At 30.2% G+C, this 115,343-nt stretch carries 112 protein-coding genes, 1 other RNA gene, 4 pseudogenes, 1 riboswitch and 1 other annotated feature (2 of these 119 running past the window's edge); of the genes and pseudogenes, 103 read left to right on the forward strand and 14 right to left on the reverse strand.

Annotated features, from left to right (window positions below):
* The 4 genes from groES to guaA all read left to right on the forward strand — a co-directional run.
* Nucleotides 1-261 carry the 3' portion of a co-chaperone GroES gene (groES, locus tag A7L45_RS01660; protein WP_071611160.1) on the forward strand. 27 nt of this gene lie to the left of the window's left edge, so 261 of the gene's 288 nt are visible here — the last part of the coding sequence; its start codon lies beyond the left edge, outside the window; its stop codon occupies nucleotides 259-261.
* Nucleotides 262-338: 77 nt separating this feature from the next.
* On the forward strand, nucleotides 339-1,964 hold the full coding sequence (groL, locus tag A7L45_RS01665) for a chaperonin GroEL (RefSeq protein ID WP_071611161.1): 1,626 nt from the start codon (nucleotides 339-341) through the stop codon (nucleotides 1,962-1,964).
* Nucleotides 1,965-2,141: 177 nt separating this feature from the next.
* Nucleotides 2,142-2,239: riboswitch (purine riboswitch) on the forward strand.
* A 212-nt stretch (nucleotides 2,240-2,451) separates the two neighbouring features.
* Nucleotides 2,452-3,906, forward strand: coding sequence for an IMP dehydrogenase (gene guaB / locus A7L45_RS01670; RefSeq protein WP_071611162.1), 1,455 nt, complete (start codon nucleotides 2,452-2,454; stop codon nucleotides 3,904-3,906).
* Nucleotides 3,907-3,959: 53 nt separating this feature from the next.
* Complete coding sequence (gene guaA, locus A7L45_RS01675; RefSeq protein WP_071614821.1) at nucleotides 3,960-5,489, forward strand: glutamine-hydrolyzing GMP synthase; 1,530 nt, start codon at nucleotides 3,960-3,962, stop codon at nucleotides 5,487-5,489.
* Nucleotides 5,490-5,611: 122 nt separating this feature from the next.
* Here the strand turns inward: guaA and A7L45_RS01680 are convergent, their stop codons facing one another.
* Nucleotides 5,612-6,544 carry a DUF475 domain-containing protein gene (locus tag A7L45_RS01680; RefSeq protein ID WP_071611163.1) on the reverse strand — a complete coding sequence of 311 codons (933 nt, stop codon included), beginning with the start codon at nucleotides 6,542-6,544 and terminating at the stop codon, nucleotides 5,612-5,614.
* Nucleotides 6,545-6,748: 204 nt separating this feature from the next.
* Nucleotides 6,749-6,804 (forward strand) — a sequence feature (sodium ion sensor (DUF1646 type); this cis-regulatory element may regulate processes involved in with the transportation of sodium ions).
* Between the two features lie 153 nt (nucleotides 6,805-6,957).
* Between A7L45_RS01680 and A7L45_RS01685 the strand changes: the two genes are divergently transcribed.
* The 3 genes from A7L45_RS01685 to A7L45_RS01695 all read left to right on the forward strand — a co-directional run bounded on the left by A7L45_RS01685 (nucleotide 6,958) and on the right by A7L45_RS01695 (nucleotide 9,650).
* On the forward strand, nucleotides 6,958-7,980 hold the full coding sequence (locus tag A7L45_RS01685) for a DUF1646 family protein (protein WP_071611164.1): 1,023 nt from the start codon (nucleotides 6,958-6,960) through the stop codon (nucleotides 7,978-7,980).
* A gap of 224 nt (nucleotides 7,981-8,204) precedes the next feature.
* A complete protein-coding gene (locus A7L45_RS01690) occupies nucleotides 8,205-9,227 on the forward strand; it encodes a DUF1646 family protein (RefSeq protein WP_071611165.1) in 1,023 nt (340 codons plus the stop codon).
* Between the two features lie 240 nt (nucleotides 9,228-9,467).
* Nucleotides 9,468-9,650: a hypothetical protein gene (locus A7L45_RS01695; protein ID WP_071611166.1), complete on the forward strand. Its 183-nt coding sequence runs from the start codon at nucleotides 9,468-9,470 to the stop codon at nucleotides 9,648-9,650.
* A 70-nt stretch (nucleotides 9,651-9,720) separates the two neighbouring features.
* Here the strand turns inward: A7L45_RS01695 and A7L45_RS22475 are convergent.
* A protein-coding gene (locus A7L45_RS22475; protein ID WP_152025076.1) for an IS3 family transposase occupies nucleotides 9,721-11,045 on the reverse strand; the annotation gives its coding sequence in 2 pieces (ribosomal slippage) (nucleotides 9,721-10,661 and nucleotides 10,661-11,045; 1,326 coding nt in all).
* Between the two features lie 151 nt (nucleotides 11,046-11,196).
* Nucleotides 11,197-12,477 (reverse strand): glycosyl hydrolase family 18 protein, encoded by a 1,281-nt coding sequence (locus A7L45_RS01710; RefSeq protein ID WP_071611169.1) that lies wholly within the window; start codon nucleotides 12,475-12,477, stop codon nucleotides 11,197-11,199.
* Nucleotides 12,478-12,766: 289 nt separating this feature from the next.
* Here A7L45_RS01710 and A7L45_RS01715 point away from each other — a divergent pair, with 289 nt between their 5' ends.
* From A7L45_RS01715 to A7L45_RS01750, 8 genes are all read left to right on the forward strand, one after another.
* On the forward strand, nucleotides 12,767-13,207 hold the full coding sequence (locus A7L45_RS01715) for a YaiI/YqxD family protein (protein WP_071611170.1): 441 nt from the start codon (nucleotides 12,767-12,769) through the stop codon (nucleotides 13,205-13,207).
* A gap of 282 nt (nucleotides 13,208-13,489) precedes the next feature.
* Complete coding sequence (locus A7L45_RS01720) at nucleotides 13,490-15,223, forward strand: triple tyrosine motif-containing protein (protein WP_071611171.1); 1,734 nt, start codon at nucleotides 13,490-13,492, stop codon at nucleotides 15,221-15,223.
* Nucleotides 15,224-15,358: 135 nt separating this feature from the next.
* Entirely contained in the window at nucleotides 15,359-16,075 is a 717-nt protein-coding gene (locus tag A7L45_RS01725) for a 16S rRNA pseudouridine(516) synthase (protein ID WP_071611172.1), read from the forward strand.
* 543 nt (nucleotides 16,076-16,618) lie between these two features.
* The gene (gene rnr, locus A7L45_RS01730) at nucleotides 16,619-18,820 is read left to right on the forward strand and encodes a ribonuclease R (protein WP_071611173.1); all 2,202 of its coding nucleotides are present in this window, start codon (nucleotides 16,619-16,621) and stop codon (nucleotides 18,818-18,820) included.
* 198 nt (nucleotides 18,821-19,018) lie between these two features.
* The gene (smpB, locus tag A7L45_RS01735) at nucleotides 19,019-19,486 is read left to right on the forward strand and encodes an SsrA-binding protein SmpB (protein WP_071611174.1); all 468 of its coding nucleotides are present in this window, start codon (nucleotides 19,019-19,021) and stop codon (nucleotides 19,484-19,486) included.
* Nucleotides 19,487-19,711: 225 nt separating this feature from the next.
* Nucleotides 19,712-20,064, forward strand: a transfer-messenger RNA (tmRNA) gene (ssrA, locus tag A7L45_RS01740).
* A gap of 275 nt (nucleotides 20,065-20,339) precedes the next feature.
* Nucleotides 20,340-21,218: a DNA-methyltransferase gene (locus A7L45_RS01745; protein ID WP_071611175.1), complete on the forward strand. Its 879-nt coding sequence runs from the start codon at nucleotides 20,340-20,342 to the stop codon at nucleotides 21,216-21,218.
* Nucleotides 21,219-21,273: 55 nt separating this feature from the next.
* Complete coding sequence (locus A7L45_RS01750; protein WP_071611176.1) at nucleotides 21,274-22,686, forward strand: hypothetical protein; 1,413 nt, start codon at nucleotides 21,274-21,276, stop codon at nucleotides 22,684-22,686.
* Between the two features lie 87 nt (nucleotides 22,687-22,773).
* Here A7L45_RS01750 and A7L45_RS01755 read toward each other — a convergent pair whose 3' ends face one another.
* Nucleotides 22,774-24,408, reverse strand: coding sequence for an ORC-CDC6 family AAA ATPase (locus tag A7L45_RS01755; RefSeq protein WP_170288110.1), 1,635 nt, complete (start codon nucleotides 24,406-24,408; stop codon nucleotides 22,774-22,776).
* Between the two features lie 248 nt (nucleotides 24,409-24,656).
* Between A7L45_RS01755 and A7L45_RS01760 the strand changes: the two genes are divergently transcribed.
* From A7L45_RS01760 to yiaK, 34 genes are all read left to right on the forward strand, one after another.
* Complete coding sequence (locus A7L45_RS01760) at nucleotides 24,657-27,965, forward strand: type I restriction endonuclease subunit R (protein WP_071611178.1); 3,309 nt, start codon at nucleotides 24,657-24,659, stop codon at nucleotides 27,963-27,965.
* A gap of 20 nt (nucleotides 27,966-27,985) precedes the next feature.
* Nucleotides 27,986-29,485: a class I SAM-dependent DNA methyltransferase gene (locus A7L45_RS01765; protein ID WP_071611179.1), complete on the forward strand. Its 1,500-nt coding sequence runs from the start codon at nucleotides 27,986-27,988 to the stop codon at nucleotides 29,483-29,485.
* Nucleotide 29,486: 1 nt separating this feature from the next.
* Nucleotides 29,487-30,686: a restriction endonuclease subunit S gene (locus A7L45_RS01770; protein WP_071611180.1), complete on the forward strand. Its 1,200-nt coding sequence runs from the start codon at nucleotides 29,487-29,489 to the stop codon at nucleotides 30,684-30,686.
* A 363-nt stretch (nucleotides 30,687-31,049) separates the two neighbouring features.
* Entirely contained in the window at nucleotides 31,050-31,412 is a 363-nt protein-coding gene (locus tag A7L45_RS01775) for a hypothetical protein (RefSeq protein ID WP_071611181.1), read from the forward strand.
* A complete protein-coding gene (locus A7L45_RS01780) occupies nucleotides 31,405-32,310 on the forward strand; it encodes a tyrosine-type recombinase/integrase (protein ID WP_224616807.1) in 906 nt (301 codons plus the stop codon). The genes A7L45_RS01775 and A7L45_RS01780 overlap by 8 nt, the downstream gene beginning before the upstream one ends.
* A gap of 147 nt (nucleotides 32,311-32,457) precedes the next feature.
* Nucleotides 32,458-32,886 carry a hypothetical protein gene (locus tag A7L45_RS01785; protein WP_071611182.1) on the forward strand — a complete coding sequence of 143 codons (429 nt, stop codon included), beginning with the start codon at nucleotides 32,458-32,460 and terminating at the stop codon, nucleotides 32,884-32,886.
* Nucleotides 32,887-33,010: 124 nt separating this feature from the next.
* The gene (locus tag A7L45_RS01790; RefSeq protein WP_151554138.1) at nucleotides 33,011-33,532 is read left to right on the forward strand and encodes a JAB domain-containing protein; all 522 of its coding nucleotides are present in this window, start codon (nucleotides 33,011-33,013) and stop codon (nucleotides 33,530-33,532) included.
* Nucleotides 33,533-33,551: 19 nt separating this feature from the next.
* On the forward strand, nucleotides 33,552-33,860 hold the full coding sequence (locus tag A7L45_RS01795; RefSeq protein WP_071611183.1) for a DUF960 domain-containing protein: 309 nt from the start codon (nucleotides 33,552-33,554) through the stop codon (nucleotides 33,858-33,860).
* Nucleotides 33,861-33,877: 17 nt separating this feature from the next.
* Nucleotides 33,878-34,159, forward strand: coding sequence for a hypothetical protein (locus tag A7L45_RS01800; RefSeq protein ID WP_071611184.1), 282 nt, complete (start codon nucleotides 33,878-33,880; stop codon nucleotides 34,157-34,159).
* Nucleotides 34,116-34,805 carry a phage/plasmid primase, P4 family gene (locus A7L45_RS01805; RefSeq protein ID WP_170288111.1) on the forward strand — a complete coding sequence of 230 codons (690 nt, stop codon included), beginning with the start codon at nucleotides 34,116-34,118 and terminating at the stop codon, nucleotides 34,803-34,805. The genes A7L45_RS01800 and A7L45_RS01805 overlap by 44 nt, the downstream gene beginning before the upstream one ends.
* Before the next feature lie 289 nt (nucleotides 34,806-35,094).
* Complete coding sequence (locus tag A7L45_RS01810; protein ID WP_071611186.1) at nucleotides 35,095-35,625, forward strand: hypothetical protein; 531 nt, start codon at nucleotides 35,095-35,097, stop codon at nucleotides 35,623-35,625.
* Between the two features lie 165 nt (nucleotides 35,626-35,790).
* Entirely contained in the window at nucleotides 35,791-36,228 is a 438-nt protein-coding gene (locus tag A7L45_RS01815; protein ID WP_071611187.1) for a hypothetical protein, read from the forward strand.
* 48 nt (nucleotides 36,229-36,276) lie between these two features.
* Complete coding sequence (locus tag A7L45_RS23035) at nucleotides 36,277-36,447, forward strand: hypothetical protein (RefSeq protein ID WP_169829551.1); 171 nt, start codon at nucleotides 36,277-36,279, stop codon at nucleotides 36,445-36,447.
* 1 nt (nucleotide 36,448) lies between these two features.
* Nucleotides 36,449-38,020, forward strand: a complete 1,572-nt coding sequence (locus A7L45_RS01820) for a recombinase family protein (RefSeq protein ID WP_071611188.1) — start codon at nucleotides 36,449-36,451, stop codon at nucleotides 38,018-38,020.
* A gap of 252 nt (nucleotides 38,021-38,272) precedes the next feature.
* Entirely contained in the window at nucleotides 38,273-40,522 is a 2,250-nt protein-coding gene (locus tag A7L45_RS01825; protein WP_071611189.1) for a hypothetical protein, read from the forward strand.
* 134 nt (nucleotides 40,523-40,656) lie between these two features.
* On the forward strand, nucleotides 40,657-40,821 hold the full coding sequence (locus tag A7L45_RS23415; protein WP_207647751.1) for a hypothetical protein: 165 nt from the start codon (nucleotides 40,657-40,659) through the stop codon (nucleotides 40,819-40,821).
* A gap of 259 nt (nucleotides 40,822-41,080) precedes the next feature.
* Nucleotides 41,081-41,530, forward strand: coding sequence for a hypothetical protein (locus A7L45_RS01830; protein WP_071611190.1), 450 nt, complete (start codon nucleotides 41,081-41,083; stop codon nucleotides 41,528-41,530).
* Between the two features lie 247 nt (nucleotides 41,531-41,777).
* Nucleotides 41,778-42,146, forward strand: a complete 369-nt coding sequence (locus A7L45_RS01835; protein WP_071611191.1) for an HNH endonuclease — start codon at nucleotides 41,778-41,780, stop codon at nucleotides 42,144-42,146.
* 399 nt (nucleotides 42,147-42,545) lie between these two features.
* Entirely contained in the window at nucleotides 42,546-44,243 is a 1,698-nt protein-coding gene (locus A7L45_RS01840) for a hypothetical protein (protein ID WP_071611192.1), read from the forward strand.
* Nucleotides 44,244-44,924: 681 nt separating this feature from the next.
* A protein-coding gene (locus A7L45_RS22480) for an IS3 family transposase (protein WP_152025077.1) occupies nucleotides 44,925-46,261 on the forward strand; the annotation gives its coding sequence in 2 pieces (ribosomal slippage) (nucleotides 44,925-45,309 and nucleotides 45,309-46,261; 1,338 coding nt in all).
* A 236-nt stretch (nucleotides 46,262-46,497) separates the two neighbouring features.
* Complete coding sequence (locus tag A7L45_RS01855; protein ID WP_071611194.1) at nucleotides 46,498-46,929, forward strand: hypothetical protein; 432 nt, start codon at nucleotides 46,498-46,500, stop codon at nucleotides 46,927-46,929.
* On the forward strand, nucleotides 46,929-47,660 hold the full coding sequence (locus A7L45_RS01860; RefSeq protein WP_071611195.1) for a hypothetical protein: 732 nt from the start codon (nucleotides 46,929-46,931) through the stop codon (nucleotides 47,658-47,660). Before A7L45_RS01855 ends, A7L45_RS01860 begins: the two co-directional genes overlap by 1 nt.
* A 555-nt stretch (nucleotides 47,661-48,215) precedes the next feature.
* Nucleotides 48,216-48,905 carry a response regulator transcription factor gene (locus A7L45_RS01870; protein ID WP_338132993.1) on the forward strand — a complete coding sequence of 230 codons (690 nt, stop codon included), beginning with the start codon at nucleotides 48,216-48,218 and terminating at the stop codon, nucleotides 48,903-48,905.
* A gap of 121 nt (nucleotides 48,906-49,026) precedes the next feature.
* Nucleotides 49,027-49,953 (forward strand): ABC transporter ATP-binding protein, encoded by a 927-nt coding sequence (locus A7L45_RS01875; protein ID WP_071611198.1) that lies wholly within the window; start codon nucleotides 49,027-49,029, stop codon nucleotides 49,951-49,953.
* Nucleotides 49,950-50,726 carry an ABC transporter permease gene (locus A7L45_RS01880; RefSeq protein WP_084647318.1) on the forward strand — a complete coding sequence of 259 codons (777 nt, stop codon included), beginning with the start codon at nucleotides 49,950-49,952 and terminating at the stop codon, nucleotides 50,724-50,726. Before A7L45_RS01875 ends, A7L45_RS01880 begins: the two co-directional genes overlap by 4 nt.
* A 33-nt stretch (nucleotides 50,727-50,759) precedes the next feature.
* Entirely contained in the window at nucleotides 50,760-51,701 is a 942-nt protein-coding gene (locus A7L45_RS01885) for a sensor histidine kinase (RefSeq protein WP_071611200.1), read from the forward strand.
* A gap of 317 nt (nucleotides 51,702-52,018) precedes the next feature.
* Nucleotides 52,019-52,342: a PadR family transcriptional regulator gene (locus A7L45_RS01890; RefSeq protein WP_071614824.1), complete on the forward strand. Its 324-nt coding sequence runs from the start codon at nucleotides 52,019-52,021 to the stop codon at nucleotides 52,340-52,342.
* Between the two features lie 4 nt (nucleotides 52,343-52,346).
* Nucleotides 52,347-53,030: a hypothetical protein gene (locus tag A7L45_RS01895; RefSeq protein ID WP_071611201.1), complete on the forward strand. Its 684-nt coding sequence runs from the start codon at nucleotides 52,347-52,349 to the stop codon at nucleotides 53,028-53,030.
* Between the two features lie 274 nt (nucleotides 53,031-53,304).
* Complete coding sequence (locus tag A7L45_RS01900; protein WP_071611202.1) at nucleotides 53,305-53,667, forward strand: DUF2089 domain-containing protein; 363 nt, start codon at nucleotides 53,305-53,307, stop codon at nucleotides 53,665-53,667.
* Between the two features lie 22 nt (nucleotides 53,668-53,689).
* A complete protein-coding gene (locus tag A7L45_RS01905) occupies nucleotides 53,690-54,061 on the forward strand; it encodes an SHOCT-like domain-containing protein (RefSeq protein ID WP_071611203.1) in 372 nt (123 codons plus the stop codon).
* A gap of 24 nt (nucleotides 54,062-54,085) precedes the next feature.
* A complete protein-coding gene (locus tag A7L45_RS01910) occupies nucleotides 54,086-54,346 on the forward strand; it encodes a hypothetical protein (RefSeq protein ID WP_071611204.1) in 261 nt (86 codons plus the stop codon).
* Between the two features lie 676 nt (nucleotides 54,347-55,022).
* Complete coding sequence (locus A7L45_RS01915) at nucleotides 55,023-56,636, forward strand: mannitol dehydrogenase family protein (RefSeq protein WP_071611205.1); 1,614 nt, start codon at nucleotides 55,023-55,025, stop codon at nucleotides 56,634-56,636.
* 45 nt (nucleotides 56,637-56,681) lie between these two features.
* Entirely contained in the window at nucleotides 56,682-58,196 is a 1,515-nt protein-coding gene (locus tag A7L45_RS01920) for an MFS transporter (RefSeq protein WP_071611206.1), read from the forward strand.
* A gap of 47 nt (nucleotides 58,197-58,243) precedes the next feature.
* Nucleotides 58,244-59,248 carry a 3-dehydro-L-gulonate 2-dehydrogenase gene (gene yiaK, locus A7L45_RS01925; RefSeq protein WP_152749875.1) on the forward strand — a complete coding sequence of 335 codons (1,005 nt, stop codon included), beginning with the start codon at nucleotides 58,244-58,246 and terminating at the stop codon, nucleotides 59,246-59,248.
* A 93-nt stretch (nucleotides 59,249-59,341) separates the two neighbouring features.
* Here the strand turns inward: yiaK and A7L45_RS01930 are convergent, their stop codons facing one another.
* Nucleotides 59,342-60,013: a GntR family transcriptional regulator gene (locus A7L45_RS01930; protein WP_071611207.1), complete on the reverse strand. Its 672-nt coding sequence runs from the start codon at nucleotides 60,011-60,013 to the stop codon at nucleotides 59,342-59,344.
* A 391-nt stretch (nucleotides 60,014-60,404) separates the two neighbouring features.
* On the opposite strand from A7L45_RS01930, the gene A7L45_RS01935 reads away from it, so the two are divergent.
* Nucleotides 60,405-61,427, forward strand: a complete 1,023-nt coding sequence (locus A7L45_RS01935; protein ID WP_071611208.1) for a zinc-binding alcohol dehydrogenase family protein — start codon at nucleotides 60,405-60,407, stop codon at nucleotides 61,425-61,427.
* 49 nt (nucleotides 61,428-61,476) lie between these two features.
* A complete protein-coding gene (uxuA, locus tag A7L45_RS01940; protein ID WP_071611209.1) occupies nucleotides 61,477-62,544 on the forward strand; it encodes a mannonate dehydratase in 1,068 nt (355 codons plus the stop codon).
* A 108-nt stretch (nucleotides 62,545-62,652) separates the two neighbouring features.
* Here uxuA and trhA read toward each other — a convergent pair whose 3' ends face one another.
* Nucleotides 62,653-63,300 (reverse strand): PAQR family membrane homeostasis protein TrhA, encoded by a 648-nt coding sequence (gene trhA, locus A7L45_RS01945; RefSeq protein ID WP_071611210.1) that lies wholly within the window; start codon nucleotides 63,298-63,300, stop codon nucleotides 62,653-62,655.
* 77 nt (nucleotides 63,301-63,377) lie between these two features.
* On the opposite strand from trhA, the gene A7L45_RS23420 reads away from it, so the two are divergent.
* From A7L45_RS23420 to A7L45_RS01970, 6 genes and pseudogenes are all read left to right on the forward strand, one after another.
* Nucleotides 63,378-63,542, forward strand: a complete 165-nt coding sequence (locus A7L45_RS23420; RefSeq protein ID WP_170288093.1) for a hypothetical protein — start codon at nucleotides 63,378-63,380, stop codon at nucleotides 63,540-63,542.
* Nucleotides 63,529-64,113 (forward strand): TetR/AcrR family transcriptional regulator, encoded by a 585-nt coding sequence (locus A7L45_RS01950; protein ID WP_206671185.1) that lies wholly within the window; start codon nucleotides 63,529-63,531, stop codon nucleotides 64,111-64,113. Before A7L45_RS23420 ends, A7L45_RS01950 begins: the two co-directional genes overlap by 14 nt.
* Before the next feature lie 158 nt (nucleotides 64,114-64,271).
* Nucleotides 64,272-64,808, forward strand: coding sequence for a methyl-accepting chemotaxis protein (locus tag A7L45_RS01955; protein WP_257786572.1), 537 nt, complete (start codon nucleotides 64,272-64,274; stop codon nucleotides 64,806-64,808).
* A gap of 141 nt (nucleotides 64,809-64,949) precedes the next feature.
* Nucleotides 64,950-65,417 (forward strand): DMT family transporter, encoded by a 468-nt coding sequence (locus A7L45_RS01960; protein WP_071611212.1) that lies wholly within the window; start codon nucleotides 64,950-64,952, stop codon nucleotides 65,415-65,417.
* A gap of 4 nt (nucleotides 65,418-65,421) precedes the next feature.
* Nucleotides 65,422-65,739: a DMT family transporter gene (locus A7L45_RS01965; RefSeq protein WP_071611213.1), complete on the forward strand. Its 318-nt coding sequence runs from the start codon at nucleotides 65,422-65,424 to the stop codon at nucleotides 65,737-65,739.
* A gap of 46 nt (nucleotides 65,740-65,785) precedes the next feature.
* Nucleotides 65,786-65,983 (forward strand): annotated as a pseudogene (locus A7L45_RS01970) (AI-2E family transporter); the annotation flags it as partial.
* A gap of 78 nt (nucleotides 65,984-66,061) precedes the next feature.
* On the opposite strand, the gene A7L45_RS01975 reads toward A7L45_RS01970, so the two are convergent.
* Nucleotides 66,062-66,613, reverse strand: coding sequence for a biotin transporter BioY (locus A7L45_RS01975; RefSeq protein ID WP_071611215.1), 552 nt, complete (start codon nucleotides 66,611-66,613; stop codon nucleotides 66,062-66,064).
* Nucleotides 66,614-66,628: 15 nt separating this feature from the next.
* Nucleotides 66,629-67,585 carry a biotin synthase BioB gene (bioB, locus tag A7L45_RS01980; protein WP_071611216.1) on the reverse strand — a complete coding sequence of 319 codons (957 nt, stop codon included), beginning with the start codon at nucleotides 67,583-67,585 and terminating at the stop codon, nucleotides 66,629-66,631.
* A 321-nt stretch (nucleotides 67,586-67,906) separates the two neighbouring features.
* On the opposite strand from bioB, the gene thiS reads away from it, so the two are divergent.
* From thiS to A7L45_RS02030, 10 genes are all read left to right on the forward strand, one after another.
* A complete protein-coding gene (gene thiS, locus A7L45_RS01985) occupies nucleotides 67,907-68,104 on the forward strand; it encodes a sulfur carrier protein ThiS (protein WP_071611217.1) in 198 nt (65 codons plus the stop codon).
* A gap of 1 nt (nucleotide 68,105) precedes the next feature.
* A complete protein-coding gene (gene thiF / locus A7L45_RS01990) occupies nucleotides 68,106-68,915 on the forward strand; it encodes a sulfur carrier protein ThiS adenylyltransferase ThiF (RefSeq protein ID WP_071611218.1) in 810 nt (269 codons plus the stop codon).
* A gap of 33 nt (nucleotides 68,916-68,948) precedes the next feature.
* The gene (locus tag A7L45_RS01995; protein WP_071611219.1) at nucleotides 68,949-69,725 is read left to right on the forward strand and encodes a thiazole synthase; all 777 of its coding nucleotides are present in this window, start codon (nucleotides 68,949-68,951) and stop codon (nucleotides 69,723-69,725) included.
* 13 nt (nucleotides 69,726-69,738) lie between these two features.
* Nucleotides 69,739-70,896, forward strand: coding sequence for a 2-iminoacetate synthase ThiH (thiH, locus tag A7L45_RS02000; RefSeq protein WP_071611220.1), 1,158 nt, complete (start codon nucleotides 69,739-69,741; stop codon nucleotides 70,894-70,896).
* Nucleotides 70,889-71,485 carry a thiamine phosphate synthase gene (locus A7L45_RS02005; RefSeq protein ID WP_071611221.1) on the forward strand — a complete coding sequence of 199 codons (597 nt, stop codon included), beginning with the start codon at nucleotides 70,889-70,891 and terminating at the stop codon, nucleotides 71,483-71,485. Before thiH ends, A7L45_RS02005 begins: the two co-directional genes overlap by 8 nt.
* Nucleotides 71,486-71,589: 104 nt before the next feature.
* A complete protein-coding gene (locus tag A7L45_RS02010) occupies nucleotides 71,590-72,462 on the forward strand; it encodes a DUF1002 domain-containing protein (protein ID WP_071611222.1) in 873 nt (290 codons plus the stop codon).
* 158 nt (nucleotides 72,463-72,620) lie between these two features.
* On the forward strand, nucleotides 72,621-73,325 hold the full coding sequence (locus A7L45_RS02015; protein ID WP_071611223.1) for a response regulator transcription factor: 705 nt from the start codon (nucleotides 72,621-72,623) through the stop codon (nucleotides 73,323-73,325).
* A 102-nt stretch (nucleotides 73,326-73,427) separates the two neighbouring features.
* A complete protein-coding gene (locus A7L45_RS02020; RefSeq protein ID WP_071611224.1) occupies nucleotides 73,428-74,348 on the forward strand; it encodes an ATP-binding cassette domain-containing protein in 921 nt (306 codons plus the stop codon).
* A complete protein-coding gene (locus A7L45_RS02025) occupies nucleotides 74,341-75,081 on the forward strand; it encodes an ABC transporter permease (RefSeq protein ID WP_071611225.1) in 741 nt (246 codons plus the stop codon). Before A7L45_RS02020 ends, A7L45_RS02025 begins: the two co-directional genes overlap by 8 nt.
* 40 nt (nucleotides 75,082-75,121) lie before the next feature.
* Nucleotides 75,122-76,030, forward strand: a complete 909-nt coding sequence (locus A7L45_RS02030) for a sensor histidine kinase (RefSeq protein ID WP_071611226.1) — start codon at nucleotides 75,122-75,124, stop codon at nucleotides 76,028-76,030.
* 67 nt (nucleotides 76,031-76,097) lie between these two features.
* Here the strand turns inward: A7L45_RS02030 and A7L45_RS02035 are convergent, their stop codons facing one another.
* Complete coding sequence (locus A7L45_RS02035; protein ID WP_071611227.1) at nucleotides 76,098-77,465, reverse strand: APC family permease; 1,368 nt, start codon at nucleotides 77,463-77,465, stop codon at nucleotides 76,098-76,100.
* A 291-nt stretch (nucleotides 77,466-77,756) separates the two neighbouring features.
* Here A7L45_RS02035 and A7L45_RS02040 point away from each other — a divergent pair.
* The 15 genes and pseudogenes from A7L45_RS02040 to A7L45_RS02110 all read left to right on the forward strand — a co-directional run bounded on the left by A7L45_RS02040 (nucleotide 77,757) and on the right by A7L45_RS02110 (nucleotide 90,423).
* A pseudogene (locus A7L45_RS02040) lies at nucleotides 77,757-78,201 on the forward strand (GNAT family N-acetyltransferase).
* A 272-nt stretch (nucleotides 78,202-78,473) separates the two neighbouring features.
* Entirely contained in the window at nucleotides 78,474-78,764 is a 291-nt protein-coding gene (locus tag A7L45_RS02045; protein ID WP_236900467.1) for a MarR family winged helix-turn-helix transcriptional regulator, read from the forward strand.
* Nucleotides 78,765-78,799: 35 nt separating this feature from the next.
* On the forward strand, nucleotides 78,800-79,444 hold the full coding sequence (locus A7L45_RS02050) for a DsbA family oxidoreductase (protein ID WP_071611228.1): 645 nt from the start codon (nucleotides 78,800-78,802) through the stop codon (nucleotides 79,442-79,444).
* A 24-nt stretch (nucleotides 79,445-79,468) separates the two neighbouring features.
* Nucleotides 79,469-79,834 (forward strand): DUF1304 domain-containing protein, encoded by a 366-nt coding sequence (locus A7L45_RS02055; RefSeq protein ID WP_071611229.1) that lies wholly within the window; start codon nucleotides 79,469-79,471, stop codon nucleotides 79,832-79,834.
* Between the two features lie 45 nt (nucleotides 79,835-79,879).
* On the forward strand, nucleotides 79,880-80,845 hold the full coding sequence (locus A7L45_RS02060; RefSeq protein ID WP_071611230.1) for a tRNA dihydrouridine synthase: 966 nt from the start codon (nucleotides 79,880-79,882) through the stop codon (nucleotides 80,843-80,845).
* A gap of 127 nt (nucleotides 80,846-80,972) precedes the next feature.
* Complete coding sequence (locus A7L45_RS02065) at nucleotides 80,973-81,656, forward strand: response regulator transcription factor (protein WP_071611231.1); 684 nt, start codon at nucleotides 80,973-80,975, stop codon at nucleotides 81,654-81,656.
* Nucleotides 81,657-81,759: 103 nt separating this feature from the next.
* Nucleotides 81,760-82,767, forward strand: a complete 1,008-nt coding sequence (locus tag A7L45_RS02070; RefSeq protein WP_071611232.1) for an ATP-binding protein — start codon at nucleotides 81,760-81,762, stop codon at nucleotides 82,765-82,767.
* 72 nt (nucleotides 82,768-82,839) lie between these two features.
* Nucleotides 82,840-83,604, forward strand: a complete 765-nt coding sequence (locus A7L45_RS02075; protein ID WP_071611233.1) for an ABC transporter ATP-binding protein — start codon at nucleotides 82,840-82,842, stop codon at nucleotides 83,602-83,604.
* The gene (locus A7L45_RS02080) at nucleotides 83,591-85,513 is read left to right on the forward strand and encodes an FtsX-like permease family protein (protein ID WP_071611234.1); all 1,923 of its coding nucleotides are present in this window, start codon (nucleotides 83,591-83,593) and stop codon (nucleotides 85,511-85,513) included. Before A7L45_RS02075 ends, A7L45_RS02080 begins: the two co-directional genes overlap by 14 nt.
* Nucleotides 85,506-86,477 carry an alpha/beta fold hydrolase gene (locus tag A7L45_RS02085; protein WP_071611235.1) on the forward strand — a complete coding sequence of 324 codons (972 nt, stop codon included), beginning with the start codon at nucleotides 85,506-85,508 and terminating at the stop codon, nucleotides 86,475-86,477. The genes A7L45_RS02080 and A7L45_RS02085 overlap by 8 nt, the downstream gene beginning before the upstream one ends.
* A gap of 92 nt (nucleotides 86,478-86,569) precedes the next feature.
* Nucleotides 86,570-86,977 (forward strand): annotated as a pseudogene (locus A7L45_RS02090) (response regulator); the annotation flags it as partial.
* A gap of 73 nt (nucleotides 86,978-87,050) precedes the next feature.
* Nucleotides 87,051-87,263 carry a hypothetical protein gene (locus A7L45_RS02095; RefSeq protein WP_071611236.1) on the forward strand — a complete coding sequence of 71 codons (213 nt, stop codon included), beginning with the start codon at nucleotides 87,051-87,053 and terminating at the stop codon, nucleotides 87,261-87,263.
* Nucleotides 87,264-87,602: 339 nt separating this feature from the next.
* The gene (locus tag A7L45_RS02100; RefSeq protein WP_071611237.1) at nucleotides 87,603-88,259 is read left to right on the forward strand and encodes a response regulator transcription factor; all 657 of its coding nucleotides are present in this window, start codon (nucleotides 87,603-87,605) and stop codon (nucleotides 88,257-88,259) included.
* Between the two features lie 3 nt (nucleotides 88,260-88,262).
* Nucleotides 88,263-89,711, forward strand: a complete 1,449-nt coding sequence (locus A7L45_RS02105; RefSeq protein ID WP_071611238.1) for a sensor histidine kinase — start codon at nucleotides 88,263-88,265, stop codon at nucleotides 89,709-89,711.
* On the forward strand, nucleotides 89,701-90,423 hold the full coding sequence (locus tag A7L45_RS02110) for a hypothetical protein (protein WP_071611239.1): 723 nt from the start codon (nucleotides 89,701-89,703) through the stop codon (nucleotides 90,421-90,423). The genes A7L45_RS02105 and A7L45_RS02110 overlap by 11 nt, the downstream gene beginning before the upstream one ends.
* An 86-nt stretch (nucleotides 90,424-90,509) precedes the next feature.
* Here A7L45_RS02110 and A7L45_RS02115 read toward each other — a convergent pair.
* Nucleotides 90,510-90,794 (reverse strand): annotated as a pseudogene (locus A7L45_RS02115) (IS3 family transposase); the annotation flags it as partial.
* Between the two features lie 113 nt (nucleotides 90,795-90,907).
* Nucleotides 90,908-91,204 (reverse strand): tyrosine-type recombinase/integrase, encoded by a 297-nt coding sequence (locus A7L45_RS23425; RefSeq protein ID WP_207647753.1) that lies wholly within the window; start codon nucleotides 91,202-91,204, stop codon nucleotides 90,908-90,910.
* Nucleotides 91,205-91,777: 573 nt separating this feature from the next.
* On the opposite strand from A7L45_RS23425, the gene A7L45_RS02125 reads away from it, so the two are divergent.
* From A7L45_RS02125 to A7L45_RS02165, 9 genes are all read left to right on the forward strand, one after another.
* On the forward strand, nucleotides 91,778-92,692 hold the full coding sequence (locus A7L45_RS02125; RefSeq protein ID WP_071611241.1) for a polysaccharide deacetylase family protein: 915 nt from the start codon (nucleotides 91,778-91,780) through the stop codon (nucleotides 92,690-92,692).
* A 137-nt stretch (nucleotides 92,693-92,829) separates the two neighbouring features.
* On the forward strand, nucleotides 92,830-93,183 hold the full coding sequence (locus A7L45_RS02130; protein ID WP_071611242.1) for a hypothetical protein: 354 nt from the start codon (nucleotides 92,830-92,832) through the stop codon (nucleotides 93,181-93,183).
* Between the two features lie 126 nt (nucleotides 93,184-93,309).
* On the forward strand, nucleotides 93,310-93,984 hold the full coding sequence (locus A7L45_RS02135; protein ID WP_071611243.1) for a response regulator transcription factor: 675 nt from the start codon (nucleotides 93,310-93,312) through the stop codon (nucleotides 93,982-93,984).
* A 1-nt stretch (nucleotide 93,985) separates the two neighbouring features.
* Nucleotides 93,986-95,002, forward strand: coding sequence for a sensor histidine kinase (locus A7L45_RS02140; protein WP_071611244.1), 1,017 nt, complete (start codon nucleotides 93,986-93,988; stop codon nucleotides 95,000-95,002).
* Between the two features lie 160 nt (nucleotides 95,003-95,162).
* A complete protein-coding gene (locus tag A7L45_RS02145; RefSeq protein WP_071611245.1) occupies nucleotides 95,163-95,930 on the forward strand; it encodes an ABC transporter ATP-binding protein in 768 nt (255 codons plus the stop codon).
* Entirely contained in the window at nucleotides 95,923-97,911 is a 1,989-nt protein-coding gene (locus A7L45_RS02150) for an ABC transporter permease (protein ID WP_071611246.1), read from the forward strand. Before A7L45_RS02145 ends, A7L45_RS02150 begins: the two co-directional genes overlap by 8 nt.
* A gap of 215 nt (nucleotides 97,912-98,126) precedes the next feature.
* Complete coding sequence (locus A7L45_RS02155) at nucleotides 98,127-98,564, forward strand: MarR family winged helix-turn-helix transcriptional regulator (protein ID WP_071611247.1); 438 nt, start codon at nucleotides 98,127-98,129, stop codon at nucleotides 98,562-98,564.
* A 107-nt stretch (nucleotides 98,565-98,671) separates the two neighbouring features.
* Complete coding sequence (locus A7L45_RS02160; protein ID WP_071611248.1) at nucleotides 98,672-100,405, forward strand: ABC transporter ATP-binding protein; 1,734 nt, start codon at nucleotides 98,672-98,674, stop codon at nucleotides 100,403-100,405.
* Nucleotides 100,398-102,275 (forward strand): ABC transporter ATP-binding protein, encoded by a 1,878-nt coding sequence (locus A7L45_RS02165; protein WP_071611249.1) that lies wholly within the window; start codon nucleotides 100,398-100,400, stop codon nucleotides 102,273-102,275. The genes A7L45_RS02160 and A7L45_RS02165 overlap by 8 nt, the downstream gene beginning before the upstream one ends.
* A gap of 91 nt (nucleotides 102,276-102,366) precedes the next feature.
* Here A7L45_RS02165 and A7L45_RS02170 read toward each other — a convergent pair whose 3' ends face one another.
* Nucleotides 102,367-103,896 (reverse strand): PucR family transcriptional regulator, encoded by a 1,530-nt coding sequence (locus A7L45_RS02170; protein WP_224616805.1) that lies wholly within the window; start codon nucleotides 103,894-103,896, stop codon nucleotides 102,367-102,369.
* Between the two features lie 196 nt (nucleotides 103,897-104,092).
* Here A7L45_RS02170 and A7L45_RS02175 point away from each other — a divergent pair, with 196 nt between their 5' ends.
* Together A7L45_RS02175 and A7L45_RS23040 are read left to right on the forward strand one after the other, a co-directional pair.
* A complete protein-coding gene (locus A7L45_RS02175) occupies nucleotides 104,093-105,049 on the forward strand; it encodes a flavodoxin family protein (protein ID WP_071611250.1) in 957 nt (318 codons plus the stop codon).
* 46 nt (nucleotides 105,050-105,095) lie between these two features.
* On the forward strand, nucleotides 105,096-105,236 hold the full coding sequence (locus A7L45_RS23040) for a hypothetical protein (protein WP_169829544.1): 141 nt from the start codon (nucleotides 105,096-105,098) through the stop codon (nucleotides 105,234-105,236).
* A gap of 114 nt (nucleotides 105,237-105,350) precedes the next feature.
* On the opposite strand, the gene A7L45_RS02180 is transcribed toward A7L45_RS23040, so the two are convergent.
* On the reverse strand, nucleotides 105,351-105,731 hold the full coding sequence (locus A7L45_RS02180; RefSeq protein ID WP_071611251.1) for a TetR/AcrR family transcriptional regulator: 381 nt from the start codon (nucleotides 105,729-105,731) through the stop codon (nucleotides 105,351-105,353).
* 119 nt (nucleotides 105,732-105,850) lie between these two features.
* On the opposite strand from A7L45_RS02180, the gene A7L45_RS02185 reads away from it, so the two are divergent.
* Nucleotides 105,851-106,504, forward strand: coding sequence for an ABC transporter transmembrane domain-containing protein (locus A7L45_RS02185; RefSeq protein ID WP_071611252.1), 654 nt, complete (start codon nucleotides 105,851-105,853; stop codon nucleotides 106,502-106,504).
* Nucleotides 106,505-106,570: 66 nt separating this feature from the next.
* Here the strand turns inward: A7L45_RS02185 and A7L45_RS02190 are convergent, their stop codons facing one another.
* Nucleotides 106,571-107,230, reverse strand: coding sequence for a Crp/Fnr family transcriptional regulator (locus tag A7L45_RS02190; RefSeq protein ID WP_224617021.1), 660 nt, complete (start codon nucleotides 107,228-107,230; stop codon nucleotides 106,571-106,573).
* A 246-nt stretch (nucleotides 107,231-107,476) separates the two neighbouring features.
* Between A7L45_RS02190 and A7L45_RS02195 the strand changes: the two genes are divergently transcribed.
* The 9 genes from A7L45_RS02195 to A7L45_RS02235 all read left to right on the forward strand — a co-directional run.
* Nucleotides 107,477-107,788 carry a DUF2325 domain-containing protein gene (locus tag A7L45_RS02195; RefSeq protein ID WP_071611254.1) on the forward strand — a complete coding sequence of 104 codons (312 nt, stop codon included), beginning with the start codon at nucleotides 107,477-107,479 and terminating at the stop codon, nucleotides 107,786-107,788.
* A gap of 175 nt (nucleotides 107,789-107,963) precedes the next feature.
* Nucleotides 107,964-108,188: a FeoA family protein gene (locus A7L45_RS02200; protein ID WP_084647320.1), complete on the forward strand. Its 225-nt coding sequence runs from the start codon at nucleotides 107,964-107,966 to the stop codon at nucleotides 108,186-108,188.
* 222 nt (nucleotides 108,189-108,410) lie between these two features.
* Complete coding sequence (locus A7L45_RS02205; RefSeq protein WP_071611256.1) at nucleotides 108,411-108,620, forward strand: FeoA family protein; 210 nt, start codon at nucleotides 108,411-108,413, stop codon at nucleotides 108,618-108,620.
* Between the two features lie 11 nt (nucleotides 108,621-108,631).
* Complete coding sequence (locus A7L45_RS02210) at nucleotides 108,632-108,853, forward strand: FeoA family protein (protein WP_071611257.1); 222 nt, start codon at nucleotides 108,632-108,634, stop codon at nucleotides 108,851-108,853.
* Nucleotides 108,854-108,875: 22 nt separating this feature from the next.
* The gene (gene feoB, locus A7L45_RS02215; protein WP_071611258.1) at nucleotides 108,876-111,035 is read left to right on the forward strand and encodes a ferrous iron transport protein B; all 2,160 of its coding nucleotides are present in this window, start codon (nucleotides 108,876-108,878) and stop codon (nucleotides 111,033-111,035) included.
* A gap of 38 nt (nucleotides 111,036-111,073) precedes the next feature.
* Nucleotides 111,074-111,238 (forward strand): FeoB-associated Cys-rich membrane protein, encoded by a 165-nt coding sequence (locus tag A7L45_RS02220; protein ID WP_071611259.1) that lies wholly within the window; start codon nucleotides 111,074-111,076, stop codon nucleotides 111,236-111,238.
* Between the two features lie 371 nt (nucleotides 111,239-111,609).
* On the forward strand, nucleotides 111,610-112,455 hold the full coding sequence (gene licT / locus A7L45_RS02225) for a BglG family transcription antiterminator LicT (RefSeq protein ID WP_207715020.1): 846 nt from the start codon (nucleotides 111,610-111,612) through the stop codon (nucleotides 112,453-112,455).
* A gap of 190 nt (nucleotides 112,456-112,645) precedes the next feature.
* The gene (locus A7L45_RS02230; protein ID WP_071611260.1) at nucleotides 112,646-114,544 is read left to right on the forward strand and encodes a sucrose-specific PTS transporter subunit IIBC; all 1,899 of its coding nucleotides are present in this window, start codon (nucleotides 112,646-112,648) and stop codon (nucleotides 114,542-114,544) included.
* 72 nt (nucleotides 114,545-114,616) lie between these two features.
* On the forward strand, nucleotides 114,617-115,343 hold the 5' portion of the coding sequence (locus A7L45_RS02235; RefSeq protein WP_084647321.1) for a glycoside hydrolase family 32 protein. The gene runs 686 nt beyond the window's last position; the window shows 727 of its 1,413 coding nt (coding positions 1-727); it begins with the start codon at nucleotides 114,617-114,619; the stop codon falls past the right edge of the window.

Genomic DNA, 115,343 nt, shown 5'->3' on the forward strand with positions numbered 1-115,343 from the left:
GTATTAATTAAAAGATTAGAAGCAGAGGAAACTACGAAAAGTGGAATAGTTCTTTCAGGAGCTTCAAAGGAAAAACCGCAAGAAGCTGAGGTTATTGCAGTAGGACCAGGAAAAACAGAAGATGGAAAATTAATTAAAATGGAAGTTAAAACAGGGGATAAAGTATTATTCTCTAAATATTCAGGAAATGAAATAAAATATGATGGTATTGATTATATCATATTAAAACAAGAAGAACTATTAGCTATAATTGAGAAATAATATTTAATTAATTGCAAAAATGATTAAATACTATTATTAATTATATTTAATCATTAACGCACAAGGAGGGTTTTTAAATGGCTAAAAATGTATTGTTTGGAGAAGAAGCAAGAAGAGCTATGCAAAGAGGTGTAGATAAACTTGCAAACACAGTAAAAATAACACTAGGACCCAAAGGTAGAAATGTTATTTTAGATAAGAAATTTGGATCACCATTAATAACAAATGATGGTGTTACTATAGCAAGGGAAATAGAACTTGAAGATCCGTTTGAAAATATGGGAGCACAACTTGTTAAAGAAGTTGCTACGAAAACTAATGATGTTGCAGGAGATGGAACAACTACAGCTACATTACTTGCTCAGGCTATAATAAGAGAAGGTTTAAAAAATGTTACAGCTGGAGCTAATCCAATGATGATTAGAACTGGTATAAAAATGGCTGTAGATAAAGCAGTTGAAGAAATTAAAAAAGCTTCTAAACCAGTAAGTGGTAAAGAAGATATAGCTAGAGTTGCATCTATATCAGCTAGTGATGAAGTAACAGGGGCTTTAATAGCTGATGCTATGGAAAAAGTAGGTAATGAAGGTGTTATAACTGTAGAAGAATCAAAATCTATGGGAACAGAACTTGACGTAGTTGAAGGAATGCAGTTTGACCGTGGATATTTAAGTGCATATATGGTTACGGATACAGAAAAGATGGAAGCAAATCTTGAAGAACCATATATTTTAATAACAGATAAAAAAATAACTAATATACAAGACATACTTCCAATACTTGAGCAAATTGTTCAACAAGGTAAAAAATTGTTAATAGTTGCAGAGGACATTGAAGGGGAAGCTTTAAGCACATTAGTTGTTAACAAGTTAAGAGGAACCTTTACTTGTGTGGGAGTTAAAGCTCCAGGTTTTGGTGATAGAAGAAAAGAAATGCTTCAAGATATAGCAACTCTAACTGGTGGAGAAGTTATAAGTGAAGAATTAGGAAAAGAATTAAAGGATGTTACTGTTGAGATGCTTGGAAAAGCTGAAAGTGTTAAAATATCTAAAGAAAACACTACAATAGTAAATGGAAAAGGCGATAAGACCGCAATACATGATAGAGTATCTCAAATTAAAAAACAAATTGAAGATACTACATCAGATTTTGATAAAGAAAAATTGCAAGAAAGACTTGCTAAACTTGCAGGAGGAGTAGCTGTAATAAAAGTTGGAGCTGCTACTGAAACTGAATTAAAAGAGAAAAAATTAAGAATAGAAGATGCACTTGCAGCTACAAAAGCAGCAGTTGAAGAAGGAATAGTTCCAGGTGGTGGAACAGTTTATATTAATGCAATTACTGAGATTGCTAAATTAACTTCAGATGTATCAGATATTCAAGTGGGTATTAACATAATAAAAAGAGCTTTAGAAGAACCATTAAGACAAATAGTTACCAATGCTGGTGCAGAAGCTTCAGTTGTAATAGAAAAAGTTAGAGAAAGCGCTGGAGAAATTGGATATGATGCATTACATGATAAATTAGTGAATATGAATAAAGCAGGAATTGTTGACCCAACAAAAGTTGTAAGATCAGCACTTCAAAATGCGGCATCTGTTTCAGCAACATTCTTAACAACAGAAGTTGCAGTTGCAGATATTCCAGAGAAAAATCCAGCACCAATGGGTGCACCAGGAATGGGAATGGATGGAATGTACTAAGAAAAAATAATATTCTAATTAATTAGAATAAAATATATTAGAATAGGAAGATTAACTAGATTATATTTAGTTAATCTTTCTATTTTATTAGCATAAAAATAAGTTTTTAATATGTAAACGAGCAAGCGCAAGATAGTTATTGACAAATCTTTAAAAATTAACTATCATAGTTATAATAGCTACAAAAACAACTCTACTCATATATCCCTTGAATACGGCAAGGAGCATCTACGGTCAGCCTTAAATTGACCACTATGGGTAATTTTAGTATGAACTTATTTTAGGTATGCTAATTTTACTTTGATTAAAGTAGGATTAGTATGCTTTTCTATACTTTATACCTTATTTATTAATATTGTATATATATATGGGTTTATACCAATTATAAAAATTAATATAAGGAACATTTAATTAAATATAATATCATTTTTGATATGATGTTTAATTTTATGTACCTAAAATAGAAGTACGAAGGGGTGTTGATTAAATGGCAAAGATATTAAAACAAGCGTATACATTTGACGATGTATTGTTAGTCCCAAACAAATCTGAGGTTTTACCTAGAGATGTTACTTTAGGTACCTACCTTACAAAAAAAATAAAACTTAATATACCACTAATGAGTGCAGCGATGGATACTGTTACTGAATCTAGAATGGCTATTGCTATGGCTAGAGAGGGTGGAATAGGTATTATACATAAAAATATGAGTATTGAAAATCAAGCTATTGAAGTTGATAGAGTTAAAAGACAAGAAAATGGTGTAATTACAGATCCATTTTTCTTATCACCAGAAAACCTTCTAGAAGATGCTTTAGAATTAATGAAAAAATATAGAATATCAGGAGTTCCAATTACAACAGATGGAAAGCTCGTTGGAATAATTACTAATAGAGATATAGTCTTTGAAACTGATTATAGTAAAAAGATTAAAGATATAATGACAAGTGAAAATTTAATTACTGCACCAGAAGGAACAAGCATGCAAGAAGCTAAGGAACTTCTTAAAAAACATAAAATAGAGAAGTTACCTTTAGTAGATAGCAAAAATAATTTAAGAGGTCTTATAACTATAAAAGATATAGAGAAAACTTTAAGATTCCCAGATGCAGCAAAGGATTCTCGCGGAAGATTGTTATGTGGCGCAACAGTTGGCGTAACTGCTGATAAGATGGATAGGGTAGCAGCCCTTGTAAAGGCTGGCGTGGATGTAATAACTATAGACACAGCTCATGGTCATTCTTTAGGAGTACTAGACGCTGTACGTGAAATAAAGGCTAAATACCCAGAGCTCCAAATAATTGCAGGAAATATTGCAACTGCTGCAGCAACTCGTGATTTAATTGAAGCAGGAGCAGATTGTGTAAAGGTTGGTATAGGTCCTGGTTCTATATGTACTACAAGAATTGTTGCAGGCGTAGGTGTTCCACAACTTACAGCAGTTATGGATTGTGTTGAAGAAGGAAATAAATATGGAATTCCTGTAATTGCAGATGGCGGTATAAAATATTCAGGAGACATAGTTAAGGCGTTAGCAGCAGGTGCTAAGGTAGTAATGATTGGATCTATGTTCGCAGGTTGCGAGGAAGCACCAGGAGAAATGGAAATCTATCAAGGAAGAAGTTATAAGGTATACAGAGGCATGGGTTCTCTAAGTGCTATGGCTTGTGGAAGTAAGGATAGATATTTCCAAGAAGGAAATAAGAAGTTAGTTCCAGAAGGTGTAGAAGGAAGATTACCTTTTAAAGGAAGCGTTATAGATACAATATTCCAGATGATCGGTGGGATAAGGTCTGGTATGGGATATTTAGGTTCAGCGACACTTGTACAATTGTTTGAAACTTCAACATTTGTTGTTCAATCTTCAGCTGGATTACGTGAAAGTCATCCACATGATGTATCAATTACAAAGGAATCACCAAACTATAGCGTTAACAGCTAGAATAGGTAACAATAGATAAATTAAGGCTTAAATGTACAGGAGGAAAAACATTGATTAATAGAGAATTAGTTTTAGTAGTTGATTTTGGTGGTCAATATAATCAACTTATTGCAAGAAGGGTTAGAGAAAACAGTGTTTACTGTGAAATAATACCATACACATATTCTGTTGAAAAAATAAAAAACATGAATCCAATAGGTATAATATTCACAGGTGGACCTAATAGTGTATATGCTGATGGTGCTCCACAAATTGACAAAGAAATATTTGAGATTGGTATTCCTATATTAGGAATATGTTATGGTGCTCAATTAATGGCACAAGCATTTGGTGGAGAAGTTAAAACATCAGAAGTTCGTGAATATGGTAAAGTAGAAGTTGACCTAAATAAAGATGCTACTATTTTCAAAGGAATAGATGAAAATCAATGTTGGATGAGTCATACAGATCATATATCTAAAGTTCCAAAAGGATTTGAGGTTATTGCGACTTCTAAGCATTGTCCAGTAGCTGCTATGGCAAATGTTTCTAAAAAACTTTATGGAGTTCAATTTCATCCAGAAGTAAAACATACTCTCTTTGGTGAAGAAATGATTAGAAAGTTCCTATATGATGTATGTCAGGTTAATGGTGATTGGTCAATGTCTTCTTTTGCACAGGAGAAAATTAAGGCTATTAGAGAACAAGTTGGAGATAAAAAAGTACTTTGTGCTCTCTCAGGTGGAGTTGATTCTTCAGTTGCTGCAGTACTTGTTTACAAAGCAATTGGTGATCAGTTAACTTGTGTGTTTGTAGATCATGGTTTACTTAGAAAAGATGAAGGCGACCAAGTTGAAACTATATTTAACGGTGAATTCGACATGAAGATAATAAGAGTTAATGCTAAAGATAGGTTCCTAGGTAAGCTTAAGGGCGTAAGTGACCCAGAGAAAAAGAGAAAGATAATTGGAGAAGAATTTATAAGAGTTTTTGAAGAAGAGTCAAATAAACTCGGACAATTAGATTTCCTTGTTCAAGGAACAATATACCCAGATGTAGTAGAGAGTGGTACTGCTACTTCAGCTACTATAAAAAGTCATCACAATGTTGGAGGACTTCCAAAAGATATGCACTTTGAACTAATTGAGCCTTTAAGAGAGTTATTTAAAGATGAAGTTAGAGCTGTTGGCGAAGAAATTGGAATACCACATCACTTAGTGTGGAGACAACCGTTCCCAGGACCAGGACTCGCTATAAGAGTACTTGGAGAAATAACTGAGGAAAAATTATTTATAACTAGCGAGGCAGATGCGATCTTTAGAGATGAAATAGCCAAAGCAGGACTTGAAGGTGACATATGGCAGTATTTTGCATGTCTTCCTAACATTAAGTCCGTTGGAGTTATGGGCGATGAGCGAACATATTGTCACACAGTAGCTTTAAGAGCTGTTACAAGTTCCGATGCAATGACTTCAGACTGGGCTAGAATACCTTATGAGGTATTAGATGTAGTATCCCGTAGAATCGTTAATGAAGTTAAAGGAGTAAACAGAATTGTTTATGACATAACCTCTAAGCCACCTTCTACTATTGAGTGGGAATAGGTCATTTAGGTAATAAATTATTGAAAAACTTAGATATATTAATAAAATAAGATAATTAAAAGTGGTTATGATGTGCTATTAAAAAGGCACATCATAACCACTTTTTTATAAATAATATTCTTCTATTCAGATGCCAGATTGTTTTTAGCATAAACTTTTGATTTAAAGAAAAAAAATAATATTATTAATATTGTGACCAAAGGTGTAATATATTCTGGTATTTCTATTTTAAATCCTTCAAGTATCATCACTACACCAAGACATAAGATTGAATACATTGCTCCATTTTTAAGAAAAATATATTTTTTAATGTTTTCTATATTCCCCATGGTTAGTTGCCTTACAACAATAGCTCCTAGGCCATTTCCCAAAATTATTAGTGGTACTGAGGTTGTAAATGCAAAAGCGCCTAATACCCCATCAATGGAAAAAGTCATATCAATTATTTCTAAATATAATATCTTACTAATGTCAGACATTCCACTTGTATTACTCAATAATTGTTGTTCGTTTGATTCTGCATTCTTCTTAAATCCATCAGTAATAAAAAATGCAGAAGACCCGATTACAGCAGAGAGTGCCAATACTGAATCATGTTTCAAAGCTAATGCAACAATTACAACTAAAATCACGGAAACTATTGCATAAAACCATGCACCGTGTTTAACGAAGAACTCTTCACCTGGAAGTCCAAAGTGCTTATCTTCAATAAACAACCAATGAAGAAATAGGAATAATAAAAATACTCCTCCTCCAAGCATCAAGATAGGTGTGGAAAGTTCAAATGATTCTTTTATGTGTGGATCATTTGAAAATGTTGCAGTAAGAGCTCCTATGGGACCGAGTCCTGGATTAGTTACCCAGACTATAATCCATGGCAACATGCCTCTTACAATAAATACTGCAAACAATATACCGTAGAACAGAAACCATTTCTTTGCTTTTTCAGACATGGTTCCAAGAACCTCTGCGTTTATTACAGCATTATCGATGCTGGACACTATTTCGAATACACATAGACCTATTATGATAAATAGTATGGACATAAATCCCATTTAGACAAAACTCCTTCCAAAATTAAATACTTGTTTGTACTATGTATTATAAACTATTAATACGTATACTTTCAAGAATATTATTTCATTCAAAGAAACATATTATACGATACTAAAATTTAATTATTCATATTTTTATTTTGTATTAAATACAGTTGAGTTAATATAAACTATATGATATAGTTTAATTATAATATGGTTAGCGGTTGGACAAACTAACGTTTGATTCCGAGAAAAATTTGTTTCTAGGGTGGGAAACTCTTATTTGAGTATCCCACTCTATTATTTTTTGTCTTCATAATGTTTAAAACATAGCCCATTGCATATTACTAATTTTGGAAGGAGATAATATAAAAATAGTAATTCGGATCTAATTCAATATAATTTACAATAACAATGAGGACGTGATAATTATGATTTATATACTAATTTTTCTTTTAGCAATAACTTTTATATTACCAATTGTATCGAAAAAAGTAGAAGCAAATCTTGAAATTTTTCTTTTTACTATTGGGGTATTAGCAGCTGTTACATCGGGTGCAATAAACAAAACACTTTTACTCACTATTGCTCAAAATAAATTCATGTATTTTATAGCCTTTGCTGTATTGATAGGTGGATTTTTGTTCAAAGCACTAACTACACATATAAACAAAGCATTAGAAGATATTTTAAAACGTATTCCATTAAGAATTTTTATATTTTTATTAATAGTAATTATAGGGCTTTTGTCAAGTGTAATAACTGCAATTATAGCTGCCCTTCTATTGGTAGAGATAGTTAGTATACTTCCGGTTAGTAGAAAAAATAAAATAAATATTAATATAATTTCTTGCTTTTCAATTGGACTAGGTGCAATATTAACCCCAATAGGGGAGCCATTATCTACAATTGTAGTTTCCAGGCTTGGTTTGAGTTTCTGGTCCCTTTTAGATCAACTTGGTATTTATATTATTCCTGGTATAATAATACTTGGAATTATGGGAGCGGGGTATGGATCAAAGGAAAAGAGTAAAGCAGATAACGATGAAGAAATTGTTATAGGCGAAACAAATGGATTGATAATTATAAGGGCAATTAAAATTTTCCTATTTATTATTGCATTGGAACTACTTGGAGAAGGTTTTAAACCAATAATTGAGGCTTATATATTACCACTTGATACTCGCTATTTGTATTGGGTTAATATGTCCTCAGCGGTATTAGATAATGCAACACTTGCTGCAGCAGAAATAAGTGTTAAAATGTCACCAGAACAAATTAAAGCTGTTTTAATCGGATTACTTGTCAGTGGAGGAATAATGATTCCAGGTAATATACCAAATATTATTTCTGCCGGTAAATTAAAAATTACAAGTAAAGAGTGGATTAAGGTAGGGGCTCCAATCGGAATCGCTATTATGCTCATATATTATGTTGTTTTATTTGTATTTTAGTGATTTTTGTATTTAAAAAGATCATCCATTTTTGCTAATATGTATTAGTGTAAATGGATGGTTAAACTTATATTAAGGCCCTAAGTATAGGCTATTGCTCAACTAATTATATAGTGAAAATTGAATTAATATAGATTTTATGGTATAATTTTGTATAATATTTTAACGGTTGGACAAGGTAATGCTTGATTCATTATAACTATTAACAAAAGGACGTGATAATAATGCTTTTTATATTAATTATTCTTTTAATAGTAACCTTCGTGTTACCACTTATATCAAAAAAAGTAGAAAGTAATCTTGAAGTTTTTTTATTTACTATTGGATTATTAGCTTCTATTACTTCGGGTGTGTTAAACAAAACATTTTTACTTAGTATTGCACAAAATAAATTTATGTATTTTATAGCCTTTGCTGTATTAATAGGTGGATTTTTATTCAAAGCATTTAATAACCCTATAAAAATAGGATTAGAGCATATTTTAAACCATATTCCATTAAGGATTTTTGTGTTTTTGTTAGTGGTAATTATAGGTCTTTTATCAAGTATAATAACAGCAATTATAGCTGCCCTTCTATTAGTAGAGATAGTTAGTATACTTCCAGTTAGTAGAAAAAATAAAATAAATATTAATATAATTTCATGTTTTTCAATTGGGATTGGGTCAATATTAACACCAATAGGGGAGCCATTATCCACAATTGTAGTCGCTAAACTTAGTTTGGGGTTTTGGGATCTTTTACATAGATTAGGTATTTATATTATCCCAGGAATATTAATACTTGGTGTTATTGGAGCATTGTATGCTTCTCTAGACAAAACTAAAACAGTGAATGATGATGAAGAACTTGAAGATGAAACAAATAAATTGATTCTTATAAGAGCAATTAAAATCTTCCTATTCATAATAGCATTAGAGTTACTTGGAGAAGGATTTAGACCGATAATTGATAAATATATAATAACTCTAGATTATCACTATTTATATTGGGTTAATATGTCTTCGGCAGTGTTAGATAATGCGACACTTGCAGCTGCAGAAATAAGTGTTAAAATGTCACAAGTACAAGTTGAAGCTGTGCTTCTTGGATTGCTTATTAGTGGAGGAATGATGATCCCAGGTAATATACCTAATATTATTTCTGCTGGTAAATTAAAAATTACAAGTAGCGAATGGATTAAATTAGGAGTTCCATTAGGGCTTATTATGATGGCTATATACTACGTTGTTTTATTTGTAATATAAAATATTTAACAATTTCTAAAAAAGCAGATGAGAATAAATTATTCTCATCTGCTTTTTTATTAAATTTAACTTAACAATATTAATACAAATAGATATAGGTTATTTTTTTCGAATAATGTCGAATATGCAAATGAAATTTAAAAAACGTGTCAAATAATTTGTCGTTTGATGTAATTTGATGTATAATAAGTGTATAAGATAGATTTTATGTAAGAATTATTTTTTCGGAGGATGGTATATATGAATAATATAAAAAGTGTTAAGTTAAGTATGGCAATATATAAATATATAAATCAGAGTAAAGTTTTAGACAAAATTAAAGTTAATAAAAAAGAAGATAAAATTGATATAGATGATAATTTTAAAATGAATTTAAAACAACGTTTTAGAGATTTGGATTTGTTAGATGAAAGAGTTATTTAAAATGGTTTTTATATAAAAGGTATGGTAAATGTAATGTGTACCCCTTGTCAAGGACAATTTTAAAAAAAGTCTATGCTGATTTGAGAAGATGATTTCTGTATTGAACAGGAGTCATCTTTTTTAGACCCCATTGATATCTAAATTTATTATAGTAGATCATATATTGCTTAATCTCTTGCTTTAGTTGTTCTAATGTTTCACATGATTTTATGTATGCCTCATCAAAGAATGATTCTTGTGGAGCATTATCCCAGCAGTTTCCACGTCTTGACATTGATTGTCCTAAACCAGATTTTTTTACTAGCTTTTGAAATGTCGGATTCGTATAATGAAATCCTTGATCTGAGTGTATAAATGCATCTTTAGGCAATTTAATTTTTCTATTCTTTTTCAGATTATGTATAGTGTCTGTTACGATGTCTAATCTCAAATTATCAGTCACATTGTATGCCAAAATCTCATTTGTAGATCCATCCTTAATCGTAGATAAATATGCCTTCTTACTTTTTCCGTAAAATAGATAAGTTATATCTGTAAGCAATACTTTTCCAGGTATATTATGTTTGAAATTTCTATTTAATAGATTTTTTAAAACAGTATGCTCCTTTGTAGCTTTCATCATACGTTTATATGGATTCGCTTTTCTAATGGGGCAAATGATACCATACTTTTTCATTATTCTTCTAATACGTTTTAAATTGTATACGATTCCAAATTCGCCTTCTAATGTCATTTTTATTTGTCTAGCTCCCTTTTTACGATTTTTAAAGTTATATGCATTTAGTACAATTTCTCCTACTGCTTCATCCAACCTATCACGTTGGCGCCTACGGCTGAGAGCTTTAGTAGAGAAATAATTGTAATATCCAGAACGAGATACACCCGTAATTTTGCATAAATGGGTAAGCATATTTTTGAGCTTATATTTTTCGATTTGTGAATTTATAAGGATGAATTTTTCCTGTGCTACTAAGATTATTTCTTGCTTATCAGCCTTCTTTCTAGGATGTCGATTTTTTTTAATAATTCATTCTCAGCTTTCAGCAAGTTAATTTGGGCTTTAAGGCGCTCACATCTTTCGTCTGCGGAAAGTTCTCTCACTCTTGGTCTTCCAGTATTGGCATTTCTTGCATCATTTAGTCCACATATACCTTCATTTCTATATGCAGCTCTCCAGCGAGATCCTGATGATTTAGCACGTTTAATCCCAACTATATCTATATCAAACCCATTTTCTTCAAATATCTCCCTTGGAAATTTTCCTTTTTCGTTCTCTATTATAAAAATGCGTTTAAATTCATCGGTATATGTAATTCCCTTCATACTTACTGCTTTAACATTTTTGTTTTTAGCTAGTATTGCTACTTCTTTTTCTGTAAATGTTTTGTTGCTCATTTAAATTTCCACCATCCTTGTATATATCTAATTTAAATTATTATACTTTTCTTTATTATACATAAAAATACCCTACCGGGTAGACTTTTTTAAATCCGTCTACTCTATAGGGTACATTATAATTATTAATTTATCATACCTTTTTATGTCGTTAGAGTAATTTCTTAACGTTGAACAGTGAGTTTTGAACTAGCCATGCTTGAGGAAAATATTTTCCGATTGTCCAATAACTTACCCCACCTAGATTGTATTTCGCAGCAGTCCTAAGCTTAGCATTCATGCTTCTGGCATCTTCAAACCAAACTACATGTTCTTTTTTGTTAGCATCATAGTAATTAAAAAATGGAGCCTGGGAAGTATAGTCATATTTAATAGATGCAAATACTTTTCTTGCAAGATCTACCGCTTCAACATTGCCAAGTGCAGTTGCTTTAGTGCCTTTTACATAAGGTAGTGTCCAATCATAACCGTAATTAGGTATTCCCATAAAAATCTTTTTACTTGGGATTACGGTTACAGCATAATCAAGAATTTTTTTTACTTCGTTAATTGGAGAAACTGCAAGTGGTGGACCGGCGGTATATCCCCATTCGTAAGTCATTAGTATAACGTGGTTTACAAGAGCTCCATGAACAGGGTAATCATGAGCTTCATACAGTAAGCCTTTTATATCACCAGAGGGTTTAGGTGCTAGGGCTGTAGTAACAGGATACCCTAAGGGCCTTAGGGTAGTTACAACTCTTCGTAGAAAGGTGTTATAGTTTTCTCTATCTTCTGGGAAGATGTATTCTAAATCTATATCTAATCCATAATAATTTTTATCCTTTAATGTAGTAATTATGTTATTAAACAATTCATTTTGTACTGTCTGATTTGTGAGTATGGTATGAGCAAGGTTACTATCAAATCCACCACCTTCTTTTAGATTTGTAACAACCATCATAGGAGCTACATTAGCTTTTCTAGCAGCCTCAATTAAAGGAACGTCATTTATGCCTTTTAGTGTTCCGTTAGGTTGTATTTGGTAACTAAATATACTTAGGTATGTTAGGTTTGGAAGAGTTTTTTCAAGAACATCCATATCTGTACCGGGAAGTGCATAAGCATTAACCTCAATAGAACCTAATTTTTGTGTTGATGGTGGTATATTAATAATCTGACCAGGGTAAATTATAATAGAACTATTAAGGATAGGATTTGCAGCATATAAATCTGCAATAGTTGTGCCATAGGCTTTAGCTATGATATAAAGGGATTGCCCAGGAAGAATTCTGTGTTTACGAGTACCTTGTAATATTACAAGTGTTTGGCCTACCACAAGTTCATTTGGGTTTGTAAGTTCATTATCATCAGCAATTTTATTGTATGGAACTCCATATAATTTTGAAATTTCATATAAGCTTTCTCCATTTTTAACAACATGAATAATCAAAAAATCACACCTCATATATTAATATAATTCAATATATGCGGACAAACACAAGTAGGTACTTAATATATTTATTTTTATGATACATATTTTGTTAAAAATACTAAATTTCATTTAAAAACTTGATTTATATCCTTGAATAAACTAAAATCATTCTATGTTGTTTTACAAGATGATTTTTTAAAAGAAAGCTTGCATTTATATCTAAAATAGGTAAATGCAAGGATCGAATCAACTAATAATTATTTTGCATCAGATATAAATAAGGAGGAATATTAATGGTGAAAATTATATGAGAATTATTGTAGATGCAGATGGATGCCCTGGTAAACAGTTAATAGAAAAGGCAGCTAAGGATAACTCTATAGAGCTTATTATGTTTTGTGATATTAATCATGTACTTAGTAGTGATTACGCTTCAATAAGATATGTAGATAGTGGGTTTCAAACTGTTGATATGAAAGTAGCTAATGAGGCAAAGTCAAAGGATATAGTAATTACTCAAGATTTTGGAGTAGCCGCTATGGTTTTAGCTAAAGGCTCCTATGCTATTGGACCTAAGGGGCATATATATGATGATAACAATATTGATAAATTATTATTTGAGCGGCATTTGTCTGGTAAATTAAGACGGAGTGGTGGTAAAACCTTTGGTCCTAAAAAACGAACAAGTGAAGATGATGATAAGCTTTATAATAATTTAATTAAACTTATTTTAAAAGCTAATCAATAACATTAGGTAATTTGTTTGTGAGATTTTAAATATAAGATATAACTAGTAGCGAAAGTTACTGGCTATTTTTTTATCGATTTTTAAATGACATATATTACCAAAATAAACTATAAAACTTATAAAACATCAATTATTAATTGATGTTTATGTCTATAAATAAGAGAAAAAAAATGGAATAGACTGTGTTACAAATAATGGAAATATAGTATAATATTATTAAGAGATGGATTTTGGAAGAATAACTTGTAGTAAATGCATATTTATAAAGGTGGGTAAATTTAAATGAATGAAATGAATATATTGTTTAGTTTAGATGATGCCAAGCAAGAATATAAAGAGATCGAAATCAGGGTTGAAAATGAATTAGAGAATAATTTAGACTATAAATTTCTTGTAGGCCTCAATGGAACATGGGATACTTTAAAGAAATCAAGAGAGGAAAGTGTTGCTATTTGGAAGCCAGAGGTGGATGGGAAGTACTCCATAATGGTACAAGCTAAAAGAAAAGAAAGTAATAGACCCTTTGATTTTATGTCAAGGACAGACTACCTAGTTGGAGAGGTATATGAGAAGCTAATTAAGGATATTTACATAGACAAAATGGAAATAATGGTAGGAGAAAAAATCACCTTAACGGTAGATGCAATTAATGTACCTATTATGTATAGATACTGGGTACATGAAAGGGATGATTGGCAACTTCTAGCGGATTATTCACCAGAAAACATAATGACATGGACCTCCACATACTCTGGAGAAAAAGAGTTCTTGGTAGAATGCAAGAATGTAAATTCTAAAAATATGTTTGATGATTCAATGAAGATACAATTTAATGTACAAGCTATACAAACTTTAGAAATTATGAACTTTAAATGTTTAACTGAGAATATATTAGAAGGAACAGAAATAGTTTTTGATGTGGAGACAAAGTATGAGGATAATAGGATGGTTTTATATAAATTTGTAAAAATCGATAGTGAGGGAAATAGAAGTTGTATTCAAGACTATTCAACTAAGAAATTAGTTAGTTATGTTGAAACCAATAGGGGCAATTATAAGTTATTATGTATGGCTAAGGATATGTTTTCTCTTAAGGAATTTGATGATAGAGCATTAATTTATTATAATGTAGATCCCTATGAGGAAATAGGGAAAGAAACCGTGAAGATCGAGGATATAATAATAGACAAGAAAGATACTGTACTAGTAGGTGATCGAATTCATTTAACAGTTAAAGCAACAGGAGGGAATCCTTTAAGATACAGTTTTGTTGTTTTTAAGGATGAGGAAGAGATAGAGAAGATAGAATTCGGGATACATGATTTTGTAGATTTTACTCCAGAGGAAAGTGGAAATTTTAAACTCGAGGTAAGAGTAAAAGATAAATATTCAACGAGTGAATTTGATATAAGCAAAAGTGTATACATTAAAGCATTAGAATGTATCCCAGCTAAAATAGATTATGTCCTAATGGATAAAAACAAATATTATATGGTTTGCGATACTATTCCTGTGCAAGTAATATATGAAAATACAAGTGATACACTTATAAATTATGTTTTAAAAATAGATGATAAAGTAGTTGAACAAACAAGTTTTATAGAATATAAAAATTATGAGCTTAAACCAAAATGTAGCGGAAGTTATGCAATAGAAATACTTGTAAAAAATAAATTGAGTGCAAGTGCATATGATAGTAGAAAAGAGGTAAAAATAGAAGTGCATAAGGCTTTGCCTGTAACAGATACAAAGATTTTATGTGATAATGAAAATTTTATAGTTAATGAGACCGTAACATTTAAATCACAAAGTATGGGTGGGAAGGATGTTGTATATGAGTTTTATCTTATGAAAAAAGGAAACTGGAGCTTAGTACAAAAGTTTAGCAAAAAAGATGACTATAGCTTTATACCTTTCCATAAGGGTATATACAAAATGTTAGTATTGTCAAAAAGCTCTTATAAGAGTATTTCGTATGAAGATTATGATATAATAGAGATTGAAGTTAAAAAATAAATTTAAAACAGCTTTTAAAGCTGTTTTTTTATAATTAAAATACTTTATACTAATTATACAGCTCCACAGGAGATGCAGCTCTATAGGAGATGATTTAACTAAAATATAAAGAACTAGTTGAGGAGATGAGTGCTAATGGACAGAATAGACAAGATATTGTCAAACTTAGGTCATGGAACAAGAAAAGAAGTAAAGGCATTACTTAAGAAAAAAAAGGTAGAGGTTGATGGAGTAATAGCAACTGACAGTGCTATGAAAGTAGATCCAGAGAAGGCTGTAATAAAGGTATCAGGTGATGAAATTAACTATAGAAAATATATATATTTAGTTATGAATAAGCCATCAGGGGTGGTTTCAGCTACTGTAGATAGAAATGACGAGACTGTAATTGATTTAATAGATGAGCAGTACCGTGCGTTTAAACCATTTCCTATAGGAAGACTTGATAAAGATACAGTAGGACTACTTCTAATTACTAATGATGGTGAATTAAATCATAAATTAATTGCACCTAAAAACCATGTAGATAAAGTATATTATGCAGAAATAAATAAATTTATAGATGCAAGTGACATAAATACTTTTAAGAAAGGTGTAGTAATAGACGACGGATATAAATGTATGCCAGCAGAATTAGAAGTGTTAACTGCAAATGAAAATGGATCAGAGGTAATGGTTACTATTCAAGAAGGTAAATTTCATCAAGTGAAAAGAATGTTTGAGAGCGTAAATAAGAATGTTATGTTCTTAAGAAGAGTTAGTTTTGGACCATTAAAATTAGATGAAGATTTAGTTGAAGGTCAATGTAGAGAATTGTCGGAAGATGAGATAAATTTATTAAAACAGGTGTAATTTAATTGGAAATATTATAACATATGACAAAAACAAACAAAATATGGATGGAATTTACCCGCTTTATAAATTGTTTGAATGAAATTTGTGGAAAGTGCTTGCAAACATTGGTGAAATTTAATATAATTAAGAAGCAAAGATAAATAGAAAGAGAAATAGCCCCCCTTTTATTTGTTATAAAAGCAGCCCAACCCCAAGGGCTGTTTTATTTTGTAAAAAAAGTCGATTTTAAGAAGGAATTTTAATATAATATGTTTAAGCAAAACACCCGCATTAAATATAACTATTTAATGGGGGCATTTTTTATTAAGATTAGGGAAGTATATAACCACATAGTATATACTAGATGTGGTTTTTAGATTATAATAAAGTGAGTAATTATAGAAGTATATGAATAAATTAGCATAATAACATTAAAAACTGGAGTGATAATAATAATTTTTAGGATAATTTATAAATACATTAGTATAAAAATTATGTTGATATAAAAACTAAGTAAGTATAAAAATCAAAACATGTAGAAATTAAACAGGAGGAAACCTAATGGATATAAAAGAAACTTTAATAAGTCTTATGACAGAGCAAGCATACAAACCTATGAACATAGCGGAACTATCTAGAATATTTGATATAAAAAAGAAAGATATTAAAGGTTTTGCAGCTTTATTATCTGAAATGGAGAAGGCTGGTGATGTAGCTAGATCAAAAGCTGAATATTATGGTATACCAGAGAAGATGGGTCTTGTAGTTGGTAAATTTCAAGGTCATCAAAGAGGGTTTGGATTTGTAATACCAGAAACAGAAAGACCAGATGTATTTATTCCAGCAGATAATGTAAACGGAGCAATGAATGGTGATAAGGTTCTTGCGAAAGTTTTAAAAGAGGAAAATGGTGGGAAAAAATGCGAAGGTGAAATTGCAAAAGTAATAGAAAGATCTAATAAAACTATAATAGGAACTTATCAAGATAGTAGCAATTTTGGTTTTGTAGTAGCTGACGATAAGAGAATCGCTCAAGATATATTTATTCCTAAATCTGAAAGACTTGGTGCAAAAACAGGCCAAATAGTAATAGCTGAAATAACTCAGTGGCCAGAACAAAAAAGAAACCCTGAGGGAAAGATTATCGAAATCCTTGGTAACAAAGGTGACGCAGGTATTGATATATTGTCTATAATTAAAAAACATAAACTACCAGAGGAATTTCCAGAAGCTGTTGAAACTTATACAGAAAACATATCTGATGAAATTCCAAAAGAAGAGTATGCAAGAAGAAAAGATTTAAGGGACCTACGTATGGTAACTATAGATGGTGAGGATGCTAAAGACTTAGATGACGCTGTATCTATTGAGCTTTTGGATAATGGTAACTATCGTTTAGGAGTCCACATAGCGGATGTTTCTAATTATGTTAAAGACAAAAATCCTTTAGACAAAGAAGCTTTGAAAAGAGCAACTTCAGTATACTTAATTGATAGAGTTATACCAATGCTTCCTAAAAAATTATCAAATGGAGTCTGTAGTTTAAATCCTAAAGTGGATAGGTTAGCACTCACTTGTTTTATGGAGATAGATAAAAACGGAAAACATGTAGATCATGAAATAGTGGAAAGTATTATAAAAACTAATGAGAGAATGACTTATACTGACGTTACGAAAATACTTACTGATAAGGATGAAGAAGTAATTAAAAGATATGACTATTTATATGAAGACTTTAAACATATGGAAGAGTTATGTGCCATTCTTAATAAAAACAGAATGAATAGGGGCGCTATAGATTTTGATTTTACTGAGTGTAAAATAATATTAAATGAAAACGGAAAACCTATAGATATCGTACCTTATGAAAGAGGTATTGCAAATAGAGTAATAGAGGAATTTATGTTAGCAGCTAATGAAACTATAGCGGAACATTTTTTCTGGCTAAATGTACCATTTGTATATAGAATTCATGAGGATCCAGATGAAGAAAAGCTAATGCGTTTTAGTGAATTTGCACATAATTTAGGATACGCTGTAAAATGGGGTAAGGAAGTTCATCCTAGAATGCTTCAAGATATATTAGGAAAAGTTAAAGGTCAGAAAGAAGAAATGGTAGTAAGCACACTTCTTCTCCGTTCTATGATGAAAGCAAAATATTCATCAGAATGTAGTGGTCATTTTGGTTTGGCTGCTAAGTATTACAGTCACTTTACATCACCAATTAGAAGATATCCAGATTTAATGATCCATAGGATAATTAAAGAGGTTCTAAATGGAGGATTAAGTGATGCAAGAATAGAGAGGTTAAAAAAAGAAGTCGAAATTGCTGCTAAACAATCATCAGATATGGAAAGAGTAGCCATGGAAGCCGAAAGAGACGTTGATGACTTAAAGAAAGCAGAATACATGAATGAGAGAGTTGGTCAAGAATTTGATGGTATTATTTCATCAGTAACCAATTTTGGATTATTTGTTGAACTCCCTAATACTGTAGAAGGTTTAGTTCATATGACTACCTTAGATGATGATTATTATGTCTTTGATGAAAGACATTTAACCCTTATTGGAGAGAGAACTAAGAAGATGTACAAATTAGGAGAAGAGGTAAGAATCATAGTTAGTAAAGTTGATCTAACTTCTCATGAGGTTTATTTTGATATAATTAAAGATGAGGATGAGCATGAAGAAGGCTCAGATGATTATTCAGTTAATCAATTAAATGAACTCATAAAGGATGATTCAACAAAGGAAGAAGAGTAGAGCATTAGAATAATACCAATATAAGAATAATCTATAAGAGAGAAAACTTTCTCTCTTATAGATTAAACATGGAATATTTTGTTAAAACGCTCTGCATATTCTTGAAATAAGGCATTATATATAGTATAATGATACTTAATAAAAAGAATAATACAAAAAATCTTACACTATACTAATAAGAATAAAGTAGGTGAAGTTATGATAAAGAAGACAGAAAACAAAACACTGGCACAAAATAAAAAAGCAAGACATGATTATTTTGTAGAGGAAGCAATGGAAGCTGGTATAGAGCTTGTTGGTACAGAAGTGAAATCCATCAGGGCTGGTAAAGCAAACTTAAAAGATAGTTTTGCAGATGTTATAAATGGAGAAATATTCGTTAAAAACATGCATATAGGCCATTATGAGAATGGAAATCAGTTTAATGTTGATCCATTAAGACCCAGAAGGTTATTGCTTCATAAAGAACAAATAATTAAACTAGGGTTATTCACCGCTCAAAAAGGTTATACACTAGTTCCGTTAGCTCTTTATCTTAAAGATACTAAGGTAAAAGTTAATCTTGGGGTTGTTCGTGGTAAGAAGGATTATGATAAGAGAGATGCAATGCTAGAAAAAGATGCTAAGAGAGATATGGATAGACAGATAAAAGAGAGAATGAGATAAATTCTAATAATGAACTTAGATTCCATAATATTAGCACTTGATAAAGAGTATAATATGGTGTATTATTAGGACTATAGTCAGTAACATAGTAAAGAACTTAAAGTTACTATCTAATCGATATATGAGTTACAAAAAATTAGAAAATATAGATTTGCGTTATATATGTAATAATGATTTTATATTATTACAGTGTAAAAGATTTAAATTTAATCTTTTCACATCTTTGGGGGCGTACTTGGTTTCGACGGGGGTACGTTGTGTCGAGGAAGCGAGCTGAGGGAACCTATGGACCCGCATTAAAAAACTATTGGAACAATTTAAACGCAAACGATAATTTACAACTAGCAGCTTAGACTGCTACGTCTTACCTTAGATGACCGCGACTTAGGATAGGGCGACGACAGCGGTGAACCGAGTCTGGGAAAGCTTTGACCTGGAAACGGAAAATATGAAGCTACTAAAACTTAAACCTGGTCAATAGGGGTTAGGTAGAGGGAATGTTAAATTATTGACTACGCTCGTAGATGCCTAGGTGTTGCTGCCTTCGGACAGGGGTTCGACACCCCTCGCCTCCACCAATGAAACCCTCGACTAATTAATTTTAGTTGAGGGTTTTCTTATGCCCTTATTTAGTTGGATTATAATGATGTGAACAGAACCGTACCATAAATAAGTGAGGACTAACTTTATTTTAAATATAGAACAGAACATACTAAGCTTCTTGAATAGATTATGCTTCTATCTCAATATTATTTGGCTGGGTATTTAACATGAGTATAGGAAAAATAGTGATACTGTGTATACAACCTTAATATATATATATATATTAAGGTTGTAAAGGGGAATTTATAAATTGGCTATCAAGTATCAAGAAAATGAACTATACTATTGTGACAACCTAAACCTTTTGAGAGAGATACCAAATAATAGTATTAATTTGATTTACTGTGATGTTCTATATGGTACAGGAAAAAAATTTAAAGACTATAAGGACATTAAATCTGATGAAAATACAGTAAGGAATTTTTATGTCAACAGATTAAATCTAATGAGAAATAAATTGAAAGATAATGGTTCTATTTATATTCAGGTAGATACCCGTATTAATTATCTAATGAGAGCAATAATGAATGAGATATTTGGAGAAAAAAATTTTAGAAATGAAATAATCTGGTGGAAGAATACTTTTTCTCAAAATCAAGAAGATTTATATTTGAAAAAGCACGATAATATACTATTTTATACTAAAGGTGAAGAATTCTATTTTGAACCTCAAAAAATATTTAATGGAAAAAAGGTTGATAGAATGCAAAGAGGATTTTTTGATTCAGGCAATGCATATCTTGTTTATGATAAGGAGAAATTCGAAACTTATAAGCGAATACACGAAGAAAAAGGAATATTTAGCAAGAAAGCAATAAAAGAAAAATTTAACGAACAGCCATTTACCACGTGTCAAGATGTAATAGCTGATATTGGTGTAGTCAATCCTAAATCAAAAGAATGGGAGGACTATTGCAGTCAAAAACCGATAGAATTAATGGAGAGAATTATTTTGAGTAGTTCAAAGAAAGGAGATTTAATAGCTGACTTTTTTATGGGAAGTGGGAGCTTTATAGTAGCGGCAGTGAAAAGTGGGAGACGATATATTGGTTGTGATACAAACATAAAGGCTTTAACTATATGCCGAAGAAGAATAAATGAAATAGAGAATGTGGAGAAAAATGATTAGGATAAACTGAGAGTGGATATGATATAAAACAAAGATAAAAAGGGAGAATTAAGAAGTGTTTAAATTTTTTGAAAAAGATGATATAGAAAAAATACTAAATAATAAAAGAATCCAAGGAACTAATGAAGAAAAGTTAGAGAGAATTAGGCATGTTGATGAAACAGAGGCGCTTTTAGTGCGATTTGAGAGAATGATTAATTTTACTTATAAAAATCGTAAAAGTTTAATTCTGCATTATCCTTCAAAAAAAATAAATAATGAATTAATGATTAAAGAGGGACTAAAGAAAAAGGTACCGTTGATAGGAAATATTTTTTTAAGTAAAGAAAGTAGCAGAGATATTATTCCTTTTGCCGAGTGCGTAATTAATGGAATATTTTTACCTGAAGAGTTGGCCATACATTGGAATAAAATGTTTGAAATTAAATTAAATGACAGACGGGGTACTCTTTATAATATTTATAATGAAAATATTAAAAAAGAACTTGAGGAAAATGCCCCTCAGCTTAATGAGGCATTTGAGTTACTATTTCAGCAATTTAATTATAGTGATAAGCAATTAGAGAAAATTATAAAATTGACTAAAAATAATAAAGTTCATACGGGAGATTCAGCTTTATTGTGGATAAGATGTGATGTATTGGAGTATTATACATCTTCACACATAATACTTGATAATCATAAAGTATCTTACTTCGAATACCTTTCAAAGTATAAGTATTATCCCCATTCAGTAGCATATGGTTTAACAAAGAGGGAGTATTATAAATTTAGACAAAGTATGATTAAAGCTTCTGATTATTGTGTGAGTGAAGAAGCTATAAGAAAATCTTTTGTTTTTTTGGATGAGACTGATAAGCTTAAAGCACTTAAATTTCAATCACGGTATAAAGTGTTCTCAGAAGAAGCATGGAGGGATTTGTTGTGCAAAGAACAATTTATTTATACAGATAATTTAAGAAATAATTATCTAATATTATTACATTTAATTTTAGAGAATAAATATAATAAGAAGTTTACTTTAATAGATTACGATACAGAAGTGAGATGTTTTAATGATACAAATAGAGGTAAGAAATATTATATTGATGCATATCTACATTTTTATATAGCTGAGGAACAAAGAAATGTGAGATATTATATTGAATTTAAAAACTATGAAAGGACAATGTATGAAGATGATAAAGACTATCTTCATCAACCTAAAGCTATTTTAAATAATAACTTCGATATAGAAAGGTATAAACATGATGATACAGATATATGGTATTATATGGCTATAACTAAAGGCTCACCATATGTTTATGGGAAGAATAGTGTAAAGGATAGCGGGATTCAACTAGATAATTATATTGATTTTACATGGACTGAAGTTTTTAGCATAATAGAAATAAATATACAAGCAAAAGCTAGAGAATCCATAGATAGGAGTTTAGGTGGGTTTTTAAAGTTTATAGAAAGAATATAAAAACTCACTTAGAAGCTATACGGAGAACTGTACCATAAATAATGTGGAAAAGTAGGCTATAGTTATATATAACTATAGCCTATTTATTTAAAATGATATTGACTGACAAGATTCATATCCTCTTTTAGCGCTTAATTTAGTATCTTTTTTAAAGTATTCTAAAGCTTTAGATTTTGTTGGAATTGCTCCTTCGGTAAAGGCTATAGCTAAATCAATCATCATAACAAGACCTTTTCCAGTTCCAGTATCAGTAGATGAATTCTTCAAACTACGAGTTCTTGATTGATTATGAATAACTCCTTTGGATATCAAATTACCAATTAATTCTTCTTTGCTTCTAGGACAAGTGAAATAAAAGTTAATCGGAACATAATTATTTTTTGATGAAGATTCAGTTTCAACTTTTTTATTTCTCTTTTTTAATGCAGCAACGATTTTTTCAAATGTTTCAAAATCTTCTTTTGTAAATTTACTTCGCGTAAGTATCGTACTAGTAACGATTTTATCTATAGACGAACTAACATCACTATATCTTATTTTATATGTTTTATTATCATTAATTTGTTCACTAGAATAAAATTCACATAGTGTTTCGTAAGATTGGTGAAGTATTTCAAAAAATCTTCGAGGTAATCCATTAGATGCGTATACAGCTAAAAGAAAAGCTTTTTCATCTTCAAAATAATCAGATACATTGTAGCTAGTAGGATTGAATATTTTCATTTTTTTGTAAAATAACTGATTAAAAAAGTTTTCATAAAATGAAACTTGAATATCAATTTCTAGATATTCCATAGAACAATCATCGCCAGGTTCAAAATCAATAGCAGACCCTAATGCCTTTGAAGGATATGAGGTTGCTTGTGGAGGATAAACACCACCAATAAAGTATAAATAATTTCTATCATTACTTATTCTTGTGCCACCTCTAATAAGCTTAAATAGACGGAAAATTTCTGTTTGTGCATCAGGCGGTAGATCAGAACATTCATCTATAAGCAATATTGTATGATGGAAATCAAAAAGTTCACATAGATATTTAAAAAATTGTGTTATAAATTTTGATGCATTTAGGTGACTTAATCTTATCGTAAGGTAATCTATTGATAAAGAGTCTTCGGTTGATGATTTTGCAGAAGCATTAATTCCGTGATAAGAAAGACCACCAGAGTATTCTTCCAAATCCTTAGTAATTTGAGAAAGTTTTACTGGATTATTTAATACGGATTGATGTAATTTGTTAGAATATTCTTCTATTTCAGAAATCAAATAATCAATGTCATTAGATTCCTTTAATCCAAATAATTCTGCTAATTCACTTATAACCTTGTTAATTATGTTAGTAGATTTCTTATTTAGAGTAGATTTATTAATTTTTATAGTATTTACTGCTTCAATTATTATAGTGCTATACAGATGTATTCTAAATAAACTAGTATCCTGTGTAACATATTCGGCAACTTCAGCCATTGATATGTAGACTGGAAGAACTCGAAGAGTTTGAAAATTTTCAATTAACCTAGTACTAATCATTTTTAAAATATGAGTTTTACCAGTGCCGCGAATACCTTCTATTAGTGTATTAGAACCATCTTTACTAATATATTTATCAATAGAAAAACCAGGGTCTATATGAGTTTCTGGATTGAATTTTGACTGTGCATCATGTTGAAAGAATGCATTAGGAATTTGTATAACAGGCATATAATCACCATCTTTCATAAGAATTATAACAATATTATACAATAGATGCTAATATTTTACAAGATATATAAACATATCTAATAGACTAAGGTCTATATGTTATATGTCTAGTTATTCATGCTAATATTAATAATATAAAGGGATCATATTATCATAATAAAAGGCTTGTAAATAGAAATTACCTCGTATATATTGACACTAAGGAAGAGTTTAAATATGAGAATTTATGGTATAATATAGTTAAAAGTTGTTTTGGGGGAATAAAAATGTCAAATTTCTATTTTTTAAATAAAAAATGGGCAATACTTGCTAAAATAGGTATACAAGCAGAAAGCTATTTACATACAGATAATAACGCATCAATGCTAAAAATGCGTATGTTTGGAGAGCAAATAATTGACCATATTTTAGCAGTATTAAGTGTTGAAGCGAATAAGTTTGCAACACAAGATGATAAAATAAAACTTTTAAGAAATACAACAATAAACCAAGCTATTCCAGATCTGTTTGACATAGTTAGAAGATTTGGAAATAAAGCAAATCATCAAGGTTATGAAAATAAAAAAGATGCTTTAGAGTGTTTAGTTTCTATGTATAAAGTAGCAGCTTGGGTTTATATAAAGGTTACTAAGGATACATCAATAAGGCCTTTAACATTTAAGATTCCGAAGACATCAACTGTAAAGGTAAATGTTTATGATATAGAGACATATGCAAAAGAAAAGGAAGAAATAAAAGATCAACACAATGAAGAAGTTAAATCAATTAAGAAAGAAACTAAAGTAATTGTAGAAACAGAACAAGACAAGATAATTGAAAAAGAAGTTGAAGCTACACTAGATCTTAATGAAGCAGAAACAAGAAAAAAATTAATAGATATTATGCTTAGAGATGCAGGTTGGGATATAAATAATAAAGAACTAGTTAGGTTAGAATTGCCGTTAAAGGATCATAAGAAGATTGGTGGAAATGGAGCAGCAGATTATGTTCTATTTAATAAAAAGGCTGAACCTGTTGCAGTGGTAGAGGCAAAGAAGACATCTGTTGATCCTATAATAGGTCGTCAACAAGCTGTAGAGTATGCAAATACCATAGAAAAAAAATATGGTAAAAGACCTATAATATTTTGTACGAATGGATATGAAATAACAATTTGGGATGATGCATATAGCGAACCTAGACTAATTTGGGGGTTTTATACATTAAATGATTTAGAAGAGGTGTACTTTAAACATAAACATAAAAAAGATTTAAATAAGATTGAGATAGATAAAAATATAGCAGGAAGACCATATCAAATAGAGGGAATTAAGAGAGTTTATGAAAAATACCTAAATGGTTATAGAAAATCACTTTTAGTTATGGCTACAGGAACAGGAAAAACAAGAACTGCTATAGCATTAACAAAAGGGCTAATGGAAGCTAATTGGGCAAAAAGAGTATTATTCTTAGCAGATAGAGATGAGTTAGTAAAACAAGCTAAGGAGGATAAATTTAGCTTTAAAACGTTTATGCCAGAGCAAATATCATGCAGAATCACTGGGAAGAACTCAGATAATAGAGAAGCAACTTTGTATTTCTCAACTTATCAAACAATGATAAATTACTATAGCAAGTTTAGTGTAGGTTTTTTCGATTTAATAATATGCGATGAATCTCATAGAAGTGTTTACAAAGTTTATAAGGATATTTTAGAGTATTTTGATACCAATATATTAGGGTTAACTGCAACACCAGTAGATTTCATAGGTAGGGATACCTTTAAACTATTTGCATGTGGAAAAGGCGATCCGACGTTTAGTTTTTCTGTAGATGATGCTTGGAATCATATACCACCATATTTAACTGAACCAAGGGTTATAGATGTGACTACAGACTTTCTGAGAAAAGGCATTAAATACAATGAGATGACAGAAGAACAAAGGCAACAGGTAGATGAAGAAGGCTATGATGGTGATGATATAAATTATGAAAAAACAGACCTAGAAAAGAAAATAACTAATAAGGATACTAATAGATATATATTAAAGACATTGATGAATAATGGAATAAAAGTTGGTGACTATATTGGAAAAACGATTTTATTTGCCAAGACTAAAAAGCATGCAAATCTCTTGGATTCATTATTTAATGAAATGTATCCCCAATATAAAGGAAAGCTTACGGCCGTAATATATTCTGAAATTACTGATAAGTCTATTTTAATTGAGAAATTTAAAGGTGAAGATTTTCCAAGAATAGCAATATCCGTGGATCTATTAGATACAGGAATAGATGTTCCTGAAATAGTTAATTTAGTTTTTGCAAAGCCCATATATTCAAAGGTTAAATTCTGGCAAATGATAGGTAGAGGAACTAGACGTTGTGATAATTTATTCAAACCTGGAAGAGATAAAACAGAGTTTGCTATATTTGACTGCTATAAGAACTTTGAATTCTTTGAGATGAATCCTAAGGGCTTTGAGCCAAAACCTCAAAAAACATCGTTACAGGTAAGATTTGAAATAATGTGTAAGCTTTTGGAAAAGTATAAAATTCAGAATGAAATCAATATATGTAATGACTTCGTAGAAAAACTAAAAGCTGATATATTGGATTTACCACAAGATAGTATTGAAATAAAGAAAAGTAGAAAAAGAATAGAGCAGGTTAAAAAACAAGAATATTGGAGTCATTTAAGTGAGGATTTTATTAAAAAGTTAAAATTGGAGATAGCACCTTTAATTCAATGGATAGAGCCTAAAGATAATTCAGATGCTATAGGCTTTGATAACTCTATATATAGAGTTATGATCTTATACATTACTGGCGACAAGGATGGATTAATTAGAGAGATCAATACTACAATGGAGAAAATATCAAGGTTAAAGATTAATTTAAACTGGTTTGATGGTAAAAGGGAGCTAGTTAAGTCACTTTTACATCCATCAGGGTGGGAAGAGTTAAGTTATGAAAAATTAGAGCAAATAAGAGTAGATTTAAGGGAGTTAATGAAACATAAAGGGGCAACATCTAATCATTTTGTAGTTTTTGATATTAAGGATACAGGTGGGGTTATTAAGGAAATTAGTGCTGGTTCAGTATTATATGGAGCTAACATGGAGCCTTATGAGAAGAGAGTTAAGAGCGCTATTGAGGGTAAATTAAACGATCAACTTGTAATTCATAAAATAAGAAAAGGTGAAAAACTTTCACAGACAGAAATTGAAAGTGTTTACTCAATATTTGGTGTAGATTTCGTCTATAGCATTGATGAACTTTCAAGTAAAACCGATATTGATAAAGAAGATATTATAGGGATTATAAGAAAATTTGTAGGTGTGGATGAAGTAGAGTTAAATAAAATGTTTGAAGTATTTATCCAAAAGCATCATAATAAGATGAATGCCACTCAGATTAAGACCTTAGAAATAATTAAGAATGACATTGCAAAGAATAAAGGTATATCTTTTGCAGCATTATTTTCAGAACCGTATACAACCTTTAATCAAAATGGAGTAGATGGTATATTTGGAATAATGGCAGATGAGGTTTTTGACTTAATAGCTCCATTTAAGGCTACATATATATCATAAGATAGGAAGGACGCAAACAAATGATAAGTGCAGATATAAAGAGTAAAGTAGATAAATTATGGAATAATTTTTGGTCGGGAGGTATATCTAACCCTCTGACAGTTATAGAGCAAATATCATATCTTCTATTTATTAAAAGATTAGATGATATTGATAATTCAAACATTACAAGATCAAATAGGATAGGGGGACCATATAAATCATTGTTTCCAGATGATTTGATGAAGTGGTCGGAATTTAAGCATTTAGATGTAAGTGAAATGTTTGATATAGTAGCACAAAAGGTATTTCCATTTATAAAAAAAATGGGCGGTGAAGAATCAAGTTTTACTGCTGAGATGAAGGACGCAGTATTTATGGTACCGAAGCCATCTTTACTGCAAGAATCAGTAAGACTTATTGATGGTATAAAGATGGATGATGCAGATACTAAAGGTGACTTATATGAATATCTATTATCAAAACTTGCAACATCAGGTGTTAACGGTCAATTTAGAACACCAAGACATATAATAAGAATGATGGTAGAACTTATGAATCCAACTCTAGAGGATAAAATATGTGACCCAGCATGTGGTACTGCGGGTTTTCTTATTAATTCATTAGAATATATTTTAGAGAAGTATACAAAACCTGAAAGTATATTCACTGATGAAGAAGGGAATTTCCATAGCAGAATTGGAGACATGATGACGAGTAAAGAATGGGAGTACTTTAGAACAGATATGTTCTATGCTTTTGATTTCGACCCGTCAATGGTTAGAATAGCTTCTATGAACTTAATGCTTCACAGCATAGATGATCCAAATGTTAGACAAATGGATGCCATGTCTAAGAGATATGAAGAAGAAAATAAGTACACTTTAGTACTAGCTAATCCTCCATTTAAAGGCAGCATAGATGAAGGTGATATAAATACAACTCTAGTTAAGGGCGAAAAAACAACCAAGACAGAGCTTTTATTCATAAAACTTATAAATCGAATACTTGACTTAGGTGGAAGGTGTGCAGTTATAGTACCGGATGGAGTTTTATTCGGCTCAACAAAAGCACATAAAGAAATTAGAAAGACACTAGTAGAAGAAAATTCATTAGAAGGTGTAATATCGATGCCTTCAGGAGTGTTTAAACCTTATGCCGGTGTATCAACAGCTATACTTATATTCACAAAAGGTGGAGAAACAAATAAGGTATGGTTTTATGATATGCAAAGTGATGGATTCTCCTTAGATGATAAGAGAAATAAGCTTGATAATGATGGTGATATACCTGAAATAATAGCAAAGTGGAAAGTTATAAAAGAAGATAATGCAATTGAGCCGTCTAAGAAAGATAAATGGTTTTGGGTAGATAAAGAAGAAATTGTTAGTAATGATTATGATCTTTCCATAAATAAGTACAAAGAAATAGAATACGAAGAAATGGTCTACGAAAAACCACAAGTTATATTAAATAAAATTGAAGCGTTAGAAAAACAAATTTTAAAAAATATAACAGAGTTAAAGGGTATGGTGAAGTAGTTTGCATAATAAGCTAACAGAGAGCTGGAAAAGAGTAAAATTATCAGAAGTAGGTAAGATACTTACAGGGAATACACCTTCTACAAAATGCATAGAGTATTATAACTCTAATGATGTTATGTTTATAAAGCCAAATGACTTAAAAGAAAACACATTTAATAAGATAAGTTATAGTAAAGCATATATATCTTTAAGTGGAGCAGAGAAGGTAAGGAGGGTGCCTTCTGGGAGTGTATTAGTAACTTGTATTGGAATAATAGGGAAGGTTGCATTAGTAGAAAATGAAGCCTGTTTTAACCAGCAGATTAATGCTATTATTCCTGATAAATGTATAATAGACGGAAAGTTTTTAGGTTATGCAATATTAAGATATAACTATTTGTTAAAAGCAGCTGCCAATGCACCTCTTATACCAATAATAAATAAATCACAATTTAGTAACATAGAGATTATGATACCATCGGTAAAGGTTCAAAAGAAAATAGTGAAGATTTTAGAAAAGGCTGAGGAGGCTTTAGGAAAGAGGAGGGAAGCTAATAGATTATTGGATGAATATTTAAAGAGTGTTTTTGTAGGAATGTGTAGTGAAGAAAGTAATGATATAAAACTAGTTAATCACGTAGTTAAATCTATAGATGCTGGATGGAGTGTAGGTGGAGAAGAGAGGGCAATTTGTAATGACGAAATTGCAGTGTTAAAAATAAGTGCAGTTACTAAAGGGACATTTGATGCTAGTAAGTATAAAGTTATTTCAAAGGATGTAAAAATTAAAAAACATTTAAGTTGCAAAAGGGGAGATATACTTTTTAGTAGAGCAAATACTAGAGAATTAGTAGGAGCATCATGTATAGTGTATAAAGATTATGATAATTTGATTCTTCCGGATAAACTATGGAGAATAACCATAGATGAAAGCTTAATGACAAGAGAGTTTTTCTTATATTCAATTAATACTAATAAGGTTAGAAAAGAAATATCAAAGTTGTCCACAGGGACAAGTGGATCTATGTTGAACATATCAATGGCTAAGTTCAAAAACATAGAGTTGAATGTGATGTCTTTTAAAAAACAGGAAATTTTTTCTGAAATATACTTAAAAATCCAAACAATTAAAGAAAATACAATGTTAAATGAAATTAAATTGAGCAACTTATTCAATTCATTAATGAAAGATGCCTTTAACGGCAAGTTAAAATTTTAGTAAACTCGGTCAAGATTACATCTTAAAGGAGTTAGACCAGTGCGAAGTTATAGGAATAAAGAAAGGGAGAATCGTCATTTAGGTGACGGTTCTCCTTTTATATTCACTGCAAAAATTCGAAGAATTTAACTGCAAAAGAATTCTCCTATCCATCACAAAATTATCTTTCCATTTACACCAACTCTTCATTCCATATTCGTCATTCTATTTTTCACTGCATAATCTAAATAATGTAGTCAATTTATAAAAGTCTAAGATGGAGTAAAATCTGTTTTAGACTATTTTTTTTACATGTAACAATCCTAAGTTTAAATATATATTATTACCTTGAATAAAAAAATAGTATTCAAGGAGGAAATAATCATGATAAAGTTAGCTCACAAAACAGAAGTAGAAACCCTAAAAGATCTACCTGCAGAAGTAATAGAAAAAGTATTAGAAATAGTAACTATTCTTGACGAAAATTATGGTGATACAAGAGAAAAATATGACCTGGGAGGCTATGTACTAATAGCAGAGGTTCTAGAAGATGTGGAAACTATAAAGGAGTTAATAGATTTTCAATATACTTTGCCAGAGTATGTGGAACTAATATCATGTCAAAATGGCGGTAGCTACACTAATTCTTTTATGCTCCTAAGTAGTGATTATAGTATAAGCCTATTGATTCCAAATATATTAACACCTGAGAAATTGTTAATACATTTGGAGGATAATCGTGAATGATAATAATATTGAAATAGCAGCTGAAAAAATAGTAACTGACTTTGAGGAAGCATTAGTTGCAGATGGTAAAGCACTAAAAACTATAGAGAGTTATATAGGAGACATTAAAGTGTTTCTTGAATGGCTAGAATTTAAGGGTAACATCTTTACTGGAAACCTAAAAAGATTTCATATTACAGCATATAGAAGTTATTTAGTCCAAAATAACTACGAGATTAATACTGTAAATAAGAAGATCAATAGCTTACAGTCATTTAATCAATATCTAATTGATGAAAAATACCTAACTGAGCAAGTGGTGAATTTAAAAAAGGATAAGTTAAAGGTAGCTGCAGGTAGTGAAAAAGAGGTGGAAGTATTCACAGAAGCCGAAGTAGAAAGGTTCTTATTCTATATCCAATCGGAAAAGGTAAGATCCAGGGATAAGCTAATAACATTAATGCTGCTTTATACTGGGCTGAGAGTGTCAGAACTAGTAAATGTGAAACTAAGAGATGTAGATATGCTATCTATGAACCTTACTGTAGCTTGGGGCAAAGGGGGTAAAAAAAGAGATGTACAACTAAAGGGGCAAGTCGTTGATTCAGTTAAGGAATACCTAGCGGGAGAAAGAAGGGGTAATAAATTCGCTAATAGTGAGTATCTAATTTTAACCAATAGGTCAGCAAAGATGGATAGGGATGCAGTGAATAGGGTATTAAAAAAAATGGAAAGCAAGTTAATTATAAGAATGAACCCACATAAATTCCGTCACACATTTTGTACTAGACTATTGAAAAAAGGAGTAGAATTGACAACTGTTGCAAAGCTTGCGGGCCATTCTTCTATTCAGACAACAGCTAGTTTCTACATCAATACGTCTTCAAAGGACAAGAGGGAGGCTGTGGAACGGCTATAGATAATATAGTTTTCTGCAATGGAAGATACAGCAAACTAAAATGACGACACTATCAGGAATGGAAAACAGAATGCATATCGTAGGTCTTTAAGTTAAAAACATATAAGCAGTATATTAAAATAAAATTAAAAAATGGAGGTAATAAAAATGGCGATACCTAAAAAAAAGAATATTTCTGTAGAGGATATAGTAGTGGTTGAATCAACTAAAACAAAACTTCAAAATGGAAGACAGGCTATAGAGTTTGAAATCAGTGAAGAGGCTAAGAAAATAATTGAAGAGTTCAAAGAGAATCTAGTGGAAAGTAATAAGGCTCCAACGACTATTAAATCATATATTTTTGACGTGAAAAGTTTCATTTCCTTTATTGAAAGTGTTGGGATAATATTTACTGGGGAATTTAATGCTAATCAGTATAATGATTATATAAAAGCTCAAATTGATTTAGAAATTAAGCCAACAACGATAAAAAAGAGGAGAAATAGTTTGCAGCAGTACAACATTTTTCTCGAATCTAAAAAGTATATGAATAGTGTAATTATTATATCTAAAAATGATGGACTACCAATAAAATAAGTGTTACTTTACTGAAGGCTATAGAATTTAATAAGGAATAGAAATATGCAAGGCACCTAATCTCAAGAAAATTGAGGTTAGGTGCTATTTATATGCCTAAAAATAAGAAGGGAATGATAATAATATGACAAGTTCAATATATTGTGTTGGAAAAACAAATGGAGGGCGAAAGGAAATGATAGTAGCTGAAAATAATAATACTCCTGCTAAGAGGGTAAGTATAGTATCCATAAAGATGGTAAAGGAAGGGAGCATCTTATATGCGGGACGAAAAATAACGACATCTTCACAGGCGGCAGAAATAGCTAGACAATTCCTAGAGGATTGCGATAGGGAAAAACTAATTGTATGTTGTCTAGACACTAAGAATCAGCCGTTATCAATGAGCGTAGTAAGCATTGGGTCACTAAATTCTTCAATAGTCCACCCAAGGGAAGTATATAAGATTGCAATACTATCGAATGCCTCATCTATAATTCTATTTAATAACCACCCGTCAGGTGACACAACTCCTTCTAATGAAGATATTAGTATAACTACTAGGTTAAAGGAATGTGGAAAGCTAATTGGAGTTGAATTAATAGATCACATAATTATATCTGATGAGGGTAAATACTGTAGTTTAAAAGAAAAAGGAATATTGTAGAGAAAGGAGATGTAAAAAGATGTTTGATAAAAGTAATAGGTATATGACCAAAGGAATTCAACAGGAAATACCATTAGAATTACAATTGTTCATGTGGAATTGTATTGATAAACTAAAAGAGCAAGAGAATAAAGTAGATTATTTGCAGGTTTTTGAAATAACTGAGCATAGAGCTGATGATATATTCTACCAAATCATAGAACATAGTCAAGAAGTACCAGAGTACAATAAAACTTATAAGGTATGTTCGAAGAAAGTTGTTAATGCGAAGGTATTTGTCATTGATGATGAGACACATTCCACAATGTTACTAGCACAAGAATATTAAATGAAGGAGGAATAACAATGAATAAAGATTTAAAGGAAGGTACGATATTCACAATTCATGAAAAAAAGAGACTTGGATTAATGAGAGTTGATTGGGCTGATGGGAATATTTCTAATAAATGGAAGCCTACAAACCTTCTAATAGACCTAAAAAAAGACTCTGAAATTGACATTGCGAAACTACAGCAGGAGCTGAACTACCTCCAATTCGAGCTTGTTTCTAGCTTTCAGAAGGTAGAAAAGTACTGCAATGGTAATGGATACAATAGTGAAAACATATTTTCAATATCATTGGATTAATAAAGTTGTAAATATATCCGCAGAAAATGAATTCAAAGATAAATATATGGATACAAACAATTTTAAAACTATTACTGGTGGAGACTCTATTCATGTTGATGCAAAATTTAAAAAAGCTATAAGTTATGACGTTTATGCAAAGCTAATTTCATTAGTTAATAAATTGCCAGACGTAATAGATACAAGCGAAGGTTACTTCAGAAGGGTTTTAATTATTCCATTTTATAATGTATTCACTAATGAAAAAGACGATAAAGAAATAGGAGTTAAACTAGTAAGTGAGCTAGAAGGTATTCTTATTGTTGCATTAAAGGGCTTAAGACGTCTTGTAGATAATAAATATAATCTTACAGAATCCAAAGCTGCTAATGATATATTAAATGAATATAAATTAGAACAAAACCCAATAGCTGAATTTTTTCAAGATGAAATTATCTGCAATAATGGAGTTCAGATCAAGCAATGTGACATATTACAACATTTTAAAAAATGGTCAATTAAAAATGGATATGATGATTGGAAAGTTATTAGTTCAACAAGGTTTTGGACTCTATTTCGTAAAGTCCTAAATGATAAAGGTATAGACTCAAGAAATACAAAAAAAGTAAAAGGAATAACAATAATGATTGGAATTACTATTAAATGAATTAGGAGGGTGTCTAGGTGGTAAGAAAAGTTGAATAAATATAGTGATAATTAATGTATTTTTATAAAGTGTTTTTTAATATTTATCTTACCACCCAAACAACCCTATTTTAAAAATATTAGTTTATTTATAGATTTTGTGAGCCAATAATAATTTGATTCATAATTATTAAATTAAGCGTGGAAATATAGAGGATAATAACGTTGAAGACTCGGGAAACCGTAAAAAGGTTAAACAAAAGTTAATCAAATATTAAATAGAAATAATAAGAGTTAAAGGGGAAATACAAATGAACAAAAAATATTTAATAGGATTTGAACTGCAAGTTAGAGCAACTAATGATCATGACAAAAAAGCTAAGATAAGCTTTGAATTTATCCAAGATCTAAGACGATTTTTGATGAATAATATTAAAATTAGTCTAACAAAATTTGAGGAAAGGGAAGAAGTGCATATGTACGCTACTATAAATCCCAAAGAAGTTCCTTTAATTAGTACAGGGGAAGATAAGATTACTAGCGAAATGATAGATGATTTTGAGTATATATATTCAGAATTTTCCAAAGAGTTTTATCAAACATATGAAAATGGTGGTAGTGGGTATGTTAGCTATTCAATTAATCCAATGTATTTTATTGTGAAACATGGTGATGTAGTTATATATAGAAATTATAATTTAGAAGTGTATAAGGGGTTAAATGGCACAATTATATGGAAAGACTTTAATGAAGTATTTAAACAACAAGTTCCTATGGTTGATAGGTATCGTAAAAGAGATATTATGATTGAAAAAAAAAAATATTGTTATTACGGAATATGAACCAATTTAAAACAATTTTTTTAATGAAAAACCAGTGTAACACAGTAGTGAGAGTTAGGTGATTGTTAATAAGTTATTCAAAATTATGTGAAATACTTATAGATAGCAAGTTCCTAACCTATGACCTATGATTAGCCTAAATCAAAAAATAGTGGAGGTATAAAAATGATTGAACCGGAGTATGTAAGTTATGAAGATCTTCCCAATGAAGAAAATATAGCGGCATTCACTTATTATATTAAGGGTATGGCGATTTATATAAATCCTGTTTATGAGTGGATTGAAGAAAATATAAATAATATTAGTTATAAATTATTGAAAGGATGTATAAGCAACATTGTTCCAATTGGTGATGCGGGTAGAAAATTTTTTAAGGACATGGTTGAAATGAAATCTGGATTTGCTTTTGAATTAATGAATTTATATAATTATTCAGAAAAAAAATATATTGAAGGAACTCTAAAAATAAAATCTTATATAGAGTTACAGCATTTAGGATATACAGGTACAGTATTATTTGAGAATTGTCCTGTTGATGATGTTTGGAGACTTGTAAGAGAAAAAAGCTTAGAAAAGGGTATACCGTTTTCTAAAAAATTATAAATATATATTATATACCTGTGATTAAAGAATAATGGGGGTGAAGTATAGGTGGAATCAATTAATTCTAAAATAAGCAGAACTAAATTATATAAAGGAATATATGAACCTTGTGAGAGTATTAGGACAGAAAAAGTTTGCGAGGATAGTAATGTTAACTTTTATGATGAAGCATCAAAGTTATTGACACTGATGTACTTAGCTCAAAGAAAGGAGTGTTAGCATGGCTGTCATTTTGGCTGCACTATATGCAAGATATTCTTCAGATAACCAAAGGGATGAATCAATAGATGCTCAAATAAGAGCTGGTGAAGAATATGCTCAGCGTAATAATATGAAAATAGTAAAAACATACGTTGATAAGGCTAAATCAGCTACAACAGATAAACGACCAGCATTTCAACAAATGATAAAGGAGAGTTCATTAGGATTATTTAATACTGTAATAGTTCATAAGTTGGATAGATTCTCTAGAGATAAATATGATTCAGTTGTATATAAGCGAAAATTAAAATCAAATGGTGTAAGGCTTATTAGTATAGTGGAGAATTTAGATGGAAGTCCAGAATCAATAATCCTTGAATCGGTAATTGAAGGAATGGCACAATACTACTCAGCCAATCTCGCAAGAGAAGTAATGAAGGGAATGAAGGAAACAGCCTATCAAGCAAGACATACAGGGGGGCAGCCCCCATTAGGTTATGATGTGAATGAGGAAAAAAAGTATAAAGTAAATGATGAAGGAGCAGAGATAGTAATAAAGATTTTTGACATGTATATCAATGGTTATAGTTATGCAAGAATTATAGACAATCTTAATGAGAGAGGCTATAAGACAAGATTAGGTAACAGTTTCGGTAAAAATAGCATTTACAGTATATTAGATAATGAAAAATATTCTGGTGTATATATATTTAATAAGAGTTCTAAGAAGGATGCTGTTGGAAAGAGAAACAGTCATTTAGCTAAGGACGATAGTGATGTTATAAGAGTTGATGGTGGAATGCCTGCTATAATCTCTAAAGAAACATATCAAAAGGCCAAAGAGATGATGGTAGTAAGAAAAAGAGCTCCTGGGGCTAATAAAGCAAAAGAAATATACTTACTGTCAGGAATAATCTTCTGTGGGGAGTGTGGTTCAGCAATGCAAGGGAACAGGAGAAAGCCTATAAATAAGCCTATGTACATTTCGTATAGATGCGGTAGCAGATTGCAAAAAAGAGATTGTGATAACAAAGAGATACGTAAGGAATACATTGAGGAGTTTGTGCTTTCAGAATTGGAGAGGAATATATTAAATGATAAAGCTATACCTATATTTGTTAAGAAAATTAATAAGCATATACTGGAACAATCAAAGAATGAAAAGTCATCAACTGAAATAATAGTCAAAGAGCTTGGAGAAATTGATAAGCAGATAAATAATATAGTAAATGCAATTACACAAGGATTTGCCTATGATGAATTTAAAACAAAGATGGGTGATTTAAAAGAGAGGAAAACCAAATTAGAAGTTACCATAATTGAGCAGGAACATAGAAGTCAAGCTCCTAAGATAACAGAAGATCAGGTTAAGAATTTGTTTTCAATGTTCAGAGGATTTGTAAAAGATCGGAATATGCCAGAGTGTAAGAAGTTCATTCAGAATTATGTTGATAAAGTAGTTGTTTATAAAGACCACGTTGAAGTAGTATTCAACGTGGTCTTTACTATGTTAAAGGACTATGAAGCTTATAAGATTAAGTCATCTATTAAGAAAACTACTCTTTTTAATAGGTATAGAAATATTGCATAAGGAATTTTGGCTCTTACAACTAAAGTTGTAAGAGGTACAATTTAGTTAAATTTATTTTTGCAAAAATAGTTAAATATAGAAGGTTGTATAGAAAAAAATCCTAACTAAAATAAAAAACAAAGCAAATGGATTTGACTTAGTCTTTAATCACAAAGTTCATATTTAATTTAACATTATCTAATAACATAATTTGTTGAATTAAGAATAATCTTCTGATAATATATAAATAAAGTAAAATATGGGGGGACTATCATGCAAGAGATAAAAGTATTTGAAGAATTTGAACATATGTTATATAAATATAGATGTTATTTAGAAAATCAATTTAATGAAAAAAAGAGAGCAGCATTTCATCCTTGTGAGCCATTGCTTTATTTATATGATATGGAGAAAGTTGATAAAGATTCAGATTTTGATGATGAATTAAGTTTTTATGATCCAGAGTATATGCCTATGCCAGAGTCGGATTTTATACATCATGCTGACATAATACTTTATTCTAACGACTTTGAAATTTGGTATAGTCACGTTTTAGATTCGGAAGCTGAAATTATAAGAGAGGTTCTAAATAATGTAAAACCATACTATTTTGCGGATATAACTGCTAATTATTATATTGAACTAAATTGTAGCAACGTTTTTCAATTAATGACTCTCTTAGATCAACGTGTTTACGGCTTTGTTAAAAATGAATATTTAAATCAATGCTGGCAAGAGGTTGATAAAATTGGAAACTTATTTTTTCTACAGGTTAATATGCCTAAAGAGGAAACTAAAATTAAAAGAGGTAAAAGCTCAGTTAATGTAGCTATGATGGAGAAGCCTATGGCTACACAACAGGTAAGACCAGAATATGAAATTCTAAATGTTTCAGTTAAAGGTGAAGAGTATTATTGCCTAGGGGAATATGAGCCATTAATTGATAGTTACGATGTTAGTGCTTATGAAGATAACGTAGAATTTGATTTCATAAAAACTAATATGTTATTAGCTAATGCAAATCCAATATCTGTTTTTGACAAAGTAATTGATTTGAATGTAGATACTATAAAGCAGATAGTCCCTTTTGCTAGGATTATTCATAAGCATGCATTAAAAAGTGGAAATGATTTTATAGATACGATAGAAAAGTTAAAATATAAGAAGGATTTTCAAAATTCAATATCAGTCTTAACAATACCATATAACTTAATGATGCATAAGTGTATTCCAGGCTTTATAGAAGAAGCATACAAGCTACTTCCATCTGAAGTAGGTGGGTTTTTAAAAACTCTTAATATCTCAGAGATTATTGAAGAATATATAAAAAGTGATGGAACTATTTTTCCGGAATTTATTGAAGCTCAATTTAATAAAATAGACCAAATTTATTCTAACATAGCTTCAGCAAGACAGAATATCGAAGCATTTTCTGAAAGTGGTCCAAGAGTCGTTGGTGGAGGGTTTGGTATAAAAGGCGCAGTTAAAGGTATTATAACCGCACAGGTATTAAATTTAGGAATGGAAGGCTTGAATACATTATTTCAGACAGTATCTGCAAATAATAAAAATGAAAAAATTGCGAAAGATGTGGAGAAATTATATAAAAGCGAGGCCTATAACAGTATTTTATATACTATAATGTATCATGACGTATATTCATTTTTATTTTATTACATACAATACGTTAATGAAGCTGCTACTAATTTAAGATTAGTGAAGGCTAATGACTTTAATCTACCAAGTATATCAACTGATTTTAATGATTCAGTTGTCTATTATCTTCATATATTAAGCAAAATAAATAAGCAAGATATTTATGTGAACAGCAATTATAATGATAAATCTTTGATAGAATTAATTAAAAATGCTATTGTTAAATATCCATATGAATATGATTATTACAGAATATTTTATAATTTGTCAGGAGTAATAGATTATAATATCTTAAGATTTGCAAAAATTCATGGCGTAGATATATCTAATTTAGCTAAAGAATATGCTTCCAAAATTGCAAAAGAGAAGCAGAAAGGATTGCAAAATCAAGCAGAGAATGGAAAACTAATAAACATTGAACAGAAGAATAATACAGCGCAACCTCAGACCATTCCTAGTGAATTGGGATTTGATGTCAAAGAGCAATTAATAAGCGTAGAGTATAAATGTTTGTTAGAGTTTATTTACATACCGGATAGGGGTCTAAAGTATTTGGCTAAATTTAAAAATGCTGTGATATCCTATGCAAAGCTTCAACAAGATGAAGAGGTATTGTTCCTTTTTGACAATACTGTATTTGGCAGTGCAAAAGATGGATTTATTTTAACAAATAAAAATATATATTTTAAAAATATGTTTAACAACTCTTCAAGTATAAGTTTGAAGGATATTAAAACTATTGAAAGTAGAAAATATAGTTTTTTAGTTAATAGTAATGTAGAAATAGAGATTAGCACCATGAGTAGCCTAGAAAAATGCAGTACTTTAGTTGTATTACTTAAATTGATTATTAGCAACTTATTATAGAGGTACATGTAATTTAAATAAAAGATGGGGGGGGGAAAGGAGAGGAAATCAAACTGGAGTTTACTTTAAAAGAGCAGGAAAGTAGAAGTCAAACTCCTAAGAGAACAGATAAACATGTAAAGAATTTGTTTTCAATGTTCAAAGATTTTGTAAAGGAACGTAATATGCCAGAGTGTAAAAAATTTAAACAGAATTATGTTGATAAAGTAATTGTTGATAAAGGCCATGTTGAAGTAATATTCAACGTGGTCTTTAATGTTTTAAGGATTAATATGCATATAAAATTAGGTCATCTGTAAGGAGGTCTACCCTAGTTAACGATATAGATATATTGCATAGTTAATGATCAACCCTTATAATCACAAAATTTTATAAGGGGGTGTAATGTCCACTAAAGATGAATTTATGAAATGAAGATAGGTAGCTAAGGCTATGACTTAATGATAAAAAACTGATAATGATATAGGAAAATCCGGGTTAAATAGACAATCTGTAATTTGATGGAATGATTAGAAAAGTATACTATTAATTTAACAATAAAGAAGAGGAGTTGATACTATGGATAAAAATTTGGATAATATGAGCACTGCTGAACTAGGGAATTATGCGAAGGGTTTTCTTAGTGACATATTAAAAAACTTAGGAGTTAATGTAATTGATTATAAACATAACGAAGCTAATATATGTGTAAAAGGTAAGGCGGACTTTTTTAAACTTAAAGTTAAATCTATAAGAAAGCCTAATACTGGTTATATAAAAATTAAAAAGAAGGATATAGATACACAGGATAATAGTTTATTTATTGCAACAATCTTGTTCTATAGGGATGAAATAAGTAAGATATTCTTAATACCAGTAGTTGATTTGACGGGTGATAATGATTTATTTAGGGATAGGGACTATAAGGGAAAGAAAAGTACACCTGAATGGGGGTTAAATGTAACAGAGAAGAATATGAATATATTAAATCAATATGAGCTAAGTAAAATGATAAGCAAGTTAATGTAATAAGTAATAGAATATGGTTTCTCTAAGCTGTACAGGGATAGTACATATTTACACAGACATTATAATGCTAATGTATAAGGATTATAAGGTCGTGAAAGGTGTGTTTCACGGCATTATAATAAACCATTTTTTATTAGAATTAATAATAGAATATTAAATGCCACGTATTGAGTATACGAGCGATAATCATTAAAATTTCCTATAAAATAATTTAAATTCTAATTTATTGATGTGTTTTGTTATATAAATGAATCAGAATCAATATAAATTTAGAAATGGATTATTAAAAAGGTATGGAAAATGTTTGATTTGCGGCATTGATAACAAAGAACTTTTAAGAGCAAGTCATTCTAAACCTTGGAATGTTAGCGGTTCAAAAGAAAAAATTGATGTAGATAACGGATTATTACTGTGTGCAAATCATGATTTGTTATACGATAGATGTCTAATATCATTTAATTCAAATGGCAAAATTATTATATCTAAAAGCCTTAATGAAAAAAATAAAAATATATTAGATATACATGAAGAAACTACTATAAATGTTTCACAAAAATGTATGGATTATATAGCATGGCAAAGAGGGAAATTTCTTAATAGAGAAAAAGAATTTTAGCAAGAAACTTTGAAGTTTTTCATAAAAAATACGGAGGGACTAGATACTATTTCCATGGAACTATAGTTATTCCTTTATAAAAATTATACAAAAGACTGGAATATGCCAGAGCGTAAAAGTTCATACAAAATTATGTTAATAAAGTAATTGTTAATAAAGACCACGTTGAAGTAATATTCAACGTGGTCTTTACTATTTTAAAGGATTATGAAGCCAAAAGTAGAATATTTGTAAAGAAAGCTGATGTTTTTAAAAGGTATAGATATAGCATGTAAGGAGTAACAATTTTAGAGTATATTCAATATCTAATATGAGTAATGAATTGCAATATGTAAGGTTAAATTGGAATTATGTAAAATACGAAAATAAGATTAGATAAAAGGGATAGGAGGATTTTTAATGAATTGTTACATATGTAAAAAAGATTTTGAAAGTACTGAAGGAGAAGTAATATGTAATAACTGCGATGAAGCAGCTTACTTATGTCATGCAATGGATGTGGCATTCGAAGAGTGGCAAAAAACTTTGCTATTGGAGGATGAATTTTGGATAGGGTCAAAAGTATTCGTAAAGAATTTAATAGATAATGCAGATAAGAGCTTAGGGGTAGTGGAGCAAGCACAACAAATTTTAAATGGAATAAGAAAACAAATTTTAGAACATCTAAAACTCTATAATAAAGATGAGCTAATTGCAGGGTTATTGGTGATTAAGGAAGCTGTTAGGCGCTCGGAAATAAAGGAAAATAGGCAACAATTTAGCTGGAACATGTTTAATGAATATCTAATATCCATTAAATTAATTGAGTTTGTATTAAGTATCCCTTCAAAGGAATTTATAGGTGCGCCTATTGGGTATCTTGAGGAGGGATATAGTAATTTTGTATCTGCAATATGTTTGGGAAGAATATATGTTATTCTTGATGAAAATATAAGAAATTCAAGATTTTTAAATATTAAACCTAACAGTGTAGACGAGTTGGCTTTCAAATTTATTGAGACAGAAGAAATGAAAAAATATTTCGATGAATACTGGATTATGGGCGAAGATGAAAAACCGGAAGACTATAAAATAGAAAATGAGTTTCTAAGAGCTAAATTAAGTCAAGAAGGTAAAACACCCGAAAGGAGAAAACAAAACATAAATAGTTTTATTAAAAAAGAATTTGCTTTTACGTTGGACAATCTTCAGTTAGTTAGTAAAGTAGTACTTATGGAAGAGTTTCGAGAAGAAAAAGATTTTCTTTCATATTTTAAAAAAAATCTAATATTCAATAATTATGTACCTAAACTTTCTATTTTTAAAAAAAGTGTTTTAATAAAAACTCTAACTGACAATTTTGGTGATATTGCATTCGATTATATTATTAACACATTTTCTATTAATAAATTTGCTTGTGATATGGGTGAGAAGAATGAAAAAGCACTTGAACTTATGAGTGTTTATGAAGTTGGAGAATTGATAATATTCGGAAGATTAGATTTTTGCCAAAACATATCTGCCTTTGATAAATTTATGAATTCAGGACACTTTATTGAAATGTTCAAACCGAGTATAAAAGAAGACAAAAGTATAATAGAATGTCAGAAAAAATTATCATCATATCTTGCGTATGTGATTGCGGACAGATTAAATAGTAGTAGTTATAAATTGCCAATGGAGAGGTTATCTTCTAAGATGGGTGGAAAGCTTGTACCAAGAGCAGAAATAAATAAAATTCAAGTGGACGGCTATAATATTTTAATAACGGTGGGCGATTTAGATGTTTTAGCTCTTGATGAAAAGAAAAAGATTATTTTCCTTATAGAAATAAAAAATTATAAGCCAGCAATAGATTCAAAAGAGCTGTTTTATAAAGACAAAAACAAGATAGATAAAGATGAGGTTTTTAGAAAAATCAAGTCTCGAGAGAAGATTATTAAAGACAATATTTCTACTGTCGTAAAATATATATTGGGGAAAGATGAGGGTGATTATAAAGTTAAATCAATATTTGTTACTTCTAGACCTAATTATTTTGCATGTAGTCAGAATGAAGATATTGAATATATTTCATGGACTAATCTTATAAAAAAAATACAAGAAAAAAAATTATAGATGAGCGTTGTTGTAATATTAGTATTAGAGTGATTGGCAGAGTATAAGTAGCAAAAAAAACGTTTTCAATGTTAATAAGCTTTGTAAAAGAGTGGAATATGTCAGTTGAGTGATTTGTGGTAATAAAGTTTATGTAGTACCTCTTGATATAGTAAAATAATTACTGTATAATATAATTATGGTATTTTTACAGGTTCGCTAATAAACATAGTACCTTTTGGTGGCCTAGCACCTGTAGTGGGGGTATTACTCATATTTACTGTGTGTCTCTTAGAAAAATTTCTTGAAAAAGTGTGTGAGAATTTTTCGAAAAAAGGGGGCAATATTATGAAAAATAAAAGTATTAAAAAAGAAGTAATCTTAAAAGCATTGAACAAGACTTTAATGGGTGTGTTGTTAGTTAAGCTGTAAGAATATCATTGAAAACACTTCAGTATAAGGGGGTGTTTTTTATTTTGAAAGATATAGTAGAATACGGGTAGAGTAATTCTAGTAGTAAAAAATTCATTCATAATTACGTTGATAAAGTGATTATTTATAAAGACTACGTTGAAGTAATTTATAATGTACCCTATAGGGCAGACGGATTTAAAAAAGTCTACCCGGTAGGGTATTTTTATGTATAATAAAGAAAAGTATAATAATTTAAATTAGATATATACAAGGATGGTGGAAATTTAAATGAGCAACAAAACATTTACAGAAAAAGATGTAGCAATACTAGCTAAAAACAAAAATGTTAAAGCAGTAAGTATGAAGGGAATTACATATACAGATGAATTTAAACGCATTTTTATAATAGAGAACGAAAAAGGAAAATTTCCAAGGGAGATATTTGAAGAAAATGGGTTTGATATAGATATAGTTGGGATTAAACGTGCTAAATCATCAGGATCTCGCTGGAGAGCTGCATATAGAAATGAAGGTATATGTGGACTAAACGATGCAAGAAATGCGAATACTGGAAGACCAAGAGTGAGAGAACTTTCCGCAGACGAAAGATGCGAGCGCCTTAAAGCCCAAATTAACTTGCTGAAAGCTGAGAATGAATTGTTAAAAAAAATCGACATCCTAGAAAGAAGGCTGATAAGCAAGAAATAATCTTAGTAGCACAGGAAAAATTTATTCTTATAAATTCACAAATCGAAAAATATAAGCTCAAAAATATGCTTACCCATTTATGCAAAATTACGGGTGTATCTCGTTCTGGATATTACAATTATTTCTCTACTAAAGCTCTCAGCCGTAGGCGCCAACGCGATAGGTTGGATGAAGCAGTAGGTGAAATTGTACTAAATGCATATAACTTTAAAAATCGTAAAAAAGGAGCTAGACAAATAAAAATGACATTAGAAGGCGAATTTGGAATCGTATACAATTTAAAACGTATTAGAAGAATAATGAAAAAGTATGGTATCATTTGCCCCATTAGAAAAGCGAATCCATATAAACGTATGATGAAAGCTACAAAGGAGCATACTGTTTTAAAAAATCTATTAAATAGAAATTTCAAACAGAATATACCTGGAAAAGTATTGCTTACAGATATAACTTATCTATTTTACGGAAAAAGTAAGAAGGCATATTTATCTACGATTAAGGATGGATCTACAAATGAGATTTTGGCATACAATGTGACTGATAATTTGAGATTAGATATCGTAACAGACACTATACATAATCTGAAAAAGAATAGAAAAATTAAATTGCCTAAAGATGCATTTATACACTCAGATCAAGGATTTCATTATACGAATCCGACATTTCAAAAGCTAGTAAAAAAATCTGGTTTAGGACAATCAATGTCAAGACGTGGAAACTGCTGGGATAATGCTCCACAAGAATCATTCTTTGGCCATTTCAAAGATGAGGCATACATAAAATCATGTGAAACATTAGAACAACTAAAGCAAGAGATTAAGCAATATATGATCTACTATAATAAATTTAGATATCAATGGGGTCTAAAAAAGATGACTCCTGTTCAATACAGAAATCATCTTCTCAAATCAGCATAGACTTTTTTTAAAATTGTCCTTGACAAGGGGTACACATTAATTCAGCGTGGTCTTTAATATTTTATTAAGCTTATAAGATTAAGTCATCTGTAAAGAATTCTAACCTGTTTAATATGTATATTTTGTAAAATGTGATATAATTCTGTTATAGATAAATGTGTCAGGATAATAAAGAGAGGTTATAAAGATTATCGTAAATGATGGATTGGTAAATATAGATTTTTGGAGGTATGATTATGAAAAAATATGAGTGGATAAATATTGATTCAGAAGAAGTATTAAAAAAGAATTTTAAGTTTAAGGATATATGTAAAGTAGTGTTATCAGATTTAAACTTAACAGGTGTAATCACAATTAGGAAATTTTCAAATTTATTTAAGCTGATAACAGCACTTAACACATTTAAAAAAGAAAATATTGTATATGATGATAAATTTTTCTTATCTGAAGAACTTAAAATTGCATTTATGTTGCTATATTACAATAAGCAGTTTAATGATGAATTGGGAATTACACAAAGACATTATGTAGATAGGGACAAGGCTAAAGAATGGAGAAATAAGTATATTAAAATTTTTCATACTGATTTGGGTACTAGATTTGAACAGCAAGAAGAAACTGTAAGCTCAATAAATACAATTTACAAGAGAATGATAGGTGAAGCTTAGTGTCTAGTAAATTAAGTGTTAGTTATTATACTATATATGATTTAAGTGAAAAAGATGCATTAGATTATGTTTGTGACAAGATTTATGAATTATTAAGTAGTAACCATTTGAAGATTATTGAAAATGCTTTTATAAAAAACACTAGAGTAGGGAGTAATGGACTTATATACCTTAGAATAAAAGGGATAGCTAATATTTTAAGGACAGGGTCGTCAGGAGCAGAGCGTTACTTTGTATATCAAGGTGTTGATGGAGTTATTGCACCAGCAGAAATAATTTCAATAGATGGAGAAGAGTATATATCAGGCCCAACCTTAATGGCTTTGTTAGATTATAGAATTTCTAGTTCAAGGGGAAAGAAAAAAATGTACCTAAAATATTCTAAAGATATATATGAATATATAAGAGAACTTAATGATGTAATTAACATAAGAGAAATCAATATTGATAGTATAGAAAATAATAGAAAATATTTGAAAGAGAAGAGAATTAAAGAATATAATATTTCTTATTGTGAATTTTCAGATATAAAATTCTATAGGAAAAGTGAAGTCGAATTTGCTCATATAGAAAGTGTAATTACAAGCCCTCATTTAGCACAAGATATTGATAATGGCGTAATTATATTAAAGCATATACATGCAGAACTTACTAGAAGACAAATACATGATTATAGAGGGATGTTTGAATTTTGTATTGAAAATGGATACAGTACATATTGGGCAAAATAAATCGTTTAACTTGGTTAAATAAACCCGCTGTTGAAAAAATAAAAGAAACGAATCGTTTGGACCTGAAAGTTGAGAAATGTAATTATATAAAAGAATATGGTTACTACTCACACAGACTTAAAAATTCATTGTGGGTTTCGCCTACCGTGCTTCGCCTCCACCATAAAAAAAACAAGTTTGATGCAATGGAAAACCCTTGAATTTCAAGGGTTTTCGTTGTTTTTTGTATTGAAATACAGTTTTAAAATGATGAAATGATAGATTAGAATGGAATAAATGCACACCCCTATGAATTTTGAAGTAGGGGTGTGCATTTTTTAGCAGAATTATGAGAGGGTGTATAGCAAAGAAATGGGAAGTGAGTTTGATATAAGTGTTCCAATAAAAATAATAAGAAACATTCTTTAACAGATTACTATATATATAGTATAATTATCAGATAAATGGATGAGATATAAAATGATTAAATACATAATTTCATGGTTAAAGAGAAGGAACGACGGACTCATCATATGTGACATCGTGGAGATGGAGATGGCAATTTAGAAAGGAGTGATGAAAATGAAATACAAGATACTGATTGTAGAAGATGAATCAGATATAAATGGATTGCTGGTTAAAATATTAGGAAAAGCAGAATACCAGACTGTACAGGCTTTTTCGGGTACAGAAGCAAAATTATTATTAGAGAAAGAAATTCCAGACCTTATTTTACTTGACCTTATGCTTCCTGGAATATCAGGAGAGGAATTATTGCATGATATTAGGGAGAATAAACATTATAATATTCCTGTCCTGGTACTATCAGCAAAAAATTCTTTAGGGGATAAAGTATCTTTATTAAAGAATGGTGCAGATGATTACATCACTAAGCCTTTTGAACCAGAGGAAGTGATTGCAAGAGTTCAATCGGCTTTAAGACGTGCAGGAAAAGAATTTAGCTCTAAAAAAATTCTAACATATAAGACTTTACAACTTTATCCTCAATCCAGAAAAGTAACAATTTCTGGAACAGAAATCGTATTAACAGCACATGAGTATGAAATTATTTACCTTTTCATGCAAAACCCGGAGAAAGTGTATTCTAGAGAAAGTTTGTATGAATTGGTGTGGCATGGTGGATATTACGGTGAAAATAACACTGTAAATGTTCATGTTAGCAATTTAAGAAAAAAATTAAAAGAAGCGGGTTCCGAAGAAGACTATATTCAGACCGTATATGGCATTGGATTTAAACTCCAATAAAAAACTTTATGACTTCTTTAAAAGTTTTTTATGACTTATTAAAGACTGAACTGTTATAATATGTTTGTTCAATGAGGAAATCCAATAATTGATAAACTTATTTTTATATGGAGGTAGATAAATGAATGATTATGTTATAGAAACAAAACAAGTTACAAAGGCATATGGTTCGCTCCTTGCATTAGATCATGTAAATATTCATGTGAAAAGAGGAAGTATTTATGGACTAGTTGGTGATAATGGTGCCGGAAAAAGTACCCTTTTAAAATTGTTAGCTGGACATAGCTATGCAACAGATGGAGAAATACAGCTTTTGGGAAAATATGGAGAAAAGGAATTGGAAAGTACTAGGAAAAAAATAGGGTGCATGATTGAACAGCCTAGTTTTTTTCCCAACATGACCGTAGAACAAATATTAAAGTATTATTGTATTCAAAAGGGGATTCCAGATAGAAAAAAAGTTGATAAAATGGTAAAGCTAATGGGTATTACAGAAAAACGAAACAGTAAATGCAAAAATCTTTCAATGGGGCAAAAACAGAGATTAGGTCTTGCGATTGCCATTATGGGAGAACCACAGCTTTTAGTTCTGGACGAGCCTATCAACGGACTAGACCCTAGCGGTATTATCGAATTTCGTAATTTACTACATCGCTTAAATGAGGAAAAGAACATTACAATTCTACTGTCGAGCCACATATTGTCTGAACTTCAACAAATTGCTACCGCATATGGGTTTTTAAACAAAGGGATTTTGATTGAAGAAATCTCGTCGCATGCATTACTTGAGAAATGTTCGGATTGTATTGAAATTACAGTATCAGATGTGGAAAAATATTCTGTTTTATTGGAAAGGAATTTCCCAAAAGAAACCTACAAAATTTTTTCAGAAAACAATATTCGTATCGATAGACCACAGAATCAAGCAGAAGCTTACAGCAAATTAGCTTCTGAAAACGGGATTTATATAACAGGTATGAGAACAATTCAATCTTCTTTGGAAGATTATTATATGGAATTAAAGAAAAGAGGTGAAGAAAAATTATGAATTATATAAAAAGTGAATTTTATCGGGTATCCCACAGCAGAGGTATTTATTGTTTAACTGCAATTTTAGTAATTCTGTCATTTTTGCTGAATGCTGTATTAGCGTGGTTTGGAAGAATGGACGGTAAAAGTTTTCGATACGATACAACTTCGTATTCATATTCAAATTTAGTAGCAAATCCAATGCTTTTTTGTGTTATGGGTGCTGTTATTGGAATTTTCCTCTATGAGGGGAACAGAAAATATGGGAATTTAAAAAATACGATTGCTTTTGGTATTTCCAGAACAAAGGTCTTTGCCGGAGAATGTATTGTAGCCACTGTTTCAGCTGTCTTTTCTTTGATTATAGTCATAAGTGTTTATATTATAAGTGCAGTTATATTTTTGGAACATACAGGCCCCGTAAATCTGATGGATTTATTGACAGAAATTCCAGCCGTATTTTTTATAGCTGTCGCTTCGTTGATTTCGGGAATTGTATGTATAGAAGCATTTGAGAAAGCTTCTACCGGAATTATTATTTGGGTTACAATTTGGTTTATTATTCCTAAAATCTTTTTTTACTTGGGTCTTCGTTTTGATATGATTCGCAACATTGCTATGTGGATGCCCGATAACTTTTTTGGTGTAAATGGAATGGTCGTCAATATGTCACAGAGTATTACTGCATGGGGTACAGCAGAAGGAATGGCTAAGTGTTTAATGTCCGGCATAATTGGAACTGTTGTTTTTTCCTTATTGGGTGTCATATTATTGAGAAAAAGAGAATTGTAATTTATATGTCTGATTTTGGATAGGAGGAGCGAAATGCTGTATATTATTTTAGCTATTATAGGGGGTTATTTTGCATTTCGCTATCTTTCAATCCTATATGCGTTTCGTGAGATAACAAAAGATATACGGGAAATACAAAAAGACCTTACACAAAACCAAATTCTTCATTTGCCGATACCGAATAGGGATTTAGAGAAGGTCTTGTGTTCCTTTAATTATACTTTAGAGGGAATCAGAAAAGAACGGCAGAATTATGAAAAAAGAGAAAAAGGGTTCCAGAAGCAAATAGAAAATATCAGTCACGACTTACGGACTCCTTTAACTGTAATTCTGGGTTATTTAAAACTTATCAAAAAAACGGATAAAGAACTTAACATGGACAAAGAACTGGCAGAAGCGTTAGAAATTATCGAGCATAAAGCGGAAACCATGAAAATATTGGTAGCTCAATTTTATGATTTTTCACGCTTAAATGCAGGAGATTTTGGATTGACACTGAATAATGTGGATATTTCCAGAACTTTAAAGGAATCGCTTATGGGTAACTACCAAATATTGGAGCGATCGCATTTAGCAATAGAGGTTAATATACCAGAACACCCGATATGGGTAATGGCGGAAGATTCTGCACTAGTAAGAATATTTCTTAATTTATTACAAAATGCTGGTAGATATGCCGATAGTTTTCTAAGAATCTCAATGAAAGAAGATGACGAAAATGTATTAATTTCATTCATCAATGATACAAATATGCTTTCTGAAGATGATATTCCACATTTATTTAATAGATTTTATATGCAGGATAGTTCCCGAAATCAAGGCGGTACAGGATTAGGGTTGACAGTTGCAAAATTGCTGGCAGAAGAAATGGGAGGAATATTGGAAGTTAGTATTGTTGATAAAGAATCGTTAAACTCTGAAAAGTATAAATTTACTATTTGCTTTAAATTGTGCATAAAAGTAATAAAAAAATGAGGAGGAAACAATGAAAAATTGTCCTTATTTCTAACTATAAAATCCATAGTCTTAGGATTACATATGGCAACCAAAGTGGTGAACTTTGACTCTGAAACGGAAAATATAAAGCTACTAATGATAAGTTTCCTAAAGGCATGTTGAATGTGTTGACAGAGCAGATTTATAGTATTTTATAAATTCCCCCAAACTTATAGTTCGGGGGAATTTATATTTAGTGGAAATATTTTATTTTTTTGATAAATTTTATTGACAGATAAACTACTAGGCGGTACAATATAGATAAACTACTAGGTGGTGAAAGGTAGGTGAATAATGTGGTAGATCGTTCACAATTAATGCGTGGAACATTAGAGGGTTGTATAGTTAAGATAATAAATGGGGAAGAAACATATGGATATGAAATAGTATCACGATTACAAGATTATGGATTTGAGGATGTAAAAGAAGGGTCAACTTATCCTATTCTATTACGACTTGAAAAAAAGAAAATAATTTCATCTATTTATAAGGAGTCTCCCCTAGGACCAAAGAGAAAATATTATTTTTTAACTGATATTGGAAAAGAGTTTTTAAAAGAATTTGAAATTGTATGGAATGATGTAAAGAGGTCTGTGGATCAAATAATGAAGGGAGAATGAGAATATGACTCAAAATGAAGTAATCTTGTTAAAAGAAGAAAATGAAAAGCAGTCAAGAGAGTTAAGGGAAGATGATGAGCGAAACATTAAAAATATTATGAAAAGTATGAGTATGTTTAAGGTTAATTCATATGATGCACAAGTAATTCAAAGGGATTTGATAGGAATGGCACAAGAATTGAAATTAAGAAATTCCAGCTTACAAGAGGCTATAGGGGATGATGTGAAAGGGTTTACTAATGAGATTATCAATAACAGTAGTGGACCATGTAAAAGAGAAATTTTACTAAATCTTTTGCTTAAACTATCTGGATATTTTTTTGCTTGGTTTACTGGATTGTCATTTGTAGCCTATGGAGGATTATCATGGGAAGCAAATCCAATTATATATTTTTATTATATTGGTGCGGTATTAATTATATTTGTAACAGAAGGGATGATAACTCCATTATTTATTACTGAAAAAGGGCTTAAGAAGAAATTATCCTCAGTCTTTTCAACATTGCTATTTGTAATTTTTTCGACTATTATATATTTTCTAAATGATAATCAGTATACTATAGAAATCAACGCCGGATATATAATTTTGATATCCGCAATAATGTATTTAATTGTAAAATATTTGAATGTAATAAATATTAATAGATTAGCCAAAGGCAAAAAAAATTACATTGATGATTTAAAATAGATCAATACTCACTATACCTAAAAAACAAAAAGTTTGATACAATGGAAAACCCTTAAATTCAAGGGCTTTTGTTGTTTTTTGGATAAAATAGAGTGGAATTTTCAGAGCTTTGGGTTATGTATTTTTATATTTTATTGAATTTTTTAATTTAGATAATTAATTTATAAATTAATATATTTAATATTTAAATAAGAAAAAATAAAAATATTTAATATTAATATTGAATTTATTAAAAAATGGTAGTATAATAAAATTATGGAGAGTGATGATTAGTATGGCATACAAAATAATAACTCAGTGCCCGGTATGTTCGTCCAAACTTACTGTTACAAAACTAAAATGTAAAAAGTGCGACACTGTTATTGAAAATGAGTTTGAATTATCTAAGTTCTCTTATTTAACTATGGAACAGCTAAGTTTTGTTGAGGTTTTTATAAAATGCCGAGGTAATATTAAAGATGTTGAAAAAGAACTAGGAATATCTTATCCTACAGTTCGAGGTAAGCTGGAGGATCTAATTGCATCATTGGGATATACACAAATTAAAGAAAAAGAGGATAACAGTGCTGATGTGATTGATAGGCTTGAAAAGGGAGAAATTACAGCCGAGCAAGCATTAAATTTATTAAGAAAATAGTATTTGAAGGAGTTGTATTATAATGAATGAAGAGGTAATGAGAGTATTAAAAATGCTAGAAGAGGGAAAAATTGATTCGCAAAAATCCGGGGAGTTAATAGAAGTTTTAAACGCAACAAAAAAAATTGTTCCAGTTACTGCGAACAATGCAGATAAAACACTTAAAATTAAGGTCAACTCATCAACTGGAGATAACGTAAATGTAAATATACCTGTAAAGTTTATAAAAACTTTAGGAAGTGCTATTAAGAGAATACCTAAGGTAGAAGGAGTAGAAGGCATTGAGGACATAGATATACAGGCTATTCTTCAAGCTGTAGGCGAGGGATTAGATGGAAAGATTGTAGATGTGAAAAGTGAAAAGGGAGACATTGTAGAAATTGTAGTTGAGTAGCAGCACCGGAGGTGACTATTATCTATGAGAATTTATATAAGAGAAAAAACAGGCAGGAAGTTTAATATTCCTGTGCCCCTAAGTATTGCAGGTGCTGCTTGCAAAATAGCTAATTTTGTATTCAAGAGGGTAGATAAGCATATTGATGCTCAGACAAAAGAAATACTAGATTGTATAGATTTCAATGAACTTGCAAAAAGCTTGAGGTATTTGAAAGGATACAAGGGACTTAAACTGGTGGAGGTAAAATCACAGCAAGGCGATGAGGTAACTATAATTCTGTAGTCTAATTTTTAGTAAAAGAAACTTTGAAGTAAAAAGTTTCAAAATTATAGTTATTGGACAGTAAAACCCACAACAATAGTAGTGGGTTTTCTTATGCATTAATTTAATCAGATCAGTGTGATGGGGTCTGGACAGCTAACTAAAGTAAGCAAAATAAAAACACAAAAGGATTACAAATAAAAAAATAAAATTATCTTGAATTTATAAAGAAGTATGATATAATATGAATATTACTAGCTACCATACAAGTATGATAGCATGGTAGGATGGTAATCAAGGGGAAGAAGATAATTAGGGTATTTATAATGCACTACCTGATTTGGCGGAAAAGATTATTATAGAGCATTTTATGATGGTTAACTTTGATAAAGATCAATTAAAACAATACTATTTAGGTTATTTTAAGTAGAAGGTAATTTTTAGCGTGAAATTGTTTTTATAATTATTGTGTAAACGGTACCAAATAATGGTTCCTTGGATATTACAGATATTGTAAAAGTGCTCTATGAGATTGGTTTTATAGGATATATAGGCCAGATCATGGAAGACACATTTAGAATGAGTAGTGTAGACCAGGTTATGGGCTTTATGACATGAGAGATATGTATATCCGGAGACTATGGGATATGATTGAGGGAGCTTAAAAATAATAACTAATGAGGGGATGCAAATAGAAATGAATGATATAAAGTTACAGCTAAATAAGTCAAGCATAAAGCAAAATGAATTATGGGAAAAAGCAGGTATTGAACTTCCAAACTTTGATATTAATAAGATGTCATCTTTAACAAGTGAGAATCCTACATGGGTACATTTTGGAGCAGGAAATATCTTTAGAGGATTTATTGCAGCATTACAACAAACGTTATTAAATAATGGCAATGCGGATACAGGTATTGTGGCAGTGGAAGGTTATGATTATGAAATTATAGACAAAATATATACTCCTTATGATAACTTAAGTTTGCTTGTAATTATGAAACCAGATGGCAGTTTAGATAAAAAAGTTATAGGAAGTATAAGTGAAAGTTTATCAGGAGACTATTTAAGGGAGAAAGACTGGAAAAGACTACAAACTATATTTACAAAACCCTCTTTGAAAATGGTAAGTTTCACAATAACTGAAAAAGGGTATAGTTCTAAAAATATTTCAAAGGAAGATGTAGAAGATGGCTTAAAACATCCAAGTAGTGTTATAGCTAAAGCTGCATCACTTATGCATGGAAGGTATAGAAATGGAGAGTTCCCAATCGCTCTTGTTAGTATGGATAATTGTTCACATAATGGTGAAAAATTATCCAATGCAATAAATTATATTGTAGAAAAGTGGGTTAAAAATGGATTAGTTGAAAACGATTTTTTGAAGTATATTAATAACCCTAAGAAGGTATCCTTCCCATGGAGTATGATAGATAAAATTACACCAAGACCATCGGATAGTGTTAAAGAAACATTAAATAAGACTGGGTTTGAGAGCACTGATGTTGTGATCACAAAATGTAATACTTATATTGCACCTTTTGTTAATGCAGAAGGACCGCAATATCTAGTGATAGAAGAGAATTTTCCAAATGGTCGTATGCCTCTTGAGAAGGCTGGTGTATTTTTTACTGATAGACAAACTGTTGAAAGAGTAGAAAAAATGAAGGTTTGTACTTGCTTAAATCCACTCCATACAACTCTTGCGATTTTTGGATGTTTACTTGGGTTTAATTTAATAGCCGATGAAATGAAAGACCCGTGTTTGAAGAAGTTAGTAGAGAAAATTGGATATGATGAGGGGATGCCAGTTGTTGTTGATCCTAAAATATTTAATCCAATAGATTTTATTAAAGAAGTAATTGAAGTAAGACTTCCAAATCCATATATACCAGATACACCACAAAGAATAGTATCAGATACTTCCCAAAAAATTGGAATTAGATTTGGCGAAACAATTAAATCTTATATGGAAAGAAAGGATTTGGATCCTAAAGATCTTATTTATATTCCACTTGCTATCGCTGGCTGGTGTAGATACCTAATGGCAATGGACGACAATGGGAAGGAAATGGAATTGAGTTCAGATCCTTTATTAGAGACACTGAAAGATTATGTTTCTGAAATAAAATTAAATAATACAGAGGGAGTAGGTAATAAATTAAAACCAATATTATCAAACGAAGAAATATTTGGAGTAAATCTATATAATGTAGGACTTGGAGAAAAAGTAGAAAATTATTGCAATGAGATGATTACTGGCATTGGTGCGGTAAGATTAACACTTGAAAAGTATGTTAATTGCAAATAAGATCATACTAATAAAAATATACTAAAATGAAAAGAGGTTAATTAAATGTCGAGAAAGGATAAAAAAGTCACCGTTAAAGTAGGTCTTGGTTATGGGTTAATTGATGCAATGGGTGGAGGAGCTTTTACAATTATCGGAGCTTTCTTACTGTTTTTTTATACAACCTTTGCAGGACTATCACCACTTGAAGCAGCTTCTATTATTGCTATTGCTCGTCTTGTGGATGCTGTTTTTAGTTTGTGTGTAGGTAGTATAACAGATAACTTTTATAAGACTAAATTAGGAAAAAAATTTGGAAGACGTCGCTTCTTTTTATTGATTGGTTCGCCTTTAATGGCTTTTTATGCAATACTATGGGTAACAGGTCAAGGCTACTGGTATTATCTAGTATCATATTTATTATTTGAAATGATTGCTGCCATGGTATTGATTCCATTTGAAACTTTGCCATCTGAAATGACAAAGAAATTCAATGAGAGAACTATACTCTCAACATGTAGAATGTTTATTTCTGCGACAGGTACATTTTTAGCAACTTTTATTCCTGGAATATTAATTAAGCATTTTGGTCAAAACAATCCATATGCGTATTTTTTTAATGGATGCATTTTTGCTGTAGTATATGCTATTTGTATATTTATATCTTATAAATCTACATGGGAAAGAGAACTTTCACCTGCTATGGAAAGAGAATTATTAGATAAAACAAAAGCTGGACATAAAACGATTATTCAGCATATACAAACTATTGTTCAGATAATTAAAGATTATGCATCTACTTTAAAGATTAGGGCTTTTAGAAAACATTTAATGATTTATTTGTTATCATTTACTGCTAAAGATACATTTAATGCTGTATTCGTATTTTTCTGTGTTTACGACTTAAAGGTTACAGCTTCACTTGCTGCCAATTTGCTTTCACTTAGTGTTGTTGGTATACCTATGACTATCTTTGCAGGATTTTTGATGATTAAGATAGGACCAAGTAGTTTATTTAAAATATCTTATTCTATTATGATTGTATGTTTACTAGGCTTTTATGCTGTTTATATACTTGATCCGGGATCTAAGGTTGCTCTTTTATTTGCAATTGCAGGCGTTTATCAAATAGGTAGAAGTATACTTGAATTTACTCCGTGGAATGTATTTCCATTTATTCCGGATGTGGATGAAATGGTATTTAGAAAAAGACGAGAAGGACTTTTTGCTGCTGTTATGACTTTCACTAGGAAGAGTAGTGTAGCAATTGCTACATTTGTTGTTGGACTTATACTGCAATATGGAGGATTTATTAAAGGGCGAGAAGTTCAACCACCTCAAGTAGTGGAAATTATTGCATACACAATGGTTATTGGATCTATCGGATTACTTGTAATTGCTCTACTATTTACTTTCACTTTCCATCTTAATAAACAAACACATCTCATTTTAGTAAAAGAAATTGAACGATTGAAAAATAATGGTTCAAAACTTGATGTTGATCCTAAAACAAAAGCGGTTGTTGAAGATCTTACTGGTTATAAATATGAAGATGTTTGGCAAGAAGTTAGTATGGAATAATAATATCAAATTAAAATAAAAAAATATAATAAGGAGAAGTGAAGATTATGAGAATTCCATTTAAACAGATGAAGTCAGAAATTAAACGTGCGATGATAAAAGCAGGATTAACAGAAGAACAGGCAGAAACTTGTGCTCGGGTTCACACGGAATCCAGCAGAGATGGTGTTTACTCACACGGACTTAACAGGGTACCAAGGTTTATTGACTATGTAAATAAAGGATGGGTTGATATTAAAGCAACCCCATCTTTAATTAAAAGCTGTGGTTGTATGGAAAATTATGATGGAAACATGGGAATAGGTATTTTAAATGCAAAGTTTGCTACCAATAGAGCAATTGAACTTGCTAAAGAACATAACATTGGAATTGTTGCGTTAAAGAACACAACTCACTGGATGCGTGGTGGTACATACGCATGGGATGCAGTAGATAATGGTTTCTTATCAATTTGCTGGACAAATACAGAGTCTTGTATGCCTGCATGGGGAGCAAAAATTCCTTGTGTTGGTAACAATCCATTCTGTATTGGAATCCCTAGAAAAGACGGTAATATTGTACTGGATATGGCAATGTCACAGTATTCTTATGGTAAGTTGCAAGTAACAAGGTTAAAGAATGAACAACTTCCATATGCAGGGGGGTTCGACAAAGAAGGGAAATTAACAAAAGATCCTGGTTCTATTGAAGAATCAATGAGAATTCTGCCAACAGGATATTGGAAAGGTTCTGGCCTTGCTATTTTACTTGATATGGTAGCTGCGGTTCTTTCAAATGGTATGCCAACTAGTGAAATTGATAAAATAGGAAAGGGAAGTTGTGGTGGTTGCTCGCAGATTTTTATAGCTATTAATCCATACACTTTTGGAACAGAAGAACAAATTAATAATATTTTGGAAAGTACTATTAATCAACTGGGAGCTGCAGAACCTGTAAGTGAGGGTGGAAAAGTTTGTTACCCAGGTCAGCGTACTGCTAAAACACGTGAAGATAATGACAAAAATGGTATTGTTGCTGATGAAACAATATGGAACGATATTTGTAACTTATAAATAATAAAGTTTAAATAGGCCCCGTGATGGAAGTAATATCCACCATGGGGCCTATTTTGTTTTATACATAGCAAATTTAATGGAATTTATATCTTACTTAAAATAATTTGAATAATCATGTTTTAACTGGTCCTTATCAAAATTAACCATTGTTAAATGTTCTATAATAATTTTTTCAGCTAAATCTGGGTTTTTATCTATTATTGCATTTTTAATACCTATATGCTGAGAATAAATGTGGTCCCATTTAAGGTTACTCGATAATCTAAGTATTCTTATCCTCTGAAAATCACTTTCCATTTCATTAATGGTTGCCCATATTTTATTTTTGTTGCAACCCTCAAAAATCAATCTATGAAATTCTTCATCTGCTGCAAATATTTTTTTGTTATCATGGTCTTCCATATACATTTCTTGAAACTTTAAATTCATCTCTAATTTCAAAAACATTTCTTTTGGGAACCCTTCACAAGCAAGCCTTACTACAGCTCTTTCTAAATGTTCTCTCATAAATCTTGCTTCTTCTACCGAGGATAAATTAATTAAAGAAACAAATGTTCCTTTTTGGGGATAAATACTTATTAATCCTTCCTGTGCTAAACGTACAAATGCTTCTCTGACAGGGGTCCTACTCACGTTGAATTTTTCAGAAATACCTTTTTCAGAAATTCCTAGACCTGGAACAAAATTTAGATTAATAATTTTTTCTCGTATAAGATGATATATCCTCTTGCTTGTAGAATCTTTATTTATTTCAAAAGTCATACTTATTTTCTCTCCTCAACTACCACTATACTTGTATGGTAGATTATCATGTTTAAATTATACCACACTCCACCATAAATTTAATATACTAGTTAAGATTTAGCAAAAAAATAACCATTTCAGTGGCATAAAAAGGTGGATAAAAAGTTCGTTTGTTTCTAAAAAAACCTTGAATATATTCAAAACTGTGATACAATGTAAACATATTCATACTACCATACAGACATGGTAGTACGGTAGTATGGTATATTATTTTCTATAATTATATTTTGGTTTTGACTTGATATCCAAGTTACTTAATCAAAAAGAGGATTATAAAAATGTTCCAAGAGTTGCTATAAAATAGAATCCTTAGGATTTATTTAAATAAAACAATTTAGGGGATGACAAAATGAAAGCAGTTATGATTAGAAAACCATATGACTTACAAATTATAGAGATGGATAAACCTGTAATTACAGAGCATAATAATGTATTAATTAAAATGAAAGCGGCTGGTATTTGTGGTTCTGATGTTGGTATTTATCATGGTCAAAATGCAGCAGCTACTTATCCAAGGGTTATTGGACATGAGATGGTTGGAGAAGTAATAGAAATTGGTAATAATTGTACAAAAATTAAAGTTGGTAATAGGGTAATTATAGATCAAGTAGTTAACTGTGGTGAATGCTATGCTTGTAAACATGGGAGAGGTAACGTTTGTGCAAACTTAAAGGTAAGGGGAGTACATATTCATGGTGGTTATCGTGAATATATTGCAGTGCCAGAATGTGATGTATATATATTGCCAGATGATTTATCATATGAGGATGCGGTAATGATTGAACCAGCAACAATTGCAGTACAAAGTTGTTCTAGAGCTGAGCTTTGTAAAGAGGATACTTTACTCATCCTTGGATGTGGTGCTTTAGGAAGCAGTATATTAAAGATTGCAAGATTAAGTGGAGCTACGATTATAGTAGTGGATGTAGTAGATGAAAAAATCGAAAGGGCAAAGGAAATTGGTGCAACTTATGGAATAAATCTTTTAAAGGAAGATGTGGTGGCAAGAGCTAAAGAATTGACTGGAGGATATGGACCAACAGTTTCTATTGATGCAGCTTGTACAAAAGACTCTCTTGCTACATTGTTAGAATTAACAGGAAATGCAGGTAGAGTAATTACAATGGGATTTTCTATAGATCCAACAGTTGTTACACAATTTAAAATTACTTCAAAAGAATTGGATGTAAGAGGCTCTCGATTACAAAATAAAAAATTCCAAGAAGTTTTAAATTTAGTTGAAGAAGGAAATTTAGATTTAAAAAATAGTATTTCGCATACATTCAATTATTTAGATGCACAAAAGGCATTTGATTTCGTAGATAGCAAAGATCCTAGTATTAGAAAAATAGTATTAACTTTTGATAAGTAATTAAAATTTATAGAATTAAAAAAATATATAATTAGAGGAGAAAAAAATTATGGATATGACATTAAGATGGTTTGGAAAAAAATTTGATTCAGTAACTTTGGAACAAATTAGACAGATACCAGGAGTTACTGGAGTAATTACAACATTATATGATACAAAACCTGGAGAAGTATGGGAAACTGAAAAAATTCGTGAAATTAAAAAAGAAATTGAAGATGCAGGATTACAACTAAAAGGAATTGAAAGTGTAAATATCCATGATTCAATTAAAGTAGGAACACCTGATAGGGATAAATATATTGATAATTACATTAAAACTTTAGAGCGATTGGGACAAGAAAGCGTAGATTTGGTATGTTATAATTTCATGCCTGTATTTGATTGGACGCGTTCAGATCTTGCAAAATTAAGAGAGGATGGGTCTACAGTATTATCTTATGATCAAGAGTTAATTGACGCAATCGATCCAGAAAAAATGATGGATTCTATGGATAAAAAGTCTAATGGTTTTGTGCTTCCAGGATGGGAACCTGAACGTATGGCAAAAATTAAAGAATTATTTAATTTATACAAAGATGTAGATGAAGAAAAATTATTTGCTAATTTAAAATATTTTTTAGAAAGAATTATGCCAACTTGCGAGAAATACGGGATTAAGATGGCAATTCACCCTGATGATCCATCTTGGCCAGTGTTTGGTTTGCCAAGGATTATGACATCAAAAGAAAATTTATTAAAATTAGTAACTATGGTTGATAGTCCTTGTAATGGAGTTACTTTATGTACAGGATCCCTTGGATCCAATCCAGATAATGATATTCCAGATATTATACGTTCATTAAAGGGGAAAATTCATTTTGGGCATCTAAGAAATATTAGACATCTTGCACCGGGTAAGTTTGATGAAGCTGCGCATTTGTCTTCCGATGGTTCTCTTGATATGTTTGAAATAATGAAAGCATTATATGATATTGGATTCGATGGGGTTATTAGACCAGATCATGGAAGAGCAATTTGGGGAGAAGTAGCGATGCCTGGATATGGCTTGTACGATAGGGCGTTAGGAGCTACATATTTAAATGGTATTTGGGAAAGTATTAAAAAAATGTCTAAGTAAGTAGACCAATTAATTTAAAGAACAGATTATTGCGGATTTTTAGCAGTAATCTGTTCTTTGATTTTTATAAGAAAATAGGTAATGATATACGCCAAATACTCTAAAGGTTTAACGTATATACATAAGATAATTGAACATCATCCAAAAATGACAAAAACTACCTAAAATTATAAATACATGGAATATTTCATGGAAACCGAACCAAGGTATATTGAAATTAGGCTTTTTTAATCCATAAATGATACCACCAATGCTATAAAAAATTCCTCCTAAAACGAGCCAGAAAAGACCACCTATAGGTACAGTTTTAATCATTGGATGAAATGCAATTATAATAACCCAACCCATTAATACATATAGTATAGTTGATACAGTTCTTGATTTCCCCGTCGATATAGATTTCCATATAATACCCATTATAGCCAAACCCCATATAACTCCAAACATACTCCATCCCCAACCACCCCTTAAAGGTATTAATGCAATCGGAGTATATGTACCAGCAATTAAAAGATATATTGCCATATGGTCAAAATATCTAAATACTTTCTGAACTTTAGAACCTACTGGTAACATATGATATAAGGAACTCATTGTATAAAGTAATACTAATGTTGTTCCAAAAATTGAAAATGAAACTATATGCCAAGCTGTAGCTTTTAGAGACGAAAATACAATTAATAATACAAGTGCAGCTATAGCGAGTACACCGCCCACAATATGTATTATTCCACTTACTCTAGTTTTAGAAATCATTTAATCAACTCCTTTGCTATGTAGACCCCGGTACCGAATTTATGTTTATGGTACCAGTATAATTATTATAATTGTTTTTGTCAATACGTGAAACGGCAACTGAGGCAAGGCAAGATAGGAAAATAGAAAAGCAAAATTTGATTTTTTTTATAATTTTATATATTGACAAAAGAACTTCTAGTAATTACAATGGTACTGTAAACGCGAATACAGTACCAAAGATACTAAATGGAGGTATGTAAGTATATGGAAAAAGATATATATCTAAAAACTTTAAAACTTTTTGCAAGCAAAGGATCTCGATTTACGACTGAAGATTTGGCAAGAGAACTCGGTACGAGTAAACGTACGATTTATTCTTATTTTTCTACCAAAGATGAAATTATAGAAAAAACGATAGAATTCGTTTTTAATGAAATGATTACGTCAGATGCCGAAATACTTGGAAATAATGAGCTTACACTTCAAGAAAAAATCAAACTTTATTTTAACAATATACCTGATGCATACAATCTCGGATCTATTATTATACATATGGATGATCTTCAACAATATTATCCCTATTTGTGGGAGAAAGTAAATAATTACGTGGATACTAGTTGGGATGCAGTTATTCAGTTGATAGAGCAAGGTATAAAAAATGGGGAACTTGAAGAAATAGATACTGTTATACTCAAGTTAATGCTGAATGAAACACTAAAAAAGCTTTTAGACTATGAATTTCTTGCCAAGAGTCAGGTCAGCTTTGATTCTGCACTCAAAGCAATGAACAATATTATTTTATATGGCTTAATTAAAAGAGAAGATAATTAAATTATGCATAAAGACAAAATTATTATAATAAATGGGTTAAACAATTTAGTAATGATGATTGCTGAGAGACTATTACTCTTGAAAAGGCAAACTTAACTTATAGCGAAAAGCAAGAAAAAATTCTTAGAGCCATTGAGGCAGGTAAAATAGTAGAAGAAATTAAAATAATGTCTGATACAATAAAAAGTATCTCTGCTCAGACAAATCTTCTTGCATTAAACGCAACTATTGAAGCTTCAAGAGCAGGCGAACAAGGTAAAGGTTTTGCAGTTGTTGCTGAGGAGGTAAAAAAACTAGCTGAACAATCCACAGAGGCTACTTCAAATATAGAAATCCTAGTTGCCCAAGTAAGAGAAGTTTTTAATAACCTTTCAATGGGTTCTCAAGATATTCTAGAGTACATAGATAATAATGTAAAAGCTGATTATGAATTATTACTAGAAACAGGTACTCAATATCAAAATGATGCAAAGCTTATAAATAAAATATCTACAGAAGTAACTTCTTCTGCTAAATTGATGAATATATCCATTGAAGAAATTAGTAAAGTAATTGATAAAGTTGTAGAAATATCTAAGGAAAATTCTAACTCCACAGACGAAATTAATGTTAGTTTATCGGAAATAAATTCAATTATGAATGAAGCAAATCAATCAATGGAAAATCAAGTTAGTTTAACTAACAAATTAGGATAATCTGTGAAGAAATTTACATTATAATTTATATGGCTAAAGAGAGGTTAAGATCAATATATAGGTGTTAAAGTCGATGGACACACTGTTATGTTTTATAAGGCTTATGATGTAGAACTTTCGATGGAAAATGAGGTGATGTAAATGATAAATGTAGTTTCAAAAAATGTAAGTAAACAAAATTCAAAGCTAGCATGGCTATATCTCGTTGTAGGTGGTTTGTTAGAAATTTGTTTTACTTTTGGATTAAAATATTCATGTGGATTTACGAGAACATTTCCAAGCATTGTTGTTATAATTACAATGTTATTAAGTTTTTATTTCTTAACAAGTGCAATGAAAGTTATTCCAGTAGGAACAGCATATGCGGTTTATACGGGTATTGGTTCAGTAGGAACTGTAACCGTTGGTATGATGTTTTTTGGTGATGATGTAAGCATTATGAAAATTTTATTTATTGGATTGCTTGTTGGATCAATTATGGGATTAAAAAGTGTATCCATAGAAAGCAAGGGTGGAATTAGTAAAGAAACTAAAAATGAGGAAATTATGATAGGTCAATCAAATAATATAAAAGATGATAAAGCAACAATTAAAAAGGTGGAGAGGTGATAAAATGGCATGGATATTTTTAATTACCGCTGGGTTTTGTGAGGTGGCCATGGTAACTTTTATGAACTTAAGTGAAAATTTTACCCGTTGGAAACCCATTATTGGGTTAGCAATTTTCGGAGCAGTAAGTTTTTACTTATTATCTCTCGCTATAGTTACCTTACCTCTAGGGGTAGCGTATGCTATATGGACCGGAATCGGTTCTGCAGGAAGTGTAATTGTAGGAATGCTCTTTTTTAAGGAATCACGAGATTTGAAGCGTATTGTTTTTATTTCGTGCATAATTATCAGTGTTGTTGGGCTAAAGTTTGTTACAAATTAATATACAATGATAGATACCAATTAAAAATTATGAAGGAGTATCTTGTAATAACTTTTTAAATCCTTTTGGTAAAGTAATACGCGCTCAAATAATGATAGCTACTACAAACACAATATTGTCAGTCATAGGATTGATTATAATGGGCTTTCCTCGAATATTCGCCCTTGCATTTATGATATTTATTTTAAGTATTGTACCTGTAGCAGGAGTTTTTATTTCATTAATCCCACTATGCTTAATTGCCTTATTAACAGAAATTTGTGTATATGGTAATGATATTCAAAAAAGACAGAGAAGATTATAATCTCTGTCTTTGTTTTATTTATTCAATTAATCCAGCACTTATAAGTCTCTTTTTAATTTGAGGTCCAATCAATGATGCAATTACCATTTTTACTATGTCCCCAAGAATAAATGGAATAACTCCAATTGCTAAGGATGCATTAAATGTCATATTTAACTGATAGGCTAGCCATGCTGTTCCAAATATATATGTAACAATTGTACCAAGGATCATTCCGAGGAAACACATATAAATTTTGTTGGAAAATTTGTCAATGAAAATACCACTAATAAATGCCATAAAAATAAATCCGATTAGATATCCACCTGTTGGTCCAAATAATTTAGTAAATCCTCCAGAAAATCCTGAAAAGACGGGTAGCCCTACAAGGCCTATGAAAAGATAAACTATATAACTAAGGGTTCCTCTTTTTTGTCCTAGTACATATACTGAAAAATAAATTGCAAGATTAGTTAATGAAATTGGTACTATGCCAATAGGCAGTGATAGAGGTCCTAATATACAAATAACCGCCGCCATAACCCCAATCAATGTTAAGTGATGAATATTAATTTTCTTTGCATTTTCCATAACTTCAGTCTCCTTTTATTTTTGAATATCAAAACCAAGCGCTGTAAGCATAACTTTATCTTGATCAGTATTATTTCCTACAGTAGTTAACATATCACCAGTAAGTGTTGCATTGGCACCAGATAGGAAGAGTTTTGAGCCTCCATCTGCAAAATAAGTTCTGCCGGCTGCCATACGAATATATGAACTTGGATTTAAGTAACGAAAAATTGCTATTGTCCTTAAAATATCGACCTCAGAAATTCTTTCTAAATTGCCAAATGGAGTACCTTTTATTGGCATTAATACATTGATCGGAATTGAAATAATTCCAAGTTCTGATAAACTAATAGCCATATCAATTCTATCTTCCCATGTTTCGCCCATTCCTATAATTCCACCTGAACAAACTTTAAGTCCTGATTTCTGAGCAAGTTTAATTTCTTTGATTTTGTCTTCATATGAATGAGTAGTGCAGATATTATGAAAGTTCCTTTTAGAAGTTTCAATATTTTCATGATACATTGTAACGCCAGCTTCTTTTAATCGTGCAAATTCTTCTCCTGTCAAAAAACCATGGGATGCACACAAGTTAATTTTACATTCTTCATGCATCTTTTTATAGGCTTCTATTGCTTTATCAAAATCGGGTCCAGTTAAGGATCTTCCGGCTGTAACAATAGAGTAGCGGTGTACGCCATTTGCCTCATTTTTTTTACAATCTTTTAATATTACATCTGGGTTTAAAAAATCATATTCTTTAATGTCTGTATTATGATGAGCAGACTGAGCACAGAATTTACAGTTTTCACTACATTTTCCGCTACGTCCATTAATAATTGTACAGAGATCTACCTTTTTTCCACATAATTTTTCACGAATGATATTAGCTCCTGAGCAAAGTTCTTTTAAATCTGTTGTTAATAAAAAATCCAAATTATCATTTCTTTTTAAACGCTTTCCAGTAATAATTTCTTTAGCTAGTTTTTCCATACAAGTTTACCCCCATAATTTTAAAAATAAATTTAAATTTAGTATAAAATTTATACGATGAAATGTCAACCTATATTTTAAAGAGGGTTTACAATTACTTTGAGAATATAAAGATACTTAATGACATTTCAGAAGTTATAAGTGACTTAATTATTTTTTAAGTATTGCAAAACAAGCAAAAAACTATATTGACATTATATAATTATGTTGTTACAATGTGTTAAAGAGTGATGACTAAGGTCACACGAAGGGGTACACCACCACGGGTGTAGTTCTTTGTGTGACCTTTTTTGTTGTATACAAATTTCGGGGGGTGGAATTATGATATACATAAATGGCAATGAAATAAGAAATGTTGATAATTTGAGGTTATCTGATTATCTAGTAAGAGAAGGTTATAAAATTTCTTGTGTTGCAGTTGAATGCAACGGCTTTATTGTGCCAAAAACTCAATATGAAGAAAAAATATTAACTGATTGTGATGTTATTGAAGTTGTAAGTTTTGTAGGAGGCGGCTGATTTGAATATAAAAATTAATGGTAAACCAGTAACAACTAATTGTTTAACTCTTTATGGTTTGCGTTTAGAGAATTATGATTATGAAAAAAATATAATAACTATTTTGAATGGATTTCAAACTTTTGATGACTATAAACTTAGTGAAAATGATGAAGTAAGCTTTATTGAAAAAGGTAAAATGCCATCACAAGATGAATTCGAAAGTTTGATGTGCGCAAGACATACTCCACATGTATTTGAAAAAGTTAAAGCTGCCAAGGTTGCAATTGCTGGTCTTGGAGGCCTTGGTTCTAATATAGCAATAAGTTTAGCAAGAACAGGAGTAGGTCATTTACATTTAATTGATTTTGATATTGTAGAACCTAGCAACTTAAATCGTCAGCAATATAAAATTAAACATCTTGGACTATATAAAACAGAATCATTAAAAAATGAAATTTACGAAATAAATCCATTTATTAAAGTAACTATTGATACTGTTTTAGTTACACGAGAAAATGTTCAAGCATTATTTAAAGATGATGACATTATTTGTGAAGCTTTTGATAATCCAAAAGCTAAGGCTTTACTTGTAAATACTATTCTTGAATGTTACCCATCAAAGAAAATTGTAGCAGCTTCAGGAATGGCAGGGTATGAAAGCAGTAATACAATAATAACAAAAAAAATATCAAATAATTTTTATTTGTGTGGTGATGGGGAAAATGGCGCTATGGTAGGGCGAGGGCTAATGGCTCCACGTGTAACTATTTGCGCAGGTCATCAGTCAAATATGGTTTTAAGATTAATACTCGGAATAGAAGAAATATAAATTTAACAGTAAGAAAATAAAGGAGAAGAAAACATGGAAAATAGTACTGATAAACTTATTATAGGTGGACATGAATTTAGTTCACGATTTATATTAGGATCTGGAAAATATTCACTTGATCTAATAAATGCAGCTGTTGAAAATGCTGGTGCGCAGATTATTACTTTAGCATTACGTCGTGCTAATTTGGGCGGCAGCGCTAATATTTTAGATTATATACCTAAAAATGTTACATTACTTCCAAATACATCAGGGGCGCGTAATGCGCAGGAAGCAGTTCGTATTGCACGTCTAGCTCGTGAGATTGGATGCGGAGATTTTATTAAAATTGAAGTTATTCGTGATTCAAAATATCTGCTACCAGATAATTATGAAACATTAAAAGCTACTGAAATTCTTGCAAAAGAGGGATTTATAGTAATGCCTTATATGTATCCTGATCTAAATGTTGCAAGAGATATGGTAAATGCAGGAGCTGCAGCTATTATGCCACTTGCTGCACCTATTGGATCAAATAAAGGATTGTGTACACGTGATTTTATTAAAATTTTAGTTGATGAAATTGAACTTCCAATTATTGTAGATGCAGGAATTGGGAGGCCTTCTCAGGCTTGTGAAGCTATGGAAATGGGAGTTAGCGCTATTATGGTTAATACTGCAATTGCCTCGGCCGGTAATATTCCAGGTATGGCGGATGCTTTTAAGAAGGCAATAATTGCTGGAAGAGGCGCATATCTTTCAGGGCTTGGTAGTGTAATTTATAATGGTGCCTGCGCTTCATCACCATTAACTGGATTTGTTGAAGATTAAGGAGGAGATTTAAATGGAACAACAGATTGATCATATGAAATATATGGAAGGTATGGAAGAGACTAAATCTAATGTTATGGATCAGGTTATCTCAAAAATGCAATCATACGATTCTGAAAAATATACAGCTCATAATGTGCTTATGGCTCTTAAGAAAGATGTATTAGATATCGAAGATTTTGCAGCTTTATTATCGCCTGCAGCATTACCTTTTCTTGAGGACATGGCTAAGCGTGCTAAAGTAGAAACACATAAGCATTTTGGTAACTCAGTTTATATGTTTACTCCAATTTATATTTCTAATTATTGTGAAAACTATTGTATTTATTGTGGTTTTAACTGCTACAACAAAATTAAGCGTGCGAGACTTAATGCAGGTGAAATAGAAAAAGAAATGCAAAGTATTGCGAGTACTGGATTACAAGAAATATTAATTCTCACTGGTGAAAGTCGTAGTATGTCTGATGTTTCGTATATTGGTGAAGCTTGTAAAATAGCTAGAAAATATTTTAAGGTGGTTGGTCTTGAAGTATATCCAATGAACTCATATGAATATGAATACGTACATAAATGTGGTGCAGATTTTGTTACTGTATTCCAGGAAACTTATAATTCAGATAAATATGAAACATTACATTTAGAGGGGCACAAACGTGTTTTCCCTTATCGGTTTAACGCACAAGAAAGAGCATTAAAAGGTGGTATGCGCGGTGTTGGATTTGCTGCCCTTCTGGGACTAGATGATTTTCGAAAGGATGCTTTAGCAACAGGGCTTCATGCATACCTTCTTCAACGTAAGTATCCACATGCTGAAATTGCTCTTTCATGTCCAAGATTATGTCCAATAATTAATAATGACAAAATTAATCCAAAAGATGTACATGAGAAGCAGTTGTTACAGATAATTACTGCATATAGAATATTTTTGCCTTTTGCAAACATTACTATATCAACTCGTGAACGTGCTGGGTTTCGTGATAATGTAATTGGACTTGCAGCAACTAAAATTTCAGCTGGAGTTTCAGTTGGAATAGGCGGTCATAGTGCTAAAGATGAGGCTAAAGGTGATGAACAATTTGAGATTTCGGACCCCCGTACAGTATCGGAAATATCTGATGTAATTAAGGATCATGGTCTTCAACCAGTTATGAGTGATTATATATATGTATAAACTACTTGCAATTACCAATCGGCATCTTTGTAATAATGACTTTTTACAGCAGATACAAAGCATATGTTCATTGAATGAAAAAAACACAATGATTAAGTCTGTGAGTATAGTACTTAGAGAAAAAGATTTATCTGAAAATGATTATAAAAATCTAGCAACTAAGGTATTAGAAATATGTAAAGAAAATAATACAGAGTGTATATTACACACTTATTATAAAGTAGCTAGAGAACTTAATTGTAAAAAGATTCATCTGCCTTTACATGTTTTAAAATCTAAGCCGGATATATGCAATGAATTTAATGAAGTTGGAGTGTCTATCCACTCAGTAAATGAAGCACTAGAAGCTGTTAATTTAGGTGCAACTTATATTATAGCAGGACATATATTTGCGACTAACTGTAAAAAAGACGTTCCACCAAGAGGCCTAAACTTTTTATCATCAGTCTGTAGCTCCATAAATATACCTGTTTATGCTATTGGGGGCATTTTGCCTGCAAATGCTCAAAAGGCTATTAATGCAGGTGCAGATGGTGTTTGTATTATGTCAGGGTTAATGACCTGTGAAAATCCTAGGGTATTTATGTAAGAAGCAAATATTCACATTAAAATAATTCAATATTAGTATAATTTGGGTTATAATATATCTAAGTCGCAACAATAAAATAATGTGAAATATGGAGGGTTTTTTAAATGAATAAAAAATTAGTCTTAGGTATAATTTTAACAGCAGCAAGTTTGTTTGCAACACCTATAAATAATGTATACGCTGATTCATATAAAAGTGTTACTATAGGAGCTGATTTGACGAATCAGCAGAAACAAAACATGCTAAAGTATTTTAATGTAGATAGTAATAGTGCAAGTGTTGTTGAAGTTACGTCTACTGAGGAAAAGAAATATCTAGGAGATACTGTATCTAAAGGTCAATTAGGCAATAAGTCGATATCATGTTCATATATTGAGCCAACAACTACTGGTGGTTTAGTAGTGAATACACATAATGTAACTTGGGTAAATGCTAGTATGATAAAGAATGCTCTAATTACAGCAGGAATTGAGAATGCTAATGTTAAAGTTTCTGCACCATTCACTGTATCAGGTACGGCAGCTATGACTGGCATACTAAAGGGATTTGAAAATAGTAAAGACGGTAAGAAATTAGATGAAAAAACAAAAAAAACAGCTAATGAAGAGGTTGCAGTTACAGGCAAATTAGGTGAAAAAATTGGACAAGATAAAGCTTCAGGATTAATAAATGAAGTAAAGAGTGAAGTTATAAAAGATAAACCTAAGGATGAGGAAGGCATAAAGAAAATAGTAAATAATGTAACGGATAATTACAGTTACAAGCTGTCTAAGGATGATGTAAATAATATTGTTGGGTTAATGACAAATGTAAATAAATTAAACTTGGATTACAATAAAGTAAAAGGACAACTTGAGGGTGTAGCTAGTACGATGAAAAATACATTACAGAGTGATAAAACTAAAAGTTGGTTCGCAGGTGTGTGTGCTTCTATTGGAGATTTCTTTAAAGGGATAGCAAATAGTTTAAAATCATAAATGAGATGAGGGTTGGAGGTATAAGTTAATGGGTGAAATAATATTCACTTTATATAGTGAATTTCACCCGCCATGCTTCGCCTCCATCAGTAAAACTCACAACTAATTAATAATTAGTTGTGGTTTTTTTTATACTATTATTTATAATGGGGTGGAATATGGATAAAAGAGCTAAAATTTTAGTAGTTGAAGATGAAAATGATATTAATAAATTACTTTGTACTATGCTTGAAAATAAGAGATATAGAACTAGAGCAGCTTTTTCGGGAACAGAAGCTTTAATGTGTGTAGAAAATGAATGGTGGGATATGATTTTATTAGATTTGATGATTCCAGGGATTAGTGGAGAAGCGGTTATAGTAAAAATTAGAGAAATAACAAAAGCTCCGATAATTGTAATAAGTGCAAAAACATTTAAAAAGACTAAGGTAGAATTATTAGAAAAAGGAGCCGATGATTTTATTTGTAAGCCTTTTGATCTAGATGAAGTGGTTGCAAGAGTTAATTCTAATTTGAGAAGGTATTTAGAATTTTGTACTAATGAAAAAAATAAAAATAGGGATAATATTTTGTCTTATAAAGATATCAGTTTAAATATAGAAAGTAAAGAAGTAAAAGTGGGACAAAATATAGTTACGTTAACTGCAAAAGAATTTGCATTGCTAAAATTATTATTAACTAATCCAAACAAGGTATACAGTAAATCTAATATTTTTGAAAGTATATGGGGCGAAGAATTCTCTGGTGATGATAATACTGTTAATGTACATGTGAGTAGATTAAGAAAAAAGCTGTCCATTGCAAATAATAGTCAAGACTATATAGAAACAATTTGGGCAATGGGGTATAAACTAAAAAAGTAGTAAAATGAACATTAGAAGATTTAAGACTTTTGAAAGACTTTAGTAAAGTTTTCTTATGAAACATAAGTTATGATAAAAGTATGATTCATAAGGAGGTAAAAAATGAGTGGATATGTAATTAGAGCTAGCAACATTACAAAAACATATGGTAAGTACAAAGTTTTAGATGATTTGTCCATAAATATAAAAAAAGGTGATATATATGGTGTTATAGGAAAAAATGGTGCTGGAAAAACAACTATGATTAGAGTGATTACAGGTCTTGTTATACCTAATAATGGACAAGTTGAACTGTTTGGTCATAGTGAGGAGAAAGAGATTATTAAGGAAAGAAGTAGAATTGGTACATTAATAGAATCGCCAGCTCTTTATCTTAACATGACTGCGGGGGAAAATCTTGAACTTGTCAAAATTCAAAGAGGAATTCCAGGAAACAAATGTATTAGTGAGACTTTAAATTTAGTAGGACTTAAGGGGGTAGAGAAGAAGAAAACCAAAAATTTTTCACTAGGAATGAAGCAAAGACTAGGAATTGCTATGGCGTTATTAAGTGAGCCAGAATTTTTGGTTTTAGATGAGCCTATGAATGGATTAGATCCAATTGGGATAAAAGAAATAAGAGAGCTTTTACTAAAATTAAATAAAGAAAGAGGAACAACTATTTTAATATCAAGTCATATGTTATCTGAACTAACTCACATTTCCAATAGATATGGTTTTATAGATAATGGAAAATTAATTGAAGAAATGACAGCTAATGAACTTTCAAATAAATGTAGAACTTATCTTCATTTGAAAGTAAATGATTCTTCTGATGTCTCAGTTATTTTAGAAAATGAGATTGGAATAAAAGACTTTGAAGTTTTTCCAGATAATATCATAAGAATATATGATGAATTTGATGGGGAAAAGATTACTATTGCTCTATCTAAACATAACATAGGAGTTAAAGAAATAATGCAAATGGGTGAATCTCTGGAGGATTATTTTACTAAGTTAGTTGGAGGCGAAGGTAATGAGTAATTTAGTTAGAGGAGAATTTTACAAATTAAGAAAAAGTAATTATTTTATTGGAATAATATTTTTAGCAATAGTGGCTTCATTTTTTTTAATTATTATATGGGATAATGATATACATAAACTACAAAATGTAAAGTCTAATCTTATTGTGAATGGTGCATCTTCAATACAATATGGATTCGAATATATTATATATACTAGTTTTATATTTGCATTATTAGGCGGAGAATTTATTGCTAAGGATTTTAAAAATAGTAATATAAGTAAAAGTTTCAGTTATGGATATACGAGAAGTAAGGTTATATTAAGTAAATTAATAGTATTTATAATTGCTTGTTTATTTTTAGAAATAATTTATACAACAATTTTAGTTATATATGTTTCAATAAATCATGAATTTTGTGAAGTATTAAATTTAAATGTTATTTTATATTTAATCAGAGTAATTATTATTGGAATAATGTATAGTGCAGCCACAATATGTATAATAGCTATGATTGCTATAACAACAAAGAGTGCTCTTTGTACATTTGCTTCACCGGTTATATTTTTGTTGATTCAATTATTTCTTTCAAACATAAGTGCATATATACTTCCTTATGTTGCTGGGCGAGGGGCAATATTAAGATTTGCACCTAAAGAAGAAATTATATTTGGGATAATTTCATCACTTTTAACTTTTATTATAACAATTGGAGTGAGTATGTTGTATGTAAGGCATGAAGATATTAATTAAAAATAAGTAAAAATTTTATTATATGAGTGGGAGAAATGAGATGTATATAGTTATTTTAATAATTATTTTTCTAATATTAATTTCAACAGTAGCACTTATTAAGTTACATTTATATAAAAGAGAAATAGAAGCTATAACTAAGCAAATCAAAAATTTTAGAGTGCGAGAAACCAATAAAAAAGTTAATATTGAAATAGATGATAAACATATAGAAGACTTAGCTTTTGAAATTAATGAATATATGGAACTTTATAGAAGAAGTGAACAAGAAAAAGTAATGTTCGAAAACACATTAAAACAAGGGATAGCTAATATGTCTCATGATTTAAGGACCCCATTAACATCAATAATAGGATATTTAAAACTTCTTAAACAGAATTCTATAGATAAAGAAGAGGCATTAGAGATAATCGAAAATAAAACTAATCATTTAAATGCGCTTATAAATGATTTTTTTGAGTTAGCTTCAATAGAAAGTGAAGATTATGAATTAGAGATGACAAAAGTAAATTTAACTAATATAGTACGTGATGAAATTTTATCGCTTTATGAAGCTTTTGAGAGCAAAGGGATAGAACCTAAAATAAGCATTTTGGATAAACCAATTTTCATAATGGGCAATAAGGATAACCTAGAGAGAATAATAGATAACTTGCTTTCTAATACATTAAAATATGCGGTGAAAGATATTGAAATCAAATTAGAAGAATATAATGCTAAAGTTATCTTTTCTATTTCAAATATATGTGTAGGCGTCGATGAAAAAGATGTATTACATATGTTTGATAGATTCTATATGGCAGATAAGGTGAGAATGGGAAAAGGTGTAGGACTGGGACTGTCTATTGTAAAAAGCTTAATGGAAAAGATGAATGGAGTTGTAAGCGCAAAGCTTGAAGAAAATACAATGTCTATAATATGTGAATGGAAGTGCATAAAAAATATATAATAAGTAGCGGTTCGCTTAAACCAGTAAAACCCACAACTAATTAATTGGTTGTGGGTTTTCTTATGTTTTAGTTTATTTGATTTTTGGAAGTTAGGCTTTGTTTTTTTGAAAACAAAGCACCGATAGCCATTATAATTGCAAATATAATTAGATATGCAACAACTTCTAATTTATGAGAAAAACAAGCAGCAACTATCATGAATACACATCCTGTTAATGAAATAATAGGCATTACGAATCTTTTAAATAAATTCAAATCCTTCTCTTTTTTTATCATCATAATAAAAATAGGAATATATAATGCATAAATAGTAACTATAGGTAATTCGGATGAATCAAAATTAAAGAATCCAAACCATTTTGTTAAGTTAGAGCCATAGAAGTATAATAACCATATAGCACAAAGTAGTAGGCCTAGTATAGATGAATTTGTTGGCATATTAGTCTCACTATCTATTTGTTTAAATATATTTGGTTTTGGTCCAAAGCCCCTTGCTGCTAATGAATAAATACCGCGAGTACATCCGAGCATTAATCCATTTAAAGTCCCGAGACAAGAAATAATAACGAATACAAATACTATAGTACCACCTGCAGAGGAGAATATTTTTTGAAATGCCAATTTAGCTCCAGCTTCTCCGCCGTTCATCATAACTTGGTTTGTCACAGCTCCAGCTAGGCCCATATAGTAAAGAATATAAACAACCATAATTATAAAAGTACCTCCAACAAGAGCAAGTGGAAGATTTTTCTTTGCATCTTTTAGTTCAGCATTGATACTTGTAGCAATAATCCAACCTTCATATGCAAAGGCTGTTGCAACGACGGCTGTAAATAATGCATTCGCAGTATTTACTTTTTTCACTACTGTTGTAAAATTAATCATAGTCATACCACTATGAATCCCCACGATTGTCCCAATTATAGCCATTAAAATCAGTGGGATTAGTTTTATAACAGTTGTACTAACTAGAAATTTACCAGATAAAACTGGTGATAATGCATTTAAAGCAAAGCTACCTATCAAATATAGACAGGCAATAGTCATACACTCCCCACCTGTAATTGAAAATCCCAATAACACACAGGTATATCTAGCTGAAACCCATGCTAAAACTGATGTCAATGTTGGATAGTAAATTAGTGCCATAAACCAGCCAACATAATACCCATATTTCTCACCCATAGTAGCTTCTGCATAATCTACTATGCCGTTTACTTTCTCGTACTTAGTTGCCATTACAGCAAACGTATAGGCACAAGAAATCATAATAACGCCGCCAATAACCCAAGCCAAAATACCTAGTGTAAGATTACCACCGGTTGCAGTTAATACTTTTTCTGCCTTGAAAAAAACACCACTACCTATAACGATACCGACAACCATGGCTATAGCAGTAATAAGACCGTACTTTTTTTCTAACTTTGTTTCCATGAATAAATCAATCCTTTCATAATTCATAATTTATAATTTTCAATAAATTCATTATAGCATTACACTTTATAGCTTTACAAGGATAAAATTAATAGTAGGTGAGTTATAGAAATTTAATACGTTTTTTTTACGTTCATATGTTTTTTCAAAGCATTGAAGTATACAGAAATGCTTGATATACTAACAATAGAGAGCCAATATATGTATAGCATGTGCGATATTTTGTAAATTATGTTACGATAAGTGTTATATAGAACTATAATCTAATAAACAATAAAAGGAGGCAAAACATTGAATTGGGAACTAAAAAAGTTTGAAGAATTAAAAGTTGAAGAAATATATAAAATTTTAGAGATAAGAAATGAAATATTTATTGTAGAACAGCAGTGTGATTACCAAGATTGTGACGGCAAAGACGAAAATGCATATCACTTATACCTTCAAGATAACGGCAAAATTATTGCATATTTAAGAATCTTGAAAAAAGGAGTTTCATATGATGAAATATCTATTGGACGAGTATTGGTACAAAAAAAATTATCGTGGCAAAGGTAGATCAAGAGAGCTAATGTTAAAAGCAATCAATTTTATAGAATTAAAATTAAATGAGAAAGAGATTAAGATTCAAGCACAATCATATTTGGTTAATTTTTATGGGAGTCTTGGTTTTAAAGAAACTTCAAATGAGTATTTAGAAGATAATATTCCACATATAGATATGTTATATAAAAAATAGATAAGGAGCGTATTTCAGCATTATCATAATTCAATCATAATATTGATTATTGGATGATAATAAGTGTTGACAAAAAAAGTTTTAAGAGTTAATATTAATTCGTACCCGAACGAACGAGGTGAATGAATGAAAAAAAGTTGTATATTAGGTAAGATAAACGAAATTAACTCTGTTTCTAATAAATTTATTGAAAAAAAATAAAAGAGGAAGGATTACCCATATTAAAAAATCATATACCACTATTCTATATACTTCCTGAAGATGGAAGTGCTTTGGTTTTTAGTGAAATATCAAACATATGGAAGATATCCAAATCTTCTTTGTCAGATATTATAAATAAGTACGAAAATCAAGGACTAATAAAAAAATGTATTTGTGCTGAAGATAAGAGAAGTGTATATATAAGTTTAAAACCAGAAGCGCTATATATAAAGCAGAAAATTGAGAATATAGAAGTTGAAATCTTAGATTTAATGTTAAAGGGTTTTGATAGGAATGAAAGACAGATTTTTGAAGAAAACTTTGATAAAGTTTTAAAAAATATAAAACAAATGCAGAATTAGTAGAAGAATTAAATATTGAAACGGGAGGAATAGTAATGAAAATAGAAGTGTGGTCCGATTTTGTGTGTCCATTTTGTTATATAGGTAAAAGGAGATTAGAAATTGCTTTAGAAAAATTTGAATATAAGGATGAAGTTGAATTAGTTTTTAAAAGCTTCGAGCTTGATCCATCATCTAAAAAGAAATTTGATGGAAATATTCATGAGATTATAGCAAAAAAATATGGCATACCAGTAGAACAAGCTAAAGCATCAAATAACCAAATAGCTGCGGAGGCTAAGGCTATAGGTCTTAACTATAAATTTGATGACTTAATTCCAACGAATACTTTTGATGCTCACAGGGTAGCACATTATGCAAAAACACAAGGCAAGATGAATGAATTATCAGAAAGAATTTTAAAGGCATATTTTGTAGATTCGTTAAATATATCTGATAATAAAGTATTAGCTAGTCTTGCTTACGAAGTCGGTCTTAATAGCGAGAAAGTATTAAGTATTTTGGAATCGGCTCAGTATAGCAACGAAGTAAGAAAAGATGAAGAAACAGCTTCAAAGCTTGGAATCAGTGGTGTTCCTTACTTTGTAATTAATAATAAATATACTGTATCGGGTGCACAACAACCTGAAATATTTTTAGAGGCACTCGAGAAAGCAAGAGAAGATGAATATAAGTTATAGTTTTATAAGGGAGGAAATGTAGTTATGGTTGTATCAAAAATTTTAATAGGATTAATAGCTTTTGAACATTTATTTATAATGTGGATTGAGATGTTCGCATGGACGACATTGGGTAAAAAAGTATTTAAAGTCCTACCAGAGGACTTATTTCCTAAAACTAAAGTCATGGCAGCAAATCAAGGGTTGTACAATGGGTTTTTATCTGCAGGCTTAATATGGTCTTTATTTATTAAGGACTATATGTGGTCAAATAATGTGGCTATATTCTTTTTGTCTTGTGTAATAATAGCGGGTATATATGGAGCAATTACTGTAACAAAGAGCGTATTTTTCAAACAAGCACTTCCAGCAATAATAGTTATGGCAGTACTTTTTCTAAAAGTATTATAAAATTCTGATATAATGTTTTTAGAATAGTTATAAAGGAGTTATTAAATGAAGTATTATTTAGCACCAATGGAAGGAATTACGGGATACGTATATAGAAATTCTTATAAAAAATTTTTTAATAATATTGATAAATACTTTACACCTTTTATTGTTACAAATAAAAGTAGAAGTCTTAAGTCTAAAGAATTAAGAGATGTTTTACCTGAAAATAATAAAGGAATGAATGTAGTTCCACAAATACTTACTAACGATTCAGAACGTTTTATTATTACTTCTAGAAAATTACAACAATTAGGTTATAACGAGGTTAATTTAAATTTAGGATGTCCTGCTGGAACTGTTGTTTCAAAAAATAGAGGATCAGGATTTCTAGCCAAAAGAGAAGAACTCGATATGTTTTTAGATGAAATATTTAAAATAGGTGATATGAAAATTTCTATAAAAACTAGAATAGGAAAAGATAGTCCAGAAGAGTTTTATGAGCTAATAAAAATTTATAATAAATACCCTTTAGAAGAATTAATTATCCATCCGAGAATACAGAAAGATTTTTATGGAAATAAACCTAATTTGCAGGTATTTAAAGATGCATTATCTTCAAGCATAAATCCAGTATGTTATAATGGGGATATTTTCACTAGTGATGATAATAATAAATTAATAAAAACTTTTCCAGAAGTAAAAACAGTAATGCTAGGAAGAGGAATAATAGCCAATCCAAGGTTAATGAATGAGATTAAAAATAATGCTAATATAGATAAAAAAGTATTAAAAGATTTCCATGATGAAATTTTAAATAAATATATAGAAGTATTTGATGAAGATAGAAATGCAATATTTAGAATGAAAGAACTATGGGGATATATGATTTACATGTTTTCAGATGATAAGAAATATGCTAAAAAAATAAAGAAGTCACAAAGTTTAAGTGATTACAATGAAGCTGTCTTAAGTTTATTTACTGAGCAGGAGATAATAGAAGGGGCTGGATTATTTAATAATAAATATTAAATAAGTATTATTAAGAAGAGTAAGAGAAGATAACTATCTTTTGTTTTTGCGAGGAAAGATGATATAATATCAACATCTAAGAATAAAATTGTCTAATGGATAAATTAGGGTGGGTTAGGGCGTCGAAATGATTAATACGTATAAGTTATTGATAATTGAAGATGATAAAAACATGTGTGAAGTCTTAAGTAATATTCTAAACAAATGGGGATTTGAAGTAACTGTATGTGAAGATTTTGAAAAAATAATAGAGTGCTTTAAAGAATGTGAACCTAAGGTTGTTCTTATGGATATTAATCTTCCAATTTGTGACGGATTTTATTGGTGTAAAAATATAAGAAAAATATCCAAGATACCAATTATATTTGTATCTTCAAGGGATAGTAATATGGATATAGTAATGGCAATTAATAATGGTGGCGACGATTATATACAAAAACCATTTGATTCAAATGTTTTAATTGCAAAAATACAAGCTATTATAAGAAGGACATATGAGTATAAAAGTGAAGAAGCAAGAGTATTAAAATGTGATGATTTATTGTTAAATTTAGATAATACAACTCTTTTATATAATGAAAATTATTTAGAACTTACAAAAAATGAAATGCTCATTTTACAAACTCTTATGGAGAATAAGGGAAAAGGGGTTTCTAGAAGCAAACTAATGAAAAAGCTTTGGGATGACGATATATATGTTAATGAGAATACTTTAACAGTTAATATTAATAGATTAAGAAATCGCTTAGAGCAAGTTGGAATAAAAGATTTAATAATAACACAAAAAGGCATTGGATATATAATATTATGATACTAAGTCAACTGTTTGGATAAAAATCCTGAATGGTTGGCTTTTTCTTAAGAGACAAAAAATATAATTATTTATATAAAGGATAAAAAGGGGAAAATAGTAGATGAAGTTAATTGATTACATGAAGATTAATAAAGTAGGGTTAACAAATAATATAATAATTTTTATAATAACTAATTGTATAGTCTATACCAGTAGTACTATAAATAAAGCGTTTAAAGATATTGTGTATATGGACATACTTATTTTATTAATAGAATTTATAACTTTTACCTATGGATTCATAAAAGAAAAAAATAAATACAGTAATATTTTGAAATTTAATGAGGGATTAGCTAATAAAACAAATGACTTTCATTTAAATATTGTTTCAAATATTTTAGAAAAACAAAGTTTAGAATATCTAAAGAAGGAAGAAAGTTTAAAAAACAATATAAATGATTTTGAAGATTATATTACAAAATGGGTTCATGATATTAAAATGAATATTTCTATTGTTGATTTATTATTAGAAGACTTGGAAGAGGATGAATCGCAAAAGATAATATCTGAAATGAAACAAATGGAGTTTAGTGTAAATCAAGTTCTATATGTTACAAGAGCAAATAATTATAATTTAGATGTGAAAAGTGAGCAAGTAGCAGTAGGAGATGAAATTAGAAAGGCAATAAAAATGAATGCAATATTTTTCATAAACAAAAACATTGAAATAATATTAGAGGCTGAAGGTTTTAATATAATAAGTGATAGAAAATGGATTCACTATATCTTTTCTCAAATTATTAATAATAGTAGTAAATACACCAATGAAAATGGACAATTACATATTTTGAGTAAAGAGGATAGCAAGGCTTATTATTTACATATTAAAGATAATGGAATTGGTATTCCTAAGGAAGATATAAATAGGATATTTAATAAAGGATTTACTGGAAAAAATGGAAGAACAAGAACTAAATCAACTGGCATTGGTTTATATTATGCAAAAAAGATGTGTAATAATTTAAATATAGATTTAAAGGTAGAAAGTAGAGAGGGTGAGTACACTGAATTTATTTTAAGCTTTTACAAGTTAGCCGATTACTATAATGTTACACCAATGTCACATTAAAATCTAATTTGTAACCTTGATAGGTGGAGGAGTAATCGGGTATTAATTATACTATAGATACGAGGTGATAATATGAAAAAAATTGTATCGGTATCAAAATTAATTAAAGAATATGGAAGGTTAACTAATAAACATAAAGTATTAAAGGAAGTAGATTTAGAAATTAATGAAGGTGAATTTATTAGTATAATGGGACCTTCAGGTTCAGGAAAAACTACCCTTTTAAATGTCATGTCAACAATAGACAAAGCAACTTCAGGAGAGGTTTTAATTGATGGTAAAGATGTGAACAGTCTAAAAGAAAATGAATTAGCTAGGTTTAGGAGAGATGTAATAGGTTTTGTTTTTCAAGATTTTAATTTGTTAGATAATATGACAATAAGAGATAATATTGCATTGCCATTAACTTTAAACAATGAAAAGGTAGAGATAATATTAGAAAAGATTAATAAACTAACAAAGCTCTTAGGTATTGAAAAACATCTAGATAAATATCCTTATCAATTATCAGGGGGCCAAAAGCAAAGAGCAGCAATCTGTAGAGCATTAATTACATCTCCAAAGGTGATTTTTGCAGATGAGCCAACTGGTGCTTTAGATTCTAAATCAGCTATAGAAGTTCTTGAATGTTTTGTAAATATAAATAAAAATTATAATACTACAATTATAATGGTAAGCCATGATGCCAGGGCTGCAAGTTATGCAGATAGAGTAATGTTTTTGAAGGATGGTAATATATGTGGTGAATTAGACAGCAATGGAGAAAGAAACGAGATGTTTAAAAAGATTCTTAATATGATAGCTATGATGGGGGGAGAAAGCGATGAACTCATTTAAACTATCATTGAAGCTTTTTAAGGATAATATAAAGGTGTATAAACTTTATTTGCTTATTACAATTGTATCTGTTGCAACTTTATATAACTTTTTAGCCATAGAAAACAATGATGCATTTACTGCAATTAGTGAAAGGTTTCAGGCAGCAAGTGTAGCAAGTCTTTCATGTGGATTTATTTTAGTATGTACAGTAATATATTTTATATTTAATGCAGATGAATTTTTCCTATTAAATAGGAAAAAGGAGACCGCTTTGTATATGTTAATGGGAATTACTCAATCAAAAATTGGACAAGTATTTGCAATAGAAAGTTTATTACTTGGAGTTACCTCTATGGTTAGTGGACTTGCATTTGGAGTAATATCATCTAAATTATTTTTTATGCTACTCGCAAAATCAATTTCTTTAAATGTAGAGATACCTTTCAAAATATCATTAAACTCTATTTTTATAGTAATTTTAGTATTCACATGTATTTTTGGAATATTAGGTTATAAGAAATATAGAGTGGTAAAGAAAAGTAAACTCATAGATATGATTAATGCTACAAGGGAAAAAGAAAATCTACAAAAGTTAAGATATTTTAAGGGAATCTTGGGGGTATTATTAATTTTAGCTGGCTACTTAGTTGGAGTTATGATTAAAAGATGGGATCTAGATTTGATATTTTCATCTATGACAGCACTATTATGTGTTTCAATAGGAACATACTTTTTCTTTGGAAGTTTCATGTCCATAGTTTTTAATAAGATGATTAAAAACAAAAATATTGTATATAAAAATGTTAGGTTAGTAAGTATTTCTAATGTGTATTTTAGACTAAAAGGGAATTATCGCAATCTAGCTATGACGGCAATATTATGTGCAGCAGCTATAACGGCCTTTGGAGTAAGCTTATCCTTTGAGAAAGTTGCCCAAAAAGAAATTGTTAAAGAATCTCCATATAGTTTTAGTTATGAAAGTAATGATGAAAAATTAAAAGAAAAAGTAGTGGGAATAATTAATGAATCTAATCATAAGTTAATTGGAATTAATGAAAATAAATTTTTCCTCGGAAAGATTGACTATATAAACTATCCTAGAAAAGTAGATTATAATAATGAAGCAATAATAATAAGTTATTCAACATTAAAAAAGAATTTAGAGTTTCTGAATTATAAAGTAACAGATAATATTAAGCCTAAGGGAGGCGAGGCTGTTTTTATAATAAGTGCAACAACATTAGCATCTCCATTGAATGCTCTGAAAAAAGAAATAAAAATAAAAAATAGAGAATATGTAATTAAAAAACAAGAAGATGTACCTTTTACTGGGATTATAGAGAAATTAGGAAAAAAGAATATATATGTTTTAGAAGATTATGAATATAAAAAGGTTAAGGAAGGGTTTAATGAAACATCTTTAAATTGTGTTCAAATAAGTAAGGAGAAAGAAGCAAACCAATTATTATTAAATATAAGCAAAGTCATAAAAATGGATAAGATATATCCACATATTAAGGAATATACATGGGATTATTATGCAATAGAAATATTTCATTTTTTAGGGTTAATAATGTCTATAATATTTATAATTTCAACATTTAGTACGATTTATTTTAAAATATTAAAGGATGCCTTCATGGATAAAGAGCAGTATAAAATATTGAAGAAAATAGGTATGAGCAAAGTGGAAGTAAAGAGGTCTGTGTATGTACAAGTTGGAATTTCATTTATTTTACCTGGTAGTGTAGGGATACTCCATAGTATTATTGCAATGAAGATGTTAGAACAAATAATGAATTTTTCATTTAATACTCAGTTAATAATTGCGATATGCTTATATTCAATAACAATGATTTTATTCTATTTTTTCATAAGTAATAATTATGTGAAGATGGTCTATGAAGAAGGTGATAATAATGCTTAAAAAGACACTAAAGATATTAAAAAAAATTATTGTTGTGATATTAGCATTGTTAACAATTATATCTATAGTAGGTCAAGTTCGAAAACATCTAGAAAAGGACGATGTTAATCATTTAGGTACATTAGTTAAGGTTGATGGTAAAAAAATGCATGTATATTCTGAGGGAGAAGGAAAGAAAACAATTGTTTTAATGCCAGGTTTAGGAAGTATTGCACCTTCAATTGATTTTAAACCTTTAATTAAAGAATTAAAAAAGGACTTTAAAGTAGTCGTTGTTGAACCCTTTGGTTATGGCTTTAGCGATGAAACTTCAAAGGAGCGTAGCGTAGAAAATATTGTTGCTGAAACCAGGGCGGCATTGAAGGAAGCGAATATAGCTGGACCATATATACTTATGCCTCACTCTGTATCAGGCATATATGCTCAGTATTATGCAGCGGTTTATCCGAAAGAAGTTGAAGCAATAATTATGATGGATACAACATTAGTTAAGGCATGTCTAGAAGAAGCGGATAAAGTTGATTTATCTATTGGTAAAAAGCAATACATAGCAGCTACTGTAGGAAATTTCTTAGGCATTGATAGGATATACTATAATAATATTTATAAAGATGAAGTTTGTTTTTCACAAAAGGATAAAAATGATTTAGTTAAAATGGGAGTACAAAATCCATTTAACAATACTATGGAAAATGAAGTTAATATGATATTAAAGAATTGTGGAACAGTTAATAAAACTAAAATGCCAAAGGATTTGCCAATACTAAAATTTATCACAATTAGATCTATGAAAGATATAAATAATGAGAAATATACAAAAATAATGAGTAAAAATCTAAATGAATTTAAGGAGTATACTAAATTTAGTTATTCTACTATAGAAGGGAAACATTACATTTTCTATACGAAATCACAAGAGATTGGAAAAGAAACTCGAGAGTTTTTAGGCAAGTATGATAATTAATATTCTTAAGAAGTGGATTTTAAAGGTTGTGTTTAGCATCCATCAGTAAAAAACTTGACTGAAATACATACGACATTTAGTATAGTAAAGGCATGTGTAAAATATTAATTGTAGAAGATGACCCAACTATATCAAGTATATTAAAGGATCAATTGTGTAAATGGGGTTACGAGGCAGAAGTTATTTCTGATTTTAATAATGTTATAGATGAATTTATAAAATATGATCCACAGCTGGTGATTTTGGATATTACCTTGCCTTTTTATAATGGCTTTCACTGGTGCACAGAAATTAGGAAAATATCAAGGATTCCAATAATTTTTGCGTCTTCCGCCAGTGATAATATGAATTTGATTATGGCTATTAATATGGGAGCTGATGATTTTATTGCCAAGCCTTTTGATCTAAATGTAATAGTTGCAAAGATACAGGCCTTGATTAGGAGGACTTATTCTTTTCAAGGACAAGTAAGTATTTTAGAAAGTGATGGAGCTGTTCTTATATAGAAAACAGCTTGCGAAAACCGGTGTGGATAACATTTTAGCTAAAAAATAGTTAGCAATTACAGCAAATATGAAATTAAGGACAAGTCTAACTGACGTAGCCTTCGCAGTGACAGATTCAGAACTATTGTCTGAATTAGGTTGGAATATATGGGATAATGACAGAGATTTAGAAAAGGGTCTTTTAGAAGAAGGTACTATGCGAAATATGATAAATATGAAGCTAAAAAGTAAAGTTCTAAAAGAGGGCAATATTATTATCAATGATAGAGGTTTTATTTAAAGATCTGTAACGAATACAAATAAAAAAGTCGATACTTATATACCCGCTAAAAAGAATATGTAGATCTAATAGCTTGCGTAGTACATGATACAAAGGATGATGAGTATTATGTTTTCATGACAACAGATGTAGAAAAAACAGCGAAACAAATAATAAACACTTACGAAGTTAGGAAACTTCTTGAACCAACCTTGGATTTAGTATAGCTGGTTTTATTTGTTGGTTTTAAATTACGAATTGAAGTTCTTATTATATAAATGGTTTACAAATCTAATTGATAATTATTTATATTAATAACTTTGAATAAATAAAATAATAATATTACTGGAGGCGATATATGTGAATCAAAAAATTCTAATAGTAGAAGATGATTTAGCAATATCAAACTTAATCAGGCTAACTTTAAATATAGCAAATTATGAAACTATAGAAGTTTATGATGGATTAGAAGCAATTAATATAATCGAAAATAAACAATTCGATTTGATACTATTGGATGTTATGCTTCCCAATGTTGATGGGTTTGCTATAATGGATAAAATAAGATACTTAGGTATTCCTGTTATATTTCTTACCGCTAAAAACTCAGTTAGTGATAAAGTAACTGGATTAAAATCAGGAGCAGAAGATTATATTGTAAAGCCATTTGAGGTTCTAGAACTGTTAGCAAGAATTGAAACTGTGCTTAGAAGATATGGAAAAGCTAATGATTTTTTGGAGTTTAAAGATATTAAAATATATTTAAAAGAAAGAATAGTTAAAAAGAGTGGTCAAATAGTAGATTTAACTCTTAAGGAATTTGAACTATTATGTATATTGGTACAAAATAAAAATATAGCATTAACTAGACATATACTGTTAGAAAGAATATGGAAATTTGATTACTTTGGAGGAACTAGAACTGTTGATATGCACATAGGTTCAATTAGAAAAAAATTAGACCTAAATGATAATATTAAGACGGTTTATAAAATTGGATATAGGTTGGAGGAATAATTGATGAAGTTTTGGCAAAGAATATACATTTTCTTTTTGACGTTATTTATTTTAACCTTTAACTTTGCAGGGATTTTAATAATAGAAAAGATTCATAATGAAACATTAAAAAGAGAAGTAGATAGAGGTTTAAGTGAACAGTTGAGTATTTATTCAGGGGTGAATTTAAGTATTCCTGTGTATGATACTTTAAGGATGTATTCCCGTAATATCAGCTCTGATAATGAAATTTTAGCTAATGCTATAAAAGATTATTATAAAGAATACAATGATAAAAATGTTTATGTAGAGATTTTGGATGCAAATAATAAAATTGTATTTAGTAATATGAATTTTAAAATGCCTGATAAAAGAGAGGAAATCGAGTCACTTCAACCAGATACAAGACAATATATAATGAAGGATATAGGTGATAAATCATATATATTCATATCAAATCTGATAAATATAAAAAATAAATCGTATAAATTTACTTATGTACGAAATATTTCAGAAATTTACGAAGAAAGAAAAAGCCAGTATGTTTTCTTTTTTAAATTAAACGTAGTAGTATCTTTAGTTTTCATGGTGTTTATGTATTTTATAAGTAAATATATAACAAAGCCAATCCAGAATCTTATAGAAGCAACTAAAAGAATAATTAAAGGCAACTTTTCCGAAAAGGTAGAAATAAAATCTAAGGATGAATTTGGTGTGCTGGCAGAGAATTTCAATATAATGGCTGGGGCTGTTGGGGAAAAAATAAGTGAATTAGAAAGAAATAATAATGAAAAACAGAGGTTTATCAATAACTTGTCTCATGAATTAAAAACACCATTAACTTCTATAATAGGGTATGCAAATTTACTTCGTACCACCAAATATAATGAGAAAATTTTTATAGATGGTCTTGGTTATATATACAAAGAAGGAAAGCGGTTAGAGGAATTATCTTTTAGGTTAATGGATTTAATAATATTAAAAAAAGAAGAGTTTAAGCTGCAAAATGAAAGCATAAAAAACATTGTTTTTGAAGTGAAAGGGTCATTGCTACCAAAACTTATTGAAAAAAACATAAACTTAGTAATAGATGATAATGATTTTGAAATGATGATGCAACGTGAGTTAATGAGTGTATTACTATCTAATCTTATAGATAATGCTATAAAAGCTTCCAAGGTCAAATCAGAAATTCACATTGGTATTAACAAATACAAATATGAAGTTGAAATAAAAGATTATGGCATAGGGATTGCTAAGGATCATATAGATAAAATTTTTGAACCTTTTTATATGGTGGATAAAGCAAGAACTAGAGCAAATAATGGTGCCGGATTAGGTTTAGCAATATGTAAAAAAATATTGGACATTCATAATGGATGCTTTGAAGTTGAAAGTGAAATAGATAAAGGGACTTCAATTAAATTAATATTTAATAATAGTAAAGGGGGTGGAACCTCTCATGAAACATAAAACAATACTTCCTATATTATTAATTTTTAGTATTTTTTTAACTTCGTGTGGAGATTTTAATAGCATAAAAAAGAATCAACTAGTAGTTGAAAAAATTGGTAAAAAAGTTACAGCTACTTCAAATATAGTGAATGATAAAAAAATCTTAACAGAGGAGGAAGCAAAATTAAAAACTCTAGAATATATAGAAAAATATTTTAATGTGAAACTTTACCTGTCAGAGATTGAAAGTAATGTTAGCTTCATTAGCTCATCTATGGTAAAAAAAGATTCAAGTCTAATAACTCAAAGTAGTTATTCAAAAATTCAATTGAAATATAGTAACTCTGTATTAGAGAACGGTTTATATTATGTAGAATTTTTTACAAAAGCAGTAAAACAAGCACAAGATATAAATTCCACATACTTTTCTATGAAAATAGATGCAAAAACAGGAGAATGTATAGAGTTTAATAATTATTATAAGGATTTTTATGGCAAACCTTCTTTAAAAAACAGTATTGATATAAACGGAGCAAAAATAATAGCAAAAGGATTTATTTTAAAAAATAATATTGGTAATATTAAAAATGTAAAGTTCCTTTATCAAATAGTAGGATATCAAGAAAGCTACAATTTAGTATTTGGGGACAACGACGCAGGTGCTAAGAAAGTAATGATTTATATTGATAGAAACACTAAAAAGGTATTCGGTTTTTCAATAGGCCACTGAAAAAGTCACTTTTGAGTAAAAATACAACGTAGTAATACGGGTTTTAATCTGTACCCTTTGTCAAGGACAATTTGCAAAAAACTATACTAATTATTAAGATGGTTTCTGTATTGAACAGGAGTCATCTTTTTCAAATCCCATTGATATCTATATCTATTATAATAGATCATATATTTTTTAATTTCTTTCTTTAACTCTACTAAATTTTGACACTCTTTTATGTTTGCCTCATCTTTGAAATGACCGAAGAATGATTCCTGTGGAGCGTTATCCCAACAGTTACCACGCCCTGACATAGATTGTCCTAGTCCACAATTTTTAACGAGTTTTTGAAAGATTGGACTTGTATAATGACATCCTTGATCTGAATTATACAGAATTCAGTATAATTCAGACTATACCGAAGAAAAAACTATGCCGAAGATTCATTGAATATCATGTAGTTATACTAATAAGCGCTTATTCTTCGGCATAATTTTTTGGATTAATCAAGTGAGAAGAGTGCTTTCTTGATTTCATCTTTTTTCCACAGTTTATATTCGTTTTTAAGACTTGGTGTTGCTTTTTTCATTGCATCGCTCATCATTTCAAGTGTTGCAAAGGCATAGAAGCCAGATGTTGTCGACATACTCTCATGACCAAGCAATTGCATAATGAACGGAAGTGGAACTCCGTTTTTATATAAATCCATTGCTTTTGTTTTTCTGATGAGATGACAATGAACATTTCCAGGTACATCACTGCAAGTTTTTCTTGCATTATTTGCGGCAGCTTTAAGCACTAAGCTGATGCTGTCTGTTGAAAGGCTGTGAGGTTGGGCCTTCATTAGCTTCTCGATGGAATTCTTTTAGATATATCGCCAAATGCTTTACTGTTTTTTCCATCAGTGGGACATTTCTGATTTTACGTCCTTTTCCAATAAGTGTTACATATGGATTTGCTGTTTCAAGATGCAACGAAGAAAGATTCAACTCAGCCAATTCCTGCATTTTCAATAAAATGATAGTTTTTCAGTGGCTTCGTTTTTAATATGAATAGTTGTAAAATGAAACAGAACCAATAAAACTATGTAGAAATACTAAACCATCATCTTTTATTTACAAATACTTTACAACTATTAACAACTTATAATATATTGTCATAATATAATTAAATATATCAGATAAACCATTAAAAGAAAAAAATATGAAAAATCTGTTGGGAATAAGAAGAAAAAGGCTATTTATATTCTTACTGATCAGGAGTTTTATAAGTATCAACAGCGTGGTAAAAAATATGAAATACAAGTTAACACATTGTTGATAACTATAAGCGAAAAAATAATTAATGTTTAAATATAACTAGGGGGAAAATTATGATAAAAGAAAGCAAGAAATTTAAGAGAAGAAGAAAAATAGTAGCTATAATGTTTATTATATTATGCAGTTTAGTTTATACAAGATATGCATATTCTTATAAAATGGAGGTTAAAGCCAAAGAAAATCATGTATTACAGGTTAAGGCGCAGAGGGTATTGGAAAAAAGTAGAGAAGAAAAGGCGGCTAGTGCAGCTATAGAACTAAGGGCTAGAGTCGCTAATGCTGCAAATACTTATGATATACAAAAAATATCGGACATAGCTAAAGGTAAAGGCGTTAAAGACGGCAAGAAAATCGCGTTTCTTACTTTTGATGATGGGCCATCTACTACTGTAACGCCCAAAGTACTAGATATACTAAAAAATAATAACATTAAAGCAACCTTTTTTACTCTTGGAAATGCTATAGAATCTAATAATTCAAGCAAAGAGCTTATAAAAAGAATTGCAAAAGAAGGACATGCTTTAGGAAATCATGGTTATAGTCATGATATGAAAATAATATATCCTCATAACAAGCTTGACGTAAATGTTTTTATGGCTGAAATAGAAAAAACTAACAATATTCTAGAAAGTATTTTAGGACAAGATTTTAATGCCCGAGCAATAAGAATGCCAGGGGGTTATATGTCTAGAGTGTACTACCATGATCCTAATTTGACTGAGTTGAATGCCAAGTTAAAAGAAAAAGACCTGTATAGTATAGATTGGAATGCATATGTTTTCGATGCTGAGGGTAAAAAGAAAACTTCACCTGAATTAGTAGAAGCATTTAAAGAAAATGTAGGTACACAGGAAAAAATAGTAGTATTAATGCATGATACATATGGTAAGGAAAGTACGGCAGAAGCATTACCTGAAATTATAGACTATCTAAAAACAAGTGGATACGAATTTAAAATTATAAAATAATTTTAGTATCTTTGTATTAGTAATAAATTCAGAAATTAGAGGAGTATATAAATTTTTTTACATGCTTTATTAAGGAAAATAGGTACACTAGTAGCAGAAGCTAAAATAGCTGATCTTAAAGCAAACGAAGACGAAAAATGGCAGAAGTTGAGGAAGAAGCAGCAGTAAGCATTGCTGAGAAATCAAAAATGTATGTAGATGTTACTAAAGCAAATGAACTTATACAAGCAGTTAAAAATGCTACAAAACAAGCAGAATTTAGTAAGCGAATATCTAACATTAATATATTAGATGAAATAGTATCAAAGGGAAATAATACATTTAAATTAACATCATATGATATTTCATTAGATGATTTTATTAGCAAAGAAATGAGAAATACTCCAGCAGCTACCATTGGAGGCAAGTGGCTTTATGCGGCAATAAAGGATGGAAAACTTGGGTATACATCAGAAGGTAACAAGACATGGGTTAATTACTTATATATATAATCAGTTTTAAATCTGTATTATTTTTAAAGGTTGTGTTTAGCATCCACCAGTGAAAAACTTGACTGAAATGCATATGACATTTAGTATAGTAAAGGCATGTATAAATAATGTCAAAGGGTGATGAATATGTATAAAATATTAATTGTAGAAGATGACCCAACTATATCAAGCATATTAAAGAATCAATTGTGCAAATGGGGCTATGAGGCTGAAGTTATTTCTGATTTTAATAATGTTATAGATGAATTTATAAAATATGATCCGCAGCTGGTGATTTTGGATATTACCTTGCCTTTTTATAATGGCTTTCACTGGTGCACAGAAATCAGGAAAATATCAAGGATCCCAATAATTTTTGCGTCTTCCGCCAGTGATAACATGAATTTGATTATGGCTATTAATATGGGAGCTGATGATTTTATTGCCAAGCCTTTTGATCTAAATGTAGTAGTTGCAAAGATACAGGCCTTACTTAGGAGGACATATTCTTTTCAAGGACAAGTAAACATTTTAGAAAGTGATGGAGCTGTTCTTAATTTAGGAGAGCTGACGCTTACCTATAAGAATAATAAGTTGGATTTAAGTAAAAATGAGTTCAAGATATTACAGATTCTTTTAGAAAACAAAAACAATGTGGTTTCTCGTGATGATATTATGAGGAAACTGTGGGAAAGTGATAGTTTTATTGATGATAATACTTTAACGGTTAATGTCACTAGGTTTCGAAAAAGGCTAGAGGATATAGGGCTTAAGGATTTTATTAGGACGAAAAAAGGCATAGGATATACAGTGGGTGATTAAGATGGGAAAAAATTATGTTTGGACTATTGTAATTTCCTATTGCATGGATAAAATAAAAACAATTATTAAATTTTTGGTTTTTATAATGATATTTTTCATTGTATATTCGTTATATCATCTTCCAGTAGAGCCTATTTTATATGCAACCTTATTATCAGCTACATTAGCTTTTTTATTTAGCATTTATGATTTTAAGGTATATTATGATAAGCATATGAATCTTCAAGATATTCTCAGTGGGATACAATTTGAACTAGGTAAGATACCAAAGGCTAAGACTTTAATAGAAAAAGACTATCAGAGTATTATTACAACTATATATAAGGAAAAATCAGAAGTACTATATAACACTGACAATAAATTAAGCGAGATGGTTGATTATTATACAATGTGGGCACATCAAATAAAGACCCCGATTGCTGCTTTTTCTATGATTATTCAATCTATGCAGGTAGGCACGGAAAAAAAACTTATGGAGCAGGAGTTATTTAAAATTGAACAATATGTAGAGATGGTGTTGCATTATATAAGGCTAGGGAATTTGTCCTCTGATTTAAAATTAGAGCTATATTCACTACATGACATTGCTTGTCAAACCGTGAAGAAATACGCGGCTACTTTCATATATAAGAAGATTTCACTAAATTTGAAGGAATTTGATTGCAAGGTAATAACTGATGAAAAATGGATTACATTTGTGCTAGAGCAAATCTTATCTAATGCATTAAAGTATACAAAAGGCGGCAGCATTTCGATTTATATAGAGGGGGATTTAGAGAAAACCTTAATAATTGAGGATACTGGCATAGGAATAGCGCCAGAAGATATTCCAAGGGTTTTTGAAAGAGGGTTTACAGGGTATAATGGCAGAATGGACAAGAAATCAACAGGAATAGGATTATATTTATGTAAAGAAATTATTACAAGATTATCCCATAAAATATCTATGACCTCAGAAATAGGAAAAGGAACAAAGGTAGCTATTGATTTTCTTACAGATAAAATAAATATAGAGTAGCCTTACGCAGAGGTAAGGATTAACCTTACATAGATGTAAGGTTAAAGAAGGAAGTGTAAGCTTAAGTTAAGGCAGAGCATTCCTTTTTTTTATATAATTAGTTTGTAAGTTAGTAAATAACATAAATTAATTTCCTAAAGTAAAAATTGGAGGGGTCAATATGGTATTAGTAGAAGTTAAAAATTTAAAGAAGATATATTCAACAAGATTTGGGGGTAATAAGGTTCAAGCTTTAGATGATGTTTCATTTTCAGTAGAAGCTGGTGAATATATAGCTATTATGGGGGAATCAGGATCAGGCAAAACTACATTGCTTAATATATTGGCATCACTTGATAAGCCTACAAGTGGAGAAGTATTATTAGAAGGAAAAAATATTGTTAATATAAAGGAGAGTGAAATATCTGCCTTTCGTAGAAATCATTTAGGTTATGTATTTCAAGATTTTAATTTGCTAGATACATTCTCTATAAAGGATAATATATTCCTACCACTTGTGTTATCAGGAAAAGACTATAAAGAAATGGAGAGCAGGCTACAACCAATTGTAAATAAGCTAGGAATCAAAGATATATTAGAAAAATATCCTTATGAAGTATCAGGAGGACAAAAGCAAAGGGCAGCAATAACTAGAGCTATTATTACAAATCCAAAATTAGTTCTTGCAGATGAGCCGACGGGTTCATTAGATTCAAAGTCCGCAGGTGAGATTCTAAAATTATTCTCAACTATAAATAACTTTGGTCAAACTATCCTTATGGTTACACATAGTACAATAGCTGCAAGTCATGCTAGTCGTGTTCTTTTTATAAAGGATGGAAAGCTTTTTAATCAAATTTATCGTGGAGCTATGAGTAATGATGAAATGTATCAAAAGATCTCAAATACACTAACTCTGTTAACTACAGGAGGTAGTGAAAATGAATAAATCCTTTTATTTTAAATTTGCTAAGACTAACTTAAAGAAAAACAGCAAAACTTATTTGCCATATATATTAGCTTGTATAAGTGCAATTATCATGTTTTATACCATGGATTGTATAGTATTAAACGAAGGATTAAATAAGATTAGAAGTGCAGGTTCATTAAAAATGATTCTGAAATTTGCAATTAAAGTCATTGGATTATTTTCTATAGTATTTCTATTTTATACTAATAGTTTTTTAATAAAGAGAAGAAAAAAGGAAATAGGGCTTTATAATGTGCTTGGAATGGAAAAAAAGCATATTGCCAAGGTTCTTTCTATTGAGACGGTAATAGTAGCTATTATTAGTTTAGTTTTAGGTATTTTAGGTGGAATTATAGTTGGAAAATTAATGTTTTTAATATTAATAAATTTAATGAAACTGGATATTACTATTTCATCTTCATTTTCAATATCAGTACCTGCGATAATTCAAACTATAGAATTATTTAGTATGATTTTTGTAGCTACTTTAATAGCAAATCTTTTACAAGTTAAGATTACAAATCCTATTGAATTACTAAAAGGTGGGCAAAAGGGCGAAAAAGAACCAAAGGCATCTTGGATATTAGCTATTTCTGGTGTTATTGAATTAGCTGTTGGATATGGCCTTGCTATGTATATAGAAACACCATTAAAAGCATTTAATATATTTTTTATAGCAGTAATTTTAGTTATTGTTGGAACCTATAGTACTTTTACATCTGGAAGTATAGCACTTTTGAAGATGTTAAAGAAAAATAAGAAATTTTTCTACAAAACAAAGAATTTTGTTTCGGTATCTGGAATGATCTATCGTATGAAGCAAAATGCTGTAGGTCTGGCTAATATTTGCATTTTAAGTACAGCGGTATTACTAACAATATCAACAACTATTGCTTTATATGCTGGACAAGAAAGCAGCTTAAAAATTACTTATCCATTAGATGTATCAATATCTATAAGAAATGCAACAGCAAAAGAAAAGGATAAAGTAGCAAATATAATAAAAGAAGCAGCTGCTAAGAATGATGTAACACTAAAAAATCAAGTAGAATTTGATGATAAAGAATTAATGACATTACAAAATGAAAATTCATTCAAAATTGCTAATAAAGCAGATAATCTATCTTTTATGAGTGATATAAAAAGTATACATCTTTATACCTTAAAAGATTATAACAAAATGGAAGGTAAATCTGTAGCTTTAAAAGATAATGAAGTACTCATCTTTTCAGTTGGTAAGGAATTTAATTATGACTCTATTGTTATAAGTGGTAAGGAGTTTAAAGTGAAAGAGAAACTTAATAACATAAAGATAGCGAATAAAAATAAAAATAACTTAACAGATGAATATAGAATTGTAGTTAAGGATATGAATACCTTAAAGGATATCTATGAACAAAAGAGCACCAATGAATTAGCGAATGCTACTGATAGTATTGCATTTGATATTGATGGTAATAAAGAAGATACTATAAAATTATGTAATTCATTAAATAGCCATATAAATTCTGTGAAAAACAGTAGTTTTAAAAGCATTTATACAGATAGAGAAGATTTTTATATATTTAATGGTGGATTCATTTTTATTGGATGTTTTTTAGGACTATTATTTACAATGGGAACAGTTTTAATAATTTACTATAAACAAATTTCTGAAGGGTATGATGATAGCGAAAGATTTAAAATCATGCAAAAGGTAGGTATGAGCAAGAAAGAGGTTAAAAATACTATAAACAAGCAAATACTTATGGTGTTTTTCCTTCCATTAGCAGTAGCGGTAATCCACATTGCAGTTGCCATCAACGTTGTATCTAAACTATTAACTTTGTTTGGTCTATTTAGTACCAGTACGTTAATACTTTCAATAGCTGGCACTGTTGTAATCTTTGCAGTGTTGTACTCTGTAGTTTATGGACTTACAGCTAAGACTTATTATAAAATTGTGCAGCAAGAAAATTAGATAATAAATTGGAGGAGCTAAATGCAAGTTTAGTTGCTCCAATAATTATTTTTTGTGAAAATTATGAAAAAAGTATTTTAAAGGTAAAGTACAGACTCCATCAGTAAAACCCTCAGATAATTATATAACTGCTAATGTAATTTTTAATAAAGTTTGACAATTGCAGTATCAAGTATTAAAATTGTTAGTATACTAACATAATGGGGAGGCGTTTTATGGATCGTTCAAAGGCCATAGGATTTGTAGTAAAAACACTTTCTAATCAAGTGAAACGACAAATTGATATTAGCGTTTCGAAATGTGAGATTGATGGCATAACAGGAATGCAGTGCTGGATCATTGGTTATCTTTGTGATAACGTAGATAAAAGAGACGTTTTCCAAAAAGATGTTGAAATTGCGTTTAACATTAGGAGATCTACAGCTACTGTTATTTTACAACTTATGGAAAGAAATGGATTGATAACTAGGGAAGCGGTGTCTTGTGATGCACGATTAAAAAAACTTATTCTTACTGAAAAAGCTTTCGATATTCATCTAAAGATAGAAGCCCAAATTATTCAAGTAGAACAAAAAATTGCGAAGGGTTTAACAAATGAAGAAATTGAAACTTTCCTTCGACTTGTGAACAAAATTTCAAAAAATATAGAATAGGTAACTATCTTGTTAGATATAGGCAGACGGTTATTTTTTTTGCTGTGTTGTTAGTTACCTAACTGTATGGCTATTGACAAATATTAATGTATGGAGGTTACCAAATTATGATTAAACGACTTGCAAAATGCGTAGGTGAGTATAAAAAAGACACCATCCTTGCGCCCGTTTTTGTAACATTTGAGGTTATTATGGAGGTTATAGTACCTTTCTTAATGGCACAAATTATTGATAACGGAATCTCAAAAGGGAATTTAGGTTACATCAGTAAAATGGGTATTGTACTAGTGATGTGTACTATATTTTCACTTTTTTTCGGTATGCAATCAGGAAGATATGCAGCCAAAGCATCTGCAGGATATGCAAAGAATGTACGGCGAGAAATGTATTACAATATACAGAGTTTTTCATTCTCGGATATTGAAAAATTTTCAAGTGCAAGCCTAGTAACTAGGTTAACTACAGATGTGACTAATGTTCAAAACTCCTACCAGATGATTATTCGTATTTTAGTACGAAGTCCATTAATGCTTATTTTTTCTTTGATTATGGCATTTAACCTTAATGCAAAATTAGCTTTAGTATTTCTTGTAGCTATCCCATTTTTAGGATTTGGGCTTTACTTAATTATTACCAACGCCCATCCTATTTTCGAGAAAGTATTCCGTACCTACGACCATCTAAACAATGTTGTACAAGAAAACATAAGTGGTATTAGAGTTGTAAAATCTTATGTTCGTGAAGAACATGAAAAAAGCAAATTTGGAGAGGTATCTACAAAAATCTATAGTGATTTTTCAAAAGCAGAAAAATTATTAGCTTTTAACAGTCCACTCATGCAATTTACCATGTATACATGTATTCTCCTAATATCTTGGTTTGGTGCAAAGATGATTGTAGGTTCAACTATGACCATAGGTCAATTAATGAGTTTATTGGCTTACGCTGCACAAATTTTAATGAGTTTGATGATGCTTTCAATGGTTTTTGTCATGATTACAATTTCTCGTGCTTCGGCAGAAAGAATTGTAGAGGTTCTAGATGAAAAAAGTGGGTTGCATAACCCAGAGCAGCCGATTTATGAAGTGCCTAATGGCTGTGTGAATTTTGAAAATGTAGATTTTAGTTACACTGATGACAAAAACAAACTTTGCCTTAAAAAAATTGATATCTCTATCAAGGCTGGTGAAACCATTGGTATCATTGGTGGTACTGGAAGTGCAAAAACTACTTTTGTTCAACTAATTCCTAGACTTTATGACGTATCAAGTGGAAATATTTTAGTAGGTGGGGTAGATGTGCGTAAATATGATATACAAGCCTTACGTGATGAAGTTGCCATGGTTCTACAAAAAAATGTACTTTTTTCAGGAACAATCAAAGAGAACCTTAGGTGGGGAAATAAAGATGCTTCGGATGACGAACTCATAAGAGTGTGCAAGTTAGCACAAGCGGATGATTTTATTGCGAAATTTCCACATAAATATGACACTTACATTGAACAGGGAGGTTCCAATGTTTCTGGAGGGCAAAAGCAAAGGATTTGTATTGCACGTGCACTGCTAAAGAAACCTAAAATATTAATTCTAGATGATTCTACTAGTGCTATAGACACGAAAACGGATGCTCTAATCCGAATTGCATTCAAAGAGGAAATTCCTAGTACCACAAAACTTATTATAGCTCAGCGTATCTCCTCGGTGGAGGATGCCGATAAGATAATTATAATGGATGCTGGTAGAATAGATGCCATAGGGACTCATGATGAACTTTTAAAAACCAATAAAATCTATCAAGAAGTCTATACTTCACAGATGAAAGGGGTAGAGACAAATGAATAATAATAAGTCCAAGCCTAAATCGAATGGAAAAACCATGAAAAGATTATTTTCATATGTTACAAGTACTTATAAAATACACTTTATAATTGTTATCATATGTATATTGTTTAGTGCTCTTGCAGGGGTGGGGGGGTCACTTTTTCTTCAAATAGTGATTGATGATTACATTACTCCGTTACTTAAAGTTTCAAATCCTGTATTCTCTGGACTTCTAAAAGCTATACTTGTGATGGCTGGTATTTATTGTATTGGTGTTGTGTCGACATTTCTCTATAACAGATTAATGGTAACCATAGGCCAAGGGGTACAAAAGAAAATTAGAGATGAAATGTATTCTCATATGCAAACTCTGTCTATAAAATATTTTGATACTCATTCACATGGTGACATTATGAGTCGCTATACTAATGATATAGATACCTTAAGGCAGATGTTATCTCAAAGTATCCCACAGATGTTTTCTTCTGCAATTACTATTGTAAGCGTATTTTTGGCCATGATTTATGTCAGTTGGCATTTAACTGCGCTTGTAATTATAATGGTGGTAGTTATGCTATTTATTACTGGGAAAATTACTGGGAGGAGTTCTGAATTTTTTATTAAACAGCAAAGTTCTATGGGTAAAACAAATGGATTTATCGAGGAAATGATTAATGGACAAAATGTGGTTAAGGTGTTCTGCCATGAGGAAGATTCAAAAGAACAGTTCGATCTTCTAAACGAGGAACTTTGTAATAATGCTACAAAAGCAAATAATTATGCAAATATACTTATGCCTATTATGTCGAATTTAGGTAATCTTCTTTATGTCTTGGTTGCCATTGTTGGAGGAGTTTTAGCACTAAGTGGAATTGGTGGGTTAACCCTAGGGGCTATTGCCTCATTCTTACAGCTTAGTAAAACCTTCAGCATGCCTATTGGTCAAATCTCTCAACAACTCAACGCTGTTATTATGGCACTGGCGGGTGCACAACGTATTTTTGAATTGATGGATGAAGAATCCGAAGAGGATGAAGGTTATGTAACACTAGTAAATGCTAAATATGAGGGCGATATTTTATGTGAAACTGAAAATCGTACAGGAATATGGGCTTGGAAGCACCCTCATGAAGATAGTACTGTTACCTACACTAAATTAACAGGAGATGTGCAATTTTTTGATGTGGATTTCGGTTATAATGAAGAAAAAACTGTATTGCATAATGTAAGCCTTGATGCACATTCTGGTGAAAAGTTAGCGTTTGTTGGTGCTACTGGTGCGGGAAAAACCACCATAACTAATTTGATTAATCGTTTCTATGATATTCAAGATGGTAAAATCCGATATGATGATATCAACATTAACAAAATTAGAAAAAGTGATTTGCGTCGTTCCCTTGGAGTTGTGCTTCAAGATACAAATTTATTTACTGGAACCATTATGGAAAATATCAAATATGGCAAGCTTGATGCTACGGATGAAGAAATTTATGCAGCTGCAAGGCTTGCAAATGCTGATGGGTTTATTTCCATGATGCCAAAGGGTTATGATACTATTTTATCAGGAGACGGATCTGGGTTATCACAAGGTCAAAGACAACTATTGTCCATTGCAAGAGCTGCTGTTGCTAACCCTCCAGTTATGATTCTTGATGAAGCCACTTCTAGCATCGATACGCGTACAGAGGCGATTGTACAAAGAGGTATGGATTCACTTATGCAAGGTCGTACGGTATTTGTAATTGCTCATAGGCTTTCTACAGTGAAAAATGCTGATGAAATTATGGTACTTGATGAAGGCCGAATTATTGAATGTGGTAACCATGAAAAGTTAATATCAGAGAAAGGAAAGTATTATCAGCTCTATACTGGCGCCTTTGAACTTGAGTGAAATATTTACTATTAGACCACCGATTTAATAATAATCGGTGGTTTTATTCATGCCAAAAATAAGAACCGTATTGAAATATTCAATACAGTTCTTATTTTTGGTATCTTAGAATTTTTAATGATAATTCGAATTTAAACAAAATATCACTGTTGCTTAGTGAAATTTTCAATAATTCTTCTATCTTATGGTAACGGTAAAAAAATGTACTACAATGTATATTTAGTTTTTCTGAGGTCAATTTTGCATTCCTATTACTTTCTAAATAAACTATTAATGTTTGTAATAATACTGAATTATTGTTTTTATCGATCCCTATAAGCTTGTTAATCAATGGATGAATCAATGTGTGTAGTTCAATCTTTTCAATAATATTATCATTGCTTTGCAATATATGAAATAGATAATATTCTATATAGTCTTTGAAATAAAATAAGAAACCATCAATTTTTAAGTTCTCTGGTAATTTTAAAGCATAAGTAGCTTGTTTATAAAACTCCTTTGTTTTAAGTATGTTTTGAAATGTCAAACTAACCCCTGCTTTTAAATTATTGAGCTTTAAAAAATCTATAAACCTTGTTTTTGTGTTTTCAGAAAATACCTCATCATCTTCTTTACTTACCATGAGAATGATACTATCTTCATAATAAGCAGGAATACAATTCCCAAATATATTTTTAGTAGTAACAATTAACTGCTTTAATCCAAAATTATGACGGTAATCTTGATATGTTTGGCGAAAAGGTATAACAATTAGTAATATATTTTTATTTAATTTAAAATCTATATTTTTTAGTCGTTCTTCTATATAGTTTAGATTATTAATTGAATTTTTTAATAAATCCATTAAATAATATTCTTCTTCGAGTCCTGAACTATTTATAAACAAGTTATCTTTTTGCATTTGTATAGAAAGAGTTTGTGCCAAAGTGTTGGTTAGTTCTAAATCTTCTTCAAGAAATTCTCGATTTTCTTGTAAAATACATATGTACGCTACAGTAATATTATTAATACGAATACCACAAAAGATAAGACTTTTATCAGAAGCGTGAAAAAAAGATGTACTAGAACTATAAATATTATCTATACATTTATTTTTTTTCATAAGATTAACAGTATCAATTAACAGATAAGTTTGATCATTGTAAGTTTCTATACTAGATGTAATAGAATTAGCAAAAGTGGAACGACCAAGAATACGATAACTAGTATCTAAAATAAAAATAGGGTTATTTAAATAGCTTTCACATATATTTAAAGTTTTATTAATATCATTACAAGCAGATAAGCTATTATAGATATTCAACTTTTTAGCAAATAGTTTATATTCTGTAAACATAAATCCACAAATTAATCTATAAATTTCTTCTATACTATTTTTAGTCTCAATCTGTAAAATATGAATGTCTTCACTTGCTTTATTTACGATAAATAAAATATTGTCTTTATTAATTAATAAAGATTTATGGTTTTTTGTTGTCAAATACAAAGCATTTGGAGAAAATTCCATATTAGCTTGCAAAAAGAATACTTCATCAATAATAGTATCCGGATTATGTGTTCCCCAAATTTTAATGTTTGGTTTATTTTCAAGAAAATTTAATAATGTTTTAAGTTTAGCCAAAAAATTACCTCCTCTTGTAGATTAGAAAAATTTCTAAAATCATACTATTAAAGTATGGCAATTTCATAATTATTTCTGATGAATGGTGTATTAATTTATGTTAATATTATAAATGTTCACTCGTTAGTGTAACAAAAAAAACACGTATTAACAATAATATAGTAATATATATGATATATAAAGAGGAGATTTTATTATGACTTTTAAAGTAATGGGCGTTACATCTGGTAGAAAAGATTCAAATTCTGAAATTTTATTAAAGGAGGCACTTTTAGCTTGCGCGCAACAAGGGGCGGAAATCACAATGATTAATCTAAGGAATTACAACATTATGGATTGTACAGGATGTACAGCATGTACAAATGGTATGACTATTGGTAAAAACGTTGGGTGCAGCTTAGATAAAAAAGATGATAAAAAAGCAATTATGGAAGTTATGTTAAATCAAGATGCTGTTATTTTCTCAGCACCTACATATGATTTAATGCCAACTGCAACATTTTTAAAATTTATGCATAGAAATTTAAGTTATGAATCTGCATTTTTAGAATCAATTGGTGAAATTGAGCATAAAGATAGAGTTGGTGCTTTAATTGCTGTTGGAGGATCTACTCGTTCTTGGCAGTCGATGGCATTAGAAGCTATGCAGGCAACTTGTTTTACAAATGATTTTAAAATTATTGATATGTATTTGGCTACTCGTGTGCCAGCTCCAAAACAATGTTTATTACATGATGATATGATTAAACGTGCCGAAGAAATTGGTAACAATGTTATGAAATCATTAAATACCAAAGCAGAAAAAAGAGTGTGGTTAGGGGATGAAAATATGGGTTGGTGTCCAAATTGTCATTCTAATGCATTGATTTTAGGGGAAGCTCAATGGGATGGGTTACAATTCCCAATTGAATGTCAAGTTTGTGGTGCTGGTGGAGACTTAGAAAAAACAGAAACTGGTAAATGGAAATTTGTTATAGCTAAAGATGGTTTAAGTCGTGATCGTACTACTATTGAAGGGAGACAACACCATTTAGAAGAAATTTACCATACACAAGGTGGATTTTACACAGATGAAAATTTATCAACTGTTAAAGAAAAGTTCGGTAAATATAAAGATCTAAAATTTCATACAATAGAAATTAATAAAGCATAATTTTATCAATTAATGGTTAATTAATGAATATTATGAATTTACGTGTTTGCTTGCAGGAGAAATTAGAGAAACAACCCCTTGGAGTGGTTCAGAGCAAGGGTGTGGGAATGCTCAAAAAATGTTTGTGGATGATATTGACAGCCTTGAACTTTTGCTGGCACATGGATGGCAGGTTATAGTGTTTTAATTCCATGTACACTTTTTCTAACCTTACCACTTGGTTCTTATTTTGTGCATTAAAAGATGCAACTATTATTATACTAGATGAGGCAACAGCATGCATTAATAGTTTTTATTCATATTAACTTTCATACACATAATCTAAAATATCTGAAATCAAACAATCCATCGTGATATTAAGGACATCTTGATGTAATAAATCATTTTTAGAATTTACGATGGCAAGAGCTTTCAAATAGTTGGCAAAAACCTTCCAATTGCAGTTGTTTTGTTTAACTTCTACATGGCTTAGAATCCATGTAGAGGTTTTTTCGTCGTTATTTTCATTTAGAAAATATTCTGTAAAAAAATTGTAAAAGGTGCCTTTGGCAAGAGAGCAGGATTTTGCAATTTCTTCAACGGAGGTTTTTTTGTATCCATTTTTCTTGATTAGTTCATAACCATTATCTAACATGTTTATTCTTATTTGTTTTCTTGTAACATCATCAAAAATCTGTGGCATATTTAATCCTCCTATTTTTATTTTAATTTATATGAACATAGTATATACAATAGTCATTTGTTTTTGTCGCAAAACTTGTACTAGAAGTAATAGATGCGGGGACAAATGGGGTAGGAGGCATGGACGTAAAGGCAAGTGTGTTATGGGGAGCATTTGCAATGATAGCATATTTACTACAGCAGTTACTTTATACAACAGCAACGATAATATCACATAAATCAAGCTTTGAGATTATGAAAAACATCAGAGATAGAATCGTAGACAAGATTTCTAAATGCTCTATGGGAACTGTTGCAGAAAAATTGCAGGGAGAATATAAGAAGCTAATTGTGGATGATGTAGAAGCATTAGAACTTCCTTTAGCGCATATGATTCCAGAACTTACATCAAATTTGGTTGCACCAATTTTGATACTGATATATTTATTTATAAAGGATTACCGAATGGCATTGGCTTCATTAATTTCATTTGTAATTGCGGGAATAGTAACAAAAATGATGATGGGTAAAGAGGCTATGAGAATCTATCAGGTATTCACTAAGGGCAGTGAAGAAATGAATGAAACTGTGGTGGAATATATAAGAGGGTTGCAGGTAATTAAAGCTTTTAACCAGACAACTTCATCTATGAAGAGATTCAAGGATGCATCATTGCGCACGATAGCACTGGCTGCAGGTACCAGCACAGGATCTATCTATACCCGGTTTCATAATAAAGTAGGACTGTTTCATGCCAGAGTTGATCCGGTAGTAGATGAGCTAAGAAGCTGGTAACCTATATCTATGATAATTATGAGGCTTTAAAGTCGCTTATTGAGTAAAATACAACAGCGTACTAAATTAAATAGCTGTCATAAGAGCTTGGAGCTTATCCATATCTAAAACCTTTATAGTCTTATTATTTAAGCTTATTATGCCATGTCTTTTTAAATAATTAACTTTTCTGTAAAGAGTAGAGTTACTCATTCCTAATACATCAGATAGTGTTTCCATTGTATATAGAAGAGATATAGTGTTATTACACAGATTAGAAGTTTCAAATAAAATATATTTACATATTTTAACGAGGTTATTTTTCTCTAGTGAGAGCTCTATTTTATTAAGCAAATGGCAAATTAGTTCCTCTTTTATATTAAGATAGTTACAAAGTAGCGAAGGGTCGTTTGGAAGGAGTTCTCTTATGGCGTCTTCTCTTATAGATATATATTTTACTTTTTTTGTACATATAAATATACTGTTATAATTTATAGATGAAAGTTCATTTTTTATTATTACATCTTTTTTTGTATAAATCTTTAATGGAGTTTTGGATCCACTGGATAGAGTTAAATTTAAAGAGAAAGATCCATCTAGGATAAGTATAATTCTATTATCTAGAAGTTCATTGTATAAAAATTGCTTCTCATCTTTTATTTCACATGAGATTATATAGTCTTCTAGGTAGTTCATAGTTTTTTTTGTTAACCTAATATTTTCAAATAGTTTAGAAGAAAAAAGCATATTTATCAATACAATCACTCCTTATATTATGAACAGTATGTCAAATGACATATTAATTATAACGTAATTGATATATAATATCAATTGAAAATGAATTTTAATATTAATTGAATTTAAGGTAGTTTAATAGGTGTACTTTTAGGTTTAGCTAGTGTAACTAAATAGAAAAGTAAATAGAAAAGTAAATTTAATATTTTAATAAAAATGAATATTATAATCAAAATATATACAAAAGGGGATTAAAGTATGAGTATATTAGTAATAGGTGGAGATAATCTTGGTAATATCACAGAAAAATTAAAGCAGAATGGATTTAAGGACATAGAACATATAACCGGTAGAAAAAAAGATGCTAAAAACTTTAAAATACCTGGGCATATAGATCTAGTAATGGTTTTAGTAGATTTCGTAGGTCACCAATTAACAAAGATAGTAAAGGAAGAATCAAGAAGATCAGATGTGAAGATTGCATTTTCTAAACGTTCATGGATACACATGGAAAAGAAAATACAGGAGTGTGCTAAGGAGCTTACGGATAATAAAAAAATCGCAATTTAGGTTTATATTATATTAATAATCAAATAATTAATGCTAGAAAAAGTTGGTGCTTTGAAAAGGATGTAAAATCAAACTCCAAATTGGAGAATGTTGAAAACGTTTATTAGTTTAATGTCAGAGTCTATAGAATTTAAGTGTACTTTTGGTATGGAAGATTATAATGGAGGGTGAAATTATGGATATACTTTTGAACTTTATTGAAGCTGGTAAGCTTGTAGAAATTATTAGCGTACAAGGATGCGATAGTATGTGCAAGAAAATTATGATGATGGGCATGAGTGAAGGGTCCATAATTAAAGTTATAAAAAATGACTCTGGTCCTTTAATTATAAAAACAGGAGAGATTCGATTAGTAATAGGCCGAAGTATGGCACAAAAAGTTATGGTTCGTGAAGTTTAAGAATTTTAGCAGTTACTCCAGAGGAATACAGATATAAAACTATATGTGTAAAAAAATTCTAAATAATAATGAAAATCACTTTCATTATTATTACGGTATGCTATAATAGAGAAGTAAAGCAAATAAGAACGTTTATCAAACGAGGCTGTTTATCAATATCCTCAAAATGACAGAGATGATTATTTTACATTAAAATATCCTAAGATTTAAGGGGGAATTATTATGCCAATAATATTAGCAGCTACTGGAAATGAAATGAGTATTAAGAAGATTACTGGAAATGACAAAACTAGAAGGTTTTTAAGTAGTCTAGGCTTTGTTATAGGTGAAACTGTCACTGTTGTATCTGAACTAGGAGGGAACTTGATTCTTAATGTTAAAGGTAGCAGAATTGCCCTTGATAGAGGTATGGCAAGTCGAATAATAGTCTAGGAGGTATAATAATGAGTACATTAAGAGAGATTCGGGTAGGACAAACCGTTAAGGTTAAAAAGGTTGAGGGTGAGGGAGCTATTCGCAGACGTATTATGGATATGGGAATTACAAGAGGCTGTGAAATATATGTGCGTAAGGTAGCACCACTTGGAGATCCATTAGAAATAACCGTTCGAGGATATGAATTATCACTTCGTAAAGTTGATGCAGAAATGATAGTAGTAGAATAGTAGAAATAAGGGGGGAATGAAAATGTCAATTAGAATAGGTCTTGCCGGCAATCCAAACTGCGGAAAGACAACTATGTTTAATGAACTTACAGGATCATCACAATATGTTGGTAATTGGCCTGGGGTTACAGTAGAAAAAAAAGGTGGTAAATTAAAAGGAAATAAAGATGTGGAGATCGTTGATTTACCAGGGATTTATTCATTATCACCATATACACTTGAGGAAGTTGTAACTCGAAACTTTATGTTAGATGATAAACCAGATGCAATTATTAATATAGTAGATGCATCTAATATCGAGAGAAATTTGTATTTAACAACTCAAATTTTAGAACTCGGAATTCCAACCGTAATAGCACTTAATATGATGGATATTATAGAGAAAAACGGTGATAAGATAGACGTTGATAAATTATCAAAAACTTTTGGATGCCCAGTGGTTGAAACTTCAGCGTTAAAAGGCAACGGCATAAAAGAGGCAGCACAAAAGGCAATAGGAATTGCGAAGGCAAAAAAGAAAGTATGTTTTGAGATGCAATTTTCAGTAGAGGTTAAAGAAGCTCTGAGGGAAATAGAAAAAGTAATTATCAAAATTTCACATGAAGGAATTGAAACACGTTGGCTTTCAATTAAACTTTTCGAACGTGACAAGAATGTTCTTGAGAAGTTAAATATTTCAAAGGATATATTAAATGAAATAGAAACAATAATAAAAAAATATGAAGATGAATTTGATGATGATAGTGAGAGCATTATTACTAGTGACCGATATGTATTTATTAGCGATGTGGTCTCAAAAACAATTAAAAAAAATAATAAGGGAAAAGCAACAACATCAGATAAAATTGATAAAATTGTTACAAGTCGTTTATTAGCACTCCCGATTTTTGCAGCAATTATGTTTGGTGTATATTATATTGCAGTAAGTACTGTTGGAACAATAGTAACAGATTGGACTAATGACACGTTATTTGGAGGAATCATTCAAGGTAATGTTACAACCTGGCTAGCAAACGCAAATGTAGCAGATTGGTTACAAGGATTAATTGTAGATGGAATTATTGGGGGTGTAGGTTCAGTTTTAGGGTTTGTACCACAGATTATGGTCTTATTCTTTTTATTATCAATTCTTGAGGATTGTGGATACATGGCTCGTGTTGCATTTATTATGGATAGGGTTTTTCGTAGGTTTGGACTTTCAGGAAAAGCGTTTATACCAATGTTAATTAGTTCAGGTTGTGGAGTGCCAGGTATTATGGCAACTCGTACTATGGAAAATGATAGAGATAGAAAGATGACAATTATGTTAACTACATTTATTCCTTGTAGTGCTAAACTGCCAATCATTGCATTAATTGCAGGTGCACTTTTCGGTGGGGCCTCTTGGGTTGCGCCATCTGCATACTTCTTAGGAATAATAATGGTTATTGTTTGTGGTGTTATATTAAAGAAAACTAGATTGTTTTCTGGAGATCCATCACCATTCGTTATGGAACTTCCACAATATCGTATCCCGGGCTTAAAAGGTGTTTTAATACATATGTGGGAAAGAGCAAAAGCCTTCATTATTAAAGCTGGTACAATTATTTTTGCTGCTTGTGTAACCATATGGTTTTTACAATCATTTAATTGGTCACTACATATGGTGGATGCAGGAGATAGTATTTTGGCAAGTTTAGGCAATATTATTGCTCCAATATTTAAACCACTTGGGTTTGGAAATTGGCAGTCTGCTGTAGCTACTGTCACTGGGCTTATAGCTAAAGAAAATGTTGTTGGTACCTTTGGTGTTCTATATGGTATAGCAGATGCTGCAGAAGATAATGCTGCACTTACTAGTAATGTAGCAGCATTATTTACAGCTTCAGGTGCCTTTGCATTTATGGCATTCAACTTATTGTGTGCACCATGTTTTGCAGCAATTGGGACAATGCGTCGTGAAATGGGTTCATGGAAATGGACATGGATTACTTTAGGATTTCAAACATTAACAGCGTATTTGGTGGCACTTCTCATCAATCAAGTTGGAGGTTTTATATTTGGTACAGGAAGTTTATTTGGAGCTGTAATCTCTGTGTTAATTGTTGCTTTTGTAATTACAGTAGTTTTGGCTACCGGAAGGAGTTCTAACGCAAAACAAGTGAATGGTAAATTTAGACCGGGATTAGGCGAAGAAGTTTAATTTAAGCATACCTACCTATATTAAAAAGGAGGATTTTTATGATAATTACAATTGTATTAGCTATGATTATATTTGGATTAGTTGCTTTAGTATTGGTAAAACAGTTTAAAAAAGCTAAAAGTGGAGAAAGTAGCTGTGGTTGTGGTTGTTCAGGCTGTTCATCGGATAGCTCATGTCATGAAAACAACCTGAAGAAACAATAGATTAATAAAAAGCTAGCATGTAAACAGAGGAAAAAATCGTCATCAAACTAATAATGATGGCGGTTTTTTTAGTGTTATTTTTTTATTATATTGTATAAAAAATGTATTGACATACAATAATGAAAATGTTATCATAAATATAAATTAAATAACAGGATTGTTACTGATTAGCAGGCAAAACCTAATTTGAGATGAGTGTAAACTTTGTCTTATTTTGGGTTTTTATTTTGATTAAAAATGCTTGCCTTGTGAGCATATAATAATACTGTAAATTTAATTGTATATTAGTGTAAAAATTTTAACTTTATATTTGAAAAAAATCTAATAATTATAGTGGCATTGGGGTGAATACTATTATTATAAAAAGGATATTGAATAATAATGTAGTTACGGCTATAGATGAGAAATCTAAGCGTGAAAAGGTAATTATGGGTAGAGGAATTGCTTTCCAAAAGAGAAATGGAGATATGGTCGATGTTTTGAAAATTGAAAAAGTGTTTATTTTGGAAAATAAAATTGAGAATGAGAAATTTTTAAAATTGATAAATGAAATCCCGATGGAGCATATAAAATTATCTGAGACTATTATAAGCTATGGGAAAGAAAAATTAAATACACAATTTGATGATCATATTTATATTGCATTAACAGATCATATTGATTTTGCCATCAAAAGATACAAAGAAGGTATTAGTTTAAAAAATCAGTTGCTTTGGGAAATACAAAGGATACATAAAAAAGAATACGAAGTTGGTTTATGGGCACTGGATTGTATTGAAGATGAAATAGGTATTAAAATGGATTTAGATGAAGCGGGTTATATTGCTCTGCATTTAGTAGATGCTGCACTTAACCAAAGCATGGATAATACAATAAACATTATTTCAATAGTTCAAGAAATATTAAACATAATAAAATACTTTTTCAACATAGAATTTGATGAAAACGATATTTCTTATGATAGACTTGTTACGCACTTGAAGTATTTTTCACAAAGGGTAATTTCAAATAATAGGTTACCAGAAGATAGTAATGAATTTCTGAAGATGGTAGAAATAAATTATCATAAACCATATACTTGTGCATTAAAGATAAAAATATTTATTGAAAAAAATTATTATTACACAATTAATGATGGAGAAATAGTTTATTTGAGTCTTCATATTCAGCGAGTTATTTCTAGTATAAGGTATAAGATATCTTCAAAAGAATTATAAACTTATACATTTATTAAAAAGTTAATATCAGGATTGTTACTGGTTATGCAGGCAAAACCTAAGTTGAAAATTATACACTAGTTGTATTAATTCAATTTAGGTTTTTTTATTTAAATTAGCCACAGCTACTTAATGGACACAAAATAATATAATAATTATTTTGTGCAGATAAAAATATAGGAGGGTAAAAATGGATTACAACAAAATAGCTAAGGAAATTTTAATGTATTTAGGTGGAGAAAACAATGTAGCAAGTGCTGCACATTGTGCTACAAGATTGAGATTGGTTCTAAATGATGACCAAAAGGCAAATATTAAAAAAATTGAGAAAATGGAAGCTGTTAAAGGTGTATTTAATAGTGGGGGTCAATTACAAATTATTATTGGTCAAGGAACAGTAAATAAAGTATATAACGCCTTTATTGAAGGAACTAAAATAGGAGAGTCGAGTTTAAGCGATAATAAAAAAGCTGCAATGAAAAATATGAATCCTTTTGAGAGATTTGCAAGAATGTTATCAAGTATTTTTCTTCCAATAATACCAGCAATAGTTGCTAGTGGGCTTTTAATGGGGATTTTAGGAATGCTTCAAAATTTCCATTTAATTGATTCTAAAAGTGGAATATATATATTATTAAATATGTTTTCAAGTGCCGCTTTTGTGTTTTTGCCTGTTTTAATTGCATTTAGTGCGGCTAAACAATTTGGAACTAATCCTTTTCTAGCGGCAACATTAGCAGGCATAATGATACATCCAGATCTTCAGAATGCTTGGACATTAGGAAATGGAATTAAAAATTCAATGGATTTTTATGGACTTCATGTAAGTATGGTTGGTTATCAAGGACAAGTGCTTCCAATATTAATTGCTGTTTGGGTTATGGGATATATAGAAAGAAGCTTAAGAAAAATAGTTCCAGATATATTAGATATTTTACTAACACCATTCTTAACAATATTGATTACAGGGTTTTTCACATTTTTTATAATAGGACCAGTAGGGAGATTTCTAGGAGATGGACTATCAGTTGGTTTAGTAACGATATACAATACAGCAGGTGTTTTTGCTGGTATATTATTTGGAGGATTTTATTCATTTATAGTTATTACCGGGATACATCAAAGTTTCCAAGCTGTTGAGGCAGGGTTACTTGCTAACCCAAGTATTCATAGGGATTTTTTATTACCAATATGGTCAATGGCAAATGTTGCACAAGGTGGAGCTGCTTTTGCAGTATACTTTATCACGAAAAATGCCAAAATGAAGTCAATAGCTGGTCCAGCATCATTGTCAGCGGTGCTTGGTATAACTGAACCAGCAATTTTCGGAGTAAATTTGAGATATAGGAGGCCATTTATTGCGGCAGCTATAGGTGGTGCTATAGGTGGTGGCTATGTAGTATTTACTAAAGTAGTAATGACTGGCATGGGTGTAAGTGGAATACCAGGTACAACGATTGTACCGCCATCATCTATTTTGAATTATATAATAGGTATGGTTATAGCTTTTGCAACAGCTTTTGTAGTTACTTCTGTCCTTGGAATAAAAGAAAAAGAAGAAGAAATAGATAAAGATAATAATGATGAAAATAATGAAGATATTTTACTTTGTAATGAAGAAAAAGCAAATACTGTTTCAAATTTAGTATCACCTGTAAATGGAAATGTTATATTACTTAAAGATGTTCCGGACAAAACTTTTTCTGATGAATTATTGGGAAAAGGAATAGGAGTAGATCCAGAAGATGGAATAGTAGTTTCACCAGTAGACGGAACTGTAGTATGTTTGTTTGAAACAAAGCATGCAATAGCAATTAAAACTAGTGATGGAATGGAAATACTAATTCATATAGGAATTGATACAGTCAAAATGAATGGAGAGGGTTTTAAGTCATTTATTAATTCTGGAGATACAATTAAGAAGGGACAAAAACTAATGGAATTTGATTTGGATTTAGTTAAGGAAAAAGCTAAATCACCTATTGTATTACTTGTCATTACAAATTCTGATTCTATGAAGTTTGTTAATCAGTTAAAGTCTGGTAAGATTAAACAAGGGGAAGAATTAATGCGAGTTGGAATTAACTAAAAAAGAGAGGAGATCATTCTCTCTCTCAAGTTTTGAAATAGAAAAAATAAAATTTGAAATGGTTGTGATATTATGAATGGAAATAATGATTACTATAGATTAAAATATCATTTAATGCCAAGTGTAGGCTTTTTGAATGATCCTAATGGATTTATTCAGTTTAATGGTGAATATCATCTATTTTATCAGTTTAATCCTTTATATCCTAAAGATAAAATGGTTTATTGGGCTCATGTAAAAAGTTCGGATTTAATTCATTGGACTATGTTATCGCCTGCACTTTGTCCAAGTGAGTGGTATGAAACTCATGGATGTTATTCTGGCTCAGCTGTAAATAATAATGGCAAGTTAACTTTGATTTATACAGGAAATGTAAAAAACAAACTAGGGAAAAGAGAAACCTATCAGTGTATTGCACAAAGCATTGATTGCGAACACTTTGTTAAATATAAAAACAACCCTGTTATAAGCAATGTGCCTACTGGTTATACAACGCATTTCAGAGATCCTAAAGTTTGGAAATATAATGGGCTATGGTATATGGTAATTGGAACCCAAACAGAGAAAGAAGAAGGAGTAGTACTTTTATATAGTTCACAGGACTTACTAGCTTGGAATAAAATTGGAGAAGTTGCTGGTGCAAATACAAATGGATTGAATTATTTAGGCTATATGTGGGAATGTCCAAATTTATTTAACTTATATGGAAAAGATATATTACTTTTTTGTCCTCAGGGGGTAGAGCCTAAGGGTGATTTATATAATAATAGATACCAATGTGGATATTTGTTAGGTAAAT

This window comes from Clostridium estertheticum subsp. estertheticum, from assembly GCF_001877035.1.
GTDB classification, from domain to species: domain Bacteria; phylum Bacillota; class Clostridia; order Clostridiales; family Clostridiaceae; genus Clostridium_AD; species Clostridium_AD estertheticum.

What these genes read in the sequence shown, in the direction of transcription:
- A7L45_RS01690 (WP_071611165.1), top strand. Translation starts at nt 8,205, where the DNA reads ATGCTTTTTATATTAATTATTCTTTTAATAGTAACCTTCGTGTTACCA.
- A7L45_RS01870 (WP_338132993.1), top strand. Translation starts at nt 48,216, where the DNA reads ATGAAAATGAAATACAAGATACTGATTGTAGAAGATGAATCAGATATA.
- A7L45_RS02185 (WP_071611252.1), top strand. Translation starts at nt 105,851, where the DNA reads ATGGACGTAAAGGCAAGTGTGTTATGGGGAGCATTTGCAATGATAGCA.
- A7L45_RS01910 (WP_071611204.1), top strand. Translation starts at nt 54,086, where the DNA reads ATGAGAATTTATATAAGAGAAAAAACAGGCAGGAAGTTTAATATTCCT.
- A7L45_RS01765 (WP_071611179.1), top strand. Translation starts at nt 27,986, where the DNA reads ATGATAAGTGCAGATATAAAGAGTAAAGTAGATAAATTATGGAATAAT.
- A7L45_RS02180 (WP_071611251.1), bottom strand. Translation starts at nt 105,731, where the DNA reads ATGCCACAGATTTTTGATGATGTTACAAGAAAACAAATAAGAATAAAC.
- A7L45_RS01935 (WP_071611208.1), top strand. Translation starts at nt 60,405, where the DNA reads ATGAAAGCAGTTATGATTAGAAAACCATATGACTTACAAATTATAGAG.
- A7L45_RS01685 (WP_071611164.1), top strand. Translation starts at nt 6,958, where the DNA reads ATGATTTATATACTAATTTTTCTTTTAGCAATAACTTTTATATTACCA.
- A7L45_RS02085 (WP_071611235.1), top strand. Translation starts at nt 85,506, where the DNA reads ATGCTTAAAAAGACACTAAAGATATTAAAAAAAATTATTGTTGTGATA.
- A7L45_RS01905 (WP_071611203.1), top strand. Translation starts at nt 53,690, where the DNA reads ATGAATGAAGAGGTAATGAGAGTATTAAAAATGCTAGAAGAGGGAAAA.
- A7L45_RS02060 (WP_071611230.1), top strand. Translation starts at nt 79,880, where the DNA reads ATGAAGTATTATTTAGCACCAATGGAAGGAATTACGGGATACGTATAT.
- A7L45_RS02075 (WP_071611233.1), top strand. Translation starts at nt 82,840, where the DNA reads ATGAAAAAAATTGTATCGGTATCAAAATTAATTAAAGAATATGGAAGG.
- A7L45_RS01720 (WP_071611171.1), top strand. Translation starts at nt 13,490, where the DNA reads ATGAATGAAATGAATATATTGTTTAGTTTAGATGATGCCAAGCAAGAA.
- A7L45_RS01885 (WP_071611200.1), top strand. Translation starts at nt 50,760, where the DNA reads ATGCTGTATATTATTTTAGCTATTATAGGGGGTTATTTTGCATTTCGC.
- A7L45_RS02010 (WP_071611222.1), top strand. Translation starts at nt 71,590, where the DNA reads ATGAATAAAAAATTAGTCTTAGGTATAATTTTAACAGCAGCAAGTTTG.
- A7L45_RS02195 (WP_071611254.1), top strand. Translation starts at nt 107,477, where the DNA reads ATGAGTATATTAGTAATAGGTGGAGATAATCTTGGTAATATCACAGAA.
- A7L45_RS02175 (WP_071611250.1), top strand. Translation starts at nt 104,093, where the DNA reads ATGACTTTTAAAGTAATGGGCGTTACATCTGGTAGAAAAGATTCAAAT.
- A7L45_RS01900 (WP_071611202.1), top strand. Translation starts at nt 53,305, where the DNA reads ATGGCATACAAAATAATAACTCAGTGCCCGGTATGTTCGTCCAAACTT.
- A7L45_RS02025 (WP_071611225.1), top strand. Translation starts at nt 74,341, where the DNA reads ATGAGTAATTTAGTTAGAGGAGAATTTTACAAATTAAGAAAAAGTAAT.
- A7L45_RS02095 (WP_071611236.1), top strand. Translation starts at nt 87,051, where the DNA reads ATGAAATTAAGGACAAGTCTAACTGACGTAGCCTTCGCAGTGACAGAT.
- trhA (WP_071611210.1), bottom strand. Translation starts at nt 63,300, where the DNA reads ATGATTTCTAAAACTAGAGTAAGTGGAATAATACATATTGTGGGCGGT.
- A7L45_RS01695 (WP_071611166.1), top strand. Translation starts at nt 9,468, where the DNA reads ATGAATAATATAAAAAGTGTTAAGTTAAGTATGGCAATATATAAATAT.
- A7L45_RS01775 (WP_071611181.1), top strand. Translation starts at nt 31,050, where the DNA reads ATGATAAAGTTAGCTCACAAAACAGAAGTAGAAACCCTAAAAGATCTA.
- A7L45_RS01680 (WP_071611163.1), bottom strand. Translation starts at nt 6,544, where the DNA reads ATGGGATTTATGTCCATACTATTTATCATAATAGGTCTATGTGTATTC.
- A7L45_RS01920 (WP_071611206.1), top strand. Translation starts at nt 56,682, where the DNA reads ATGTCGAGAAAGGATAAAAAAGTCACCGTTAAAGTAGGTCTTGGTTAT.
- A7L45_RS01930 (WP_071611207.1), bottom strand. Translation starts at nt 60,013, where the DNA reads ATGACTTTTGAAATAAATAAAGATTCTACAAGCAAGAGGATATATCAT.
- A7L45_RS01855 (WP_071611194.1), top strand. Translation starts at nt 46,498, where the DNA reads ATGAAAAAATATGAGTGGATAAATATTGATTCAGAAGAAGTATTAAAA.
- A7L45_RS02210 (WP_071611257.1), top strand. Translation starts at nt 108,632, where the DNA reads ATGAGTACATTAAGAGAGATTCGGGTAGGACAAACCGTTAAGGTTAAA.
- yiaK (WP_152749875.1), top strand. Translation starts at nt 58,244, where the DNA reads ATGAGAATTCCATTTAAACAGATGAAGTCAGAAATTAAACGTGCGATG.
- A7L45_RS01790 (WP_151554138.1), top strand. Translation starts at nt 33,011, where the DNA reads ATGACAAGTTCAATATATTGTGTTGGAAAAACAAATGGAGGGCGAAAG.
- A7L45_RS01810 (WP_071611186.1), top strand. Translation starts at nt 35,095, where the DNA reads ATGAACAAAAAATATTTAATAGGATTTGAACTGCAAGTTAGAGCAACT.
- groL (WP_071611161.1), top strand. Translation starts at nt 339, where the DNA reads ATGGCTAAAAATGTATTGTTTGGAGAAGAAGCAAGAAGAGCTATGCAA.
- A7L45_RS02130 (WP_071611242.1), top strand. Translation starts at nt 92,830, where the DNA reads ATGGCAGAAGTTGAGGAAGAAGCAGCAGTAAGCATTGCTGAGAAATCA.
- A7L45_RS02200 (WP_084647320.1), top strand. Translation starts at nt 107,964, where the DNA reads ATGGATATACTTTTGAACTTTATTGAAGCTGGTAAGCTTGTAGAAATT.
- A7L45_RS02205 (WP_071611256.1), top strand. Translation starts at nt 108,411, where the DNA reads ATGCCAATAATATTAGCAGCTACTGGAAATGAAATGAGTATTAAGAAG.
- A7L45_RS02035 (WP_071611227.1), bottom strand. Translation starts at nt 77,465, where the DNA reads ATGGAAACAAAGTTAGAAAAAAAGTACGGTCTTATTACTGCTATAGCC.
- A7L45_RS02155 (WP_071611247.1), top strand. Translation starts at nt 98,127, where the DNA reads ATGGATCGTTCAAAGGCCATAGGATTTGTAGTAAAAACACTTTCTAAT.
- A7L45_RS02015 (WP_071611223.1), top strand. Translation starts at nt 72,621, where the DNA reads ATGGATAAAAGAGCTAAAATTTTAGTAGTTGAAGATGAAAATGATATT.
- A7L45_RS02110 (WP_071611239.1), top strand. Translation starts at nt 89,701, where the DNA reads ATGAAACATAAAACAATACTTCCTATATTATTAATTTTTAGTATTTTT.
- A7L45_RS02105 (WP_071611238.1), top strand. Translation starts at nt 88,263, where the DNA reads ATGAAGTTTTGGCAAAGAATATACATTTTCTTTTTGACGTTATTTATT.
- A7L45_RS01725 (WP_071611172.1), top strand. Translation starts at nt 15,359, where the DNA reads ATGGACAGAATAGACAAGATATTGTCAAACTTAGGTCATGGAACAAGA.
- feoB (WP_071611258.1), top strand. Translation starts at nt 108,876, where the DNA reads ATGTCAATTAGAATAGGTCTTGCCGGCAATCCAAACTGCGGAAAGACA.
- A7L45_RS01785 (WP_071611182.1), top strand. Translation starts at nt 32,458, where the DNA reads ATGGCGATACCTAAAAAAAAGAATATTTCTGTAGAGGATATAGTAGTG.
- A7L45_RS01880 (WP_084647318.1), top strand. Translation starts at nt 49,950, where the DNA reads ATGAATTATATAAAAAGTGAATTTTATCGGGTATCCCACAGCAGAGGT.
- A7L45_RS02140 (WP_071611244.1), top strand. Translation starts at nt 93,986, where the DNA reads ATGGGAAAAAATTATGTTTGGACTATTGTAATTTCCTATTGCATGGAT.
- A7L45_RS02005 (WP_071611221.1), top strand. Translation starts at nt 70,889, where the DNA reads ATGTATAAACTACTTGCAATTACCAATCGGCATCTTTGTAATAATGAC.
- A7L45_RS01815 (WP_071611187.1), top strand. Translation starts at nt 35,791, where the DNA reads ATGATTGAACCGGAGTATGTAAGTTATGAAGATCTTCCCAATGAAGAA.
- A7L45_RS01915 (WP_071611205.1), top strand. Translation starts at nt 55,023, where the DNA reads ATGAATGATATAAAGTTACAGCTAAATAAGTCAAGCATAAAGCAAAAT.
- A7L45_RS02125 (WP_071611241.1), top strand. Translation starts at nt 91,778, where the DNA reads ATGATAAAAGAAAGCAAGAAATTTAAGAGAAGAAGAAAAATAGTAGCT.
- uxuA (WP_071611209.1), top strand. Translation starts at nt 61,477, where the DNA reads ATGGATATGACATTAAGATGGTTTGGAAAAAAATTTGATTCAGTAACT.
- A7L45_RS02020 (WP_071611224.1), top strand. Translation starts at nt 73,428, where the DNA reads ATGAGTGGATATGTAATTAGAGCTAGCAACATTACAAAAACATATGGT.
- A7L45_RS01960 (WP_071611212.1), top strand. Translation starts at nt 64,950, where the DNA reads ATGATAAATGTAGTTTCAAAAAATGTAAGTAAACAAAATTCAAAGCTA.
- thiS (WP_071611217.1), top strand. Translation starts at nt 67,907, where the DNA reads ATGATATACATAAATGGCAATGAAATAAGAAATGTTGATAATTTGAGG.
- A7L45_RS01875 (WP_071611198.1), top strand. Translation starts at nt 49,027, where the DNA reads ATGAATGATTATGTTATAGAAACAAAACAAGTTACAAAGGCATATGGT.
- A7L45_RS02050 (WP_071611228.1), top strand. Translation starts at nt 78,800, where the DNA reads ATGAAAATAGAAGTGTGGTCCGATTTTGTGTGTCCATTTTGTTATATA.
- A7L45_RS02065 (WP_071611231.1), top strand. Translation starts at nt 80,973, where the DNA reads ATGATTAATACGTATAAGTTATTGATAATTGAAGATGATAAAAACATG.
- A7L45_RS01995 (WP_071611219.1), top strand. Translation starts at nt 68,949, where the DNA reads ATGGAAAATAGTACTGATAAACTTATTATAGGTGGACATGAATTTAGT.
- A7L45_RS02080 (WP_071611234.1), top strand. Translation starts at nt 83,591, where the DNA reads ATGAACTCATTTAAACTATCATTGAAGCTTTTTAAGGATAATATAAAG.
- A7L45_RS01795 (WP_071611183.1), top strand. Translation starts at nt 33,552, where the DNA reads ATGTTTGATAAAAGTAATAGGTATATGACCAAAGGAATTCAACAGGAA.
- A7L45_RS02055 (WP_071611229.1), top strand. Translation starts at nt 79,469, where the DNA reads ATGGTTGTATCAAAAATTTTAATAGGATTAATAGCTTTTGAACATTTA.
- A7L45_RS02220 (WP_071611259.1), top strand. Translation starts at nt 111,074, where the DNA reads ATGATAATTACAATTGTATTAGCTATGATTATATTTGGATTAGTTGCT.
- A7L45_RS01715 (WP_071611170.1), top strand. Translation starts at nt 12,767, where the DNA reads ATGAGAATTATTGTAGATGCAGATGGATGCCCTGGTAAACAGTTAATA.
- A7L45_RS01825 (WP_071611189.1), top strand. Translation starts at nt 38,273, where the DNA reads ATGCAAGAGATAAAAGTATTTGAAGAATTTGAACATATGTTATATAAA.
- A7L45_RS02160 (WP_071611248.1), top strand. Translation starts at nt 98,672, where the DNA reads ATGATTAAACGACTTGCAAAATGCGTAGGTGAGTATAAAAAAGACACC.
- A7L45_RS01760 (WP_071611178.1), top strand. Translation starts at nt 24,657, where the DNA reads ATGTCAAATTTCTATTTTTTAAATAAAAAATGGGCAATACTTGCTAAA.
- bioB (WP_071611216.1), bottom strand. Translation starts at nt 67,585, where the DNA reads ATGGAAAAACTAGCTAAAGAAATTATTACTGGAAAGCGTTTAAAAAGA.
- A7L45_RS01975 (WP_071611215.1), bottom strand. Translation starts at nt 66,613, where the DNA reads ATGGAAAATGCAAAGAAAATTAATATTCATCACTTAACATTGATTGGG.
- A7L45_RS01895 (WP_071611201.1), top strand. Translation starts at nt 52,347, where the DNA reads ATGACTCAAAATGAAGTAATCTTGTTAAAAGAAGAAAATGAAAAGCAG.
- A7L45_RS01840 (WP_071611192.1), top strand. Translation starts at nt 42,546, where the DNA reads ATGAATTGTTACATATGTAAAAAAGATTTTGAAAGTACTGAAGGAGAA.
- rnr (WP_071611173.1), top strand. Translation starts at nt 16,619, where the DNA reads ATGGATATAAAAGAAACTTTAATAAGTCTTATGACAGAGCAAGCATAC.
- A7L45_RS02135 (WP_071611243.1), top strand. Translation starts at nt 93,310, where the DNA reads ATGTATAAAATATTAATTGTAGAAGATGACCCAACTATATCAAGCATA.
- A7L45_RS01820 (WP_071611188.1), top strand. Translation starts at nt 36,449, where the DNA reads ATGGCTGTCATTTTGGCTGCACTATATGCAAGATATTCTTCAGATAAC.
- A7L45_RS02145 (WP_071611245.1), top strand. Translation starts at nt 95,163, where the DNA reads ATGGTATTAGTAGAAGTTAAAAATTTAAAGAAGATATATTCAACAAGA.
- A7L45_RS23415 (WP_207647751.1), top strand. Translation starts at nt 40,657, where the DNA reads ATGTTCAAAGATTTTGTAAAGGAACGTAATATGCCAGAGTGTAAAAAA.
- A7L45_RS01805 (WP_170288111.1), top strand. Translation starts at nt 34,116, where the DNA reads ATGGATACAATAGTGAAAACATATTTTCAATATCATTGGATTAATAAA.
- A7L45_RS02070 (WP_071611232.1), top strand. Translation starts at nt 81,760, where the DNA reads ATGAAGTTAATTGATTACATGAAGATTAATAAAGTAGGGTTAACAAAT.
- guaB (WP_071611162.1), top strand. Translation starts at nt 2,452, where the DNA reads ATGGCAAAGATATTAAAACAAGCGTATACATTTGACGATGTATTGTTA.
- A7L45_RS02030 (WP_071611226.1), top strand. Translation starts at nt 75,122, where the DNA reads ATGTATATAGTTATTTTAATAATTATTTTTCTAATATTAATTTCAACA.
- A7L45_RS01755 (WP_170288110.1), bottom strand. Translation starts at nt 24,408, where the DNA reads ATGAAAGATGGTGATTATATGCCTGTTATACAAATTCCTAATGCATTC.
- A7L45_RS01800 (WP_071611184.1), top strand. Translation starts at nt 33,878, where the DNA reads ATGAATAAAGATTTAAAGGAAGGTACGATATTCACAATTCATGAAAAA.
- A7L45_RS01835 (WP_071611191.1), top strand. Translation starts at nt 41,778, where the DNA reads ATGAATCAGAATCAATATAAATTTAGAAATGGATTATTAAAAAGGTAT.
- thiH (WP_071611220.1), top strand. Translation starts at nt 69,739, where the DNA reads ATGGAACAACAGATTGATCATATGAAATATATGGAAGGTATGGAAGAG.
- A7L45_RS02190 (WP_224617021.1), bottom strand. Translation starts at nt 107,230, where the DNA reads ATGCTTTTTTCTTCTAAACTATTTGAAAATATTAGGTTAACAAAAAAA.
- A7L45_RS02150 (WP_071611246.1), top strand. Translation starts at nt 95,923, where the DNA reads ATGAATAAATCCTTTTATTTTAAATTTGCTAAGACTAACTTAAAGAAA.
- A7L45_RS01830 (WP_071611190.1), top strand. Translation starts at nt 41,081, where the DNA reads ATGGATAAAAATTTGGATAATATGAGCACTGCTGAACTAGGGAATTAT.
- A7L45_RS02165 (WP_071611249.1), top strand. Translation starts at nt 100,398, where the DNA reads ATGAATAATAATAAGTCCAAGCCTAAATCGAATGGAAAAACCATGAAA.
- A7L45_RS01950 (WP_206671185.1), top strand. Translation starts at nt 63,529, where the DNA reads ATGGAGGTATGTAAGTATATGGAAAAAGATATATATCTAAAAACTTTA.
- smpB (WP_071611174.1), top strand. Translation starts at nt 19,019, where the DNA reads ATGATAAAGAAGACAGAAAACAAAACACTGGCACAAAATAAAAAAGCA.
- A7L45_RS02230 (WP_071611260.1), top strand. Translation starts at nt 112,646, where the DNA reads ATGGATTACAACAAAATAGCTAAGGAAATTTTAATGTATTTAGGTGGA.
- A7L45_RS01965 (WP_071611213.1), top strand. Translation starts at nt 65,422, where the DNA reads ATGGCATGGATATTTTTAATTACCGCTGGGTTTTGTGAGGTGGCCATG.